Genomic DNA, 113434 nt, shown 5'->3' on the forward strand with positions numbered 1-113434 from the left:
CTCGCGCCGCCCGTGCCGGTCACTCCGCCCGACGGCACCAGCGTCGAACACTATCGCGGCCGCTTCGCCGTGCGTTACGAGCAAAACGGCGAACCACGTAATACGTACGGCAATTTCGATTGGCAGCAGAGCGGCGAGAACGCGACCGTTCAACTGCTCGACCCGCTTGGGCAGACACAGGCGATCGTGCGCGAAAATCCGCGCAGCGCGTCGCTCGAACTGCCAGGCAAGGCGCCGCTGACCGGTCCGCGTCTCGAAGATGTCATGCACGACGCGCTCGGCTTTGCGCTGCCGGTGGGGGGGCTGCGCTACTGGCTGCGCATGCAGAGTGCACCAGGTTCGCCGGCAAGCATCGAGCGCGATCCGCAAACGCAACGCCCGACCCATTTGAAACAGGATGGCTGGACGATCGACTACCAGGCCTATTTCGACGGCTCGCCATTGCGGGTCAAACGCCTCGATCTCTCACGCGAGCTTGACGGCTCCCCACTCGCTGTCCGGCTGGTGATCGACGAGTAAGTCGCGGGCCTATCGCCGCTTGCCCGCTCGCCCTCTCGCTTTCCACCCGTCGCTCCGATTTCGCCTGCGCAGTGTCGACGTCCTGACAAGCGCACGGGCGCCGGCATCGCGACGGTGCTATCCTTGGCGCCGCCTCGTTGGCCCGTGCCGGCACCCTGAGCGCCGCTATCGCTCGGACTGCATCGGGACATTTTTCTCATCCACGGACATCGTCGTCGCAACGTTGCGGCAACGGTCCCCGACAGCCTTCGTTTCGCATCGCCCATCGCCATGTACGAAATTCTGCGTGACTGCCCCGCTCCGGCCAAGCTGAACCTCTTCCTGCACATCGTGGGACGGCGTCCGAACGGCTATCACGAACTGCAAACCGTCTTCCAACTGATCGATTGGGCCGACACGCTGCATTTCGAACGCCGGGACGATGGCCGGATCGTGCACACGAACCCGTTGCCAGGCGTGCCGCCGGAGACGGATCTCACGGTGCGGGCCGCCCGGTTGCTACAGGAACATTGCGGCGTGCGCTTCGGCGTGGACATCGCCATCGAGAAACGGCTGCCGGCCGGCGGCGGCATCGGTGGCGGCAGCTCCGATGCCGCGACGACCCTGCTCGCGCTCAATCGCATGTGGCAACTCGATCTGCCTCGCGAGGCGCTCCAGACGCTCGCGTTGAAACTCGGGGCTGACGTGCCGTTTTTCGTCTTCGGCCGAAATGCCTTCGCAGAGGGACTCGGCGAGGAGTTGCACGCTGTCGATTTACCGCAGCGACACTTCCTCGTCGTGAACCCTCGCGTACACGTCGCGACAGACAAAATTTTTCGCGATCCCCTGTTGACAAGGGATACGAAGATCGTCACAATGGCGTTCTTTCTTGAGCACGCCAACAAAAACATGCTCGAAACGGACGAAATCTTCCGTAACGACATGCAGGCGGCAGTCACTCGAGAATACGCGGAAGTCGCTGCCGTGATTGACTGGTTCAGAACCTTCACCACGGCACGCATGACAGGTTCCGGCGCCAGTGTGTTTGCGGTATTCGACACGAAGGCAGATGCGGAAGCGGCGTGCAAGCGATTGCCAGAGCGCTGGATCGGTCAAGTGACCACCAGTCTGGCCGAACACCCGATGTTCGGATTCGCGTGAAAAAGTTTTACTTTGTTGCGTTTCCTACGACGCAACAAGGGCATCGGTTAGTGTAGGGGAGTCGCCAAGTTGGTTAAGGCACCGGATTTTGATTCCGGCATACGAGGGTTCGAGTCCTTCCTCCCCTGCCAATTTCTCTGTCGTGCAGTGTCAGCATCCAAACGTTCCGCAGGTAGCCAGATGAGTAGTGATAACCTAATGGTATTCACCGGGAACGCCAATCCCGCCCTGGCCCAAGCGGTCGTCGACACCCTTGGCATTCCGCTCGGCAAAGCCATGGCGAGCCGATTCTCCGACGGTGAAATTCAGGTCGAAATCCAGGAAAACGTGCGCGGCAAGGACGTCTTCGTCCTCCAGTCGACGTGCGCTCCGACCAACGACAATCTGATGGAACTGATGATCATGGTCGACGCGCTCAAACGCGCTTCTGCCGGCCGGATCACCGCTGCCATTCCGTATTTCGGCTATGCCCGTCAGGATCGCCGCCCCCGTTCGGCGCGCGTGGCGATCTCGGCAAAGGTCGTAGCCAACATGCTGCAAATCGCGGGCGTCGAGCGCATCATCACGATGGACCTGCACGCCGACCAGATTCAGGGTTTCTTCGATATCCCGGTCGACAACATTTACGCCTCGCCGCTGCTGTTGGCGGATGTGCGCGAACAGAACCACGAAAACCTGCTGGTGGTATCGCCTGACGTGGGCGGCGTGGTGCGTGCCCGTGCACTCGCGAAGCAACTGCATTGCGATCTGGCCATCATCGATAAGCGTCGTCCGAAGGCCAACGTGGCTGAAGTGATGAACATCATCGGTGAAGTCGAAGGCCGTACCTGCGTCATCATGGACGACATGGTCGACACCGCCGGTACGCTTTGCAAGGCTGCGCAAGTGCTGAAAGAGCGCGGCGCACAAAAGGTTTTCGCTTACTGCACGCACCCGGTGCTGTCCGGCGGTGCGGCGGCGCGCATCAACGCCTCGGAGCTGGACGAAGTGGTCGTGACAGATACGATTCCGCTGCGCGACGACTCGAAGGGCGGCAAGATTCGTCAGTTGAGCTGCGCCAATCTGCTCGCTGAAACATTCTCGCGTATTCGTCGCGGCGACTCGGTAATGTCGCTGTTCGCGGAATAAGCGTTCGGTAGAATTATGCGGCGGCGCCTGTGTGGCGCCGTTGTTATGTCGGCGGGGAGCATCTCCCCGCCTTTGTCGTTCCTGAAGCCTGTGTTTTTTAACCGGATCTTCAGGAAGAAATCGCTGCCTGGTCGCGGGCAGTACAAGGAGTTGTTATGAAAGTCGTCGCTTTTGAGCGTAATCTGCAAGGTACGGGTGCGAGCCGCCGCCTGCGCAATGCCGGTAAGACCGCGGGCATCGTGTACGGTGGTAATGTCGATCCGAAGTTGATCGAGCTCGATCACAACGCCCTGTGGCACGCCCTCCGCAAGGAAGCCTTCCACTCGTCGATTCTCGAGCTGGAAGTCGCCGGCAAGACCGAACAAGTGCTGCTGCGCGATGTGCAGTACCACCCGTTCAAGCAACTGGTTCTGCACGTGGATTTCCAACGTGTCGACCCGAACAAGTCGATCCACGTGAAGGTGCCCCTGCACTTCCTGGGTGCCGAGAACGCCCCGGCCGTGAAGCTGGCTTCGAACGTGATCAGCCACACCGTGAACGAACTCGACATCAACTGCCTGCCGGGCAAGCTGCCGGAATTCCTGGAAGTTGACCTGTCGAAGCTGGAAGCCGGTCAATCGGTGCACGCCAAGGACGTCAAGCTGCCCGCCGGCGTGACGCTGACGCTGCACGTCGAGCAAGAAAACCCGGTGGTGGCACAAGCCGTCCAACCGGCTGGTGTTGCTGCTGACGAAGCGGCTGCCCCGGCTGCCGAAGGCGAAACGCCGGCTGCCTAAGCCTCGTGCGTTAGCTTTCAGCGGCGACGCTGGACGCAAGACCCGCCGCGACATCATGTCCGGCGGGTTTTTTTATTGGCGGTGCGCGTGCCTGACGGCAGGCGCGCCAAGATCCTGATACCGAAATGATCAAGCTGATCGTAGGGCTCGGCAATCCGGGCGCCGAATATACAGCGACGCGTCACAATGCAGGCTTCTGGTTCGTCGACGCGCTGGCGCAGCAATGCGGCGCATCGCTCACCCACCAGAAGAACTTCCACGGTTTTTCCGCGCGTGCGCGCATCGCCGGTCAGGAAGTGTGGCTGCTCGAACCGCAGACCTTCATGAACCGCTCGGGACAGTCGGTGGTCGCACTCGCACGCTTCTATAAGATCCTGCCGGACGAGATTCTCGTTGTGCACGACGAACTGGATCTGCTGCCCGGCACCGTGAAGCTCAAGCGAGGCGGCGGCAGCGGCGGCCACAACGGCCTGAAGGACATTACCGCCCATCTGACGACGCCCGAATTCTGGCGCCTGCGTCTGGGCATCGGGCATCCGCGCACGCTGCAACCGGCGGGCAGTCAGCAGCAGGTGGTGGACTTCGTGCTCAAGCCGCCACGCAAGGAAGAGCAAGCGCAAATCGACGACGCGATGTCGCGCTCACTCGACATCGTCGATCTGGTCGTCAAAGGCGAGATGGAAAAGGCGATGATGCGTTTGCACGCCACGCCGGGGAAGTAAGCGAAGCGGTGGACGAACGAGCGGCCGCGCGCCGCTCAGGCAGTCTTGCCCGCTTGCAGGTGGGTGTACTTCTCGAGTAGTTGCTCGGGCGTCTCGACATGCTCGGGGTTAATCGGAATGCACTCCACCGGACACACCTGCACACACTGCGGTTCATCGAAGTGACCGACACACTCGGTGCACTTGTTCGGATCGATCTCGTAGATCTCGATCCCCATCGAAATGGCGTCGTTCGGGCACTCGGGCTCGCAAACGTCGCAATTGATGCATTCATCGGTAATCATCAAGGCCATACGGCACCTCCAGCCGTATCGCAACGCCGGTCAGCCATAAGGCCCCGACCGGCGCGCGCGATACTCATTCCTTCGCCGGCAACTCGCCAACTTTCGTCACGAGCCATTTTTCGACGGAAGGAAACACGAACTTGCTGACGTCGCCGCCCAATTGCGCAATCTCGCGCACGATCGTGCCCGAGATGAACTGGTATTGGTCGGACGGTGTCATGAACATCGTTTCCACATCGGGCAACAGATAGCGATTCATCCCTGCCATCTGAAACTCGTACTCGAAGTCCGAGACGGCACGCAGACCGCGCACGATCACGCGGGCCTGGTGCTTGCGCACGAAGTCCTTGAGCAGCCCGGAAAACCCTTCCACGCTGACGTTCGGATAGTGACCCAGCACTTCACGCGCAATGTCGATGCGCTCGTCGAGCGTGAAGAACGGCTTCTTGTTTCGGCTATCCGCCACGCCGACAACGAGCTTGTCGAAGATGCCCGCCGCGCGGCGGACCAGATCTTCGTGTCCTCGGGTAAGCGGGTCGAACGTCCCCGGATAGATCGCCACTACCATGCCAACGTCTCCTCGCGGCTGGGGACCGATGCTACGTGCTTATTCATTGTGGTCTCTAGGTTTTCGGAATCGATTCAAGCAAATGATAATGCACCGCCCCGGCTTTCGCCCGGCGCAGGCATGCAAGATCTAGCGCAGCAAGTGCATCGTCCTCCAGCGGGACGTCGGATTCGGCGTAAATCACCCCGTTCGGCGCCAACAGACGGGCCGCAGGCGCCAACAGGTCACTGAGCCAGCCGCTCGCAAACGGGGGATCGAGAAAGACGACGTCGAAAGCCCCGGGCGCAAGTGTGGTTATCAGGCGCCTGGCATCGGCTTGCACGATCTCGATCTGGCTGGCGCCAAGCTTCGCCTGATTGGCACGGAGCTGCCGTACGGCCGGCGCAGCGTGCTCGATCATCAGCACCCGTGCCGCACCGCGCGACGCCGCCTCGAACCCCAGCGCACCGCTTCCGGCGAATGCGTCGAGACATTGCATGCCGCTCAGATCCTGGCCGAGCCAGTTGAACAGCGTTTCGCGCACGCGATCGGGCGTGGGCCGCAGACCGTCGCCCGGCGGCACTGGCAGCGGCGTACGTTTCCACTGACCACCAATGATCCGCACCTGCTGGGGCGCGCCGCGCGCCACGTTACCCGCACCGGACTTCATACGGTCCTCCGCGGCACAGCCTTGCCGAATGCCCCGTCACTGGGGCAAAAATGAGTTCGCGCGCACCGCTGCGCACGCAGGGAATCCAAAATCATGACAAATCACGCTACATTGTTGAGGCGAAACATACCACATCGCCCGCCGTACTCGTCTCATAAGGGCACGCAATCCGTAAGGCAATGCACGCGCCCCAGCCGGGCTTTGTCCGACAATGCGCAAATGCCGCACGGCGTAGACGCCCGCACCCGCTCAACAGGAAACCGCCCGACTCGCCATGACCGATGCCGCCATCGAGGTAACCGAGCTATGCAAGGCCTACGACGGCCGCCCGGTCGTTGATCGCCTCTCGCTGCGCGTGGCGCCGGGCGAGTGCTTCGGCCTGCTTGGGCCGAACGGCGCGGGCAAGACGACTACCCTGCGCATGCTGCTGGGTCTGGTCACGCCCGACGCCGGTGACATCCGCCTCGGCGGCATGCCCGTACCGCGACTGGCGCCCGAAGCGCGACGCCGCGTCGGTGTCGTGCCGCAGTTCGACAATCTGGATCCCGACTTCACGGTACGCGAAAACCTCGCCGTCTTCGGCCGCTATTTCGGACTCTCCTCCGCCGAACTCCGCGAGCGAGTACCTGCCCTGCTCGCGTTCGCACGTCTCGAATCGAAGGCGAACGCGCGCGTGAGCCAACTCTCGGGCGGCATGAAACGACGCCTCACCCTCGCCCGGGCGCTCGTCAACAATCCCGATCTGTTGATCCTCGACGAGCCGACCACCGGCCTCGATCCGCAAGCCCGGCATTTGATCTGGGAACGCCTCAAATCGCTGATGAACGAGGGCAAGACGATTCTGCTCACGACACACTTCATGGAAGAGGCCGAGCGCTTGTGCCATCGCCTGTGCGTGATCGACAACGGCCGCAAGATTGCCGAGGGCACACCGCCCGAACTCGTGGCCCGTGAGATCGGCTGCGATGTCGTCGAGGTATTCGGCGACGTGCCTCAGGGACTGCTCGCCCGGCTCACCCCACTCTCCGAGCGCCTCGAAACCAGCGGCGAGACCCACTTCTGCTACGTGCGCGACGCCGTCCCGGTCGTGAGCGCCCTGCAAGACCAGCCCGGGGTGCGCTATCTGCATCGGCGTGCGAATCTGGAAGACGTCTTCCTCAAACTCACGGGACGGGAGATGCGCGATGACTGAGCACGAGAGACACGATTCCGGCAGTCACTCCCTCACGGAGAGCGCCGCAGCCGCGAGCGCGAGCACCTCGCGTATCGGCACACCGCACGGACACCCTCCCGACGCCCCCCGCTATCTGCCGGGCCTGACACCGTGGACAGGCGTCTGGCGGCGCAACTTCCTCGTGTGGCGCAAACTCGCGATCGCGTCGATGTTCGGTAATCTGGCCGACCCGATGATCTATCTTTTCGGACTGGGCTTCGGCCTCGGCATGATGGTCGGTGAAGTCGACGGCACCTCGTACATTGCGTTTCTCGCGGCGGGCACGGTCGGGTCAAGCGTGATGTTCTCCGCAAGCTTCGAGTCGATGTACTCGGGCTTCTCGCGCATGCACGTGCAGCGCACATGGGAAGCGCTGATGCACACGCCGCTCACACTGGGCGACGTAGTCCTCGGCGAAGTGGTGTGGGCGGCCAGCAAGGCGGTGCTCTCGGGCCTCGCCATTCTGGGAGTGGCCAGCGTGCTCGGTTACGCGCGCATCGAGAGCCTTCCCGTGGTGCTGCCCGCGGTCCTGCTCGCGGGACTGGCGTTCGCGAGTCTGGCCATGGTGATGACAGCGCTCGCACCGAGCTACGACTTCTTCATGTTCTACCAAACGCTCGTCATGACGCCGATGCTGCTGCTCTCTGGCGTGTTCTTTCCGTTGTCGCAACTGCCGGCGGCAGCGCGTCATGTGACGGAGTGGTTACCGCTGGCCCACGCCGTGGCGCTGATCCGTCCGGCCATGCTCGGACGCACCATCGACATGCCCTGGCTGCATGCAGGGGCACTGGCCGTCTACGGCATCGTGGGATTCACCGTCGCCCTGGTGCTGTTGCGCAGACGGATTCTCCGGTAGCCATTCGATGGCGACTGCGGTAGCAAGCGTTGCGTCCTCGGTACGCTAATCGTGCCAAAAGAAAAACGGCACCGGGAATCGCTCCGGTGCCGTTTTTCGTTCGCCGCGCGCGTCGGTAACGTGTGTTGGTAACGTGTGTCGCAAGGGGCTGCGACACAGCCACTCATGTCGACTGACGTAGACTGACGCCGGCTACTTTGCCTTCGTGGCCGCTTCCGGTTTGCCGCTCGGCGCAGCCGCCCCGGCGCTAGCCGCACCGAAGACATTGCTCGGGCCAACGACGACCGTGACAAGCCGCTCCGGCTGTACATGACGCACAAAGGCATCGCGCACCTGCGCAGCCGTTACGGCTTCGACTTTGCGGGTCCATGTGTCGAGGTAGTCCAGCGGCAGATTGTAGAAGCCGATGGCGGCAACGTTAGCCAGCAACTTGCGATTGCTGTCGAGACGCAGCGGGAAGCCATTGGTCAGGTTGTCCTTCGCGGCCTGCATCTCCGCATCGGTCGGCCCGTCCTGCACGAACCTGGCGAGCGTTTCACGCACGACCTTGAGCGCCTCGGGGGCTTGCTCGCGACGTGTCTGCAAGCTGATCTCGAACGGCCCTTCCTGCAACTGCGGGACGAAACCACTCGACACACCGTACGTCAGCCCGCGCTTCTCGCGCACTTCCGCCGTCAGACGCGACACAAACCCCCCGCCGCCCAGTACGTAGTTCCCCACGAGCAATGGGAAGTAGTCGGGATCGCTCCGGGCAACCGATGCCTGCCCGGTCACGATATGCGCCTGTTCGGCCGGGTGCGGCAGATCGATCTGCACGGCACTTCGCAGCGCCGCCACCGGCGGCATTGCCGGCGGTGTCACACCTGCCGGCATGGCATCGGTCAGCGTGGCGACAAGCTTCTCCGCCTGCGCACGATCGATGTCGCCCACGATCGTGACGACCGCGCGCTTCGGGCTATACATGTCTCGGTAGAAACGTATCAGATCGTCACGCTTCACCGCCTTGACGCTGGCCACCGTCGGGCTCACGCCGTAGGGATGGCTGCCGTAAATCGCGCTGCGAAACGCCTTCTCGGCAATCGCCTCGGGCTTCGTATCGGCCTCGGCAATGGCTGCGGCCAAACGCGCCGCTTCACGTTTGAGCACCGCGTCGGGGAACGTGGGATGTTGCAGGAACTGCGCCAGGGTGCTGACGGCGGCGTCACGCTCGGTCGCCGAGGACAGCGTACGCATGGTGACGGTCGCGGCGTCGCGTCCTGCGCTCGTCGACTCCATGGCCCCGACGTCGGCAAAGCGGTCGGCAATCTGCGCTTCGCTCAACGCCGGACGGCCGCCCGCGGCCGACGCTCCGGCATCGAGCAAACCGGCCGTGAATAGCGCCAGTCCGGACTTGCCCGGCGGATCGTAGCGGCTGCCTGCATCGAAATCGATGTTCACGTCGATCATCGGAATCGAACGGCTCTCCACCAGCAGGACCTTGGCGCCCGACGGCGAAATCCAACTCTGGATCGGCAGCGCCGCCCGGGCGCTCAGCGGCACGACCGCGACAAGGGCGCCTGCGACAACGCTTGCCAGCAAGCCCGTACGCGCAGGCATGGAAATCGCACGTAACAGTGCGGAAATTTTCATCATCGTGTGGCCTCTCTCAGCGCATGTTCTTCAGGTCTTCCGACCCTTGGGCGCGGCGCTTGCGTGTCGCTTCGTCGATCGGCTGCGGCACCAGCGTTGCCACGGTCAGAGACTCGTCGCCGAAGTACTTGCCAGCCACCGCCTGCACCTGCGCAGGCGTCACCGCCTTCACCTTTTCAAGCATGCGATCGATCTTCCGCCACGAAATGCCCGACATTTCGTTCAGCCCGATTTCCATCGCCTGACCGAACACCGAGTCGCGCTTGTAGATCTGCGAAGCCACCACCTGCGCCTTCACACGCCCCAGCTCGGCCTCCGTCACGCCGTGCGCGGCAATGTCGGCCACCTGCGCACGCAACGCTTTCTCGATCTGCTCGGGTGTCTTGCCCTGTGCGGGCGTGCCATCGAGAATGAAGAACTGCGGACCCCGGCCCACGCCGTCGTATCCGGCACCGACATCGTTGGCGATGCGCTGCTCGCGAACCAGACGACTCGTCAGACGCGCATTGCCGTAACCGTCGAGTACGGCGGCGAGCACTTGCAGCGCATACACGTCGTCATCCTTCTCGATGTCGGCCAGACGCGGCGCGCGCCACGCAAGCATCACATGCGGATTCTCGGCGGGTGCCTTCACGAATATCCGGCGCACACCCAGTTGTGCCGGCTCGGTCTGCGGACGGCGCTCCGGCAACGCACGCTGCTTGAGCGGGCCGTAGTACTTCTCGGCAAGTTGCTTGACCTGCGCCGGGTCCACATCGCCGCTCACGACCACCACGGCGTTGTTCGGTGCGTACCAACGCTCGTACCAGTCGCGCGTATCCTGCACGGTCATGTGCTGCAGGTCGTCCATCCAGCCGACGATCGGGCGGCGATACGGATTGGCGATAAGCGCCGTGGCCATCAACTGCTCGTAGAGCAATGCGCGCGGCTGGTCGTCCGTGCGAAGACGGCGCTCTTCCATGACCACCTGAATCTCTTTGGCAAACTCGTCGGCCGTAAGCGACAGGTTGGCCATGCGATCGGCTTCGAGACGCATCATCTCAGGCAAACGCGACTTCTCCGTCTGCTCGAAATAGCCCGTGTAGTCCTTGCTGGTGAACGCATTCTCGCGACCGCCAAGGGCTGCGACCTGACGCGAAAACTGTCCCGGCCCGACCGTTCTGGTGCCCTTGAACATCATGTGTTCGAGCGCGTGGGCCACCCCCGTCGTGCCATTGAACTCGTCGAGCGAGCCGGCGCGGTACCAGACCACGTGGGCGACCGTCGGCGCCCGATGATCTTCGCGCACGATCAGCCTCAGGCCGTTCGATAGCGTGAATTCCGAAGTGTTGTCCGTAGTTTTGCTGCCCGTAGTGTCCGCAGCGTGGCTCAGGCTCATCACACCGGCCAAGGTCAGTCCGACCAAGGCATGTCGCCAGCGCATGGTTCCCGTCATGGATCCCCTTTCGCCCGTGATGGACGTCGATACGCGTCTGATAAAATACGTCGCATTTCCCGCGTCGGAAATAACGACTCGCCCATTGTAGGGCGTTTTGTGCGGCGCGAATGGCAAGACAAATCACAGACGCGCACCGACTGCGCGCGCCCACGTCGAGTTCTTCACCCCATGTTCAGCTTCTTCAAGCGCTTCAAGTCGGGCGGTAACAAGGCCGCCGAGACGAGCCCCGAATCGCCAGAATCCGTCGAATCGGCAGCATTGCCGGAAACGCCAGAATCGTCGGTCACGCCGGTGGAAAGCACGGCCCCGAAGGCCGAGGCCGCGCAGGCCCAGCCCGCCACGGTTGCGCCAACGGCTCCGACACCGCCGGCCGCCACAGCCGCTACCGCACCCGCAGCCCCCACGGCTCCCGCCGCGCCGGCGGTCGTTGCACAGCCTGCCTCCGCCGCACCAGTGGAGGCCCCGCGTGCGCCCGCCAACCCGGTTGAAAATACAGCACATTCCGAGCCGGCTCCGGCACATGTCCCAAAACTCGACGCGCAGGCACCGCTCGCGGCCCCCGACGTTCCGCAAGTCGCGCCCGAGCCGGTAGCACCTGCCGAACCAGCGCCCCCGGCCCCGGCACCTGTCGTTGTAAAGGATTCGCACGGCGAAGCCATCGGCGAGATCGTCGCTGCGCCCGCACCGGCACCCGCCGCGAAACGGTCGTGGCTCACACGTCTGAAGGCCGGACTGTCGAAGACGAGCGCAGGCCTCACCGGCATTTTCGTCGGCGTGAAGGTCGACGAAAACCTGTTCGAAGAACTCGAAGACGCGTTGCTGATGAGCGATGCCGGCGTCGAAGCCACCAGGTTCCTCATCGAGGCGCTGCGCAAGAAGGTCAAGTCCGAACGGCTGACCGAAGGCGAGCAGGTCAAGCGCGCACTTCACGATCTGTTGATCGATTTGCTCCGGCCGCTTGAGCAAAGCCTCGTGCTCGGTCGCGACGCGCCGATGGTCGTGATGATCGCAGGCGTGAACGGTGCCGGAAAGACGACAAGCATTGGCAAGCTCGCCAAACACTTCCAGCACTACAACCAGTCCGTGCTGCTCGCCGCAGGTGACACTTTCCGTGCGGCTGCCCGCGAGCAACTGACGATCTGGGGCGAGCGCAACAACGTCGCCGTTGTCTCGCAAGAGAGCGGAGACCCTGCCGCTGTCGTATTCGACGCCGTGAATGCCGCGCGCGCCCGCAAGATCGACATCGTGATGGCAGACACGGCCGGCCGGTTGCCGACACAGTTGCATCTGATGGAGGAGTTGAAGAAGATCAAGCGCGTGCTGGCCAAGGCCGCCGACGGCGCGCCGCACGAAGTGCTGCTCGTGATCGACGCCAATACGGGGCAAAACGCCCTCACACAGGTCAAGGCATTCGACGACGCGCTGCAACTCACCGGCCTCATCGTCACGAAGCTCGACGGCACGGCCAAAGGCGGCATTCTCGCCGCGATCGCGCGGCAACGTCCGGTACCGGTGTACTTCATCGGCGTGGGGGAAAAGGTCGAAGACCTGCAACCATTCTCGGCCCGCGAGTTCGCAGACGCCCTGCTGGGATAAACGCCTCCGGCAACACGCGTCGCCACACACGCGAAAAGACAAACGGCCCGCCATTTCCGCTTGGCGGGCCGTTTGTCTTTATTTTTCGCGCGATGGAGGCGAGCGGCGGATTCGGGCAACGCAAGCGGATGGTCACTCAACCTTCCCGCCGGACGCCTGCCGTCGAACGAAGCGCTACAACTGCTGGGCGACGAGCCCTGCGCAGAGCCCCCACATCATCGTGCCGACTACGCCGTCGAGGATCTGCCATGCCCGTGCGCGCGCGAACAGCGGCGCAAGCAATCGGGCACCGTAGCCAAGCACGGTGAACCACAGCACTGACGCGGTCATCGCGCCTGCTGCGAACCAGACATTGCCCGGCGGCGTTTCTCGCGCCCCAATACCGCCGAGCAGAATCACCGTGTCGAGATAGACGTGGGGATTGAGCAGCGAGAGCATCAGCACCAGGACGAACGCGCGTTGCCAGGTCATGTCCTGCGTGGCGGCGCGGCTGCCGTCGGCCTGCAACGCGCCAGCGCCGCGAAACGCCGCACGCCAGGCGCGCAGGCCATACCAGAACAGGAACGCCGCACCACCCCACGTAACCGCCGTAAGAAAGCGCGGATACGCGGCGATGAGGCCGCCCATTCCGGCAACGCCTGCCGCGATCAGCACCATGTCGCAAATGGCGCACACGGCCACGACCACGCCCACGTGACGCTTCAGAATGCCCTGCCGTAGCACAAACGCGTTCTGCGCACCGATCGCCATGATGAGGCTGGCGCCAAGCGCCATGCCCCGCCAGAAAGCCGGGTCGAGCATGACCTTACTCAGCGTCGGGTTGCGCTTCGGGCGCGGCGCGACGGAAAGCGTCGAGCGTCTGGCAGTGAGTGTTGATGGCGGCAATACGCGGGAACGGCGTCATGTCCACCTTGAAACGGTTTGCGTTGTAGACCTGAGGCACGAGACAGCAATCGGCCAGTGTGGGTGTGTCGCCGAAGACGAACTTGCCCGGCGAGCGTTGCGCCGCCAGTCGCGCTTCCAGCGCCTTGAACCCCTCAACGATCCAGTGAACGTACCAGGCGTCCTTCTGCGCGTCGCTCACGCCCAGATCGTGCTTGAGATAACGCAGCACGCGCAGGTTGTCGATCGGGTGGATGTCGGCGGCAATATCCAGCGCGAGCGCTCGCACCTGAGCACGGGCCACCGGATCGGACGGCAGAAGCGCGGGCGTCGGATGCACGTCTTCCAGATACTCAATGATGGCGAGCGACTGGTGAATGTTTGCGTTGCCGTCGATGAACGTCGGCACCAACCCGTTGACGTTGAGCGCGCGGTACGCCGGCTTGAGCTGTTCGCCGCCGTCACGCACCAGATGCACGGGCACTGTGTCGTAATCGAGCCCCTTCAGATTCAGGGCGATCCGCACACGATACGCGGCGGAACTGCGGAAATAGCTGTACAGCGTGGACATGGCAGACCTCGAAAGCGGAATGTGGAAAGACGCGCAGGGTGTGAAATCGCTCGAATCACTCGCGTCTGAACACGAGATGGTACTTCAAGCGCTGGCTCCAGGGACACCCGATTGCGTATGATGAACGGGTACGAATTCCTGCCGCCAAGTGTCATGACCTCTGCCGCCCCCTTTGCCTGCGCGCCGCTGCTCAAAACCATCGCCCGAGGGGCGAAAGGCGCTCGGCCGCTCAGCGCCGACGAGACCCGCACGTTGTTCGACGCCATTCTCGCCGACCGTGTGGCGCCGGCGGAACTCGGCGGGGTACTGATCGCCTATCGCATCAAGGGCGAAACGCCCGTCGAGCTGCGCGCGATGCTCGACGCCGCGCACGCGACGTTCACGCCCCTCACCGCGCCGACCGACGCGCCGCCGCCCGTCCTGCTGCCCAGCTACAACGGCGCACGCAAGCAACCGAATCTCACGCCGCTGCTGGCGTTGCTGCTCGCGCGCGACGGCATTCCGGTGCTCGTGCACGGCCAGCATCACAGCGGAGCGAATCGGGTCGGCACGCAGGCGATCTTCGCGGAATTGGGCCATGCCGCCTGTCGCTCGGCCGCCGAGGCCGAAGCCGCGTTGCAGGCGCGCCGCGTCGCCTATCTGCCGATTGCCGCCCTCTCGCCCGCGCTGGAGCGGTTGCTGGAGATGCGGGCCGTGCTAGGCGTTCGCAACTCCGGCCATACGGTGGTGAAGTTGTTGCAGCCGTTTGCGGGCCCGGCGCTGCGTCTCGTGAATTACACGCATCCCGAATACCGGGAAACGCTCAGTGAAATGTTCGCCGACGCCGCCAACAGTCCGGCGCCCGGCGTGCTGCTCGCCCGTGGCACAGAAGGCGAGCCGGTCGCCGATGCCCGCCGTCAGGCCGCCATCGACGGCTTCTGTGACGGGGCATACCGGCTGTGGCAATCGGCGGAGGAAGGCGCCACGAGCGCGCCGCCGGCGCTGCCTGCGGCCGATGCAGCAGTCACTGCCCGATGGATTGAAGCGGTGCTGGCGGGTGATGTCGACGTGCCCGCGCCGATTGCCCGGCAGATCGAAGTGATTCGTCAGGCACTGGGGCTGGAGATCTCGCGCTGAATGCCCCGGGCTTGGTCATCGGCGATTCACGCGATATTCGATCGATATCCGGACGTGACAAAACCAGATTTGCTCGAATTTGACGCCAAACTGCACGAAACCAGCAAATTAAATAATTTTCGGAACATTTTGTACCGAAATCAATCAAATATTTTGTTCGGAGAGGACGCCCGGCGAGTACCGGGCGAGTACCGGGCGAGATAGCGCCTAGAACGGTTGGAGCGGCCAGCCTACGCTGCCCGCTTCATTCGGCCGATGCCATGCGGGTCGCTTGCCAGGAGATGAGGTGCCATTCGTCGGCTTCCAGTACATGGACTGCCGTATAGGCCATTTGCGACTCGAGCGAGCCGGTTGCGGTTTCCAGTTCGATTTTGAGCTTGCCGGTTACGACCACGGTGTCGCCAAACTGGCGCAGCTCCTGCGCCCGGATATCGATGTCCAGATATCGACGGCGGCCCGAGGTCAGGGCGTCGAGAAATTCGCGCTTGGTTTCGCGTTTGCCGTTCGAATGAACGTAGTGAAGGCCGTCTGCCAGGAGAGCGTCGAGTTGTTCGACGTCGCCCTCGACCATTGCGTCGAAGCGCGCCGATTCACGCTCGCGCACTACGTCAATATGCTTTCCCGCCATGTTGCCCTCCCGTCTTCGCCGACCCCAAACGCTCGCGACTTGGGTTGCAATTTACACCATCCACGCGACGTTTGCGCCAGTGACTTCTCCGGTTTTACGGGGGGTGCTGGAAAACCCCGAGGCGCCGGAAACTTCCCGCCCTGTAAGGGTTCTAACGTCTTTAGCACTCATCGAAAGAGAGTGCTAAAATGCTTTCCCAGAGGCTAACCAGGAGTCCACCACTTGAGTACTGCCGCCACTTTGCATCCGACGACGCCGGCCACCGGCACGGCGCCGAATTCTCGTGCCCTTGCTCTCGCCCCGTCGGCATTGATGCTGCCGGGCAGTCTGGGCAATATCGACAGCTATATTCAGGCTGTCCATCGCATTCCGATGCTCACCGCCGAGGAAGAGCAGTCGCTCGCCAAGCGCCTGCGTGAAAACGACGACCTCGAAGCTGCCCGTCAGCTCGTGCTCTCGCACCTGCGACTGGTGGTCTCGATCGCGCGTAACTACCTCGGCTATGGTCTGCCGCACGCCGACCTGATTCAGGAAGGCAACATCGGCCTGATGAAGGCCGTGAAGCGCTTCGATCCGACCCAGGGTGTACGACTCGTATCGTATGCCATGCATTGGATCAAGGCCGAGATTCACGAATACGTGCTGCGCAACTGGCGCACGGTCAAGGTCGCCACGACCAAGGCCCAGCGCAAGCTGTTCTTCAACCTGCGCAGCCAGAAGCAAGGCCTGCAGGCGTTCACGCCGGAAGAGATCGATCAGGTCGCACGCGATCTGAACGTGAAGCGCGAAGATGTCATCGAGATGGAAACGCGCATGTCGGGCGGCGATATCGCCCTTGAGGGTCACAGCGACGACGGCGACAGCGCAAGCTTCGCTCCCATCGCGTACCTCGCCGACTCGCACCAGGAGCCGACCGCCGTGATTGCCGCGCGCGAGCGCGACCATCTGCAAAGCGACGGTCTGCAAACGGCGCTCGCCCGCCTCGACTCGCGCAGCCGCCGCATTATCGAAGCGCGCTGGTTGTCGGTCGCCGACGATGGCAGCGGCGGCGCCACGCTGCACGAACTGGCAGACGAATTCGGCGTGTCCGCCGAGCGCATCCGTCAGATCGAAGTCGCCGCCATGAAGAAGATGAAAGGCGCGCTGCAAGCTTTCGCGTAATGTTTTGATCGGACGGGCGGCGGCAACGCGACAAATTGCCACACGCCCCGCCGGATCACCGCCGGCCGTTCACCGCCGACACCGAAGCCCCGTGAGACTCACGGGGCTTTTTTATTGGACTTCGAAAGTTCACCGGTCATCTGCATCGGACTTGATGCATCGCAAGGTCGCCCGGACGGCCGGTCGATAGAATCGACTCGTACGTGGCCATGCTACGTGCGAAGGACGGCCCGGGGGCCGTTCGCCGCGTCGGAACCTTGTCTCGAACTCGCTTCTCGCCGGCCACCTCTCGCGGTGGCGGATTCGTATCGAACCAGTGTCGTCCGCGTGTCATCCGCCCCCGTGCTCCGCGGTTTGACATTTTCAAGCGATAAGGCAAAATGCGCCGAAAGTCGACGCTGTTTCCAACGACACGACTTTCGACGCCAGGAGCCGTCACGGATGGACACCCACTCTCCTAGCAGTCTGAAGCCTCCCGCGCCGACCGCGCCCGTTGCGGCGTCGCGCTCTGCCGCTATCGTCGCCTGGCTGATCAGGCGCTGGCGCACCCGCCCTTCCCGTTTCATGGTTGAAATCCTGATCGTCCTTGCGATCAAGGTAGTACTCCTGTTCATATTGAAGCACGCGTTCTTCGACGCCCCGATGGCCAAACACATGCAGTTGCCGCCGGACGTCGTGGCTCGCGCCCTCATCGGGCCGCAAGCCGTCGAAGCGCAGTCCCCTACCCCAAGTCAAGGTGTCCGCCATGATCAGTAGCGAAGTCGTTGACCTCTCGCGCCTGCAGTTCGCCATAACGGCGCTGTATCACTTTCTGTTCGTCCCGCTCACGCTCGGCCTGTCCTGGCTGCTTGTCATCATGGAGTCGGTCTACGTGATGACCGGCAAGCAGATCTACAAGGACATGACCCAGTTCTGGGGCAAGCTCTTCCTGATCAACTTCGCGATGGGCGTGACCACCGGTCTCACGCTCGAATTCCAGTTCGGCACAAACTGGGCTTACTACTCGCACTACGTCGGCGACATCTTCGGCGTGCCACTCGCCATCGAAGGTCTGATGGCGTTCTTCCTGGAAGCCACGTTCGTGGGTTTGTTCTTCTTCGGATGGAACAAGCTCTCGCGCATTGGCCACCTCGCGACCACGTTTGCCGTGGCGCTGGGCTCGAACCTCTCGGCGTTGTGGATTCTCGTCGCCAACGGCTGGATGAACAATCCGGTCGGTGCGCACTTCAACTACGAAACCATGCGCATGGAGTTGAACAGCATCTGGGACGTGATCTTCAACCCGGTGGCGCAGGTGAAGTTCGTGCATACACTCTCGGCCGGTTATGTGACCGCCGCGATGTTCGTGCTCGGCATCTCCGCGTGGTATCTGCTCAAGCGCCGCGACGTGCCGTTCGCACTGCGCTCGTTCGCGGTGGCAGCCGGCTTCGGGCTGGCCTCCACACTCTCGGTCATCGTGCTGGGTGACGAATCGGGCTACACCACCGGCGAAGTGCAGAAGGTCAAGCTCGCCGCCATCGAAGCGGAATGGGAGACGGCCAAGCCGCCCGCATCGTTCACGCTGTTCGGCTTCCCGAACCAGAAGGAAGAGCGCACCGACTACGCCGTGAAGATTCCCTGGGCGATGGGCCTGATTGCCACGCGCTCGGTCGACACACCGGTCATTGGTCTCTCGCAGTTGCGCGACGAGCATAAGGAGAACATTCAGCGCGGCATGATTGCCTTCGCAGCACTCGAGAAGCTGCGTGGCGGCGACAAGTCGCCGGCCGTGCGCGCCGAGTTCGACAAGTACAAGGACGACCTCGGCTACGGCTTGCTGCTCAAGAAATACACGCCAAACGTGGTCGATGCCACGCCGGAACAGATCCATATGGCGGCCAACGACACGATCCCGCCGGTGGCGCCTGTGTTCTGGTCGTTCCGCATCATGGTCGGCCTGGGCTTCCTGTTCCTCTTCACATTCCTGTGGGCCTTCTGGCTGTGCGCGCGCCGCCGTCTGCTCAAGCCGCGTTCGGCCTGGTTCCTGCGCTGGACCGTATGGGCCATTCCGCTGCCGTGGCTGGCCGCCGAATTCGGCTGGATTGTTGCCGAAGTGGGCCGTCAGCCGTGGACCATTGCGGGCATTCTGCCGACGCACCTCTCAACGTCGTCGCTCTCGGCAGGCGACCTCTATCTGAGCCTCGCGGGCTTCATCATTTTCTATACCGCGCTGCTCGTCATTGAAATGTTCCTGATGGTGAAGTACGTCAAGCTCGGCCCGTCGTCGCTGCACACCGGCCGCTACCACTTCGAGACAGAAGCGACGAACGGTGCGGCCATCGCCAGCGACCGTCCGGTAGCTTCGGTCTGATCGTCAGGGAGACACGACATCATGATGATCGATTACACCGTACTCAAGCTGATCTGGTGGGTGCTCGTCGGCGTGCTGCTGATCGGCTTCGCCTTCTTCGACGGCTTCGACATGGGCACCGCCACGCTGCTGCCCTTCCTCGGCAAAACCGACGCGGAACGCCGCGTCATCATCAACACCGTGGCGCCCACGTGGGAAGGCAATCAGGTGTGGTTCGTGACGGCAGGCGGGGCCATGTTCGCCGCGTGGCCGCTCGTCTACGCCGCAGCGTTCTCCGGTTTGTACTGGGCGTTGCTGCTGGTGCTCTTCGCGCTGTTCTTGCGTCCGGTCGGCTTCGACTATCGCAACAAGCTGCCCAGCGCACGCTGGCGCAATTCGTGGGACTGGGCGCTGTTCGTCGGTAGCGTGGTGCCGTCGCTCGTGTTCGGTGTGGCCTTCGGCAACCTGCTGCTGGGCCTGCCGTTCTCGTTCGACAACACCATGCGCTCGACGTACACCGGCTCGTTCTGGGCGTTGCTCAACCCGTTCGCGCTGCTGTGCGGTCTGGTGAGTGTGCTGATGCTGGTCACGCACGGCGCGGCGCACCTGCGCATGAAAGCCGATCCGATCGTGGCCGAGCGCGCCGGACGGATCATGCGCCTCACCGCGCTGGGCACGCTGGTGCTGTTCCTCGTGGCAGGTGTGCTCGTCGCCACGCATATCGACGGTTTCGCCATCACGCAAATGGGCCCGACCGACTCGCCGGCCAACCCGTTGCTGAAGGAAGTCACGACCGGCCCCGGCCTGTGGCTCACGAACTATCACACGTATCCGTGGATGATTGCAGCGCCCGTGGTGGCCGGCCTGTGCGCCTTGCTCGCGGCCATGCTCGCGACCAGCCGGGCTTATGCGTGGACGTTCGTCGTGACTGGCCTGATGATGGCCGGGATCATCCTCACCGCCGGCTTCTCGATGTTCCCGTTCGTCATGCCCTCGGGCACTGCGCCGGGCAGCAGCCTCACGGTGTGGGACGCCACCTCGAGCCAGCTCACGCTGCAAATCATGTTGATCGCCGTGATCGTCTTCCTGCCGATCGTTCTGCTCTACACCGGCTGGGTGTATCGCGTCATTCGTGGCCGCGTCACCATTGAGACGGTCAACGACAACCCGCACACGATGTACTGATCAAGGAGTCGCGACATGTGGTACTTCTCTTGGATTCTCGGCCTCGGCCTCGCGCTCGCGTTCGGCATCATCAACGTGATGTGGTTCGAGGCGCATGACGACCTCGAACGCCGCAGTCAGGAAGGTAGCTGAGCCTGGCTGGCACAAGGTGGAAACAAAAATCGCGCCCCTCGGGGCGCGATTTTTTTGTCCTGGCGCTTTGACACTTTAACGCTTGACGCGCTGTCATCCGATCCAGTGAATGCGGGCCAAACGGCTCGATGCGGTGGCGGCCTCAGCCCAGCAACGTCTTGAGATCCTTGGCCATCGCATCGACCGGCTCGTCCGGACGCATGAACAAACGCAACTGGCCGTTCGGATCGAAGACGTAGATCCCGGCGGTGTGATCGATGGTGTAGTTATTTGGCGTCGAGCCTTCCACCTTGTTGACCACCACGCGGAACGACTTGGTCACTGCCTTGAGCGCGGCGTCGTCTGCCGGGCGCAGGCCGACGAATGCCGGGTTGAACGCAGGCACGTACTGGCTCATCAGCTCCGGCGTATCGCGCTGCGGATCCACCGTCACGAACAACACCTGCACGCGCTGCGCGTCGGTGCCGAGCTTCTGCATCACCTGGTTGAGTTCTGCCATCGTCGTCGGGCAAACGTCAGGACAATGCGTGTAACCGAAGAACATCACCACGGCTTTGCCCTTGTAATCGGCGAGCGTGCGCGTCTTGCCCTGAGGGTCCTGCAACGAGAAGTCCTGTGCGAACTCCTTGTTCCCGGTGATATCCAGACTCTGGAACGTAGGACCTTCCTTGCCGCACGCAGCGAGCAACACGGTGAGCCCCATCAACAGCATGGCGCGACGCAACCAGATGACAGCAAGATTCATGAACGAATGACCCCAGAACGTATGGAAAAACGCCTTCCAAAAATGCAACAGGCGCGCCGGTGAAGAATACCGTATCGCGCCTGTCTTCGTGACTCACACCACAGCGGCCGAACCGCCCGGCCTCAGCCGAGCAGGAAGATCTGAACGTAGTGATCGATCAGCAATGCCGCAAACAGCAGCGACAGGTAGACGATCGAGTAGCGGAACATCGAGCGCGAGAGCGCATCGGAATAGTTGCGCCACAGCTTGATCGCATACCCAAGGAAGATGCCCGAGAGCACCACTGCCGAGACGAGGTACAGGTAGCCGCTCATACGATGCGCAAACGGCAGCAATGACACCGCGAACAGCACCACGCTGTAGAGCAGGATCTGCAGGCGCGTGTACTTCTCGCCGTGCGTAATCGGCAGCATCGGCAAGCCCGAATTCACGTAATCCTGACGGCGATAAAGCGCGAGCGCCCAAAAGTGCGGAGGCGTCCAGACGAAGATGATGAGCACCAGAATCCACGCATCGGCCGGCACGGCGCCGGTCGCTGCGGCCCAGCCGAGGGCCGGCGGCATGGCGCCCGACGCACCGCCGATCACAATGTTCTGCGGCGTGGAGGGCTTGAGAATGATGGTGTAGATCAGCGCGTAGCCGACGAACGTGGCGAGCGTGAGCCACATCGTGAGCGCGTTGGTGAACGTGTAGAGCACCACCATGCCGGCGGCGCCAAGGATCGTCGAGAAGACGATGATCTGCCACGGAGCGATCTCGCCGCGTGCCGACGGGCGCCACGCCGTGCGGCGCATGAGGGCGTCGACACGTTGTTCGATCAGACAGTTGACGGCGAAGGCGGACCCGGCGAGCAGCCAGATACCGATGGTGCCACCGATCAGCACCTGCCACGGCACCATACCGCGCGTGGACAGGAACATGCCGATGACGGCGCAGAAGACGGCGAGCTGCGTCACACGGGGCTTGGTCAACGCCCAGTATTGTGCGATACGGCTAGACGGCGGATGGGGAAGGGTCGTGCTTTTCATACACTCAGAGGCAATGCGCTATGCCGAGCCAGTCGGGGCGCCAGCGAGTGGTGCGGTAGCCGGCTCCGCTGACGGGAGGGGCTTCTGGCGGGCCGGAAGGTCTGCCTGATCTGTCAGGCCGGCCGCAATGGGCGTCACCGTTCTGGCGGCGCGAATGCGGTAGTTTAACATAACGAGCAACAGCAGCAGGACGGCCGCCCCGCCGTTATGAGCGATGGCGTTGAGCAGCGGCCATTGGAAAACGATGTTCGACAATCCCGTCGCGAACTGCACGAACACCAGCATCAATACCAGAATAGACGGTTTTCTGAGCGCGGCATGACGTCGCAGCCGGCTCGCCAACCACGCCAGATACGCCACCACCACCACCGCAAACGTCCGGTGCACCCAGTGGATCGCCACGAGCGCATCCATCGGGATCACCTCGCCGCCCGCGGTCTTGCCTAGCTCGCGCCAGAGCCTGAAGCCGTTGTGGAAGTCCATCGGCGGCACCCACTGTCCCTGACAGGTCGGGAAATCGGTACACGCCAACACGGCGTAGTTGGTACTCACCCAGCCACCGAGCGCAATCTGAAACACCAGCAACGCCAGCCCGATCAGCGCCGCCCAACGCCAGCGCAACGCGCCCGGGTCGGCCGCCACGCTCGTCGTCGGCATTTGACGCGACGCCAGCCATGTCAGCGAACCCAGCAAAGTGAGCGCCAACATCAGATGCGTAGTCACGATCACCGGCTGGAGCTTCATCGTGACGGTCCACGCACCGAACGCTCCCTGAACACACACGAGAACGAACAGCCACGTGGCCAGCCAGGGCGACTGCTTCAGTTCGCGCCGCTTCACCCAGGCCATCACCATCAACACGATGATGAGCACGCCCACCGACATGGCGAAGTACCGATGGATCATCTCGATCCACGCTTTGACGAACGTTACCGGACCGGTCGGCAGCATGGACTGCGCGGCGTGAATGTCGGCGTGCGCGGCAAACGGCGACGACGTGCCATAGCAGCCCGGCCAGTCGGGACACCCGAGCCCCGAATCCGTGAGCCGCGTAAAGCCGCCGAACATGATCAGGTCGAGCGTAAGAAAGGTCGTCACCCAGGCCAGTTTGCGGTACTTGTTCGCATCTCGGCGCAACAGCACCCAGCCGAGCGGCAGCACCGCAATGCACAGGCCGATGAAGCCCAGTTCCAGAAGGTAAAGCATCGGTTTTACGTCAGTTCTTCGTCATGTCCCGTGCGCCATCGCGCCCGGTCTCGTCCATCGTCTGTATGGCGGGGCTCGCCCCTCAACCCGTACCCGACCATTTGAGCAGTCGGGACAGATCGCTCTTGATCTTGCCCGGATCGGCATGCTTCGGGAACGCCATCATCAGGTTGCCCAGCGGGTCGACCAGGTAGATGTGGTCACGCAGGCCAGTGCCATCCTGTGTCGGCAGCCACGACGCCAGCGCAACCGGATCGGTCCGCAGACGGCGCGTATCTTCATACGCCGCATCGAGCCTGTCTGATACGGGCGCATCGTCCGTCACCAGCCACAGGGTTTCGACTCGCGTGCGCTCATTCCCCTGCAACACGCGGATCTGCCGCATATAGAAGAGTTTGCTCACGCAATTCTCGTCACACGCGGCGGTGTCGGCGCTGATCATCAGCCACTTGCCCTTGAGCGACGACAACGGCAGCGTCTCGCCCGTCTCGTCGTCGCGCACCGTCAGCGCGGGCAGCGGCCGCTGCGGTTCGATCAACTTCCCATACGCCGACGTGCCGCCTTGCGGCTTGAATACGTAATACATCAGATACGCCGCCACTGCCGGCGCAGCACACACCACGAACAACAACACCAGCATGCGCCGCGCGCGGCGTCGTTGCGTCGGATCGATGGCGGGGCTTCCCGTACTTCCGGCACTCGCTTCTGTACTCATGCTCGCCTCATGCCCGCTTGAAGGGGTCGATGGCTGTCGCCAGCCGGCGTCCGCGCCGATAAGCCAGACGCAGTCCCAGGAGCGCCAGGATCAGCGACATGCCGAACCATTGCGCCATATAGCCATAATTGCGATCCGCGCCATTCGCCGGCGCAGGCCAGTCGCGCAGCAGATGATCGCCCGTGTCGTTCGTCTGCATGATGACGAACGGTTGCAGCGGCAGCGACGTCTCGCGCGCGTAATCCGCCACATCGAGATTCTGCCGAATGACCAGCCCTGCCGCCGAGCCACCGTGCCCCAACTCGAAGGCACGCGATGCGTCGGGTTGCGCAAGCCCCTCGATGGTGACGTCGCCCGCCGGGGTCGCATACGGCATGATCGCAGCCCGATCGCGCAGATCGCGCGGCAGCCATCCGCGATTCACGAGCACCACATGGTCCGGCGCCGTCTGTAACGCCATCACCACGTAAAACCCGGGCAACTCGTTGCGCGGACGATTATCCAGATACACCACGCGGTTCTGCAGGAATCGTCCCGTGACACGCACGCGCCGGTTCGCCACGTCGCTCAGCGCATAGGTCTGCGCGCCCAGCGCGATCACCGGCGCATGTTCCGCCTGTTCGATCTGCGCCTGACGTGCCAGACGCATCTGCGCGCGCTGATACTGCCACACGCCGAGCGCTGCGGTGAGCATCACGCCCAGCAGAATCAGCAACGCCGGCACCGGACGCATGCCGCGCAAGAGGGTTTTCAACACGTACATTCCTTGTCTGGCAGCGCAATGAACGCCGGCGCAATACACTGCATTGCAGCGTGCCAGCGCGTGTCCGTTGCTTGATAATGACGAATTCCCGTCATCGGACAGATCATGCGCATTATCGTTGCCATCGCCTTCGTCCTGATTCTCGGCAGTCTGGCGTCCGCATTGTTTTTCATGATGCGGGACAAGGGCCGATCGAACCGCACCGTGCATTCGCTCATGGTGCGCGTCGGCCTGTCGGTGACGCTGTTCCTGCTCATCCTGTTCGCCAACTGGATGGGCTGGATTCACAGCACGGGCATACGATACTGAGTCCCGCGCCGCCCACCCGCGGCAAATCGCCGCACCCCATCCCCGCTGTCCGTCTTCGATTCACGCCGTACGGGTGGCCGTCGCACGGTGCCGAGACTTACGGTACCGCACCGGCGATGCGACATAAGGCCGCATTGCGCGCCCACCCGGCACTTTTGCCGGCAAAGCCCCTACTGCCCTATCGGGTGATGCCAGCCCCTGCAAATGGAAACGCCGCCGGAATCCGGCGGCGTCCCGATCGTCTTGCCGCGTTCGACGTCAGAGCCAGTAGACCACGACGTACAGCCCCAGCCAGACCACATCCACAAAGTGCCAGTACCACGCCGCGCCTTCGAAACCGAAGTGATGCTCAGGGGTGAAGTGGCCCTTCATCAGACGAATCAACATGACGCTGAGCATGATTGCGCCCAGCATCACGTGAAAGCCGTGGAAACCGGTGAGCAGGAAGAACGTCGAGCCATACACGCCCGAGGTGAGCTTCAGGTTCAGTTCGGTATAAGCGTGGTGATATTCGTAAGCCTGGAAGCCCAGGAAGACGAAGCCCAGCACCACCGTGGCGAACAGCCAGAAGATCGCACTGCCGCGATGGTTGGCGCGCAAGGCGTGGTGCGAGATCGTGAGCGTGACCCCCGAGGTCAGCAGCAGTGCGGTGTTGAGCGTCGGGATCGGCCACGGGCCCATCGTCTCGAAAGCATCGACCACCCCGGCCGGGCCGGCGTTTGGCCACACGGCGGTGAAATCGGGCCACAGCAGCTTGTTGTCGAGATCGCCGAGCCATGGCATTGCCAGCGTGCGCGCGTAGAACAACGCGCCGAAGAACGCTGCGAAGAACATCACCTCGGAGAAGATGAACCAGCTCATGCCCCAGCGATAGGACACGTCGATGCGCTTGCCGTACAGCCCGCCCTCGGACTCCGCGATCGAATCGCCGAACCAGCTGCGCAGCACCCACAGCACCCACAGCAGGCCGGCCAGCGCCGTCCACGGTGCCCACGATAGACCGTTGACCCACGCGGCGGCCGAGCCGAGCACCACAAGCAAGCCGACGCTGCAGCTCACCGGGTGACGCGAGGGGGCCGGCACGAAGTAGTAAGGCGCCGTTTGGTGTTGACCACTCATTCTTATCTCTCCAGGCTTGGTTCTCTTTGTCTATGCCATTCACGTCGCGAGCCGAATGGCGAGCTTCGCCAACAGCACCAGCGCCACGACAAACAGGATGCCCCCGACCAGTCCCGCAACGATCAGGTGCACAGGATTGAGCTGCGCCATGTCGCGGTCGTGATCGCGCCCCTTGCGCACACCGAAAAACGACCAGAACACCGCATTGATGGTCTGGACGAATGACAGCTTGCGCTGGGTCGCCTCCTTAAGGTCATCCATTGCTGCCCTTGCCTCCTCCTGCCGCTCCTGCACTCAACTCGCCGCTTTGCGCGCCCGCGGTGGCGTCTGCGCGCTGATTGGCGTCGTTCTTGCCGAGATCGAAAAAAGTATAGGACAGCGTGATCGTATTCACATCCTTGGGCAGCTTCGTGTCCACCACGAAAACCACCGGAAACTCCTTGGCCTCTCCGGCCTTGAGTGTCTGCTGCGTGAAGCAGAAGCACTCGATCTTCTTGAAGTAGCTCGCCGCCTGCGCCGGGGCATAGCTCGGGATCGCCTGCGCTCGCACCTCATGCGGCTGCTGATTCGCCACTTCGTACTCGATGGTCGCGATCTGTCCGGGATGCACCGTCAAACTGCTCTTCGCCGGCTTGAAACGCAGCGGTCCCTGCGCGTTGGCGTCGAACTCAACAGTGATCGTGCGGCTTTCGTCGACCTGCGAATTGCGCGCCGCGATCTCGGTTGTGCGATCCCCCAACTGGTTGATGCCCACGAGATCGCAGAATGCGCGGTAAAACGGCACCATTGCGTAGCCGAAACCGAACATCACTGCGACCAGCAGCAGCAACTTGCTGAAGGTACGCACATTGATTCGTCGCAAACCGCCCATATTCGCCTTGAGGGCACCCGCTCGGTGCCGTCTGTTGCTCTGCGTTGCGTCCCTTGCCGTGGGGCCGCGTCCCCGGCCACCCCGCCGCGAGGGCGAGGCGTCCGGATCAGATACCGCCCATCAGCTTGGTCTTGATCATCACGCCGACGAAGAAAACCACCACGACCGAGGCAAGAATCAGCCCCGTGCGCAGATTCTTCGCCCGTTGTTCAGGACTGGCCGCCATGTTCAATGCACCTTAGGCGGCGTCTCGAACGTATGGAACGGCGCCGGACTCGGGACCGTCCACTCCAGGCCTTCCGCACCGTCCCACGGCTTGGCTTCGGCGGCCGGGCCACCGCGCCACGTCGGCAGTGCGACGAAGAACAGGAAGTACACCTGCATCAGGCCGAAACCGAACGCGCCAATCGTCGCGAGCTGGTTGAAATCCGTGAACTGCGCCGGGTAGTCGGCATAGCGACGCGGCATGCCGGCCAGCCCCAGGAAGTGCATCGGGAAGAACGTCACGTTGAACGTGATGAGCGAGCCCCAGAAGTGGAACTTGCCGCGCCATTCGTTGTACATGTGGCCTGTCCACTTCGGCACCCAGTAATAGAACCCTGAGAAGAGCGCGAATAGCGAACCGGCCACCAGCACATAGTGGAAGTGCGCCACCACGTAGTAAGTGCCGTGCATCTGAATGTCGAGCGGCGCCAGCGAGAGCATCAGGCCGGTGAAGCCGCCCATCGTGAACACGAACAGAAAGCCGACAGCGAAGAGCATCGGCGACTCGAACGTGAGCGAGCCCTTCCACATGGTGGCGACCCAGTTGAACACCTTCACACCGGTCGGCACCGAGATCAGCATCGTGGCGTACATGAAAAAGAGCTGGCCCGTGACCGGCATGCCAGTCACGAACATGTGGTGCGCCCACACCATGAACGACAGAATCGCGATCGACGCCGTGGCGTACACCATCGAGCTATAGCCGAACAGCGGCTTGCGCGAGAACGCCGGAATCACCTGCGAGACGATTCCGAACGCCGGCAGAATCATGATGTACACCTCCGGGTGCCCGAAGAACCAGAAGATGTGCTGATACATGACCGGATCGCCGCCACCCGCCGCGTTGAAGAACGACGTGCCGAAGTGACGGTCCGTGAGCAGCATGGTGATCGCACCGGCAAGCACCGGCATCACGGCGATGAGCAGATAGGCGGTGATCAGCCACGTCCACACGAACATCGGCATCTTCATGAGCGTCATGCCCGGCGCGCGCATGTTCAGAATGGTCACGATGATGTTGATCGCGCCCATGATCGACGACGCACCCAGAATGTGTGCACCGAAGATCGCCAGATCCTGGCCCGGGCCCATCTGCACCGACAGCGGCGCGTACATCGTCCAGCCCGCCGCCGTGGCACCGCCCGGCACGAGGAACGACGAAATCAGCAGCAGACCGCCGACCGGCAGCAGCCAGAAGCTGAAGTTGTTCATACGCGCGAAGGCCATGTCCGACGCGCCGATCTGCAGCGGGATCATCCAGTTCGCGAACCCGACGAACGCCGGCATGATCGCGCCGAAGATCATCACCAGGCCGTGCATGGTGGTGAGCTGATTAAAGAACTCCGGACGAATGAACTGCAGGCCCGGTTCGAACAATTCCGCACGGATCATCAACGCCATCACGCCGCCCGAGAGCAGCATGACAAACGAGAAGATCATGTACATCGTGCCGATGTCCTTGTGATTCGTCGCGAACAGCCAGCGACGCCATCCGTGCGGATGGTCGTGCGCGTGATCGTCGTGACCCGCCACGTGATCGTGAGCGATGGAACTCATACCCAATCTCCTTCCTCGAACTGGTCGAACGGCACTTAACTGTTCTTCGCTGCGCCAGCGTCGGCAGCCCCTGCGGCATTTGCCGACTTGTTGCCACGCGCTTCGCGCACCTGCGCCGGCTGAATCACATCACCGGTCTTGTTGCTCCACGAGTTGCGCTCGAACGTGATGACGGCCGCAAGCTCCACATCGTTCAGATGCGACCAGTTAGGCATCGCATTCTTGCCGTGCAGCACGATGCTGATGTGGTCTGCCACCGGGCCGGTCACGATCTTGCCGCCATCGAGTGCCGGAAATGCGCCGCCGCCCTTGCCGTTCGGCTGGTGGCACACCGCGCAATTCGATGCGTAGACCTTCTGGCCGCGCTCCATCAGTTCCTGCACGGTGTAAGTCTTGTTCGGGTCGTCGGCCGACGCAGCCATCTGCTTCTTCTGCGTATCGACCCACTTGTTGTAATCCTCTTCCGAGACCACCTTCACCACGACCGGCATGTACGCGTGCTCCTTACCGCACAGCTCGGTACAGAAGCCGCGATACTCGCCCACCTTCTCGGCCTTGAACCACGTATCGCGAACGAAGCCCGGAATCGCGTCCTGCTTGATACCGAACGCGGGCACGTAGAACGAGTGAATGACGTCGTTGGCCGTGGTGATGAGGCGCACCTTCTTGTTGACCGGCACGACCATCGGGTTGTCGACTTCCTGCAGATACGTGTTGCTCTTCGGTTCCTGACCGTCGATCTGGCTGCGCGGCGTGGTGAGCGTGGAGAGGAACTTGATGCCCTCGCCCTCGCCCTTCAGGTAGTCGTAGCCCCACTTCCACTGATAGCCCGTCACCTTGATCGTGATGTCGGCATTGGTCGTGTCCTTCATCGCCACCACGGTTTTCGTAGCGGGCAGCGCCATCAGAATCACGATGATGAACGGCACGACTGTCCAGATCACCTCGACAGTGGTGCTTTCGTGGAAATTTGCGGGTTGATGACCCTTGGATTTACGGTGCTTGAAAATCGAATAGAACATCACGCCGAACACCGCAATGAAGATCACCAGACAGATGATCAGCATCATGGTGTGAAGGCTATGAAGCTCTTCCGCGAGTTTCGTGACCGGCGGCTGGAAGTTGAGTTCGTTGACGGCCGGCCCCCCCGGCATGTCCGTGACCGCCGCCGCCATTGCCGGAGCGACGGCGAGCAGTGAGGCGCCCGCAAGGAAAGCCGCCAAGGCGTGTTTCGTTTTTTTCATAGCTTCCTTACCCAAAATTACCATCCAAATCCTCCCTGGCGGTCGCCCGAGATCGTCTCCATCTCTCAGGCCTGTTGGGCAAGACAACGGCGCAGCTCGCGCGCAAACGTTTCGCGGCGATGCGGCGCAAGATAGGCACCGACAGTGACCGAGCGGCTCCCCGAGCGCAACACAATGCGCGTACGTGGCGGCGTCTCGATGTCGATGCGCACCCAGCGGGGATTGAACTCGTACTGCGTCAACCTCTGTGCTGAACGTTGCTCGACCACAAGGCTCACGGGCGACAACCGAATGACCTCGTAATCTGTGGCATGCCGGGCATGAATGACGAACGCAACGCCCACCACGAGCAAGTCCAGGCCTGTGAACGGCAAGACCAACCACCCACCGCGCCACGCCGCAATCAAGGCAACACCCAGCGACACGGCGGCCAACGACAGGTAGAACAGGACAAACTGGCGCGGCGATATCGCGCAGTTGCGCTTGTGCGTCCATTCCTTCGTCATCGATTCGACGTCGGAAGAAGAGGCTGCGAGCATCGCCGTCACCCGTGGGGCATTTTGGGTCTTTCATGTCCGACGGCCGGGAACCAGTTGCGTCCGGGCCGCGACAAACTGCCGCATTATAGAACGCGCATTCTCCAGGCGACAACATTGATACCGAGTATTTGCCGCGCCATAGCATCCTCCTGAACTCATTGATGCAAAAGGGAAATCCGGTTATTCCCCTAGCCGTAAATTTCGGCACGCGGACAACTACGGGATACTCCCTATGCGTCGTTGGTTGACACATTGCAACACGACGCGACTCGTTGCGGTGTCCTGAATACCCGAAACACACGCCCCCGAGATCGATGCTCCCCCATCGTCAGACGCCCTTCACCCGAATCGCGCGACAGATCCCACACGTCAACACCTTCGCTGCGGTGCGGGATTCGTCCGATATCCATCCACACTAGACGTTGCATCGAATTTCACATGCGACGTTATGTCGCGCCCGACAACGGCGCGCTAACGCGGCCACGCGACAGGCCTCCACGCGCGCCCCCGGGCGCCCTCAATGCGCGCGTCGATATCACGCATGCTACAAGCGAAACATGTTCCCTACATTGATCTGTCATGCGTGCCACGCGTTGCATCACTCCCCGCTCGTTTGCCGACGGCCTGAGCGCCTTGCACGCCGTCACCGATTTCGATGCCTTGCGTAGCTTGTTGCCGTCGTTATGCACCTCACTCAGGCAGCGCTATTTCAGCTATCGCGGGCACTTCCCGTTGCCGGGCGGAAAGCTCGCGACACCGCAACTCGGCAACCTTCCCGACGCGTGGCAAAAACGTTACGACGCGCAGCATTACGCCACCATCGACCCGGTACTCTCGCGTGCCCGCAGGCAGCTCACCCCCGTCGAATGGATACCCGCGCTGTACGCGTCCCCCGAAGCCCGACAACTACTTCGCGATCAACGCGCGGCGGGATTGCGCTCCGGCATCACGTATCCGGTGTTCGCCCCGTCGGGCGCATCGGGGACATTGAGTCTCTCGTCACCCCGCAATCCGCCCCGGGATCCGCGCACGCCCGGTGCGCACACATGGATACAGCACGGCGGAGCGGTACTCGCCATGCATGTGCATGAGGCGGTTTGGCGTATCGTGCAACGCGACACCGTGCGCCAGGATGCCCCGATGCTGACACCACGCGAACGGGAGTGTTTGCGTTGGGTGGTACGCGGCAAGACCTCGTGGGAAATCGGGCGCATTCTCACGATCTCCGAGCATGGCGTTGTCTTCCATTTGCGCAGCGCGATGCGCAAGTTCGATGTTTCGAGCCGCCACCGGGCGGCCAAGCTCGCCAGCGATTACGGACTGCTCGACGACTTCGCTTCGACGGGCCCTCACGGGGTCACTTCCGCCCAGCAAGGTCAGCGAGCGTCTTGTAACGCGTCAACGTAAAGGTATCGGTCGCGGCATTCACAAACGATCCACCGCCCAATCGCCCTATCGGACGCAAACCCTGTAAATCCACCTGATGCGTGACGGGGTCGAGCAATGCGTCGTCGACATGCGCCGCCAGCACCGTGCCGAGCACGACCCACCCTCCGCCCGGCGCGGCACTGATCTCAATGATGTCGCGCACCCGGCACTCGTACGCGACCGCCGCCTCCCGCACACGCGGCGGCCGCACGCGCGATGACGGCACCGGCGTCACGCCCGTCAGGTCGAACTCCGACTCACCGGCGGGCAGCGGTGCTGCCGATAGATTCACGGCATCGATACACGATGCGCTTGCCACATTCACAACGAACTCGGGCACGGCTTCGACATTACGCAGCGTGTCTTTCTTTTGTTTCGGCGCGGGCGGCACAACCGGGCAGAACAACACCGTCATCGGCACGCAGCACACGCCCATGAAGTAAGCGTATGGCGCAAGATTCGGACGCCCTTGCGCATCCACCGTACTCACCCAAGCGATCGGGCGCGGCAGGATCGTACTCATCATGAAGTTGTAGATGCTCGCTTCGTCGAGCGTTGCCGGATCGAGTTCCATGTCGCCTTCCAAAGTTATGGCGCCCGAATGGCATGCAGTGGGCACACGTTAGCTTGCCGTTGTCGCACCTGCGAGGCGCAGCACATCGTTCGCACAGCCCCACGACAACGTGAAGCCTCCGCCCCCGTGACCGTAGTTGTGAAGCAAATGCGGATACCGCTCGTCGCGCGCCACTCGCACGACACCTCGCATTGGCCGGAATCCGGTGCGCGCCTCGATTACGTGCAATGCAGCCACCCCCTCGCAAAGTTGCGTGCAGCGGCGCACGATATCCTCGATTTGGCGCTGACCAATGACGGTCGACGTCATCTCGGGGTCGGCGGTGCCACCGAGAACGATATCGTTATCTCGCTCCACGATATAAGTCGGTGCGGCCGGGTCCGAGTCATCGATGAAGCAGCCACGCACGGTGGTATCGCGCCGCGCGCGCAGCACAATCGCTCGCGAGAGCGACAACTCTCTGTCGCCGAACTGTCGGCTGCCATAGCCACAGCAATTCACCACGTAATCGGCGGCGTCGAGCAGCGAGACCGGACGCTCTACGCGTTGCTGTACGAAACGTCCGCCGAGTTCGAAGAATATGTGCATCAGGTAGCCAAGGTAGGTCGCCGTGTCAGCAACGGGAACCGCCATGCGATAGGCGCACGCAAACCGCGACGGGACATCCGCTTCCGGCAGACGCCTGAGATCGCTGGCACACTCGGCCCACCACGGCGTGCCTGCGTCATGCTGAAAGTACTCGGTGAGTACTCGCATGAGTACGCCCGACGACGTATCGGTAGACAAGCGACGCATCGTCGCGTACGTCTGACGAGCGCGTTCGAGATAGACGAAGTCGGGTGCCTGATAGAAGGGATGCCAGATTGCCGCGGCAAGTGCCGACGTGGTTTGTGCCGGCCCTTCCGCCGCGTGAATGACAACGTCCCATCCGGCCAATGCCATTGTGGTGGCTGTCGTCAGCCCGCTGACGCCTGCGCCAAGCACGATGACGCGCTGTCGTGTCATGCCGGCGCCTCCCCGCGAAGGTGACGGCGAGCTTCGCGGATACCGCGAAGCCGGACATCCGCATAATCTTGCGGGTGCCCCGGTGTCACGCCGTCGAAGTCATGCGGGGCTTTCAATCCGGTGCCCGTTCCCAGTAGCACGACCCGCGCGCGAGGCTGAATCCGGCCGGTTGCGAGACTGGCATGCAATGCGGCGTACCCGGCGGCCGTTGACGGTTCGAACCACAAGCCGAAGCGCCGCGCCAGCGTTTGCGACGCGGCGAGAATACGGGCATCGTCGAGCGCGACGCACGCACCGCGCGTGGCGCGCAAGGCTTGCAGCGCAGCGAAATGATCACGTGGGCGGCTCACCGACAAGCTGTCGGCGACGGTCTGCGGGCTGACACACGTTGGCGACTGCGGCAAGGCCACGCTTTCGTCGTCGTGCTGCCAATCCCGCGTAATGCTGTTCGAACTGTCCGCCTGCGCCGCAAGCAGGCGTGGCACCGACGACGTAATGCCCAGCGCATGCAGATCGAGGAACCCGGCGGCGATCCCCGAGAGGATGTTGCCGTCTCCCGTGGGCACCACCACCCAATCCGGCACACACCAGTCGAACGCCTCCGCGATCTCGAATGCGCAAGTCTTCTTGCCTTCGCGCGTGAAGGGATTGATACCGGTATTGCGGCAGCACACACCTGGGGCGGCGGCCATGCGTTCGGCGATCTCGAACGCATCGTCGTATGTCCCGTCGACCTCGCAGACCTTTGCGCCATATGCCCGAATCTGTGCGAGTTTCACGATGGGCGTGCTGGCCGGCACCACAACGGTTGCCGACATTCCCTGCGAGGCGGCGATGCACGCTAGCGATGCCCCCGCGTTGCCTGTCGACGCCGCCACCGTATGCGAGCATCCGGCCCGCTTCGCGACGGCCAACACCATTTCGGTCGCGCGATCCTTGAGCGACCCGCTGGGATTGCGCGCCTCGTCCTTCACCCAGAGATTTACGCCCCCATCGTCGCCGCAGTCGATTATTGGCGTGCCGCCCACGACCAGTCGACTGCCCCAATGGGCTTCGATGGGCAGGAGCGCACGATATCGCCACATCCCTCGGCCGCGAAACATGGCGACGATATCCTGCGCAGCCGGCGCCTGCCCATCGGCCTTACGCTGAATACGCAGATTCTGCCCGCACTCATGGCAGCGATAGCGAATCTCGCCCCACGATTGGGGTGCCGCGCACCTCACACACACATAACGATATGAGAAGCATGACGTCACGCAAGGCACCCGGGATTCAGCAAGTGCGCCATCACGGCATTCTGCGCATGAAGCCGGTTACCGGCTTGTTGAAAGACCCATGACGACGCCCCGTCGATCACGTCGTCCGTCACCTCCTGCCCACGGTCTGCGGGCAGGCAATGCAGATATCCGGCGTCCGGCGCGGCAAGGTGCATCACATCGGCATCGATGCGCCAATCCCGGTAGCGTTCGAAGGTCTTCTGCATGGCCGTCTCGTCCACAGCATCGCCGTGCCGCGCCGGCAAATGCCCGAGACTGCACCACGATTTCGCATAAACGGCGTGCGCGCCGGTCACCCCATCGCGCAGATCATGGGTCACGCGGACCCTCGCACCGGTTTGCGCGGCGAACTGCGTAGCCGCCGCCATGACCTGCGGATCGAGACCCAACAGCGCCGGATGGGCAAGCGTGACATCCATTCCCGCTTTCACCGCCGCGAGCAGCAGGCTCTGCGGCACCGCCACGGGCTTGTGCCAGCTTCCGGAATACGCCCAACTGATGCAGAGCCGCCGTCCGGTAAGGCCGCCGAGTTGCTCGCGCATCGTCATCATGTCCGCAAGTGCCTGACAGGGGTGAAAGCGATCGCACTCCATGTTGATGACGGGCACGCGGCTCCATTGCGCGAACGCCTCGAGATGGCGATGTGCGGCGCCGTACACCCAACCGGCCGGTGCGCCGTACATACGAACGGCAATCGCATCGCCATATAACGAGAGCACTCTCGCCACGTCGGCAACACGCTCTGTCGAATACGGAATCTCCGCCTCCGGCAGCGCGGGTGTGTATATCCCGTTCTGGGGATCGAGCACAATGGCGTGCCCGCCCATTCTCGACAGTCCCGTCTGGAAACTGCTACGGGTGCGCAGTGAGGCGTTATAGAAGAGGAAGTAGATCGTTCGGCCACGCAACGCTCCTTCGGTGTGTTGCGGATATCGGCGCTTGAAGGCGAGTGCGGCGTCGAGCAACGCGCGATAGTCCGCCGCACTCATGGTCAGATCGGGGGCTAGCCAGTGGCAAGTCACTCATCTCTCCTGATCGTGTCTCAGTCATCGTGATGTTTCGGCATCGGCACCCCATTGCCTGTCGTATCTGCCGTCAGCCAACCAGTGCACCTGCCACTGTTCCTGCCACGTGACCGGTGACGGACGACGGGCAGCGAGCACCGCCCTCAAGGAGGTCGCCAGCCGGTCGCCTGCTGCGTAAAACGCTCGGCACACGACATGCCCAATCGCTCGAAAAGACGTCGCGGCACGAGCGCCGCCGCCATCATCTGCACCCCGACTTCCCGCGGATCGATGCTCTCCCGAATCACGAGGCCAGCGTCGGCAGCATCCAGCCCGACCGAGCGCAAATGGTCTCGCCACGCGGGCAGGTCGGGGGCGAGGAACGCCGTCATCAGGTCGGGCAATAGGGCATTGAGGATTTCGCGCGCATCCGCCGACAACGACGGCACCCACTCACTCGCAAAACGGACAAACGCCGCCTGATGCCGCATTTCGTCCGCGGCGTGATCGGCCAGCAGCGCGCGCACAGGCGGGTACACGTCGTCGCAAGCCCCCGCCTGACGCAGCGTGCCGGTAATGAGTGTTTCGGTCACCAACGCCGCCGCCATGATGGACACCGCGCGGAACGCTGCCGGCACCGTCTCGCACAACGCCAACACGCGCACCACACTCGGCGACACCCCTTGCGTCAATCCGTACCCCGTGTGACTCAACAGACGCCTGCGGAAACGCTCCATCATCCATGTATGAAAGCCTTCATCCGTGTAGATCGCCAGCAGGTCGTCGCGGCTGACCGAGGCGATCGCTGGCATGCCGAGCATCTGTTCAATGGCACGATTGACGATGTGCAGTTCCACACACTCCGTCTTGTTCAGATAATCCGCCAGCCGTAACGCACTCAATTGCTGTCGGGCTGCCTGCCCCAATGCGCAAACCAGCGGATGCATGGCATACGGCATCAGCATCACGTTGAAGAACAACTGATCGGGTCGAAGTGGCGGGAACGGCGCCTCCGCCGCACAACGTGTGACGGCCGCGATTTCCTGCCACGGCTGTTGCGCTCGATCGAGCGCGCCCGCCCCTCCGCCAGCGATGAGCACCTCATCGTCCGGTAGATTCGAGTCAGACACGGGGCGACGCAGAGGTGACAGGCGAGACGGCATGCGCGGCCAGCGTAACCAGACTGGCCCGTTCCGGCCCAAGTCCAATGCCCGCCAACGGAGCACCGATGTGACGTTCGACGAAATCGACGAAACCATGCATCGCAGCATCGAGTGCGCCTTCCCGCCCGAGCGCGAGCGAATGTTCGTTCAGCCCGGGATAAATCAACACGTCCGGTAGGGGATCGGTGGACAGCACGTCGCGATGTACACGCATGGGTATGCCTTGATACGCCGAATGAAAATAGTGCGACAGACAATCGACCTTGTTGAGATAGACGCAGTCCACGCCATGTGCCTTGACGACTTCGCGCAACTGCGCGAGGTCCAGCATGCCGATTCGTCGCGGCCGGCCAGTCCCCGTCCCGTACTCGCCCGTGAGTATTCGAAGGGCAATGCCGACATCGAACGGGTCGTCGGAGCGCAGCAGTTGTTCAGCGGTACAGCGCACTTGCTCCTCTGCTGCACCAACGCTTTTCTGGGATGCGTCATGACAATACTGCGCCGAACGCTCGCCACCCAGCTCGGACGGAAACGGGCCACGCCCGACACGCGACATGATCGCTTTCGCCACGCCAATCGTTCGACGGTGATACTTCGGCGAGAGATCACCTCCCACATAGGCATAGGCCGGCACGGTATGGCTCGATGTCACGTACGGCTGGCTGCCGTCAACGACATCGAGCAACACCGACTGTGCCCCTTCGAACAGTACATTGGCACCATGCCTCACACGATCGATGAGCCATCCGCGATCCGTCTCGATGTAATCACGCAAGGTTTCCGAAACCTTCGGCAAGCTCAGGAGCATGTCCGACATTTCAGCGATCCAGGGCGAGGTGCCGCCTTCCGCATTGATCATGCGAGTGAATACATTGCGCATCGAAGCCACGGTGTCTGCCTCGTTCGCGAGCAGGTCGCCAAGCATCAAATTGACACGCGTATCGTTGCGCACGCGCATGGCCCGATCTGCATAGCAGGGCCCGATGCCATTACCCGTGGTCCCGATCATTCCGCTCGCGCGGCGGTCCATCGCAATGTGGTGCGGCTGTACCAGCGCAGCACGCGCACTGATACGCAGCCGGCCTTCGAGCGAGATGCCCATCTCGCGCAACTGTTCGATCTCGTCGGCCAGCTTCCAGGGGTTGATGGCACATCCCGATCCGATGTACAGCATTGCGTGTGGGTGGAATACGCCGGAAGGCAGTTGCTTGAGTGCGATGCGTCCGGAGGGCGTATCGATGGTGTGCCCGGCATTGGCGCCGCCGTTGAACCGAGCGATCACGTCGTAACCTGGCGCAAGCGCATCGATGATTTTCGCCTTGCCTTCATCGCCGTATTGCAGGCCGACGAGAACGTCGGCGAAGCCTGCCGCGGGCTGCGAAGGGAGGTGAGCGGAGTGAAACGAGGGGCGGGTAGAGACAGAGGTCATGCGCGTTGCATATCGTAGAAAAAACGGGGAACGGGCGCCTGCTGTGCCGCCAACCGGTCGTAGACCCAGCGGCCGACGGCGATGTCGAGAATGCCCAGACCGAAGGGTGAAAACACGATGGGCCGGTCATGCGCCGGTGGTATATCGCCACATAGCAAGTGCGGCAGCGAAGTCGTGACGAAACGCCGGTGGCCGGTCTCGGTTTCCGTGAGATGCAGCGAAGTCATTGCGCGCAGGCAATGGTCGATGTCATCTACCACGTTGTAAGACGCGAGCACAACCGCAGGCGCGAGGTCGCGTAGCGAGAGATGCAGCACGATCGGGCAGTGCGAGAACCAATCGGCGTTGTCCAGATATGGCGATGCGGCCGTCGTCGTGAACACAATGACGTCCGACTCACGAATGGTCGCTTCGAGTAATGCCTCCGGGCGTGCGTCGTAGCCGGGGTGCTTCCCGATTCGGGTTGCGAGCGACGTCGCGTAATCATTGTTCAAATCGTGCACCTTCACGTTGCCGATCGGCAGCGCTGCGAGCGGCAGACACTCGGCCACATGACGTGCGATAACCCCCGCCCCCACAAATCCCACGCGCAGGCCTTTCGGTGACGACTCCTTCCTGGCAAACGTATTGCCCGCGAGGCAGCGGAGCGCGCTGATAGCACTCGCCGCCGTACGCGCGGCACTGATGATGCTCGCTTCCATGCACGCCATCGGATAGCCGGTTGACGGGTCGTTCAGGATAAGGACAGCCGATGCGCGCGGCATGCCACGTTCGATGTTTTCTGGAAAGCTCGATATCCACTTGATGCCGGTCACCCCTTCGCTGTCATCGTGGTCACAAATGTGCGCCGGCAGCGCGATGATGCGATTGCGCCGCCCGCCGGGAAACCGGAGAAATTGACTTTCCGGATTCACCGTGCGGCCAGCGCTGTGGGCACGATATGCGGCCTCGACCGTATCGAGAACGGCTGACTTGTCTTCCCCGATGGCCGCGTCGATCTGCTCACCGGTGAACACGCGAAATTGCGGTAGCGACAAGGCGTTCATGGCAATGAGGGCCTCACGGCGTCGAGGGTGTGCGAAGCGCCGTGCGCTGCGCGGAAACGATCGCCAGCCCATAGCGCAGCCCAGTCGGAGTCGTAGAGGGTGTCCAGATATTTGTCGCCCATGTCCGGCGCAATGGCGACCACCGTGTCGTTCGCTGAAATGTCCGCAGACGACAGTTGCACCGCCCGCAGCACGCTGCCCGTGGACCCGCCCGCCAACAAGCCGCGTGCGGCCAGCCGGTGACACATGCGCAACGTTTCCGCTTCGGGGATATGGACGATGGCGTCGGGTGACTCGACATCAAGGAGTTCGCACAACGGCGGGCGGTGGCTTGTCCCCAGCCCGGGGATGCGTCGCGGTCCGGGCGGGCCGCCGAACGTGACAGAACCGACCGCATCGACCGCGATGACACGGGTGGGCAGTCGATGCGCTCGCACGTAGCGCAAGCACCCGATCAACGTGCCGGTCGTACCCGCACCAATGAACAGATGGCCGGCGTCAGGATAGGCGGCGAAGATTTCCGGCGCTGTCCAACGGTAGTGCGCCCGCCAATTGCCGGGATTGGCATATTGATTGACCCATACCCATCGCTCGTCGTGCGCCACTTGCGCCTGAATCCACGCGATGCGTGTGCCAAGGTAACCGCCCTGCGCATCGCGCCGCTCCACGCGAACCACTTGCGCCCCCGCTGCCTGCATGGCACGGACGGCCTGACGCGGGGTATTGGGATCGGTCACACAGGTGAATCGGTAGCCCCGATTCGCACAAACCATGGCCAACGCCACGCCGAGATTTCCCGACGATGACTCGACGATCTGTGTGTTCGTGCAAATGCGGCCCGCCGCTTCCAGATCTTCTATCAATTGAAGCGCAGTCTTTAGCTTGATGGAGCCGGCCGGATTCAGGCCTTCCAGCTTCAGGTGAACTGTGGCGGAACACAGACCGTCAATCGCCGTGAAGACGGGGGCCGTCGGTTGCAGGAATGTGCCACCGACACGCAACGGCGGGCCGTCGTGCATGTTCTCGCTTGCGCCGGGTCCGGCCTGCCGCGGGACCGCCAATGTTTCGTGCTCATACCCCACAACCTACCTCCCGAAGTCTCGCCCGAGGGCGATGCGATGGCGTGGAGAGGCGAAGTGAATGCAGCCCGTAATGAAACGCGGAAGCTCGGAAGCTCGGAAGCTCAGAGATTTGGCATTCGGCATTCGCTCATCACGCCGTGAAGCGTCATTTAAGCGAACCGAACGAGCGCGGAACACCTGCATAGTCGTGTAGGACGCAGGATGCGGCGACGTATTTGGGAACTGACTGGGGGCGTTCTGCCGCCCCCTGTGGCGATGAGATCGAGAGAGACGGGGACTTGCCGGTTAGCGCGTCGAGCGCGAGGGCAAGTGCCGAAACCGCGTGCGCGGAGCTTGCTTAACGAGGGCGGCCGCCACGCCCGATATCCTGAATGCGAACGACCGCATTGCCGGCCGCATCGGTTTTTTCAGGAGTTTTCCAGGCGTGGCCGTAGACGAGTTCGAAAGTCAGCGCGATCGTGCCATCGTCGCGGCGCTGACGCTCAAGCGCCGATCGCAGAGCCGCAAGACGCGACCGCCCAGTGAGCCCGGGGCGACGCTCCGGCAGCGGATTCACGCCGAGCAGACGCACGTCGCGCAACAGCGTATCCGGGGATTCGAACGTAAGGGTCAGGCGCTCCATGTCCGTGACAGGCGTATCGAAACCGCTCGCCACCATCATGTCTCCCAGATCGTGCATGTCCGTCGGTTCGAGCACATGCGCGACGTGGTCGACTTCCGCCCATGCCGTACGCAATTCGCGCAGCGTATCGGGGCCATAGGCCGAAAACATCAGCAAGCCATCTGTGCTCAGCACACGGTGCCACTCGGGAATGACACGATGCGGTTCTCGATACCAATGCAGCGCGAGATTCGACCACACCAGATCAAACGTTCGCGGGGCAAAGGGGAGCGCCGAAAAATCGGCCTGCACCACGCCATACGGCGGCGCAGTGCGCAGCAGTCGACGCCAGCCGGTCGTCGCCCCTGCCGTCGCCGCCGCTTTGGCCATCGCAAACGAGGCGTCGAGACCCACGCGATAAGCGTCGGGGTAACGCTCGCCGAAGCTCAGCAAATCGCCGCCGGTGCCACAACCTGCGTCCAGCACGCGCTTGGGCTTGAGCTTGATGTAATCGAGCCGGCTCGCAAGCCGTGACGCCACTTCCCGCATCAGGAAATCAGCCTCGTGCCAGTTCGGCGCACGGCGATCGAACGCGGTGCGCAAAAAGCGGGCGGAGAACGCCGAGAACGGGGTTTGGGGAGCGGGAGAGGGCTTCATGGGACGGGCAAAAAGGCGAGTCGGCAGTATACTCGTTGCTGCCCGAATGCATCGGGCACTGCCATGCGACGCCGGACCTCGTCCGGTCCCGCGCCACGACGGTGCTGGCCCGCCTGGCCCGTCACACCACCTCGTGCCCGCTATCGCCTTGCCTACCCTTCGCGCCACTTTCCCCACGCTCGCCAGACTTGCCGGCGGATTGCTGCGCATGGCGTTGCCGGATCACTGCGCGATCTGCCATCGGCGTGCTGCGCGGCAACTCTGTATCGATTGCTCGCAAGCCTTCGACGACGCCCGTTCCGGTGCACCGCGGCGCTGCCGCCAATGCGCCGCAGCACTGCCCTCGCTGACAAATCCGACCCACGACGTCACGACACCCAACGCTGGAAGTGCGACAATTTGCCGCACCCAATCCCACGATGTCTGCGGACAATGCCTGCGACATCGGCCCGCGTTCGACGAAACCATGGCGCTCGCAGACTACGTAGCACCGCTCGACACACTGATGATTCGTCTGAAATACCATGGCGCCCTGCCGCTCGCCCGAGAATTCGGCGAACGGCTCGGCGATGCACTAGCGGCCCGAGCTGATCCTGCGCCGCTGTTGGTCCCCGTGCCGCTGGCACCCTCGCGCCTCGCGTTGCGTGGCTTCAATCAGGCCTGGGAACTGGCGCGGGTGGCGGCGCGTCGTGCGAATCTGCCGGCCAGTGCCCACATGCTGCGGCGCGACCGAACGACTATCGCACAACGGCGTCTGTCTCGCGAGGCGCGCAGGCACAATCTGCGCGGCGCTTTTCTCGCGAGCGATCGCGTGCAAGGACGTCGCATCGTGCTGATAGATGACGTCATGACCACCGGCGCGACCTGCGACGCGGCCGCCGCCGCGCTCAAGCAAGCAGGCGCCACGCATGTACTTGCGGCTGTCGTATTGCGCACACCGTTTTCCGAATAACTTCGCCCCCACGCTCATGTTCAACGTCGTTCTCGTTTCGCCCGAAATCCCGCCGAACACCGGCAACGTCATTCGCCTGTGTGCCAACACGGGTGCGCGTCTGCATCTGATCGAACCGCTTGGCTTTCCGCTGGACGACGCTCGCATGCGCCGCGCAGGTCTCGACTATCACGAGTACGCGGAGATGAAGGTCCATCGGGACTGGGGCGCGTTTCTGAGCACCGAGACACCCGACCCTACGCGGATGTTTGCGTTGACGACACGCGGCTCGCGCCCCTTTGGGGAGTTGTCATTTGCGCCGGGTGACTGGTTCATCTTCGGTTCGGAAACCCGCGGACTTGCGCCGGAATTGCTCGACACGTTCGCCGCCACCCAACGGGTGCGCCTGCCGATGCGCCCCGGCAACCGCAGCCTCAATCTGTCGAATACGGTCGCCGTGGTGGTCTTCGAAGCGTGGCGTCAACAGGGTTACGCCGAGGGATCCTGACTGGCGAGTTCCGCCTGATAGCGAGCCAACATCGGCGCGTCGAAGCAAACGAACTCCACCCGCTCGATATTCGGAAAGTGGGGCAGCGCGTCGCGCACGGTGAACACGGCCAATGGCACGGCCAGTTCGGCCGGATAGCCATACACGCCACAACTGATCGCAGGAAATGCCACGCTGCGGCAACCCTGCTCCGATGCCAGCCGTAAACTCTCACGGTAATAACTGGCCAGCAACGCAGGCTCGTCGCCCGCGCCGCCGTGCCATACCGGGCCGACCGTGTGAATCACGAACTTCGCCTTGAGACGAAACCCCGGCGTGAGCTTTGCCTGCCCCGTAGAGCAGCCTTGGAGTTTGCGGCAGGCATCCAGAAGTTCGGGGCCGGCCGCGTGGTGGATCGCCCGGTCGACGCCACCGCCACCGAGCAGCGATTCGTTCGCGGCGTTCACGATAGCGTCGACCGGGGATTGTGTGATGTCGCCTTGATAGGCGTGCAGACGGACAACTTGCGACATGGGCTGACCTCCCTTGTTGCGAGTGCCGGCGACGGGACTCCGTCACCGGAGAAATGGCCTGTCGGCGCTCCACGTTCCCCCGGGGAACCGGGAAACCGGGAAACGATGCAAGGCCCGATACCGCACCACCGGCCCGACATGCGGTAACGCGCTTAACCCGCGTCGTCCTCACGTTCGGCGCGCGCATCGCGCCGTAGCAGGGCTTCCACCGCCGCGCGGGCAGGCAAACCGTCGAATAATGTCGCACACACAGCGTCGGTAATCGGCATTTCGACACCATGCGCATGGGCCAGATCACGCACGGCGCGTGCGCATCGCACGCCCTCGGCCACATGCCCCAACGACGCCAACACGTCATCGAGCGACTTGCCCGTCGCCAATTGCAGGCCCACGGTGCGGTTGCGCGATAAATCGCCGGTCGCCGTCAGGATCAGGTCGCCCATGCCTGTAAGGCCCATGAACGTCTCGGGCTTGCCGCCCAAGGCGACGCCCAAACGGGTCATTTCGGCCAGACCGCGCGTGACCAGCGCCGCGCGGGCGTTGAGCCCCAGGCCCAGCCCGTCGCTGACACCCGTAGCAATCGCCAGCACGTTTTTAACGGCGCCACCTACTTCGACACCGACGAGATCGTCACTCGAATAAATGCGTAGCGCGCCGAAGTGGCATGCAGCAATCGTCAATTCGCACAACGACGGCACGCCACTGGCGATGGTCAGCGCGGCCGGCAGCCCCTGCGCGACTTCGCGTGCAAAGCTCGGTCCGGAAAGCGAGCCACCCGCAACCTGCGGGAAAACCTCGGCAACGATTTGGTGCGGCAACAGCCCGCTGTCAGCCTCGAAACCTTTGCAGAGCCAGATAAGGTTCTGCGGCGGACGGGCGGCGAGCGCCATATGGCCGGCCAGTGCGCGCAACCCGGCGACAGGCACGGCAGCCACGCACAACGCGTGCTCACCCGTGCCGTGCGCCAACGCCGTCGCGAAATCGGCTTCGAATTGCAAACGGGGGGACAGCGCGGAACCGGGGAGATAGGTGGAATTTTCGTGGGAGGCAGTCAGTTGCTTTATCAGCGCGGTATCACGCGCCCAAAGGACAACATCATGGCGTGCTGCCATGTGACTCGCCATTGCGGTGCCCCAGGCACCTGCACCGAATACGGCAATCTTCATGAAGGAGGCCTCGACGCGAAAGCCAGCACCCCGCCGGCCGTCGCGTCGATCAAGCGCAAGCGCTTAGTGGGTCTGGGCGGACGAGCCATCGGGCATTACGATGCCCGGGGCCGGCGTCTCGCCGTTGGCCGCTTGTTGCTCGGCCAGTTGCGCCAGACGTTGCTCGTACAACGCCTGGAAATTCACTTCGGCCAGGTGAATCGGCTGGAAGCCGGCACGGCTGATAGCGTCGGCCACATTGGCGCGCAGGTACGGGTACACGATCGTCGGGCACGCAATACCGATGAGCGGGTCGAGCTGCTCGACCGGCACGTTGCGAATCTCGAAGATACCGGCTTGCTTGCCTTCGACCAGGAACGCAACCTTGTCCTTGATCTTGGCCGTCACGGTGGCGATCACGGCGACTTCGAAGATTTCCTCGGCCAGACGCTCGGCAGCGACGTCCAGTTGCACTTCAACGGTCGGCATCTCCTGTTCGAGGAAGATCGCGGGCGAATTCGGCTGTTCGAGCGACAGATCTTTCAGGTAAGCGCGCTGGATGCTGAAAAACGGCTGATTCTGGTCGGACATTTCGTTTCCTTGGGTATAAGACAGCCGCGCAGGCGCGCGGCTGGGCGCACTATTTTAGGGGGTATCAGGCCGCTTGCAACAACGGCACAAGGCCACCGGCACGATCAAGTGCCGACAGATCGTCGTAACCGCCAATGTGACGCTCGTCGATGTAGATCTGCGGCACCGTGCGACGGCCGGTGCGCGTCATCATTTCTTCGCGGCGCGCGGGTTCTTTGTCGATCAGGATCTTCTCGATGTCCTGAACACCGCGCTGGCGCAGCAGGCGTTCCGCCATTTGGCAATACGGGCACACTTGCGTGCTGTACATCACGATCTTCGGCATGACTTGCAACTCCTCGATTACTTGACGACCGGCAGGCCGGCTTCCTGCCAGGCGGTAATGCCGCCCTGAAGGCTGAACGCCTCAGCATAGCCAAGATTGCGCAGCAGCGTCTGAGCGCGCGCGGAGCGCTGACCGCTCTTGCACACGATCAGTACCGGTGCCGCCTTGTTTTTGATGACCTGAGCGACTTTTTGCTCCACGTCGTCGAGCGGCACGTTTCGCGCGGACGGCAAATGGCCGGCGGCGAATTCCTCTCCCGAACGCACGTCGAGCACCACAGCGCCCTTACGGTTAATGAGCTGGGTCGCTTCAAGGGTCGACAGTCCGCGACCGCCGCGCTTGAAGACCGGCCAGGCCAGCATGCCACCCGAAACGAGGGCAATCGCGATCAGCGCGAGGTTGGTGTAATCGGAAAAGAACTTCACAAACCACCTGAAAAAGATCAAAAGAATCCGATCATTATAAAATAATCCGTGATTGCGCCGACGGGTTGCGTTGCCAATCGCTGCGCCGGACGTCGGCGGCCGCTTCGCTGCGGCCCGAAATGTTCCTGAATTGCCGCCGCAAAGCCCTTGCCGGGCCTTGTCGCACAAGGCGCTGCGAGCTTTGCCCCCGCCCCGTCGGCTGCCCCCGCTTTCCAACTCTGACTGAAGTTTACTCATGTACAAGCTCGTTCTCATCCGCCACGGCGAATCGACGTGGAACAAGGAAAATCGCTTCACTGGCTGGGTCGACGTCGATCTGACCGAAAAGGGCGTGGCGGAAGCCAGCCAGGCAGGCAGTCTGCTTGCCGAGGCCGGCTTCAAGTTCGATCTCGCCTACACGTCGGTCCTCAAGCGCGCGATCCGCACCCTGTGGCACGTGCAGGACGTCATGGACCAGATGTGGATTCCCGTGGTGCACAGCTGGCGCCTGAACGAGCGCCACTACGGCGCCCTGGCCGGCCTGAACAAGGCCGAGACCGCGGCCAAGTACGGCGACGACCAGGTTCACGTCTGGCGCCGCAGTTACGACACGCCGCCGCCGCCGTTGGCCGCAGACGACGAACGCAGCTCCTACAACGATCCGCGTTACGCCAAGCTCAAGCGCGAAGAGATTCCGCTGACCGAGTGCCTGAAGGACACCGTGGCTCGCGTGCTGCCGCTGTGGAACGAGTCGATCGCCCCGGCCGTACGTGCTGGCAAGCAAGTGCTCGTCGCCGCGCACGGCAATTCGCTGCGTGCACTCATCAAGCACCTCGATAACATTTCGGACGATGACATCGCCGGCCTGAACATTCCGAACGGTACGCCGCTCGTGTACGAGCTGGACGCCGATCTCAAGCCGATCCGTCATTACTATCTGGGCGATCAGGAGAAGATCGCCGGCGCACTGGCCGCCGTGGCTGCGCAAGGCAAGTCGAAGTAATCTCCCGCTGTCGCCCAACGCGACAATCGGAACCCGGCGCACCGCCCCGCGCGGTGCGCATCCCCCTCGCCCCCCGTACCCCCTCGCCCGTAATACCCCGTAACACGATTTCGACGGTGTTCGGGTGTCGCTTTCTCTGCCGCTTGTCGCCGGCCAATGCGCGTTCTGCCGGTAAAAGCCACGCACTATCGGAAGGCGCACAGCCAAAATCCCGTCAAAACCGTGCGTCGAACGGAACTTTTTGTAGAACCACTCGGGAAAAGTCCCTGTCGAATGGGCAATGCCCGCCCTGCGGGCAAACGGTTATACTTCGCCAAAGTGCGCGCGCCCGTTGGCGGGCGCCCCGAAAAATCCGGAATTTCCACGCCTATATGCGCCAAACCCTCAAACACATCGGCCTGATCGTGCTGGGCCTCGCGACCGGTGCGGCAGCCACCCTCGCGTTCTCGCAGGCTTCCGCACAAAGCGCTACCACGCCATTGCCGCTCGAACAGCTTCGCCTGCTGGCCGAAGTGTTCGGCCAGATCAAGCGTGAGTATGTGCAACCGGTCGACGACAAGAAACTGCTGACTGCGGCGATCAAGGGCATGGTGTCGAGCCTCGATCCGCACTCGTCGTACCTCGACAAGGAAGAATACAAAGAGCTGCAAGAGCAGACGCGCGGCCGCTTCGCCGGCCTCGGCATCGAGATCTCGCAGGAAGATGGCCTGGTGAAGGTCATCTCCCCGATCGAAGACAGCCCGGCGTTCAAGGCAGGCCTGAAGCCCGGCGACCTGATTACCCGCATCGACGACAAACCCGTGCGCGGCATGACCCTCGATCAGGCAGTCAAGCGTATGCGTGGCGCTCCGGGCAGCAAGGTCACGCTGACGATCTTCCGCAAGGCGGACGAGCGCACCTTCCCGGTGTCTATCGTGCGCGCGGAAATCCGCGTGCAGAGCGTGAAGGGCAAGATGCTCGAGCCGGGTATCGGTTACGTGCGCATCACGAGCTTCCAGGAACGCACCGTGCCGGATCTGGCCAAGAAGCTTCAGGAATTGGCCAAGGATCAACCGCTCAAGGGTCTGGTGCTCGATCTGCGTAATAACGGCGGCGGCATCCTTCAGTCCGCAGTCGGCGTATCCGCAGCCTTCCTGAAGGAAGGTGCCACGGTGGTAACGACCAACGGTCAGATCGAAGACGCCAAGCAGAAGTACACGGCCACATTCGACAACTATCGCCTGTCGGCCAGCCCGGAAGATCCGCTCAAGGGCGAGGCCGCTTTCTGGAAGACCGTGCCGATGGTGGTGCTGGTGAATGCTTACTCGGCGTCGGCCTCGGAAATCGTGGCAGGTGCGCTGCAAGATTCGAAGCGCGCGCTGATCATGGGCAAGACGACCTTCGGCAAGGGCTCGGTGCAGACCGTACGTCAACTGTCGCCGGACACCGCGCTGCGTTTGACCACGGCGTACTACTACACGCCGAGCGGCCGCTCGATCCAGTCCATCGGTATCAAGCCGGACGTGCCGGTCGACCAGAATCCGAAGGGCGATCCGGACGACGTGCTGGTCACGCGAGAAATCGACTACCAGAACCATCTGCACAACACGCAAACGCCTGACGAGCAGAAGGAAATCGACGCTCGCGAAGCCCGCCGTCTGGAAGAACTGCGCCGCCTCGAGGAAGAGAACGCGAAGAAGACACCGGAAGAGCGCAAGAAGGAACGTGAGGAACGCTTGCCGGATCTGGGCAGCGCCGACGACTTCATGCTCCAGCAGGCTGTCCATCAGCTCAAGGGCGAACCGGTCCAGCGCACGAAGTCGCGTCTGGAGGCGAATGCCGGTCCGCTGCCGAAGGACGCCGCCAAGGCTGCGGCCCCGGCTGCGGGGACCAAGACCGACCCGAAGACCGACACCGTCGTACCGGCCAAGCCGGCGGACAAGAAGTAAGCATCGGCCTTACACTACAAACCGTGCCCGCGAAAGCCGGCACGGTTTTTTTATTCCTCTGCGCTAAGCGATGAACGACGATCAGTTGCTCCGTTACTCCCGCCACATTCTGCTCGACGAACTCGGTATCGAGGGGCAGGAGCGTTTGCTCGCCGCCCATGCCGTGATCGTGGGGGCGGGCGGCCTCGGCTCGCCCGCAGCGCTCTATCTGGCGGCGGCGGGCGTCGGACACATCACGTTGATCGACGACGACGACGTCGATCTCACCAATCTGCAGCGCCAGATCCTCCACGACACGCAGAGCGTGGGGCGGCCCAAGGTCATCTCGGGGCGCGATCGCATCGCACAAATCAACCCTGACGTGGTCGTCGACGTCATCAACGAACGCGTGGACGAAGCACGGCTCACGGCCCTGGCGCGCAACGCCACCGTGGTACTCGACGGCTCGGACAACTTCGCTACGCGCCATGCGGTCAACCGCGCCTGCGTGGCCGCCGGTGTCCCGCTTGTCTCCGGCGCAGCGTTACGCTTCGACGGGCAAATCAGCGTTTTCGACGTGCGTAACGACGTGTCGCCCTGCTACGAATGCATTTTCCCCGCAGACGAGCCGTTCCCCGAGCAGGCCTGCGCCACCATGGGGGTGCTCGCGCCGCTCGTGGGCATCATCGGCAGCATGCAGGCGGCAGAGGCCATCAAACTCATCACGGGCGTTGGCGTGCCGCTGGTTGGCCGACTCCAGATGCTCGACGGACGCAAGATGAGTTGGCACACCATGCACTGCGCTCGCAATCCGGAATGCAAGGTTTGCGGGCAGCGGCACTGAGCCCCGGGCACCGCGAATCGAACCGACATAAAAGAAAGGCGCTCCGATATCGGAGCGCCTTTCTTCATTTCAGCGACGTGCTATCGCCGTCAATCCGTCATGCGACGGCCAGACGCGCCAACGCCGCCTGCATCTCTTCCGGTTCGGTCGCGGCAAGCAGCTCCTGCACCGGGCGTTCGAGATCCGGCAGGTGGGCCCGCAAAATCTCCTGTTTGACTTGCAACAGTTGGCTCGGATGCATGGAAAACTCCCGTAGCCCCATGCCCAGCAGCAAACGCGTGGCCGTCGGGTCGCCGGCCATCTCGCCGCACACCGCGACCGGCACACCAAACGCATGTGCCTCGCGGATGGTCATGGCGATCAGGCGCAGCACGGCGGGGTGCAGCGGATCGTACAAATGGGCGACGGCGTTATCCGCACGATCGATCGCCAGCGTGTACTGAATCAGATCGTTCGTGCCGATGGACAGGAAGTCGAGCCGTTTCAGAAACATCGAAACCGTGAGCGCAGCGGCCGGCACTTCGATCATCGCCCCGAGTTTCACGCCCGGATCGTAGAGCAAGCCAGCCGCGTCGAGCTGCGCTTTCGCTTCGCGCACGAGTTCGAGCGTTTGATCGATTTCCTGCGCATGCGCGAGCATGGGAAACAGAATCTGCACCTTGCCAAACGCCGACGCGCGCAGAATCGCCCGCAACTGCGTGAGGAACATGCGCGGCTCCGACAGGCTCCAGCGAATGGCGCGCAGCCCCAGCGCCGGGTTCGGCGCCGTCTCATAGCTCTCGTGGCTGTCGAGCGGTTTGTCGGCGCCGACATCGATGGTCCGGATCGTGAGCGGCAGCCCCTTCATCGCCTCAACGGCGCGCTTGTAGGCCTCGAACTGCGCCTCTTCCTCCGGCGCCTCCTTCTCGTTCATGAAAAGGAATTCCGTACGGAACAGCCCCACGCCGACAGCGCCGGCGGCCACGGCGGTCTTGGCGTCTTCCGGTAACTCGATGTTGGCGTACAAATGGATGGGCGTGCCGTCGATGGTCTGCGCGGGCGAGTGCTTCAACCGCTGCAAACGTCGCTCTTCCAGTGCACGCTCGCTCTGGCGATAGCTGTACTCCTCGAGCACGATCGGCGCCGGGTCCACGATGACGATGCCGCTGTCGCCGTCGATGATGATGATGTCGTCCTGCTTGATGAGCAGGCTGGCTTGCGCAACGCCCACCGCCGCCGGAATTCCCAGACTGCGGGCCACAATGGCCGTATGCGACGTCTTGCCGCCCAGGTCCGTGACAAAGCCCTTGAACGTCTGCGACTTGAATTGCAGCATGTCGGCCGGCGCAATGTCGCGGGCCACGACGATCATGTCGTCGCGCGGTGTCTCGGCCACCACATGACGAATGCCGGGTGCGCCGGCAAGCGCCTTGAGCACGCGCTCGGCCACCTGTTCGATGTCCGCGCGGCGCTCGCGCAAGTATTCATCGTCGATATCTTCGAATCGGGCGACAAGTACCTCAAGCTGCGTGGTCAACGCCCATTCCGCGTTATAGCGGCGTTCACGAATCAGCTTGATGACGGCGTCCGCCAGCAACGTATCGTTGAGAATCAGCGAGTGAACGTCGAGGAACGCGCCCATCTCGCCCGGCGCGTCGTCCGGCAGTTCAGACTTGAGGGTATCGAGCTCGTGCTGGACGGTCGACTGAGCGCCATGAAAGCGCGCGATCTCGTCGTCGATCTGGGAAGGATCGAGCAAATAGTGCGGGACATCGAGCGTGGCGGGCGCGAGCAAATAAGCGCGTCCGATCGCGATGCCGCGGGAAACGGGAATGCCGTGCAGGGTGAAAGACAAGGAAGTCTCCCCAGTTCAGAGGCGGATGATTCGACCGTAATCTATGTTTTTTCGCTGCGCTTGGGGAGGCGTTGGCCGGCGGGCAGCGATTCGACCGCAAGTACGGTCCGCGCTCGGCGGCGCATCTGCCATTCGTCACGACACGCCGTCACTCACCGCAACGACGCCTTATTCCCCTTCGCCGAACTTATTCGCGATGAGGGCCAGGATCTCATCCATGGCTTGTTGCTCGTCGGTGCCCTCGGTCTCCACTTCGACCTTGGAGCCGATCCCGGCGGCCAGCATCATAACGCCCATGATGCTTTTCGCGTTGATGCGCCGACCATTCCGGGTCAGCCAGACCTCACTCTGAAATTTCGCCGCCAGTTGCGTCAGCTTTGCAGATGCCCGGGCATGCAAGCCCAATTTATTTACGATCGTCGTTTCTTGTCGAAGCATGTTTCAGTGTGACGTAGTGTGTGTGACCGGCGCACCCGCGCCGACTTCGAGAATACCTTTAGATCCGCCCGAAAGCACCTTCTCCGCCAGGGTATCGAGCGGCACCGAGCGATAGCACACCGCCTTGATAAGCATCGACAGGTTCACCCCGGCGAGTACGCGCACTTTCGGTCCGACGAGTTGCGCCGCGACATTCGACGGCGTGGCACCGAACAAATCGGTGAGGACCAGCACGCCGTTTTCTTCGTGCAACTGCACTAGGCGTTCACGGGCGAGCTCAACAAGCGCCGCCGTGTCCTGGTCGGGGACGACGTCGATCGCGCCGATGCGCGACGGACAGCCGCCGTAGATGTGCGACACACACTCGCGAAGGGCGGAGGCGAGCGGTGCGTGGGCAATAATCAGAATTCCAGCCATGATGCTAGGCACGCCAAGCGCCGCGGGTGTCCGGGATACAAACACAACGACGAACGCGAACCTGTCGATTTTGGGATTCTCATTTTAGCAGGCGCGCAAAAACCCCGAATTTTCATCATGTTAGGGTCTGCCCCAAGCGATTCGCGGGAGCGACAGACCCGTTTCCCCTCAGACGGCCAGCTCCAGCGCGTCGATGAACATCTTCGGCACGTCGAAACCGGTTTGGTCCGTGATTTCCTGGAAGCAAGTCGGACTCGTGACGTTTACTTCCGTGAGGTAATCGCCAATGATGTCGAGCCCCACGAGCAGCAGACCACGTTGCCAGAGGATCGGCGCCAGCGCTTCGGCAATCTGACGATCTCGCGCCGAAAGATCGCGTGCTTCTCCCACGCCGCCGGCCGCGAGATTGCCGCGTACTTCGTTACCTTGCGGGATACGCGCCAGCGAATGCGGTACGACCTTGCCGCCAATGACGAGCACTCGCTTGTCGCCCGCCTTGATTTCGGGAATAAAGCGCTGGGCCATCACCGACGCTGCGCCGTTTTCGCCAAGCATCTCAACCACCGAGCCGAGGTTGCGGCCGTCCGGACCAATGCGGAACACACCCGTGCCCCCCATGCCGTCGAGCGGCTTGTAAATCACGTCGCCATGTTCCGCGTGAAAGGCGCGCAGTCGCGCCGCGTCGCGCGTCACCAGCGTCGGGACCACAAACTGGGAAAACTCGGCGATGGCGAGCTTTTCGGAGTGGTCCCGAATCGCGCTCGGCTTATTGAAGACTCGGGCCCCGGCACGCTCGGCTATTTCGAGCAGCCACGTGGCGTTGATGTACTCCATGTCGAACGGCGGGTCTTTGCGCATGAGCACGGCATCGAACTCCGTGAGCGCCGCCACGCGGATCTCGGCAACCTCGTACCACGCCTGCGCATCGCCCGTCAGGCGAATTTCCTTCACGCGCGCATCGACCTTTGCGCCATACCACGCCATCTCGTGCGGCTCGCACGCGAAGATGCGGTGCCCGCGACGCGCTGCCTCGCGCATCATCGAGAACGTAGTGTCCTTGTAGGTCTTGAACTGGTCGAGCGGGTCGGCGATAAAGAGAATCTGCATCGATCGGGGGAGGTCTTGGGGGTTCGGATGCACACACCGCAGGCTGCGGCAACAGAAGTCTATTCTAGCCGAGGCGGCGTTTTGCCGCTTCGCACCGGCACGCCGTCAGGCCCGGGCAGTCGGCCAAAACCTCACGCCCCGTTGGTGTTTCCCGTCGCCCCCGGGCCCCCAAGTCCGAGAAGCAATGAGGCATCGCGCACGGGGTCGAGACGGGCGCGCATGAGCGACAGATGTGTCTTGAGCGTCTGCACGCCAATGGCGCACGCCTCCCGTGTCTGCGAACGCGACTGACCGGCCAGCAAGCGCATCGCAATCTCGCGCTGAACGGGGGTAAGCGCAGTCTCCCAAAGCCGTTGCAACAACCGAACGGTGGGAGGCACGGACAAGTGCAGGGCAATGCGCACGCGCTCGGTCGCCCGGCCGCCCATCCCGCACAAATGCGTTGCGTGCAGATGCAGCGTACCACCGGGCACCTCCACTGCCCTTTGGACCTGTACCCCCGATGAAATGGCGTTCGACCCGTGACGCGTCAACGCATCGGCGAGCGCCTGACACGCCTGCACGACGACGCATGCGTCGGGCCACGCGCGCCCTGCCGTGGGCCGCCAGACGCGGTGCATGAGCGCCAGCGCGGCGGGATCTGCCCACTCCGGCTGGCGCTGGTGCCAGATGAGCGTGCCTGCCACGTCGTCGCCGATGGCGCCCGACGCCGACGGCCACAGATTGGGTACAGGTGGCGTCATGGCTGTCAGTGCGGGAAAGGCGGGACGGCCGGGGGCCGTGGTGAATTCTGCGGCAGCCGTCTCGAACGCGGTGACTTCACGCGCACTGAAGCGCGGACGCGACCGGCGGCGCGATACCAGCAGGCGCAACACGTCGACAGGTGCCGCCGCCGAGAAGTCGGCTCGCTCGCCCCCCTCACCCGCCGCCCCCCTCGTGCTCGTGACAGGCAGCAGGCAGACGTCGAGCAGGTCGCCGTCGGGAAGGCACCGATCCAGTTCAAGTGGGCGGCGAAACATTGTGGGCAGCGCCCCCGGACAACCTCTCGAGCGCCGCGCGTGGCCGCGCAACAGCTCACCGTGCGAGAGGGCGCATTGCAGCTCCGTCACCGGCGGCATGGTCCAACCACTGGCCGCGAGCCGTTCGCAGGCCGACATAGGGGCTTGCGGTGCGTACCAGCAGGTGCCGTCAGTGGCGGCCTCCGGATCGTCGGGCGCGTGGCACCATAGCGCCGCCACGCCGTCTGCCGACAGCCAGACTCGCAGCGTCTCCAGCCACAGCGGCAGGTAGCCGAGCATCGGCACCGGCAATTGATGGATTTGACGAAGACATGTGCGCACATCCCCCTGCATTCCGGTATCCCTCCCAGCGCAGACAATTCCGAGGAAATTTCCTATTCCACTCGATCACATACGGACATCCCCCATTCGGGGGATGTTGCACGCGTCAATCGGTCGCATCATCACGCCATTGCTGATGCAAACCGGGCGAAGGATCGGCACAGTACACCGATCCGAAAGTCGCAAGGAACGCACAGGAATCAGTTTGCGGGGGGGCCCGCTCAGGGCAGCCCCGATTTCCGGCCGTTGCATGAGGCGGCCGGTAAATGTGACGCCCGGCTAGTCGGGGGGCCAGCCGGGCGTCTTTTTCTTTTCGTCTCTCGGAACGAGCGGCGACTGAGGCCGCCGCACAAGCGCGGCCTCATACCAAATTCAGAAACTTCTCAAATGAACGGCGAGACCGAAAGGCCGCGAGCGGATGTCACTCGTCGCAGCGTCGGTCCCGCGTTATCAGTACGTCTCCGGGTCCGGATCGGTCCGTTCGAGTTCGAGCGAGGCCGCCAGCAGCGCAAGACGCGCCACCACGCCGTACATATAGAACCGGTTGGGCGGCGCCGCCCCCGGTTTCGCGTGCACGTCCGGCAGCGCAGTGTGCTCGAAGGCGAGCGGCACGAAGTGCATGCCGGGCGCGTTGAGATTCTCGTCGGTCCCGCGGCCGGTGTGCACCCGGTAGAAGCCACCGACCACATAGCGATCGATCATGTAGACGACCGGCTCGGCCACGGCTTCGTTGATGCGCTCGAACGTATAGACACCTTCCTGCACGATCACATCGTGCACTTCGAGGCCCTCCTTCACCACGCTCATCTTGGTGCGTTCGCGACGGTTCAGGTTTTTGATCTCGGCGGCGTCATGCACCATCATCACGCCCATGCCGTAGGTGCCGGCATCGGCCTTGATTACGACGAACGGCTTCTCGGTAATACCGTATTCGCGGTACTTCTTGTTGATCTTCTTGAGAACCGCATCGACCGTATCGGCAAGTTTCTCTTCGCCAACGCGTTCGTCGAAATCGATGCCCTCGCACTTCGCGAAGTACGGATTGAGCATCCATTGATCGACGTCGATCATCTTGGCGAATTTCTTGACGATGTCGTCATACGCTGCGAAGTGCTGGCTCTTGCGACGTACTGCCCATCCCGCATGCAGCGGCGGCAGGAGGTATTGCTCGTGCAACCCTTCGAGAATCGGCGGGATGCCGGCCGACAGATCGTTGTTGAGCAGAATCGAGCACGGGTCGAAATTCTTCAGCCCCAGCCGCCGCGGCGTACGCTCGAGCGGCTCGATCACGACGTGCTGGCCGTCGGGCAGTTCGATGGTGGTGGGCTCGGTGATGTCGTCCGACAGACTGCCCAGACGCACATGCAACCCTGCGTGACGCATGATCGTGGACAACCGGGCAAGGTTCTGCAAATAGAACGTGTTGCGCGTGTGACGCTCGGGAATCAGCAGCAGGTTCTTGGCGTCCGGACAAATCTTCTCGATGGCGGCCATGGCGGCCTGCACAGCAAGCGGCAGGACTTCGGGCGCCAGATTATTGAAGCCACCGGGGAAAAGATTGGTGTCGACGGGCGCGAGCTTGAAGCCGGCATTTCGCAGGTCGACCGAACAATAGAACGGCGGCGTATGTTCCTGCCACTCAAGCCGGAACCATCGCTCGATGGCAGGCGTCGCATCGAGAATCTTCTTTTCCAGGTCGAGCAGCGGGCCTTTCAGGGCCGTGACGAGATGCGGAACCATGCTTCTCTCATATCCAGATGGAATATCGATTGTAGAGCATACGCCTGGCACCCCCGCCGTTCGCCATGCCCCGGGAAGGGGCACCACGCCGTGCCGTATGCACGGCCCACTGCTGTCGCCGGTCAGACAACGTCAGGGGAGAACACGCGCGGGCAGGATCGGGGAAGGTGCAGTGCGATGCTGTGGTGAGAGAAGGTGGGGACGAAGCGGGCAATCGCAAGCAAAAAAACGGGCACCTCTCGGGTGCCCGCGCAAAGCCGGGGCCGGCTGTCCGACCGGCCGTCAGCAACTCCTCTCGCTCGCCCCAGACGGGGCCAGGGAGCCCGTAGCCTGAACACCAGTGTCCAGAGCCAAATTACGAATCCTTGCCGATTCGTCGATCTTGGTTGACATCAGGCCCGGCCGAAGCCGGGCCTAAACGCCGCGATGAGACAGATTGCGAGGTATTGGCCGAAATCAGTTGTGATACGCCGATTCGCCGTGCGAGGTGATGTCGAGACCTTCACGCTCTTCGTCTTCCGGCACGCGCAGACCCAGCACGATGTCGGCAATCTTGAAGGCAATGAACGCCACCACTCCCGACCAGACGAGCGTAGTCAGCACGCCCTGGAACTGAATCCAGACCTGACCGGCAATCGAGTAATCCGGTGCGACCTTGTTCGCCACGTAGTCGTAGATACCCGTGCCGCCCAGCGAGGGGGCCGCAAATACGCCCGTCAGAATCGCGCCGAGCATACCGCCCACACCGTGCACGCCGAACACGTCGAGCGCATCGTCTGCCTTGAGCATTCGCTTCAGACCGTTCACACCCCAGAGGCAGATCAGACCGGCCAGCAGGCCGAGCACGATCGAGCCCATCGGGCCAACGAAGCCGGCCGCCGGAGTCACGGCCACCAGACCGGCTACGGCACCCGAGGCGCCACCGAGCATCGACGGCTTGCCCTTGCCGATCCACTCACCGGCCGTCCACGACAGCGTGGCAGCGGCGGTCGCGAGCAGCGTGTTGACGAATGCGAGTGCGGCACCGCCGTTGGCTTCCAGACCCGAGCCGGCGTTGAAGCCGAACCAGCCGAACCAGAGCAGCGAGGCACCGATCATCGTCATGGTGAGCGAGTGCGGCTTGAACGCTTCTTTACCGAAGCCCACACGCTTGCCCACCATGTACGAGCCGACCAGACCCGCGATAGCGGCGTTGATGTGCACCACCGTACCGCCAGCGTAGTCGAGTGCCCCCTTCTGGAAGAGCCAGCCGGCATGCGCATTGGCAGCATCGGCAGCGGCCGCGTCGGTGTACGCATCCGGACCCGGCCAGAACCACACCATATGGGCCATCGGCAGGTACGAGAACGTGAACCAGATGACGGTAAAGAGCAGCACAGCCGAGAACTTGGCGCGTTCGGCGAAGGCACCGACGATCAGCGCGCAGGTAATGGCGGCAAACGCTGCCTGGAACGCCATGTACGCGTATTCCGGTACGTTCACGCCCTTACTGAAGGTCGCCGCGACCGAGTCCGGCGTCATGCCCTTCAGGAACACGCGATCGAAGCCGCCGAAGAACGCTCCCCCCTCGGTGAACGCAATGCTGTAGCCGTAAATCGACCAGAGCACGACCACCAGCGAAAAGATGATGAAACACTGCATCAGCACCGAGAGCATGTTCTTCGAGCGCACGAGGCCGCCGTAGAACAGGCCCAGGCCGGGCAACGTCATGAGAATCACAAATGCAGTACAAGTCAGCAGCCACGCCGTGTCGCCCTTGTTCGGCGGTACGGGTGCCGCTGCCGCGGCGGCAGGTGCCGGTGCAGCCGCAGCGGCTGCGGGTGCTGCGGCTGGCGTTGCCGCGGAAGCCGCCGCAGCAGCGGGTGACGCAGCCTCGGAGGCAGCGGCGGGCGCCGAGGCGTCCTGAGCAAGCGCGGCGGTGGAGCCGAGGCTCACGGTGCCGGCAACACCCAGAAACGCGGCGGCGAGCAAGAGTTTGGCAAGCAGTTTTTTCATGATTGTTGTCTCTTATGTAGGACCTTTACAGCGCGTCTTCGCCGGTCTCTCCCGTACGGATGCGGACCACGTGCTCGACGTTTGACACGAAAATCTTGCCGTCGCCGATCTTGCCGGTGCGGGCTGCCTGTTCGATGGCGTCGATCGCCTGATCGAGCAAGGCGTCGCCGATTACCGCCTCGATCTTCACCTTCGGTAGAAAGTCGACGACATATTCTGCACCCCGATACAGCTCGGTATGGCCCTTCTGGCGGCCGAAGCCCTTGACTTCGGTCACCGTAATGCCCGCCACGCCAATGTTCGAGAGGGCTTCACGCACCTCGTCGAGCTTGAAGGGTTTCACAATTGCGGTAATCAGCTTCATGATGAGTCGCTCCTTAGAATGTCTTCGACAACCCTACGACGACCGTTGCCTTGGAGAGCACTTTGCCGGAATTCGCGGCGGTGTAGTACTGCTCTTTGGCATTCGTATCGACGTAGGACACCGACACGGAGAAGTTCTTGCCCAGGTCTTTCGACAGGCCGATCTTCCAGTCGGTATAGCTTGCCGCGCTGAAGTTATGTACCCACTGGTGACCCACGTGGCCCACGGCAGACAAGCCCCAGAAGCCCAGATCGTAGGTTCCCGTCAGGTCGAGGTAGCCGCTGTTCGACGTATCCTGGCCGTCCGGGCTTACCAGACCGAACAGACGGGTCAACGAGTGCGAGTACTTCAGCGTCACGGTTTTCCAGCCCACCGCGGCATACAGCTCGAACGTATGCGGCCGCGGGTAGAACGTCCCGGACGGGTAGGTGCCCGGGTAGTAGTACTGCAGACCACCGAAATCAATGGTCCAGTCGGGGATGATTTCCTTCTTCCAGCCCCCGTAAAAATCCATCTCGATGGGTGCGCTGACTGCCGAATTCCCGTCCGAGATCCAACTGATGTTCGAGGCCCACACGCCGGCATACAGACCGGATTCATGCGCGATATCAAAACCGCCCTGAACCGCCGGACGCTTGCCCGTTTGCGAAATACCGCGGAAGCGATAGTCCGAGAACAGGCCGATGTTTGCGGTGATCGTCAGCGGTTCGGCCGCAGCTGCGGCTGCATCGGCCGGTGCCGCTGCAGGCGCTGCGGCAGGTGCGGCGGCGCCATCGGCGCTTGCCTGCGCAAAAGCGCCGGCGGAAATTGCCATCGCACCAGTCAATACAACGCCAGCCATCGCAGTTGACACTTTTTTCATCACTTTCCCCTAAGTTGATTTTCGACGTCTTGGTACAGCGTGCGGCAGGTTGCGGACTGGGTAGAGCAACTCCCGTGCCAGCCTCGGAATCTGCGTGCGCTGCGAGGCGCAAGATACGGATTTCGGGATAAAAAATTGGCAAAATTGCGGGAAAGGTGAGGCCACCGGACAACGCCTGCGCTGGCAACGACGCCCGGCGATTCGTGTCAAATCCTTACCGGGCAACGGTCAGGCAGGTTCCTGCGCTGGCTGGGTGCGGGAAACGGTGATAGAGTTGCGCCAACATTGATGTGCGCCACCTGATGCACCACCTTGCACCGGTCAGACCGGCATGCCTAAGCACGTTGACGGTGCAAGCACCAGATTGGTGCGAAGAAACGAAGAGAGGAAGGCTTATGAAACCGAACGAGATCCTGCAAGACATGCAAGCCAAGGTGAGCGAGATGCTCAAGCAATCGCCCGCCAAGGATATCGAGCGCAATGTCAAAAGCCTGCTCAACCAAGGCTTCACGCGGCTCGATCTGGTGACTCGCGAGGAGTTCGACGTGCAGGCGCAAGTGCTTGCACGCACGCGCGAGAAGCTCGAAGCGCTGGAAAAGCGCGTGGCTGAACTTGAAAGCCTGCGCAGCGAAGCGCAAGACTGATCACATTACAGGGGCGCCACGGCGCCCTTTGCATTTCCCGGGACCTGCGCGCTCTCGCAAGCCTCGGCGGGTAATTCCTCTCTCCGCCGCACAAAACCCCTCCTGAAGTTCTGAGTCACAGTCGGAATCATCCTAAGTTCCGGCAGGCCTTTCCGGCACGTCCGTGCCACCGCTCCGAAAACACGCCCGCTTCCCTTATTTCATCCGATAAGCCATTGCGCCATGCGATGTCCGGCGACGACTATCGATGCCTGCGATTCACGTCGCGATGTTTCTGGGAACCAGGAGAAATCATGTCATTGGCAGTTGTCAGCAGCCGGGCGATCACGGGAATGGCGGCGCGCGCGGTTACCGTGGAGGTGCATCTGGCCAACGGGCTGCCGGGCCTGTCGCTGGTCGGTCTGCCCGATACCGAGGTCAAGGAAAGCCGTGAGCGCGTGCGTTCGGCATTACAGAACAGCCGGTTCGAATTCCCCGCGCGGCGCATCACCGTCAATCTGGCCCCGGCCGATTTACCGAAGGCGTCCGGTTGCTTCGATCTGCCGATTGCACTGGGCATTCTCGCGGCCAGCGGTCAGTTGCCCGAGGCCGGACTGCGCACGCATGAATTTGCGGGCGAGTTATCGCTCACAGGGGAACTGCGCGCCGTGCGCGGTGGCCTTGCCATGGCGAGCGCCATGGCGGCCGAACCCTCGGCGCGTGCGCTGGTGCTGCCCGCCGGCAGTGCGCAGGAAGCGGCGCTCGTCGAAGACGCCACGGTCTACGGCGCGCGCACGTTGCTCGACGTCTGCGCGCATCTTGCAGCGCCCGACGTCGCAACACCGCTACCACGTGCCGTCGTGGCCAATGCGTGTGCGGCGTCGGCAAGCTACGGCCCTACGGGCACACGCGGCACCGACTTTCCCGTTATGGGGGACATGAGCGATGTCAAAGGACAGGCGCACGCCAAACGCGCACTGGAAGTTGCGGCGGCGGGTGGGCACCACCTCCTTTTCTACGGGCCGCCGGGTACAGGCAAATCGATGCTGGCAACGCGGCTTGTCGGGCTGCTCCCCGCGTTGAGCAAGGCACAGGCCGTCGAGGCTGCCACGCTGGCCAGTCTGAGTGCGCAGGGCTTCGATATGCGGCATTGGGGCCGGCGACCGTTTCGCGCGCCGCATCACACGGCATCGTCAGCGGCATTGGTAGGCGGCGGGAGTGCGCCACGCCCCGGCGAAATCAGCCTTGCGCATCGTGGCGTGCTATTTCTCGATGAACTGCCCGAATTCCAGCGGCGTGTGCTTGAAGTCCTGCGCGAACCATTGGAACTGGGTCATGTGACGATCTCGCGTGCAGGGGGTCATGCAACGTTTCCCGCCGCCTTTCAACTCGTGGCCGCCATGAACCCGTGCCCGTGCGGCGATCTCGGACATCCCTCGCGAAGTTGCCGTTGTACGAGTGATGCGGTGGCGCGCTATCGCGGCCGCCTCTCAGGACCGTTGCTCGACCGTATCGACTTGCATGTAGAGGTGCCGGCACTGAGCGCCGAGACGTTCGCTGCACCGGCCGGTGGCGAGCGCAGCGAAGTCGTAGCGCTGCGTGTCAGGCAAGCGAGGGAGCGTCAGCTTTCGCGGCAGGGGCAATTGAACTGCGGCCTGTCAGGCAGCGCACTGGAAACACAATGCGCGTTACGGCCGGACGCTCGTGAGGTGCTGCATCGGGCCGTGACGCAGCACCATTGGTCCGCACGCACCTATCACCGTGTCTTGCGCGTGGCGCGCACGGTCGCCGATATTGCGGGTTGTGAATCGATTGACGCTCACCACGTCGGCGAGGCCGTGCAATATCGAGAAGCACCGCCGTCGTGACGGCATCACTCCAGCGTGAACGAGTCCAGAAACTGATCGACTTGTTCCTTCGCGGGGGCTTTGGTCGCCAGCACGACCACCTGATAGACATGGGTACCGCGTCCGACGAAGCGGGCGGCGACGTAACGCTCGGTCTTGTCACTGGCCATACCTTTTGCAGAGACGGCCAGCCCGGGAAGGGCAGGCGCATCGCCGGCCTGACGAACCATCACCTGCACGGGCGTCGCTGCGCCCTCGTTCACGTTGGCGAGCAGGCCATGCTGCAACTCGGTCAACACTGTCTGACGCAGTGTGGCGTCGTCGCTGGGAAGGGTGACGACGCCAACCGCAAAGAGCGCCGCGTCGACGCGCGCCGCTTGCATGCGCATCGGCAACGTTCCGGAGGCGAATTTCACGTCGCGCGCATCCTGCGTCGGCTTGGCGGGATAAGTCGCTGCATAGGCGCCGTCCTTGTCGTGCACCTCGCGCCAGTCGTAGCGAGGTGAACAAGCGGCGAGCACCATCGTCACGGCAAGCATGACGCAGACATGGACAACGCGATTCATAGGCGAGAGAGGGTCGCAGGAAAGGAAACGCCCATTATCCGCCATGTGTTGCGCCGCGAAAAACACGACGTGAGGCTTCCCGGTATCATCGGCAACATGAAATATGCCCTTGCCCATTCGCCCCGCAACCTTTTCACCCGCATCTTAGGAATGCAGGGGAAGCGCGCCGGCACGCCTTCGCAGGCCAAACGGTCGCGAATGACTGGAATCGCCGGAATCATGGGACTCGTCAGCCGAATCGCGATGGCGTGCTTCGCGGCGATCGGGGTTGTCGTCGGCACCGCCACCTCCGCAGCGGCCGGCACCGGGCCGGCGGCGCCGACAGTCGAATTGGCACAGGCGACAGGCATCACGTATCCGCATGAAGGCACCGTTGCCGCGGCGCCGGTCGACAGCAAGACAGCCGCGAAGCGGCGAGCCGAGCAGGAGGCCGTGCCCATGGCGACGGACTTCGCCGCCCATGCCCGCCGCGCGGCTTCGCTCGACGCACCGCTGATCGTGCTGGTGTCGTTACGCGACTGCGTGTATTGCGGCCCGATCCGTCAGCGTGAACTTGCGCCGCTCGTGCGAAGCGGCAAGTACGAGGTGCGCGAAATCGGCATGGACAGCCGCGCTCCGGTGCGCGACTTCGACGGCGCGACAACCACCGGTGTCGACTGGGCTCGCGCCCATGGCGTGAAGGTATCGCCGACGGTTTTGTTCCTCGATACGAGCGGACGCCCTGTCGCCGACCCGTTGATCGGCGCAGGATTGCCCGACTTCTATGGCGCGTATCTCGACGACGCCATCGCCCGTGGACGTGCGCGTTTGCACGCCGGGAGCGGTACCACGACGCGCTGAGATTCAGAGTAGAATCGACGTCACCCAATGAACCCCACCATTCTCACGGCTGTGTCATGAGCGCTACGACCTCCCGCAAGTCTCCCCTGGGCAAGATTCTCGCCGTGGCGATCATCGCCGTGGTGGCAATTGCCGCGTATTTCACGTTCGCCGGACCGAAACGCGCCCCCGAGGCGACGTTCACGCTGCTCTCCGGACAGAAGGTCGGCACCGAACAACTCAAGGGCAAGGTTTATCTCGTCAACTTCTGGGCGACAAGCTGCACGACGTGCATGAAGGAAATGCCGACGATGGTGCAGACGTATGAGAAGTACAAAGGCCAGGGGCTGGAGTTCGTGGCGGTCGCCATGAGCTACGATCCGCCGATGTACGTGATGAACTACGCGCAGTCGCGTCAGTTGCCGTTCAAGGTGGCCATGGATTCCGATGGCAGCGTGGCCAAACAGTATGGCAACGTGCAACTCACGCCGACAACCTTCGTCGTGGATCGTGACGGCAAGGTGCTCAAGCAGTATGTTGGCGAGCCGGAGTACGCAGAACTCGACAAGCTCATCGAAAAGGCACTCGCCAAGCAGGCGTAACGCCCGCCTGACGCCCGCCGACCTCCTCGGGCCTCGGGCTTCATTTCGCGGTTCCCTGCGTTGCATCGCAAGCGCCCTTCGGGGCGCTTTTGTTTTTTGGGGGGCCGGGAGCCTGTCGCCGCCTTTTCCTTTTCGCACAACGACGCCAACGCTCGCGTCCTCGGCACCAGAACCGTCGCCGAGCACCCGGCGATGCCCGTACCGTTCGCATGACGTCGCACCAAGTCGATACGTCCCGTCAGTCCCGTCAGTCCCGTCATACTATCAACGCCCGCTATCGCTCCCCTCACCGTGACCGCGTGTATGCAGGCCGTACCGCTTGAGCTTCTCGTACAGCGTCGCCTTGGGCACATGCAACGCCTCTGCGGTCGCCGCCACGTTACCCTTGCTGTGTTCGAGCGCCTCTTGCAGCACGGCACGCTCGAAGCGCTCCACCTGCTCCTTGAGCGGCAGCGGCGCGAGCGAATCGCCCTCGGGCGCCGTCGCCACGCCCAGCACCAGACGATCCGCCGCGTTGCGAAGCTCCCGCACGTTACCCGGCCAATCCGCTTGCATCAACTCCTGACGCATGCGATCAGAGACCACCGGCGCCGGACGCCCATAACGCACGGCAGAGTCGAGCACGAAGTGTTCGAACAGCGGCAGAATGTCCTCTCGACGCTCGCGCAATGGCGGCAACGCCAGCGTCACCACGTTCAGACGGTAGTACAGGTCGCGACGGAACGTTCCCTCGCGCACGAGCGCTTCCATATCGCCCTTGGCTGCCGCGACCACGCGGCAGTCAACGCGGATCGACTGGTTCGACCCCAGCCGCTCGAGCACACCGTCCTGCAACACGCGCAGCAGCTTGACCTGCAACGCCGCCGGCATACTCTCGATCTCGTCGAGAAACAACGTGCCGCCCGACGCGTGTTCCAACTTGCCGATACGACGCTTCGCAGCGCCGGTGAATGCCCCGACCTCATGCCCGAACATCTCGCTCTCGAAGATCGCCTCGGGCAGCGCCCCGCAGTTCAGCGCGACGAACGGCGCATCGCGGCGACGCGATAACTCGTGCAGGCTGCGCGCCACCAGTTCCTTGCCGGTACCGGTATCGCCATTGATGAGCACCGGCGCGTCGGTCATGGCCACATTGGCAATGAGCGTGCGCAGTGTCTCCATCGACGGGCTCCGGCCGATGATGCGCGAGGCGCGTCCGCCTTGCTCGGCCAGTTCGCGCCGCAACGCCTGGTTCTCCAGCATGAGCTTGCGTGTCTCTAGCGCGCGCTTGGCCGACTCGATCAGACGATCCGGCGCAAAGGGCTTCTCGATAAAGTCGTAGGCGCCGTCGCGAATGGCCTGCACCGCCATCGAAATATCGCCGTGACCGGTCACGAGGATGACCGGCACTTCCGGCGCATGCTGACGCAGATGCGCGAGCAATTCGAGCCCGCTCATGCCGATCAGGCGAATGTCGGACACCACGATGCCGGCAAAATCCGGCGTGATGCGCTCGCGCGCCGCTTCCGCCGACGCGAGCCCGAAGGCGTCGAGTCCTGCCAGTTGCAGGCTTTGCAGCGTGGCACGCCGCACGAGTTCGTCGTCTTCGACGAAAAGGATCTGAAGGTTCTTGTACATCATGCGATTGTCTTGCCAGCGCGCTGCACACGGCGCAGCGTCACGAGAAATTCTGCGCCACCGCCGGGAACGTTGCGCGCGACCAGCTGGCCGCCGTTCTCCTGCGCGATGGACGATGAGATGGCGAGTCCGAGCCCCATGCCCTGACCGCCCTCCTTGGTGCTGAAAAATGGCTCGAACAAACGCGGCATATGCGCCTCCGAAATGCCCGGCCCGTTATCGCGCACGTAGATGCGCACCCACAGGTCGTCGGCGTCCACATCGATCCAGATCGACGGCGGTGCATGCGAACTGGCAGCCCCCGCCGCGCTCGTCACGGCGTCGATAGCGTTCCCCACCAGATTGATCAACACCTGTTCGAGACGCAATCCTTCACACGCAACCTGTACCTCGTCCAGGCCATCGGCGAAGGTTGTCGTCACATGAATGCCCGCGAGACGTCCGCGCAACAGCATCAGCGTATTGTCCAGCGCGCGATGCACAAGCGCTTCCATATCGCCGCGCCGCGCGCGGCCCGCGAAGAGCCGCAGTTGCCCCGTAATCTTGCCCATGCGATCGGTCAGCGACGCAATGGCCTCCAGATTCTCCTGCGCCGCTGCGTGCTCACCTCGCTCGAGCAGCACGCGCGTATTGTCGGAGAAGCTGCGCAGCGCCGAGAGCGGCTGGTTGAGTTCGTGGGTAATACCTGCCGCCATCTGCCCCAGCGCGACAAGTTTCGATGCCTGCACAAGTTCGCTTTGCGCCTCACGCAGTTCGTGCTCGGTGCGTGAGCGCTCCTGCACCTCCGTCTGCAAACGCTCGTTCGCGGATTGCAGATCGGCCGTGCGCTCCGCCACCCGCTCGCCCAGTTCGGCATACGCCGACTGCAACAGTTCACGGCTCTTGAGCATGTCGCGCACGCGCTGGCGTCGCTGGTTCCACGCCACCCCCAACAAGCAGGTAAACGCGGCAAGACACGCGGCGGCCACCGCCGCGATGCGCGCATTCGCGATGACCTGATCGAGCGGCGCGAAGTACATCAGCGTCCAGTCCGGTTCGCCGAGTTTGCGTTGTACGGCGAGAAAACGTCGCGAATGGCCCACACCGCGGCCGTCGCGCACAGTCACCACTTCGCCATCGGCGTCGAGCCGTTCGTCCTCGGTCCAGGTGAGCGGCGTGATGTTCTGGTTGTAATACTGGCGCGTGCTGTCGAGCGCCGCCTTCACGTCTGGGGGCAACGGCGCGAGCGCCCGATACTGCCAGCGCGGCTCGGACGACAGGAACACCACGCCGTGATCGTCGGCGACGACGACCGGCTCAGAGGCGTCGGCCCCTGCGCGCTGGAACCACTCCAGATTGAGTTTGACCACGACCACGCCACGAATCTGGCCATCTACGACAATCGGCTGAGACACGAAATACCCCGGCTCGCCAGAGGTCGTCCCCACGCCGTAAAAACGGCCCAGCGCACCGTTGAGCGCGTCGATGAAATAGGGCCGGAAGCGGTATTCCTGCCCCACGAAGGTGGCCTTCTCGCGCCAATTGCTGGCTGCCAGCGCCAGCCCTTTGGCGTCGATCACATAGGCTGCCGACGCCTTGGCGCGCTGATTCACGTCGAACAGATAGTCATTGGCTCGCTGCACGACCGCGCGATCTTCCGGATGAAGCAACAGATCGTGCACGTACGGATGCAGCGAAAGCAGATACGGCAGAAATTCGTAGCGGTCGACGGTGCTGCGCAGGCTGCCCGCGTAACGCTCGACCCGCGCGCCGGCATTCACGCGCAGATCGGCTACGCCGCGCTGCCAGCTCAGGGCATACGTCAACCAACAAAACAGGACACTCGCCAATAGCATGACGACGATCCATGACCAACGGCGCATCGGCACAGTCCTCTCGAGATCGATGGGGACTTCGTCGCGCCGGGGGTCCGCAGGCGAGGCAGTGTCACCTTTCGGTGCGCGGATCATGTTGTCGTACAGGGTGGCCATTGGGGCACAGCGTGCGTGAACCAAAGGACCACCGGGCGGCGAAGCTCAGGCGCTATTGTGCCTGTGCCGCGCCGCCCGGTGGCGAACGTTGCGTTGGCAGAGGGCCGGCACACTCACGCGAGACACTTCACGCGCAGCACCGGCCGCCCCTGCCGCCAGCCATCAGGCCAGTTCCGGCTCTCGCTTGCCGGACATCGCTTGCGCCAGCTTCTTGCGGTCCAGTTCCTTTTCCCAGGCCGACACGACGATCGTGGCAACGCCGTTGCCGCAGATGTTGGTCAGCGCACGGCATTCGCTCATGAAGCGGTCGATACCGAGGATCAGCACCATCCCGGCGACCGGAATCGTCGGAATCACGGCGAGCGTTGCGGCCAGCGTGATGAAGCCTGCGCCGGTCACGCCCGAAGCCCCCTTCGAGGTGAGCATTGCCACGGCGAGCAGCGTGAGCTGTTGGCCCCAGGTCAGATCAATGTTGGTCGCCTGCGCAATGAACAGCACTGCCATCGTCATGTAGATGTTCGTGCCGTCGAGGTTGAACGAGTAACCGGTCGGGATCACCAGACCCACCACCGACTTCGAGCAACCGGCCTTTTCCATCTTCTCCATCAGGTGCGGCAATGCAGCCTCCGACGAGCTCGTACCCAGCACGATCAGCAGCTCTTCCTTGATGTAGGCGAGGAAGCGGAAGATCGAGAAGCCCGTGAACTTGGCGATCAGACCCAGCACGACGATCACGAACAGGAACGACGTCAGGTAGAACGTGCCCATGAGCTTGGCGAGCGGCACCAGCGAGGCGATGCCGTACTTGCCGATCGTGAAGGCCATGGCGCCGAAGGCACCCAGCGGGGCGACCTTGGTGATGATGTGCACCACGCGGAAGAGCACGCCCGAGACGCTGTCGATCCAGCCCGTCACCACGCGACCGCGCTCACCGATCATGCCCAGCGCGGCGCCGAACAGGATAGCGATCACGAGGATCTGCAGAATCTCACCCTTGGCGAACGCATCCGTAATCGTGTTCGGAATCAGGTGCAGCAGGAAGTCGACGAACGTGTCGCCATGGGCAGCCTTCTCGGCATAGCCTGCGATCGCCTTCGGATCGAGCGTGGCGATATCGACGTTGAACCCGGCGCCCGGCTTCAGAATGTGGGTCGCGATCAGGCCGATAAGCAGCGCGAGCGTCGAGACCACTTCAAAGTAGATCAGGGCCTTGCCGCCAACGCGGCCGACCTTCTTCATATCTTCCATGCCGGCAATACCGGTCACGACCGTACAGAAGATCACCGGGCCGATGATCATCTTGATCAGCTTGATGAACGCATCGCCGAGCGGCTTCATCTGAACGGCGAGGTCGGGCTTGAAGTGCCCGAGCAGCACGCCGATGACGATGGCGATCAGCACCTGCACGTACAGAATGCGGTAAAAGGGTTTTTTGGTCTGGGTTTGCATGTTGTTTCCTCTTCAGGCGGCGGGGCAAGCCACCACCCTTGTTATTAATCCGCGGTGACCCCGCGGATCTCGCTTTGCGCGAAGCGCATTTGCTCCTCCATCACCATCTGGGCCAGCTCCTTCTTCAATTCATTGAATTCGCTGCCTGCCGTGTCGCGCGGACGAGGCAGGTCGATGACCACGTCTCGCTTGACCGTGCCCGGCCGGTACGTCATCACGACGACCCGGTCGGCCAGATAGATCGACTCCTCGATGCTGTGTGTGACGAAAATGATCGTCTTCTTGAATTCCTCCCAAATCCGCAGCAGCTCGTCCTGCAACGTGCGGCGCGTAAGGGCGTCGAGCGCACCGAACGGCTCGTCCATGAGCATGATCGGGCTGTCGAGCGCAAGCACGCGGGCAATCGCCACGCGCTGACGCATGCCGCCCGACAAATCGCGCGGGAACCGGTCGCGAAACTCGCGCAGGTTCAGCTTGCCGAGCAGCAGGTCCACGCGCTCGTTAATCTCGGCGCGCTTCATGCCCTTGATTTCCAGTCCGAAGGCGATGTTCTGCGCCACCGTCATCCACGGAAACAGTGCGTACTCCTGGAACACCATGCCGCGATCCGGGCCGGGCTCGGCGGCCGCGTCCGGGCGGCCATCGATACGAATGACGCCCGAGGTCGGTTGCACAAAGCCGGCAAGCGCGTTGAGCAGCGTCGACTTGCCGCAACCCGACGGGCCCAGCAGGCAGACAAACTCGCCGGTACCGATGTTCAGGTCGATGTCCTTGAGCGCATCCACGGTGCCGCCGGGCACGGCGAACTTTTTGTTGACGTTGTCGATTTCGATCAGCATGTTATTCGCCTCACTTGGTTTCGAGACCACGGTGCCACTTGAGCAGGTGGTTGTTGAGACGATCCATGCCCAGATCGATCACCAGGCCGAGCAGACCGATGGTCAGCATGCCGGCGATGATCTTGTCCGACCACATGTACTCGCGCGCTTCCAGAATGCGGTAGCCCAGCCCGTTGTTCACGGCAATCATCTCGGCCACGATCACCACGATGAACGCCGTGCCGATACCGATACGAATCCCCGACAGGATGTAGGGCGTCGCGGCCGGCATGATCACGCGGCGGAAAATCGTGAACTGGCTCGCACCAAGGTTGCGGGCTGCACGCAGATAGATGCCGTCCACATGACGCACCCCGGCAATCGTGTTCATCAGCACAGGGAAAAATGCCCCGAGTGCGATGAGGAAAAACGCCGGCGGATTGCCCAGACCGAACCAGAGAATCGCCAGCGGGATATACGCGATCGGGGGAATCGGACGCACGACCTGCACCAGCGGATTGAACAACCCGTAGACGCGAGTGCTCGTGCCCATGAGCAGGCCGAGCGGCAGCGCGATCATGGTGCCCACGAGAAAGCCCATGACAACGCGATACAGACTGTTGGCCGCATCGGTGAGCAGTTCGCTCGAATGCAGCCACGCGCCGAAGCCTTCGGCCATCGAGACAGTCGGTTTAAGGTATTGCCACCACTTGGTCACGACAGCGACCGGCGACGGGAGAATGATCGGGTTGATCCACTCGAGGCCCGTGACGATCTGCCAGATCACCACGACCGCGAGCGGAATCAACACACCACGCAACAAACGCGTGGTGCGCGAGGCGCCCGAAGAAGCAAGCACAGCGGCCATCCGTTTGCCTCGCCTTACTTGATGTTCAGCTTGGTTTTCGCCTTGGCGAGCAGGTCGAGCTTGACCCAGTCTTCCGCCTTCGGCACCGGATCCTGCAGCTTGCCCACGCCATACTTCTTCATGAGATCGGTCGTGAGCTGCACATGCGAGACGCTCAGGTCGTAGCTATACGGCGAGTTGCCGATGGCGTCCGTAAAGTCCTGGGTCGTGATCTGGTTCTTGAACATGTCCTCGCGCACGTACTTTTCGGCCGCTTGCGGGTTCTTGATGAAGTAATCGGTCGCTTCGACGAACGCATACATCAGGCGTTGCGCCACGTCCGGCTTCTCCTTGTAGAGCTTCTCGGTGATCACGAGCGCGCGCACGGGCTCGCCGATGGGCGTGTCGTACGGCTTGAGCACTTCCACGCCGAAGCCCTTGTTGATGGCTTGTGACGCCTGCGGCTCCGACTGGCACATCGCATCGATGCTGCCGGCAGCGAGCGCCTGATTCAGGTCGGCGAAGGCCATGAACATAATCTGCACGTCCTTGCCCGGCTGATCCGACCAGGTCAGACCGGCCTTGGCCAGTTCGGCGTACAGAATCAGTTCCTGAGCACCGCCGCGGGCGACACCCACCTTCCTGCCCTTGAGATCGGCCACCTTGGTCACCGGCAGCCCCTTCTTCGCGACGAGACGCACACCGCCCTTCGCGAAACCGGCGACGGCATAAATCGGCGCCCCTTGCGCACGGCCCGCGATGGCGGCGTCAAGCGCGCTTGCCGACACGTCGATCTGGCCCGCCACGATCGCCGGCATGATGTCCACGCCCTTGGCGAACATGCGCTCTTCGATCTTCAGGCCGTACTTGGGACCGATCACCTTCATGTACGACACTGCGCCGTAATGGGCGAACTTCAGGTTCCCCAAACGCACCAGATCGTCGGCGAAAGCGTGTAGCGAAACCGCGCACAGCGCTGCGGCGGCAAGACATTGCTTGAACATAAGGTCTCCTCTCTTATTTGAACGGCTGACTCGACGATTCCGGATTCCCGTCGGAAATCCAGACATCACGGCAGCACGCGCGTTAGAAAGCAAGTCTTATGCCAACTACGTAACTTGTTGATTTTATTTAGCGAAATTGTGGAAAACCCGATGGTCGGTTATATGGAAAACCGGAAAACGGGCAAAGATGTTTTCTGGATTTCCAGAAAATCCGGTGAAATGGGGAGATTTCACGCGAGGCATCGGGGCAAATCCCGAGGCCGGCCGCCGACAACGAGCCGTTGAATTCGCCGACGCCTCTCCCGAGTGCGTTCGCCGAAGCGACGGCGAACGCCTCCAAAGAGACTGCGACTGGCGACGTGTCAGGCCGACAGTGCTTCCGGCACGGGAATCTGATAGCCCAGCGCCGTGGAAATTTCAGCCGCGCACGCCGACAACCGCGACGAGATATCGGGCAGCAGCTCACGTGTCATGCGCGACGACGGGCCGGAAGCGGACAACGACGCGATCACTTCGCCCGACGCATCGCGCACCGGCACCGCGACCGACACGGCTTCCGGGGCGAGTTCGCCGAAGCTCACGGCGCAATCCTGACGACGCACATTGAGCAACTCGGCCGCCAGTTCGTCGCGCTCGATAAGCGTGCCTGCCGTAAAGCGTTTGCGCGGGCGGCCCAGCACCTGTGCACGAACGTCTTCGGACGCGAACGCCAGCAGCACACGCCCCGACGCCCCGACATACAGCGGGCGACGGTTGCCGACCACGCCATGCACACGCAACTCGTGGGTGGACTCGACCCGCGCCACGCACAGCGACTCGAGGCCGTCGCGCACGCGAAGCTGAATGTTCTCGTTGAGCGCACGATTGAGTGCCTGAAGATGACGATGCGCCACCTTCACGAGATTGACCTGCTCATGCCCCGCCACGCCGAGCACCAGCGCCTGCGCACCAAGCACGTAGGTGACCGGGCTGCCCTCACGCACGACCCAGCGGTGCTGCTCGAGCGTCGCCAGCAGACGAAATGCTCGCGACTTGTTCAGACCGGCGCGCTGCGCCAGTTCCGTCACACCCAGGCCGGGGCATTCCCCGACCAACGACAGCAGCGAGAGCGCCGTGTCGACCGAAGCGACTGTGTAGTCCATCAAACTTCCTCGCTATGTTGTTCGGCATAGGCGGCGAGCGCCGCCGCAAATTTGCCAAGTTGCGATTGCAGCGTCGCGAAGCCGTCATGCTTCTCGCCGCTTGATTCATTCAGGTAAAGCGACTGGTTCAGTTCGATCTGCACACTGTGACGACGCTCGGCGGGACGGCCGAAGTGGCGCACCAGATCCTCGCGGCCATCGAGATGGCCGGGCGTGTTGTAAGCCACGCGATAACCGAGCCGGGTGAACTCGGCGATGACCCAGCGCGAGAACGCCGGGTCGGCCGTTGTACCGCCGCCGTCACTGATACGCACGTCAGCGCGCAAAAGACCCGCGTCGGGGTCGAGCGCGCCACCGCGCGAACGCATCGAATGACAGTCCAGATGCCAGACCACTCCGTACCGGCGCCAGGCGGTGTCGAGCGCGTCGCGCAGGGCATGCCGGTACGGCAGGTAATAGTCGTGAATGCGTCGCTCGACCTCCGCCACCGAGAGGCGCCGGTCGTAGAGCGGCACGTTCGGCGCGGCGAACCGGTGCAACAGCCCGACACCGCGCTCGCTGGTAGGTTGCGGACGCGCGTCGTGCGGCCACAGGCTTGCGAGCAACTCGGGATCGATGTCGTGCTCCGCACGGTTCGGGTCAATATAGGCGCGCGGGAAAAGCGCAGCGACAAGCGTTGCGCCGTGATGCGTGGCGATCGACCACAACTCGTCGACATAAGCATCGCCACACGCGAGAATCGCCGCCGTCGGGGCAATGGTGTCGAAGTCCGCCGGCAACACATGCCCGCTGTGCGGCGCGTCGATCACGAGGGGCAAACGCCTCCCCAGGCCCCCTTGTGGCGCTTCCACAAAATATCGGCCCTCGGTGACCTGACGGGACATGCCCTCTCCCTCTCCTCGCTCGCATTCGGAACATCCTTCCGTCAATCTCCGCGACGGATGCATTGTTTTGCTTGGCAAAACAAGGTTTCAATATTCTGAAACAACAGGGGGGCGGCGACAAGGTAAGGGTTGTTACAACATATTTCGTGGCGAGACGGCAGGTGGCCGGCGGGCGGAATTGCCAGTTCGGCGACGTTCCTCCGAGATAGCAGCGTGTTTTCGCCAGAATGCTGGCACTCGCCCGTTAGCACTGGCCGTATTGCGTATTGAACCGGGCGCCGTCTGTGACGCGGCGTAATCCGCACGCTAACGTTCGCTCCATCCCTGGCCATACCCTTCGCGGCGTCAGCATGCTGCGCCCGGACAGCGCCCCTCCCCAAACACAGCGAGGTTGACCCAGTCGCGCGCGCAAACAAAAACGCGGGCCGTCTTTCAACGGCCCGCGTTTTGTGTCTGACGACGTTGTGCGACGTTAGCGAATCAGATCGCGTCGGCCACACCGGCTTCGTGTGCCTGCACGTCGGCGTGGTAGCTCGAGCGCACCATTGCGCCCACGGCCGCGTGCGTGAAGCCCATCTTGTTGGCTTCTTCCTCGAACATCTTGAACGTCTCCGGTGTTACGTAGCGACGCACCGGCAGGTGGTGCTCCGACGGTTGCAGGTACTGGCCGATCGTGAGCATGTCGACGTTGTGCGCACGCAGATCGCGCATCACTTCGAGAATTTCTTCGTCCGTTTCCCCCAGACCGACCATCAGACCCGACTTCGTCGCCACGTCCGGGTGCTTCGCCTTGAACTCCTTGAGCAGCGTGAGCGAGTGCTGGTAGTCCGACCCCGGACGCGCTTCCTTGTACAGGCGCGGCACCGTTTCGAGGTTGTGGTTCATCACATCGGGCGGCGCGGCGTTGAGAATGCCCAGCGCGCGATCCAGACGCGCACGGAAGTCCGGCGTCAGGATCTCGATGCGCGTTTGCGGCGAGAGTTCGCGCACATGGCGAATGCAATCGACGAAGTGCTGGGCCCCGCCATCGCGCAGGTCGTCGCGATCCACGCTCGTGATCACCACGTACTTGAGGCGCATCGCGGCAATGGTCTTCGCGAGGTTGAGCGGTTCGTCAACGTCGAGCGGGTCTGGACGGCCATGGCCAACGTCGCAGAACGGGCAACGGCGCGTGCATTTGTCACCCATGATCATGAACGTGGCGGTGCCCTTGCCGAAGCACTCGCCAATGTTCGGGCAGCTCGCCTCTTCGCACACCGTGTGCAGATTGTGCTCGCGCAGGATCTGTTTGATCTCGTAGAAACGCGACGTGTGAGTGGCCGCCTTCACGCGAATCCAGTCCGGCTTCTTCAGACGCTCGATCGGTACGATCTTGATCGGAATGCGCGCCGTCTTGGCTTGCGACTTCTGCTTGGCGGTGGCGTCGTAATCGCCGTCGATCGTGCGAACTTCCTTGTTCGCGTTGTCGTTCTGAGTCACGGTGGTCATGATGGGGGCTTTCCAGGCGTCCAATCAGGCGGCGGCGTTTGCGCTCGCGGCCGGGCTTGGCTGCGGCGCGGCGTCGGCCGTCGCGGGGTGCTGTTCGAGATGATGACCGAGTTGCTGCGCCAGTCGCGCGGCCACTTCGTCCCAGCGGGGGGCCACGCCGAGCGTGGCCATGTCTACGGTTTGCAAGCCGGCGTAACCGCACGGATTGATCCAGTCGAACGGCCGCAAATCCATCGCGACGTTCAGCGACACGCCGTGATAACTGCATCCGTTACGGATTTTCAATCCAAGTGCCGCGATTTTTGCGCCGGCATGCGCTGCGGCGCCGCCGCCCGGACTCACATAGATGCCCGGTGCGCCGGCCCGGCGCTCAACGTCGAGATTATACGCTCCAAGGGTGTCGATCACCGCCTGCTCGATCAAACGCACCATTTCACGCACCCCCAGCTTGCGCCGGCGCAAGTCCACGAGCAGGTAAATCACCACCTGTCCCGGACCGTGATACGTGATCTGACCGCCGCGGTCGACCTTGACGAGGGGAATACCGGTGTTGGCAACCAGCAGGTGGGCGGGGTCGCCGGCCAGGCCGAGCGTATAGACAGGCGGATGCTGAACGATCCAGAGCTGGTCGGGGCCGTGCGGGCCACGCGTGTCGGTGTACGCACGCATGGCGTCGAACGATGTGGCGTAGTCTTCGGTGCCGCGCCAGCACACTTCGATCGGGGAGGTCATGTACGCGATTTTAGCGAAACCGGGGCAGTCTTGCTCGACGCCGCTCGCACCCTGCCCACGGTGTCAGACCGTCTTCCTCGCGGGGGCTGCGCCAAGTCCCCGGGCGTAAAGGCCGGCGGCCACCAGAATCATCACGCCGCCGAGCCATTGCGTCGGGTGCAACACAATGCCGAACGCCAGAAAGTCGACGGCGACCGCCACGACCGGATAGACGAAGCCGAACACGGCCAGACTCGACGTTGAAGCCTTCTGGAAGGCGCCGTACAGCAGCAGATACATGAATGTGGTGTGGAAAAGCCCCAGCGTCACCACAGCCCCGATCTCGCGCGGCGCGGAGGGCAAATGATTGAAGTCCGCCATCCACACGAAGACCACGGCGCCGATCACCATGTGCAACGCTGCAATGATCTCGGGACGGATCGTTCCGGCCAGCTTCTTCGTAAAGAGCGTTGTCGCCGCGTAGAGCGACGCGGCTGCCAACGCGCTCGCCACACCGATCAGATACTCCGCGCCGTGTACGCCACCCGGTTCTGCCAGGATCACCAGCCCGGCAAACGCTACGCCGAGACAACCGAGCGTTGCCAGCGACGGTCGCTCACGCGTGACAATCACCCCCGCCAGCACTAGCAGGAAGGGCTGCACGTTGTACACGACGGTCGTAATGCCCACGGAGGTCAACCGATACGCCGTGAACAGGAAATACCAGTTTGAAACGAGCGTAATGGCCCCGAGCGTGACATTCACGATCTGCCAGCGGGCCATCCGCAACCCGCGCCAGTAGCCCCGATAGGCGCACCACGCGCACAGGCTGGCCGCGCCGATCAGGCACCGAAAGAAAACGACATTGAGCGCCGGTTGTCCCGACATCAGCACGAAGTAGCCAATCGTGCCGGAGATCACCATGGCGGCGATCATCAACAGGCGGCCGAGACGTTCATCGGCTTGCGCAGAGCGGGGTGCGGCGGAGCCCGACGGGGCAGAAGGCAAGGCGGTCGGACGGGGGGCTTCGGTCATCGGGAAACGACTTCTTATGTTTTAACGCGTTATCGACAGATTCTCGGGTCGATTATTGCGCGTCTTGTTGTGAATTCCAGTAACACATTGACGGGATCGACATCCCCGTCTGAAACGGCACACGCGCTCTCTGACATTCGCTGCCAGAGAGCGCGTGGTATCGACGGGCTGACGCCCCGGGTATTCTCAGGCGGCAGCCGCGCAGGAATTGGCCTCACGGGCCGCACGGCGTCCGGCGAGCCACTTGCCCAGCACACGCGACAGCGAAAAGCGACGGCTGACTTCGCGTTCCAGTTCGGCTTCCGCCACATTATCGGATGACACCCAGTAACGGCGCCCCGGCTCGACGGCAAGGCGCTGGCCGGGCATCAGCCAGTAGTCGCGCGGATCGCCGGCACGTGTCACCCAGACTGCCGAGCCCCGGGCAACAAGCGTATGCTCGTGGTGCAGGTCGAGGGTGACCACTTCGCCCGGACGAATACCGTAGAAGTACTGCACCTTTGTCAAATTGTTTTGCATTTTACGACCCCCACTCAGTGCGAGACAATGACTGAATCATAGGGACTGCCAAGCGCTATACCAAACGACATATTTTCACGGCCTTGCGAATAAAGCTCACATGGATCTTCGGAGACTTCCCAACCTGAGCGCCCTGCGCGCCTTCGAGGCGGCTGCCCGTCTCGAGAGTTTCTCGCGTGCGGCCGAGGAGTTATTCGTCACGCACGGCGCCATCAGTCACCAGATTCGCGCACTGGAGCAGGAGCTGGGCACCACGCTCTTCGCCCGCAACGGCAAGCGCATCAGCATTACTCCGGCGGGGCGCCAGTACGCCGCATCGATCCGCACGGCTCTCGGCGACATCGCTCAGGCGACACGTAAATTGCAGGCGGGCACGCGCAGCGAACGGCGTCTGGTACTGACCACCATGCCATCGTTTGCGAGCCGGTGGCTAACCCCGCGCATCGGTCGCTTCATCGATCGGCACCCCGAACTGGAAGTGGAGTTGCGGTGCAGCGCTCAGCTCACCGACTTCGAGCGTGACGATGTGGACATCGCCCTTCGCATGGGCAAAGGTAACTGGCCCGGGCTGCACATCGAGAAAGTGCTCGACGATGTCTTCTTCCCGGCGTGCAGTCCGTCATACAACGATGGGAAGCTTCCGCAGACCTCGGACGAGTTCCGTCGCAGCACATTGCTGCGCTCGGAGGGCGAGCCGTGGGCACCGTGGTTTGCGGCGGCGGGCTTCGACCTGCCCGAGCCCACGCAGGGCATGATGTACGAAGATTCGGGGATGCTGTCTCAGGCGGCCATCGTCGGGCAGGGCGTGGCGCTCGTGCGACGCTCGCTGGCCGTGGGCGACATCATGGCGGGACGCCTCGTGCGGCTTTCCGACGTGGATACCCCGTGCGAGTGGGATTACTACTTCGTGTGTCCGCCCGCCGTGCTTGAAACGCAGCGCGTTCAGGCGTTCCGAACGTGGTTTCTGGAGGAGTTGGCGGCGTTCGAGAAGGTGAAGCACATGCAGCGCCGCCCGACGAAACCGAGCCCGGCGGCGTTGGCGGCCGGCATGGCCGCCACGGCGGGCGAGATGACGACGGACGCGCAGTTGGGACTGGACCCCGCCCTGCCCACCGACGACGGCGCGCCGACCCATGCGTGAAGCGTGACGCGCGTGCGCCTCACCCGCCGCGCATCCGACGCTGACCTTACAGCACGACCTTGACCATTGGGTGGCCGGTCAGCGCACGATAGATATCGTCGAGGTGCGCCTTCGAGTGAGCGCGCACGGTAACGGTCAGCCCGAGATACTTACCCGAACTGGACGGCCGCATTTCCACAGTCGCGGCATCGAATTCCGCGTCGAACTCCCGCAGCAGCGCCACGATGGCGTCGGCAAATCCGTCTTGCGTCGCCCCCATCACCTTGATGGGGAAGTCACACGGAAACTCGAGCAGACTCTCCTTCTTTTCCGTCGTCATAGTGCCTCCTTGGCGCGTTGATAGGCCGCGTACAGCGCGCGGAAGACGGGTCCCGGCTTACCATCGCCCACCGGCTTGCCGTCGAGTGTGACTACCGCCAGCACTTCCTTCGTGGCCGACGTGATGAGCAGTTCGTCGGCATTGCGCACTTCGGCTTCGCTCACTACCTGCTCATGGAATGCAATGCCGCATTCCCGCGCGAGACTTTCGAGCACACCGTAACGAATACCTTCGAGAATCCGATTATCGCGCGGCGGTGCAAACATTTCACCACCCTTGACGACCCACACATTGCTCGAAGACGCCTCGGTCAGATTGCCGTCACGGAACTGGATCGTCTCCTGAACCTCGTGATCGGCCGCGTATTGCGCCATCAGCACGTTGCCCAGCAGCGAGGTCGACTTGATGTGACAGTTCAGCCAGCGGCGATCTTCGTGCGTGACCGCCCCGACGCCCTGCTCCACCTTCTCGCGGTTCGGCAGCGTGAGGGGCGTGGCAATGCCGAACACGGTGGGCGTGATGTCCTTCGGGAACGTGTGCTGACGAGGCGCTACGCCACGCGTGACCTGCACGTAGACGCTATGCGGATCGGCGGCGCAAGTGGCCGACAGGCGTGCGAAGAGCGCTTCCCATTCGGCTCGGGTGTACGGATTCGCGATGCGAATTTCGGCGAGGCTGCGCTCGAGGCGGTCAAGATGCTGCGCGAGACGGAACGGCTTGCCGTGATACACCGGCACGACTTCATAAATGCCGTCGCCGAAGAGGAAACCGCGATCGAGTACGGAGATTTTCGCGTCGCTGAGCGGAATCAGGTCGCCATTGAGCCAGACGGTGGGGTTATCCATGTTTGCAAGGTGCGCGCCAAACGCGCGGCGAAAGGAAAAAACGCGCCCACCGGGCGCGCCTTAACGTTGTAGCAGGCCCGCACCGCGAGCCTGCCAGACCGGAGCCGGGCCAACGCATGCATGCTACGCGTCTGCACCGGCGAACGTCCCGCGAGCGGGACGTCACATCCCATCGTTACTTCTTCACGAACATCAGGCGCAGGGCATCCCAGGCACGGCCGATGAAGCTGGCCTGCGGCACGTCGGCGAGGGCCACGACCGGGAATTCGGCCAATTGCTTGCCGTCGGCCATGACCTTGACGGTGCCCACCGGAGCGCCGTTGGCGAGCGGCGCAATCAGCGGCTCACGCAATTCGAGCTGCGGCTTGATCTTGTCGGCCATGCCCTTCGGCACCGTGATGAAAGTGTCCTTCTTCACGCCGATCTTCAACTCGCTGTCCTTGCCCTTCCACACCTTGGGCGTGGCCACGACCTGATTCGCGCCGTACACGCGCAGCGTGTCGAAGTTCTGGTAGCCGTAGTTCAGCGCCGAGAGACTGTCCTGCACGCGGGCGCGCTCGGTCGGCTCGCCCACGACCACCGACAGCACGCGGCGGTTCACGCCCGGCGTACCCGGCAGCGGGCGCGACGCCGTCGACACGAGGCAGTAGCCCGCTTCCTTCGTGTGGCCGGTCTTCAGGCCATCGACCGTCGGATCGAGATACAGCAAACGGTTACGGTTCGGCTGACGGATGTTGTTATACGTGAAGCTCTTCTCCGAGTAGATCTTGTAGTACTCGGGGAAGTCTTGAATCATGTGCGTCGACAGCGTGGCGATGTCGGCCACGGTCGTGTAATGCTGCGGGTCGGTCAGGCCGTCGACGTTCGTGTAATGGGTGTTCTTCAGGCCCATACGCTGCGCCGCGCGGTTCATCAGCTCGACGAAACCCGGCTGCGAGCCGCCCACGAGTTCGGCCAGCGCAATCGATGCGTCGTTACCCGACTGGATGATCATGCCATATACGAGATCGTGCACCGAGACCGGCTTGCCGGCTTCGATGAACGTACGTGATTCGTCGCGACCGACCTTGCGAACCGACTCGCCCGGAATTACGGTCTGATCCATCGAAATGCGCTTGTCGCGCAGTGCTTCGAAGATCAGGTACGAAGTCATGATCTTCGTGAGCGAAGCCGGCTCCACACGCGCATCGGGGTCACCGGCGGCGAGCACCTGACCGCTGGTGACGTCGACGATGGTCCATGCCTTGGCCGTCATCGGCGGCGGCGGAATCTGTTGAGCACGGGCAGGAAGCGCAGCAAGCGAGCCGCAAGCGACGAGCGCCGCAGCAGCGGCAGCACGGGACAGCGAAGCGTTGAATTTCATTGGCGATGAGGAAAACGATGTGAGACTCAGAGGCATCTGCGCTTGAAGAAGCGCCGTGCAACCGACGCTTCGACAAACGCGCGGCACGGCGAAGAAGACAGCGGCACCGTAGCGCCGGTGCCATGCCTGTCCGGGACATAGACCCAGGAAGGCGCGACATGGTTCAGATGCGAATTATACCCGCCGCGATTTCACGCCCCCAGCGGGGCGGCCCGGCGCGGCCGAAATTGGCCGAAATTCGCCCCGGGTGTATCAATGACGCCACGCGTCGACCACGATCTGTTTCAGCAGGGGTAACAGGCCGTGGAAGAAATGCTCGCCCCCGGGTATGACCACCACCGGCAAGGTCTGCGGACGCGCCCAGTCCAGCACCGATTGCAGCGGCACGGTGTCGTCCACTTCGCCGTGAATGACGAGCGTGTCGGCCGGCACCGTTGCCACCTCCCAGTTGCTCGCTGCCGTGCCGACGAAGACCAGACGTTGCGCTGGCGTACCGGCCGCCTCCAGCGTCTTTGCGACGTGCGAGAGGACGAACGTGCCGAATGAGAACCCGGCGAGGGCCAGCGGCAGCGTTTCCCAGCCCGGTTGCCGGCGCATCCAGTCGATCACTGCCAGGAGATCGTCGCGTTCGCCAATACCCTTGTCGTGCTCGCCCTCCGACTTGCCGACGCCGCGAAAATTCGGGCGCACCACGGCGTAGCCGAGTTGAACGAACGCGCGGGCAAGCGTCTGCGCAACCTTGTTATCGAGCGTGCCGCCGAAGAGCGGGTGGGGATGCGCCACGAGTGTGATCCCGCGCGGCGCGCCGGCCGGACGGTCGATGGCGATTTCGATGGCACCGACCGGGCCGTCGATAGTGAAGCGTTCAGTCTGAGCGTTCATGAGCGGTATTGGGCTGGGGTGCGCCGGCGGAGCCTGCCGCGCGGCGCCACTTAACGAGGAATCGATAAGCCGGCAAGTCGATGAATCAGGTGAACCGATTCATCGACGCACCGAGGCAGACTCGGCCGGATTCAGTCGATCAGCAGGCGCTCGACGATCTCGCCTTGCGCCAGATGCTTCTCGACGATCTCGTCGATATCGGTTTCGTCGATATACGTGTACCAGGTCCCTTCCGGATAAATCACCACGACAGGACCTTGCTCGCAACGATCAAGGCACCCGGCCTTGTTCACGCGCACCTTGCCGGGACCGGCCAGGCCGAGCTGCTTGACCTTCTTCTTCGCGTATTCCTGCATCGCCTGCGCGTTGCAGTTGGCACAGGAAGGGCGATCTGCGCCGGGTTCGCGCTGATTCAGGCAGAAAAAGACGTGATGCTGGTAGTACTGCGGCTGGGTGGCCATATCGGTGCTTTTGGGGAGTGGCAACGTATTGCGGGCCATTCTAACCGACCTGCCCGGCAGCTGCGGGCGCACGCGCCAGATGGGCCCGGCGCGCCGCATGCCAGGCATGCGGATTTGCGAAATCCGGGACGGACATGGCAGACGCGCCATGCCCTGCCCCGCCGCGATGAGGTCAGCGCAAACGTCGCTGCACCGCCATGAAGGCGGCACAGAGCGCCGCCAGACATGCGAAGCCGAAGAACACATTCACGCACGCGAGCACGAGCGCCTGTTGCGACGCCAGCCCGCCGACCCACGCCGACGCCATATGCGATGCCGTTGCCGGGTCGACACTCGCGCCGAATGCCTGCTGCGCCTGCGACACCGCAGCGTTGTATGCTGGATTGAGCGGGGTCATCGACGGCGTGAGCTGATGCATGAAGACCGCCTGCCGGTCTTGCATCAACACCGCCATGACCGACACCGACATGGAACTCACCAACTGACGCACGATGTTCTTCGTCTGATAACCGTGCTGGAAAACATACTCGTCCATGCCGCGAAACGTCAGCTCGGCAATCGGAATCATGGCGAACACGCCGCCCAGCCCGCTCAGCACCATCGGCAGAATCAGCCATTGGCTCGACACCCCGGGATAGGTCTGCGACAGCAGGAACGCGTAGCCAAGCAGACACAGATACCCGAGCAACACGAACGGCTTGAGCTGCACGAACTTCGGACGCGCCATCGTGTACATCACGGCCACGACAAGACTCGTCACCGACGCCACCGCTTGCAGATAGCCCGTGTGCTCCACGCTCCAGTTCAGTCCCTGTTGCATGTAGATCGGGAACAGATACGACGTCGAGTAGGAGAAGAAGTAATACACGGCGTAACCGCCCAACCCAAGCACATAGACGGGATTGCGCACCAGAACGCGAAAATCGATCAGCGGCTTGTGATGCGAGTATTGATGCCACATGTAGCCGATCGCGCAGATCGCACCGACCAGGCACAGTTCGAGCAGATGCAGCGGATTCGAGAAGAAGTCGAAACGCGAGCGCTGCATCATCACTTCGACGAACAGCACACCTGCGGCAAAGAAGACAATGCCGCGCATCTCGAATTCTCCCTCGTCGCGCAACCGCTCACGAAAGTCAGGAATCACGAACCACGAGGCAAGCGCCCCCGCAAGCGCGATCGGCACAATGGCGAAGAACACCGACGACCATAAGAAATGGTCGACGAGATAGCTCGCAAGCAGCGGTGCGGAAATCTGCCCGCCGAAGAACCCATAGGTGAAGAAGAGCAAGGCCCGCAGCCGCAATTCGGGCGCGAAGCACAGGTTGATGAGGATCCGGCTGGCAGTAAACAGCGACCCGGCGCCGAGACCGAGCACAAAGCGCGCGACGGCAAGTTCGGTTGGCGTATGGGCCATGCCGCACAACCCGGCGCCAAACGCCATGAGTGTGAGCGCGCCGGCAAGGAACGTGCGATATCCCAGACGCGCGGCCAGCCAGCGCTGCTTCAGAATGACCAGGATCCCGGCCACGGCGTATAGCGTGGAGACGAAGGCGTACTCCTCGGGTGCCGCACCCACGCCACCCGCGATATGCGACGAGGCGAACACGAACATGCCGTTTTCCAGCATTTCTATGCCCGTGGCAGCGGCGATCACAGCCATCAGCACTCGCTGACGTGTCTTGTGCGCAAATATCGATCCCCCGTGACTCATCTCCGCCTCACCCATGAAAAACGCCCGGAATCTGCCTGAAGATGCCGGGCGGTCGCGGCACACTGAGTATCAGCATGCCTTACATGGGAGTTTAGGATCGACGAGCCGCCTCACCAATGGGATGGCGGCCAATACGCTATTGCCGATTTGACAACAATCCGCCGCCCGTTCGCTCGCTCAGCCGGATGGGACGGGGCTTAGCGCTGATTCCCGACGCTGCGGGCAGGGCCGCGATGACTGGGATCGAACATCGCAAGCAGGTAGATCAGCACGAGATACGGCCACGTCCAGGCGAGCCAGCGCGCCAGCACGTTGAAATGCACATAACGGCCTTGTCTCCATGACTGAAGCGCCGCCTCGTAGTAGGGGTTGGCGGGCAGCAGATTGACGAAAACAAGCAGCACGACTAGCGCCGCCAGCGCGACGGCACCGCGCAGCGCGCGCGGTCCGCGTCCGGCAACGAGCAAGACGAGCGCACCGACGATCACACCGTAGATGGCCCCGGCCGTCACCCAGTCGAACGCCTGCGCGGGCGAAAACTGCCACGCCGACGCGATAGCCTTGATCGCAAACGCGCTGACGAACATCGCGCAAAGCAAGGGCGCACGCGGTGCCGAGCGACGCATGGCAAGCGTCGCAAGCAGCCCCGCAAGAATGGTGCCGCTCGCGGTCACCACCGTTTCCCACAAGGCGTGACTGGCGACGGCGTCGAGTTCCGACAGGTAGTCCTGCAACTGCCCGAGCCGCGGCACCCAGTCGAGCACCAGATCGGTCACGTCCGGGTCCTGCCAGAGCCAGATTTGCCGGACGAGATCGCCATCACCGAAGAGAAATTGTTGCGGGTAGGCCTGTGCCCACGGCCATAGCGCCAGCAACACGAGCAACAGACTCGCGTGCCGTTCGAACCAGGCGAAGCGCAAATGGCGCAGCCAACCGCGATCCAGCAACGGACTCGTGAGAGGTACCGCAATGGCGCCACCGATAAGCGCGCCAAGCGCATTCGTGGCGAGATCGACGTTCGACGCCACCCGTGTCGGCAGATACGTTTGCAAGGCCTCCATGCCGCACGAGAGCAGGGTGCCCAGCAAAAATGCCGCGAGTACGGCGCGCGGCCCTCGCCATACGGGGTGCAGCGCCAGTACGGTCAACATGCCGAGCGGGATATAACCCAGCACGTTGGTAACGACATCGAACAGCGTCATCCATCGCGGTAACGGCGCGGACAGATAGTCGAACGGCCCGACGGCCGCGCGCTGAAACTCAAACGGATACAGGCTCGCGTAGGCAATCAGCAGAATCAGACAGATCAGCGCCTGACGCGTCAGCGGAGAGGCGCGTCGCTGCCAGGGTTTGACATCCTGCTCAGGCATCGGCGGCGTGCTTTATCGCGCTGGCGCAGCCGCACCCGATGCCGACGACGCGGCAGGCAGCGCCCGTGACTGAGCAGGCGCGCGCGTCGTTGCCGAAGGGGCGGGCACACGTCCGGCGAGCCACTGGATCAGTTGCGTCTGCACCGCGTCGCTGGCGAGTGCGAGTGCACGCGCACCGCCTGCGGCGTCTGCGCTCGGCGCGGGAGCCTGTGCACGAAGTGTCGTCTGCGCGAGCAGCTTCGGTCCGTCGAACAAGGTGGCTCGCACCTGCACGACGCCGTGGCTCGACGACGTGCTGTCGAAGTACTGCGCGAATTCCTCCAGTTCCACCCGCAACGCCGGTGCGGCAGTCGGATCCCCCGCCGCAAGAACGGGCCGGTCGACCGACAAGGCGGACCGCAAACGATCCCCGAAGAGCCGCGCGGGCGACGCAAGCCATCGGCTGTTCGCATACACGCGGGCCTGATCGCCTTCGCTGGCGGGCAGACGGTAATAGATCACGTCGGCGTCGAGCCAGCTCGGCGCGTTGACTACGACTTTGAGCGGCGACATGCGCGGCGCACCTGCGGCAGTAACGCCCGACGCGGGTGCTGCCGTGTCGACAGCGTTCGCGGCGTTGGCGGTGGTGGACGCGGCCGAAGCGGTCGAAGCGGCCGAAGCGGTCGAAGCGGCCGAAGCGATCGAAGCGGCGGCGGGCACCGTCGGCGGGCCGAGATCGAAGCGCGTCAGCGAGCCTGGCGACGTCGAGGTGGCACATCCGGCCATCAGTACGGCCGCCCCGGCACATAGCAGCCAGGTAGTCAGCGGGCGCACCCGGCGTGCGCCGCTCGCGCGCAGTGCCATTGCGGCGGTTGCCTCGTTCGTCCGGATCGCACCGGTTGGTTCAGTCATCTCGATATCCCCTTGCAAGACGGTGTCGCGCATCATTGACCTGCCCTGCCGGGCCACGAAAAGCCGGACTCACCCGGACCGGGCGGCGGCGGCGACGTGCCGAACAGCAGCGCACGCGGATTGCGATTGATGGTCTCGGCGGCCTGTCCCACGGCCTGCGTCGTCGAGCGCAGATCATCAGACAGCGTGTTGAGCCGTGGCAGCGCCTCTTGTTGCAGCGATCCCTCGAATGTCTGCATCGTTGCCTCGAATGCCGCAAGACTCGACGTCGCCTGATCGGCCGCCCGTCCCACACTGTCGAGATTGCGAATCAGCGGCCCTTGCGGATCGGCCAGTTGGTTCGTCAGGCGATGTGTGCCGGCGAGCGTGCCGTTGAGTTCACGAACGGTGTCGGGGAGTTGCTTCGTGACCGGCTCGAGTTGCTCGGCCACACGATTCACGCTTTGCGCCGCCGTCTTCACACTGTTAATCGAATCCAGAATGGCTTGCCGGTTGTCGGGCGAAAGCAGCTTGTTGACCGACGACGTTGCCTCCTCCAACTGATGCACCAGATTGTTGCCGCGCCGCTGCAGTTCGTCGACAAAGCTCGGACGCAGCCGCAATTGGGCAACGTGAGCCGCAGACGACTGCAACAACGTGCGGTCGTGCCCATCGTCGTCCAGTTGGACGAAAGCCAGCCCCGTCACCCCCTGATAGCTCAACGTGGCGAACGTCGACTTGGTCATCGGCGTGCCTTCGTTGACCAGAATGCGAATCAGAATCTGGCCGGGGGTGCGCGGATCGAACTTGATCGAGTCCACCTTGCCCACGCCCAGTCCTCGATACCGCACTGCGGATTCGGGATTCAGACCGGTGACATTAGTGCGTGCCACCAGATCGTAGGGCACGCGAACGCGATTGTCGCGATTGAACCAGTACACGGCTGCGGCAATGGCGGCGAGCAACACCAGCGTGAAGAGGCCCGCCATGAAGGCGTGCGATTTATTTTCCATCGTCGAGTAACTCCGAAATCTTGGCGCGCCGCGCTGCGGGCAAGGCCAGCAACGCGCGTCTGCCGCGCTCACCGAGGAAGAAGCTGTGGATGAACGGATGATCGACGCACACCACGTCTTCCACAGGTGCGTTCACGAGTACCTTGCGATCGGCCAGCACCGCCACGCGCGTGGCGAGCATCATTACCGTATCCAGATCGTGTGTGACCATCACGACAGTCAGGCCGAGCGAGCGATGCAGGCCGCGAATCATGGCCACGAATTCGTCTGACGCCTGCGGATCGAGGCCGGCCGTAGGTTCGTCGAGAAAGAGCAGTTCCGGTTCCAGCGCAATGGCCCGCGCGATCCCTACGCGCTTGACCATGCCGCCGGATAGCTCCGACGGCATGCGGTTGGCCATGCGCCCCGACAACCCGACCATCTCCAGTTTGTACATCACCACATCGCGAATCAGATCTTCCGAAAGCGTATGCAGTTCGCGTAGCGGCTGCGCAATGTTGTCGAACACCGTCATCGCGGAGAATAGTGCGCCGCGCTGAAACAACATTCCCGAGCGGCGTCGCAACAGGTGTGCGGTGCGCCGGTCGATCATCGTAATGTCGTGGCCGAAGATACTGATGTGACCACTCGTGGGCGACTCCAGACCGATGATCTGCCGAATCAGCGTTGTCTTGCCCGAACCGGAACCGCCGACGAGCGCAATGATCTCGCTTTGCCTGACCGTGAGATCCAGATGCTCGTGAATCGTATGTGTGCCGTACCGCTTGGTGAGATCGCGCACTTCGATCACCGGCTCGGCTTCGCCGGGCAACGTCGACGAGACCGGCGGACAACCGGCAACCGCACCGGTACGCACGTCGTCGGCGAGCGCAGGCGAGACCGGGGCCGCTGCGGTGGCGGGCGCCATGGACGGATCGGGGACTGTGGTTCCGCGCATCAGCCGATCCCCACATTGCGGAACAGAATCGCGAAGACGGCGTCGGCAAGGATCACGACGGTAATCGATGTCACGACCGACTGCGTCGTGCCTTCGCCGAGACTCTGGGTATTGGGTTTGACACGCATACCGAAGTGACAGGCCACCAGAGCGATCAACATGCCGAAGACGACACCTTTGCCCAGACCGATCCACAGATTGGCAATGTTCACCGCGTTGGGCAGCGTTGTGAAAAAGTAATGCAGCCCGATACCGAGTTCGTACTTCGCGGCAAGTGCGCCGCCAAGCAGGGCAACGATGTTCGTCCACATCACCAGCAGCGGCATGGCGATCGCCAGCGCAATGACCTTCGGCAGCACGAGCCGCAAACCGTGCGGAATATCCATGACGCGCATCGCGTCCAGCTCTTCCGTCACGCGCATGACGCCCAACTGGGCAGTAATCGCCGATCCTGAGCGGCCCGCCACAAGAATCGCGGAAAGCACCGGCCCAAGCTCCCGGATCACCGCGAGACCGAGAATGTTCACGATGAATGTACTCGCCCCATACAGCTTCAATTGCTGGGCGGACAGATAGGACAGGACGATACCGATCAGGAACGCCACCAGCGCCGTAATGCCGAGCGCCTTGGCCCCCGCGCTATAGATATTGGCGGACATCTCCAGCCATGGCGCACGCATCGGATGGCGAACGACACGGCCAAGGTCGATCACGAAGCGGCCGAACATCGTGATGCCGTCGCGCAGATGCTCTCCCAGCGTGAACAGCGAATATCCAAGACGGCTGACCTGATCGATCCGACGCGCGGGCACAGGGCTTTGCCGCGTGCGATCGAACTCGGCGAGGTGATCGAACAGTGCGCGCTGCGTCGGAGTTAGCGCAACATGCTCCGGATAGCGGCGCTGCCAGTAGCGCCACAGCGCCTGAGCACCGACGTGATCGAGACGCTCCACACACGTCAGATCCCACGCCAGATTCCCCTGAGGCAAAGCGCGCACGAGACGCAGCAACGTTTTCTTGCGCTGCGAAAGCGCCAGCGCTGTCCATAGGCCGCGCAGCATGACCACCGGGCCTTTCGACGAGGTGGTCAGCTCCAGAGTGGGCACGGCATCGAGGTTCAAAACAGACGATCTCCTGGCAAAAAAGCCGCCGGAATCCGGCAAAACGAGGTCATTGTACGGTACAGGTGCGACCGGTCGATGGCAACCCGCCAAGGGCTGAAAACGTGCCGGAATCGGCCGACTTACGCCTCGGATAATGCCGAAATACAAGGATCGACGCAGTGCAGACCGGCGCGGCGCCAGCCTCGCCGCTACAATAGCAGCCATGAATAACGCTGCTGCTTCCTCTCCCAACCTCCCCCTCGCCGCTACGGCTGCGGGCTCGCCCGAACGCCCCGCCGGCATGGGTGGCGAGCGATCGGGCGACACTGTGTCGCGCTCGCTCGATGGCGAGCGGATTCGCTTGCATCTGGCTGCCGCTTGCCGTGGATGGCAGATCGAGGTCGTCGACGCGACCGGATCCACGAATCTCGACCTGCTCGCACGCCTTCGCGAAAACGCGTCACACGCTTCCGTGGCCCCTGCGGCCCCTGTTATACGCGCCGCGATGCAACAGACGGCGGGACGCGGGCAACGCGGCCGGGCATGGCAAAGCGTGCCCGGCGACAGCCTCACGTTCTCGCTGGCCTATGTCATGCCGGGGGGACCGGCCGAGCTGGCCGGACTCTCGCTTGCCACCGGTGTCGCGGTCGTAGAGGGACTGTCGGATCTGCCACTGTCGGCACCCCATGCGCTCGGCCTCAAGTGGCCCAACGACGTCCTGCTGCGTGGCGGCAAACTCGCGGGCATCCTGATTGAAACCGTCCCGGCAGGCCCGGGACGCATTGGTGTCGTCATCGGCATCGGCATCAATCTCCGACAGGCCGGCGATGTCGCCGCGCGCATCGACAATGCAGCGGCGGCCGGCGCGCCCGGCAGTGCCGGTGTTGCAACGTCCGTCATTCCTGCCACGCCGCCCGCTGCGCTCGAATCCGTGCTGCCGGAGCCGGACATGTCCTCGGTCTTCGTCGCCGTAGTCAGGCGCCTCACGGCCATGCTCGACCGCTTTTCCGAACATCGATTCGGTGCGTTCCGCGATGACTGGGAAGCCATGCACGCCTATGGCGGGGCATCGATCCGTGTCATCGAACACGGCCGCGATCTGCTGCATGGCGTAGCGCTCGGTGTCGACGCGCAAGGTTGCCTTCGGGTGGCGACCGACGAGGGCGAACGCATCGTCGCCAGCGGCGAAGTCTCCGTGCGATTGCTCGATGCGTCCGGCGAGCCGGGCAAACAAGGAGTCTGGTGATGGCCGCCTCGAGACGCTCCTCTGCGTCGCACAAGACAAGCGCGGCCGAAACTGCGACGTCCACTCACGCCCCCCACACCTTGAATGGCGTAGGGGACAAAGGCACCGCCGAGAGCACGCCATGGTTGCTGGTGGATGCCGGGAACAGCCGGATCAAGTGGGCACTCGCACCAGCCGTGCGGCCGGTCGAATGGCGTGCCGCGTCCCCCTCGTTTCTCGCAAGCGGCGCGGTTGACCACGCCGAATGGCGCACCCTCGCGACACAAATCCGCGCAGGCTGGGCAGCGTTGGTCTCGGGGAGCGGCGGCAAGGCGCATTTCGCCCCAAACACTGCGCCGCTCGCGATTGGTCAGGGCGGACAGGACGAGGGCTTCATTTGCCCGGCCCCTGCCGGTGTCTGGCTGGCGAACGTCGCGGGCGATGCCGCAGAACAAGCGGTTCGCATGACGCTGCAAACGCTGTGGGGCATGGCATCTGCCGATTGGCTGCAAGTCTTGCGCGCCAGCAAAGCTTGCGCGGGGGTGCGCAACGGTTATCACACGCCCACGCAACTCGGCAGCGATCGTTGGGCGAGTCTGATCGGCGCCCATGCCGCGTGGCCCGGCGAACACTTGCTGATCGTAACGTTGGGCACCGCCACAACCGTTGAAGCCCTGCGTGCCGACGGCGATTACCTCGGTGGCTTGATCGCACCGGGGCCCGCCCTGATGCTTCAATCGCTTGCGCAAGGCACAGCCCAGTTGCCCACGCTCGACGCCACCATGCCATCCGGCGGACAGGACTTTGCACGCAACACGGCAGACGCGATTCTGCGCGGCTGCGCGGCTGCGCAAGCGGGTCTCGTGGAGCGAAGTCACGCCCAACTGCAAGCGCAGTTGGGCGCACCGGTACGTTGCGTGCTTTCGGGCGGCGCCCGCCAGGCGCTGGCGCAAACCCTCACGCTGCCCTTTACCGAACACGATCAATTGGTGCAGGCGGGTCTATACGAGGTCGCCTTGCGAGCAGTTGGCGTCGACGCGGCAACCGCAAAGGTCGAACACGCCGCCAAGACAGACGCATCGGCATCCGAACCGCGAGATGCCGAACATGCCCAGGGAGGTACCTGAGATGTTGCGTGCGCTGTTGCTTGTCATGTTTCTCGCGGCCAATGCGGCACTTGCCGCGGTGCAGTTCGGCTGGCTGAAGTGGCGTGACGTATTACCCGCCACCGGCCGTGAGCCCGCGCGCGTGCAGAAGCAACTTGATCCCGGCAACATTCGCCTGATTGGAGCTGAGGTCAGCGGGCAGGCATCGGGGGTGCCGATCTCCGGCAGCGACAAAACGCCGAGCAGCACTGGAACGGCCAACGGCGAGGGCAGCACTGGCGTCGAGAACGGTGCCGCGAATGGCACCACGCGCCACGACGCAGTTGCGGAACCAGCCTCGGCGTCGTCTGTGTCTGCAACGGCTGCGGCCGCAGCGAGCCGAGCCGTTGCGGCCACTGCACCGAGCGCGGTATCGGGCGACGCGACGGCATCGCAGGCGGCCGCAGCCGTTACGGCGTCCATCTGCCTCGACATCGGGCCGTTTGCCTCCAACGACGCGCAACAGGCGCGTGGCCTGCTGCTCGCGGCGTTGCCGTCGGGACAAGGCGACATACAATCCCTCGCACTCGACAAGCGTTACTGGGTGCATCTCAGCCCGGTGCCGAACAAGGCGGCGGCCGACAAGCAGGTGGCGCAATTACGCTCGGCAGGCGTCACGGAGTACTTCCTGCTCAACGACGACGGCTCGAATCTGGTCGTCTCGCTTGGACTCTTCAACGATCGGGAACGTGCGGTGCGCCTGATGGCGGCGGCGCAGAAGAAAGGCGTCACGCCACAATTGAGCGAGAGGCCGAATGCAAAGAGCCGGATCATCTACCGGATCGCCGGAATCAATGCAAACGCAGCAACTCAGGTGCGCAGCGTGGTCACCCAGCAATGGGCGGCACAGTTGGTGCGCACCTGTCCGTCGCCGGCAGGTAGCCCGCCTGAAGGCGCTCGCTGAACAGGGAAACGCTGCGGATCAAAACAGGAATGCGGCGCTGCAAGCCAGCCCAAGGGAAGCGGTCCGGGCGGACCGCCCCTCCCAACGCCGGACTTACGCGACGCGCTTCAACTCGACAACGGGACGCACAACCCCAGTGTGGATACCACGTGCGTTCTTGATAACCGGCGCGACCCACGGGGCCAGTCCCGTCGATTCGGGCGACTCGACCAGACCGAGTGCCTTGAGTACGGCAACCGCTGCCGTATAGAGCGCACGCATATTGCCGTCGACAACCTTGATCGCTATGCCAAGTCCGGCAGAGCGCACGCCGATCGTCTGGACACCGTCGGCGCCGATCTTCGCCGCCCAGTCGCCGGGCGCCATACGCATGAATGCCAGATCGTTACGCCCAGTGCCGGACACCATCTCCGGCTGCTGCGTCATGGCAGCAAAAAGCGTCGAGAGCGCGGCATCGTCACTGGCGGCCAACCGGGCATAAGCGCCGGCCAGCTTGTCGAGCGGCAATGCGTAGTTTGGTGCGGAGCAGCCATCGGTACCCAAGGGCAGCATGTCGCCTTTCACGCCCACGACCTCTCCCACACGCGCGCGAATTGCCTGCTGAAGCGGGTGTGCCGGGTCGAGGTAGGTCTCAAGGGGCAACCCGTGTTGCGCACAATACGCGAGGAAACCAGCGTGCTTGCCAGAACAGTTGTGGTGCAGCGACGTCGGCTTCAGATCGACGGGCGGGCGTTTGCCCGTCGCGGAGTAAAACGTCGGTGTATGGCAGCCGCACTGCAAATGGTGTTCATCGCACCCCGCTTTGCTCAGCAGGCTTCTCACCCCGTCGACATGGAAGGTCTCGCCGGAGTGGCTCGCGCACAGCAACGCAAGCTCCGACTGCGTGAGTCCGAAGTGCGCTACGCCGTCGCCCTCGACGAAGGGCAACGCCTGAAACGGCTTGAGCGTGGAGCGTGAGAACGTAAGGAACGTGGGATCGCCTGCGGCATATTGCAGACGTCCCTGCGCGTCGACCACGGCCACGGAACCGTAGTGCACGCACTCGACCGTATCGACACCATTGGCGCCACGAGTCACCTCAACGAGCGGCGCAAGATTCATGACTGAGCCCGCACTTTCTTGAGCAACGACGTGGTCGAGCGCTGGTGTTCGAACGGAATGGCCACGGCCGTACCGCCCCATCCGCGAACGAGCGCGGACTCCGGCAGCTTGTCCATGTCGTAGTCGCCGCCTTTGACGAGAATGTCGGGCCGCACGGCAGCGATCAACGACTCAGGCGTGGTCTCGCCGAACGTTACGACATAGTCGACGCTTTGCAGCGCCGCGAGCAGTGCCGCACGGTCGTTTTCGTTGTTGATCGGCCGATCGTCGCCCTTGCCTAACGTGCGCACCGATGCGTCGGTATTCACACCGACGATCAGGCACGCGCCCAGTGCCCGCGCTTGTGCAAGATAGGTCACGTGACCGCGATGCAGAATATCGAACACGCCGTTGGTAAACACGAGCGGTCGCGGCAGCGTCGGCGTCAGCGCCGCAAGGGCTTCACGCGAAAGAATCTTGGCCTCGAAATCGGCCGGGGAAGTGACTTGGGAAGATGACATGACAATGAGTCTGAATGGACGCGCTATTGTCCCACGCCGCGTGCGGGGCAACAAAAAAGGGGCCGAAGCCCCTTTTCTGATGTACGGACGTGACTCGCGTCTTACGCCGAGGTCGCCACGGCCGGTGCCGGTGCGGTCACCGCTGCCAGACGGCTGGTGATTTCCTTGCGGTAGCGATTCAGGTCCTGCGCCGTTGCAAACGTGCGCTCAAACAGCAGCGACATGTTGTGCAGAATGCGCTCGACAACCTTTTTCTCCCAGCTATCGTCGAACTTGATCTGTTCGTCGAGCCAGTGTTCGAGCCATTCCGGTTCCGGCAGACGCGACTGTACCGTGTCGTTCGGGAACAGGTCCTTGTTCACGTGCAGGTTGGTCGGGTGCAACGGCTTTTCGGTGCGACGCGCCGATGCCATCAGCACACCGATCTTCGCGAACGCAGCGCGCGCGTTATCGCCAAAGCTCGTCAGCGCCTTCTTCATGTAACGCAGGTAAGCGCCGCCGTGACGGGCTTCGTCGCGCGAAATGATTTCGTAGATCGCCTTGATGACCGGCTCGGTGTGCCATTCGGCAGCGCGGCGATACCAGTGGTTCAGGCGAATTTCACCGCAGAAGTGCAGCATGAGCGTCTCGAGCGGCGGGGCCGGATCGAACGGGAAACGCACGGCATGCAATTCAGCCTCGGTCGGCACGAGGTCCGGGCGGAAGCGGCGCAAGTATTCCATGAGCACCAGCGAGTGCTTCTGCTCTTCAAAGAACCACACGCTCATGAACGCGGAGAAGTCGCTGTCGTCGCGGTTATCGCGCAGGAACATCTCGGTCGCCGGGAGTGCCGCCCATTCCGTGATGGCGTTCATCTTGATGGTGCGCGCCTGATCGTCGGTGAGTTGGCTAGCGTCGAATTTGTCCCACGGAATGTCCTTCTCCATGTTCCATCGCACTGCCTCCAGCGACTTGTACAGCTCGGGATACAGCATTTCGTTCATTTCAATTACCCCCAAGGTCGCGAGACCTTACACCAGGACTCAAGATAGTATTGTGAAAGTTTACGCCGAATTTCGACAGACAAAACGGTGAGCGTGTCGCGGGCGGCCCCCGCCGTCCGGCTTCACGTCTTGAACCCTGCCGTCGCGGAAGGACGGCGAATTAACGCCTGTGATCTGGCCGCACATTAGCGATATGGCTTAGAGCGACCCTACTAAAATATGGGCAAACTCTTGAATCATAACATAAAAGCCTTTCATGACCGCCTTCGCTGACAGCCACATGACGGTAATGCGTCGTAATTTTGACGCCCGTCAAAATGTCACGCAATGCGCCTAAGCTCAAAGGGCGACAAGCATCCCGGCCACCATTCGACGGAATGACCGGCACGCACTGCCCAGGCGCTCCGGTGGCCAAGCCAGCCACGGCAACGCCAAGGTGGCGCGTCAGGGTATGTCCTTGTGCCGCGGGCCTGCGCGAGCGGCACCCGATGGTCTACGCTAAAAGCAAACGTTCCGAATTTGCGGCCTGAGATCTGAAGTTACAACGGCCAACGCGATGGATTGCTGTTCGCAGCACCCATTTTGATGATAGTTCTCAGTCGCAATTACGCAACATGTTGTACTGGCCAGTGCGTCGGCAGAACGGCCTGCGCACTGCCAACGGGCCTTCCTACTCGACTGGATCCTTCACCGAAAAGGAGCCGAGCATGGCAACTCGTCCCGCATTTGCCGAATGGCTGCGCACCGCCTGTTTTCTGGCGATGGTGACGTCAGCTCCCGGTGCTCTGGCGTTCGACGCCGGGCAATTGGCCTCTCAGGAGATCCCCGCCGCCCATCTGGTTGGGCACGGTTCATTCACCCGCCTGGGTTTCCATCTCTACGATGCAGAACTCTTTTCCGGCCCCGATCGTCTCAGCGCGAATTGGGGTACGCACCCGCTAGTGCTGGATCTGCGTTACGCGCGCAGCTTCAAGTCGCATACGCTGGTGCAGCGTAGTCTGATCGAGATGACCAAACTGCAAGTGGCGACCGACGAGGAACGCCAGCGATGGGCCGACGAACTCGCGCGCATCTTGCCAGACGTCGCGGCCGGCCAGCATTTGACCGGCGTATTCCGGCCCGGCGACGGCACGCGTTTCTTCTCTGACGGCAAGCTCATTGGACAGATCCCGGGCGACGCCTTCGGCCGGGCATTCTTCGCCATCTGGCTCGACCCGCGCACGAGCGCCCCCGACCTGCGCGCCGAGTTGATCAGCGACGCGCATTGAGACTGCGTTCGGCGCGCGCTGGCGGAAATCGCATCAGCGCTACGCGCGCCGCGTGGTCGCCATGGGGGTGTAACTTACGGAAGTCCGGTCTCGGCACCGCACACCTGCGACCGCTAGGTGCAGACCCGAACCGGCCAGGGACTGTCGATCGAATCGCGCTGTCACAGCGCCCTCGCGAGCGTGCCTATGGATATCGATCATGCTGCGGCGCTCACGCGCCTCACGCGGTACTTCGAGACCCTTACCCGCCTGAGCCTCTCGAACCTGGGCGAGTTTTACACGCCCAACGTCTATCTCAAGACACCGCTACATGAGGTGCGCAGCGCAGCCGAAGTCGCCAACCTGCTCACCCATCTGTTCGAACGCGTCGACGCACCGCGCTTCGAAATCACCGCTACGCTGCTGCAACACAATCAGGCGATGCTTGTCTGGAATCTTCATTTCCATACCAAACGATGGCTCGAAGACGAACAGATCATCCACGGGGCATCGCACCTGCGCCTGGCTGTCGACGGGCGAGTCACCTACCAGCGCGACTATTGGGACGCCACTGAAGACGTCTATGCGAAGCTACCTCTCGTTGGACGCTTATTGCGTTGGTTGCAACAACGTCTGTTCCGCTGACACGCCTGCAACGGACCGCCCGCCACAAAGGGCAGTTTTCTTCAATACGCAGTACGCGCCGCGGCCTACATTCGGAACCTCGTTTCATACGCGTCTCTTGCATTGAGGTTTCCGATGACACTTTTCTATTCGATGGCCGCGTTCGCGCTGGCCGCGTCGATCACGCCCGGACCGGTCAACGTTGTAGCCCTGGGCTCGGGTGCACGCTATGGACTCGTACCCAGCCTGCGTCACGTCACGGGCGCGACGGCAGGTTTCGTCGTGCTGCTCGTCGCGGTCGGCTTCGGGGTGTACGAGTTGCTGCAACGCATGCCCGTTCTGATGCACGCGATTCAGTGGTTCGGCGTGGCGTTCCTCCTCTATATGGCGTACAAGCTGGCGATCGACGACGGTGAACTCGGCGAGGCCGACGCACAACGCGGTCCGACGATGTCACACGGCGCGGTCATGCAATGGCTCAACCCGAAAGCCTGGCTTGCGGCATTGGCCGGAATGGGCGCGTACACGGCGGGAGACCCCGCACGCATCTGGCAATTCGCAGCGATCTACTTCGTGGTCTGCTGGCTGTCGGTGGGATGCTGGGCGGCGGCGGGCGCGATGCTGCGGCATCACATGCGCGACGCCCGGCGCGTGCGGCGTCTGAATCGGGTGATGGCGGCGTTGCTGGCCGGAAGTGCGGTGTATCTGGTGGCGGCGACGTAATCGGCGAAGCGGTGCAACGCGGCGCGACGCCGCACCGGCGGCCGCCGTATTAGGCCGCGCGCGGTTCCCGGTAGTGTCCGGGCGTGACGGCAAGAAGCTGTTTGAAGGTGCGCTGGAAATGCGCCTGATCGGCAAAACCCGCATCGAGCGCGACTTCCGCGATGGCATGCCCGCGGCGCAATCGCCCACGCGCGTACTGAATTCGCTGATTCATCAGGAAGGCGTGCGGTGTCAGGCCGTACTGCGCGCGAAAGGCCCGCGTGAGATACGACGCCGACAGGCCCGCCGCCTCACAAATCTGTGCCAGCGTCAGGGCTTCGCAGCAGTGTGCGCGAATAAAATCGGCGGCTTCGCGCAGCTTGTGCGAGTCGTCGCGCATCGGCCGTGGCGCCGGGTTCAGACGTTCGTGAGCATCGATGAAGAACTGCTGCACAACGCTCTCGCGCTCGAGCCGGTCGCGCGACACGTCGGTGCAAACGTCATAGAGCCGGTTCAGTCCCTCGTACAACACCGGATCGGTCGACGACATCGGATCGAACAGATGCAGGTCGGGGCCGTGTCCGAAGCCCAGCTCGCGCTGCAAATCCCGTAACCACGCCGTGTCGACGAACAACATGCGATACGCCCAGGCCTCGTCGCCAATCGGGTTGCAGGCGTGCACCGCGTCGGGGTTCATCACCACGACACTGCCGCGCCCGACGGTCTCTCGCGCTCGTCCGTTCACGTAGGTACTCCGCCCGCCGGTCACCGCGCCGATGGAAAACGTTTCGTGGCTGTGCAACGCGTAGCATACGCGGCGGCCGTCGAGCACTTCGCGCGCTTCGATGAACGGCAGGGCCGGATCGCGCCAGAACGTAGACGGGTAAGGACAGGCGACAGTGGATTTCGACATAAGCGTGTGATTTCGTGACGGCGACCGGGGCATTTCGTTGGCGTCATGCCGCCGGCTTGCCGGTGTCGGCCATGGCGACGGACGAGTCTGTGGACAGCGGGGAATTCGCCGACTGTTCGACGCCGCCCACCGCACCGGCTTCGACATCGTCGAGTGGACTGGTGCCGTCTGCCTCGGCCACGAGCCATGCGGCGATCGCGTCGCGTTGCGCGTAGGCGTCGGCCTCTCCCAGCGCGATGAGTTCCTGAGTGTACGACGACTCGAACAGCAGATAGCTGGCGAACGCCGCACCGCGCGCTTCGTCGGCGCCAATCGCGCCAAGCATGGTGCGCACGGCACGTGGCAACTGGTGCAGGTGACGCGCGGCAATCGGTTCGATGCGTTGGCTCGGCGAGATGACCAGCGTTTCGATGGGCCGCCAGCCGCTCGACTCCCGATGCGCCTCTGGCACATGCCGCAGTACATTGTTAATGTGCTGAAGACGCTCCAGGTCTGCCGACAGGCCATCGATGAATACGCTCGCAAGGGCTTGTCCGCCGATCTGCGCGAGGCTCGGATAGCCGCCGATGCGCTCGCCACTGCTGTCAAGCCCGTATTGTCCGTGCGACGCACCGATGATCAGGATGCGGGTCGCCCCCAGATGAATCGGCGGACTCAGCGGAGCGATCTGGCGCATCGACCCATCCCCGAAATATTCGGGTTGGCCGTCGAGATCGAGTTCGATGGCAGGAAAGAGAAACGGGATCGCGCTCGACGCCAGCAAGTGTTCGACGCTCAACGGCACCGCACGCGCCAGTCGCAGCGAACGCTTCCACGGCTGAATCGGTTCCGCGCTCTGGTAGAAGGTCACGTGTTTGCCCGACGAGTACGACAGCGCCGTGACGGACAGCGCCGCGAGCGCCCCCGAGGCGAACACTTCCGGCAACCGGTCGAGACGAATTGCCATGCGCAACATGTCGGCGAGCGGCGACCAGTCGAACAGCGAGCGCGGAGCACGTCGCAGCGCCCAGCCGAGCGAAAGCGCAGCCAGCCAACGCGCACCGGTGGCGGCCACGCCCAGAGAGTCGGCCCGGAATACCTGCCCGGCGTGGAACTGACGCCACACGGCATCGAGCTTGATGACACCGTGCTGGAAATCATCCGCATTCGAGGCGAGCGCCGCCGCGTTGATCGCCCCGGCCGACGTGCCGCAGACAATCGGAAACGGGATCGCGCGCCGCGACGGCAAGACTTCTCGCTGAATCGCGGCGATTGCCGCGAGCACGCCCACCTGATACGCGGCGCGTGCACCGCCGCCCATCAGGACGAGACCGGTACGTTCACCTGAAATCATGGGGGCCTCCTCCCGACTTTGCTGTCGTTGCGCTTGCCGTGCGAGCGGCATCCGTTATGCCATCGCGGTGGTCCTCGCCGAGCGTCGGCGCGCCACACGTCACCGGCCCGACGGCGTTACCACTTCCAGGCAGCCTGCTTTCCCGGGGCCTTGCCTGCGCCCGGCGCCGGCGTCTCGGTGGCGCTCTTGGCCCCCTTGGAGGCCGTCTTCGACGGTGTCTTCGCCGAGGTCTTCGCTGACGTCTTTGCCGCTGCCGACTTTGCCGGTGTCTTTTGGGTGGCCGGTGTTTTTCTGGCAGGAGTCTTTCCCGCCGTCTTCGCCGTGCCGGCGGTACGTTTGGCCGCGGCGCCCGCTTTGCCCGGCGCCTTGCCAGAGGGCTTCGCCGCCCCCGATCCCGCCGGTTTCCCGGCCTGCGGGGCATGCGCAGCCTTGGCCGCTGCCTCGGACATTTGCGCTGTGGCCGCTTCCGTCATTTGCGCGGCCGACATGCCGGCCGCCTGCGCGGCGGCGGCGATCTGATCGAACTGCGCGCGCATCGCGTTGAACCATAGCGACGGGTCGAGCGCGCCATAGGCGTTGCCCGCCTGAGCGAACGGCGACGACGCGTCGCCGCCCTCCGGCGGGGTTTCCCCGGCATTAGCCGCCGCTTCGGGCTCGGGCTCCGCTTCGGGTTCCGGCTCGGGTTCGGGTGCGCGTGCCTGCGACTCGACGTCCTGTGCCGGTTCCGTTGACGCGAACGGGGATCGCCAGAAGTTGGCGGCGCCCGCCTGTCCGAATGGCGGCGTGAATGCCCCACCGCTCTGCGGCGCACTCGTCGCGCCTGCATCGTCGCCGCTCGCAGCGCCAAAGCTGCCGGAGCCGAACGCCCGCAGCGTCGCGTAGGTGGCGCGTTGCACTTCGAACGCCTGAATGGTCGAGCGCAGCACGTTCAGATTGAGCGTGAGCCATTGCTCCACCGCGCGCATCTCGGCGATGCGGTTCTCGATTTCATCGGGATCGAGCAACGGCGCGGCACTCTGCATCAACTGCGTGAGCGGCGAGGTGAATGTCGCTGGGGGGCTGAACGCTTCCCACATCTTCTTGAGAATGTCGAAGCCGTTGGGCATGGCACTCGTCGAATCGCTCATTACAGTCTCCAGTCTCGGTCGGGGACGGATGGCCTGCGGGCCGGTCCCGGCAAGCCCCGCGCAGCGGGCGTATGGGTATCGATCATACGCCGAGCGTGCGCCAGTGGTGTGTCAGAACGGTGCGTCGCCGCCGTAGTCCGGCGCACGGCGCTCGCGCAGCGACGCGATGCCCTCGCGCACGTCCGGCCCGGCAAAGCCCATGAATTCGAGCGCGAGCGAGGCATCGAACGACGGTCCCGCGCTGCGCAGCCAGTTGTTGAGGGCGTACTTGGTCCAGCGAATGGCCGTGGTCGACCCTCGCGCGAGCTTGTCCGCCACTTCGAAGGCCTTGGGCAGCAGGTCCGCTTCGTCGACGGTGAGCGACACCAGTCCGATGCGCTCGGCCTCCTCGCCCGACACGGGCTCGCACAGCAGCAGGTAGTACTTCGCCTTGGCCATGCCGCACAGCAACGGCCACACGATGGCCGCATGGTCGCCCGCGGCTACGCCCAGTCGCGTGTGACCGTCGATGATGCGTGCATTCTTCGCGGCAATGGAGATGTCCGCGAGTAACCCCGCGACCAGCCCGGCCCCCACGGCCGGCCCGTGCATCGCAGAGACGATCGGCTTGCTGCAATTGATCACGTTGTAGACGAGATCGCGCGCTTCGCGCCAGACGCGCGCGCGCACCGCGAAATCGTCAGCCATGTCTTCCACGAGCGACAGATCGCCACCGCCGGAAAAGCCTTTGCCTTCCCCGCGAATAACGACCGCACGGGTCTCGGTGTCGCGATCGATATCGCGCCACACGTCGGCCAGTTCGCGATGCATCTGGTGATCGGCCGTGGACAAGCCGCTCTTGTTCGCGCCGGCCCCCATGATGAGTTCGAGTACACCGTTCGGATGCCGTTTGAACTGTAGCGACTGGTAGTGTTGATACGGGTCTTGCGACATGACTTACCGCTCCAAAAAAATATCCCCGCACAAGCGGGGATTGGGAAACAGCGGCACCGGCCGAAGCCAGCGCCGCCGACGGTCAACAGGGCGATGTGAGCGACGTCGGGTGCTTCACATCGATCGTTCTTTTATCGGCGGCGTGCGCCGCCGTCACGCGGCCATTACGGCGCGAGCAACCATTTGCCATTCTCGATCTTCACCATCACGCGCGCGCGCTGATCGAGGCCAAGGTGATCGGTCGGGCTCATGTTGATCACGCCGTTCGATACGTGGACTTCCTTGCTGGTCTCCAACGCATCGCGCAACGCCTTGCGGAATTCCGGCGTACCCGGTTTTGCCGTCTTCAACGCAATCGGAATGGCGCGCTGAAGCAGAATACCGGCGTCCCAGGCGTACGAACCGAACGCCGCCACGGTGCCGGCGCCGTATTTGGCTTCGTATTTCTTGATGTAGTCGAGCGCAACCGTCTTGGCCGGATGGTCGTTGGGCAGTTGCGACGCCACGAGAACCGGGCTCGCCGGCAGGTACGTGTTGTTGCAATCCTTGCCGCACACACGCAGGAAGTCGTTGTTACCCACGCCGTGGTTGTGATACACGAGGCCCTTGAAGCCCCGCTCGGCCAACGCCTTCGGCGGCAGCGCAGCAGGCGTGCCGGCCGCACCCACGACGACGGCGTCCGGATTGGTCGCCATGATCTTCAGGATCTGGCCCGTCACACTCGGGTCGGTACGCGCGAAGCGCTCGTTGGCCACCATCTTGATTTTGTGCAGACCCGCGAATTTGGCAACTTCTTCGTAGAAGGCCTCGCCCAACGCATCGCCCTGACCGATGAACGCCATCGTCTTCACGCCATGACGGCTGGCATGCTCTGCAATAGCCGAGGCCATCTGCGCATCGGTCTGCGGGGTCTTGAACATCCAATACCGCTTGGCATCGACCGGCTCGATGATGCGGGCCGACGAGGCAAGCGAGATAGTCGGGGTTGTGCCGCTGGCAATCACGTCAAGCATCGCCAACGTGTTCGGCGTGATCGACGAACCAATGATGGCGTCGACATGGTTCTCGGAAATCAGCTTTTTGGTGTTCTGAACAGCCGTCGTGGTGTCAGACGCATCGTCGAGCACGATGTAGTCAACCTTCTGCCCACCAATCTCCGTCGGCAGCATGGTGACCGTATTGCGCGCGGGAATGCCAAGCGAGGCAGCCGGGCCGGTAAGCGAAATGCTCACGCCGATCTTGACCTGAGCAACTGCGCCGCCAGCCAATGCCAGCAACATCGCACCCAGCAGGGCAGTGCGCACGGGGTTTCGCATGGAAAATCTCCTGGTCTGGCCTGCGCTGTTTTTTTAACGCAGACACCCCTGGAGGGGTACCTCGCGCCGCGCCGGCGAAAGTTAGCGCCAACTCGCTCTCCCGACAGGAGTGCGAACCGACTCAAGGAGACAAAGAATAGCGGAGCCGGAATTCCTCGCCATATCCGGGTTCACCCTATTCGGGTGTTCCTCCGCTTCTAACCGCCTGCTTTTTTGGGGCTTCGGCGACTTCCTCAACACCGCCCTCCAGACGGACCGGGGCCCCTTTCCGCCTCTCAGACATAAACCCAACTCGCTGCAGAAAGGGGCCCCGGTCCGTCTCCCTGTTTTTCTGTCTGCCTTCTTTCTGTCTGGCTTTTTTCCTTTGCGCGCTGCGCTTGCGACAGTTCGTCCCCCTTACTCCTCCTTCGGGGAAACCGCCTGGTCGATCGCGCCAAAGATCGACTTGCCCTGTGCATCGAACATCTCGATCCTTACCCGATCCCCATAACGCATGAACGCCGTCTCCGGGGCACCCTTCTCCAGAGTCTCCAACATGCGCTTCTCCGCAATGCAGGCACTGCCACGACTACGGTCCTTGTTCGAGATCGTGCCCGAACCCACGATCGTCCCCGCCCGCACGTTACGCGTCTTGCACACGTGCGCCACAAGCTGGCCGAAGTCGAACACCATGTCCTCGCCACACTCCGGCGCACCGAACTTCTTGTCGTTCCACTTCACCGTGAGCGGTCGGTGCACCCGGCCTCCATGCCACGCATCGCCCAACTCGTCCGGCGTGACCGCCACCGGCGAAAAACTGCTCGCCGGCTTGCTCTGGAAAAAGCCGAAACCCTTGGCCAGTTCGGCAGGTATCAGGTTGCGCAAACTCACGTCGTTGACCAACATCAGCAAGCGAACGCCTTCGAGCGCTCGCGCCGGACTCGCCCCCATCGGCACGTCCGTCGTGACTACCGCAACCTCGGCCTCGAAGTCGATGCCGTAGTCCTCGGAAGCGCAAACGATATCGTCGGTGGGCCCGATGAAATCGTCGCTTCCCCCCTGATACATCAGCGGATCGGTCCAGAATTCGGGCGGCATTTCCGCGCCGCGCGCCTTTCGCACCAGCTCTACATGGTTCACGTAGGCCGAGCCGTCTGCCCATTGGTACGCTCGCGGCAACGGCGCCATGCACTCTGCCGGGTCGAACGCGAACGAATTGCGCGCACGATGATGGTTGAGTTCGGTATATAGCGTCTGGAGCTGGGGCGCGTAGAACGTCCAGTCGTCAAGCACGCGTTGCAGCGTGGGAGCAATGGCGTCGGCAATGCAGGCGATGGACAGGTCGCGCGACACAACGATCAACTGACCGTCGCGGGTGCCGTCCTTTCGGGTAGCAAGTTTCATGTGATGGAGTCTGCGAGCCGTCTCAGGCCCGATAGAATGGCGCGTGAAGCCAAAGATTCTACCCGAGGGTCTCGGCCCGGCAACGCCGCGACGACAAAGACGGAGACACATGACTGTGCCTGAGCAAGACAACAAGATCGAGAACGACGAGAACACGGCCGCCCCCGACGAGGAGAAGACCCGATCGGGCATCCAGTCGATCGAGGTGGGCTTCCGGCTCATCGAGGTGCTGACGGAAGCATCGAACGCGATGATGCTGCGCGACCTCGCACACGCGGCCGGCATGAACCCCGCCAAAGCGCACCGGTATCTCGTGAGCTTTCAAAGACTCGGCCTCATCGTGCAAGATCCGGTGAGCGGACGCTACGATCTCGGCCCGTTCACACTGCGCATGGGCCTCGCGCACCTCGCCCGCATCGACGCCTTCAAGGCCGCCCGCTTCGCGCTGTCCGAGTTGCGCGACGCCATCGACCAGACCGTGGGCCTCGCCGTCTGGGGCAATCAGGGGCCAACGGTCGTGCATTGGCTGGATTCGACGTTTCCAATGCGCGTGCCCTTACGGCTGGGCGACGTGATGCCCATGCTGGAATCGGCCGCCGGACGCCTGTTCGCCGCCTATCTGCCCGAACGCCAGACAGCACCACTCATCAACGCCGCCCTCGCAGCCTTGCAACACGCGTCGCGCCATCACCTGCCCGCCACGCGCGCCCAGTACGACGCCGTGCTCGACGACGTGCGTGCGCACCGGGCGGCGCGCGTGGAAGGCACGGTGCTGCCGTCGGTCAATGCGTTCTGCATGCCGGTGTTCGATGCTACGGGCCAACTGGTGATGGGCCTCATGGCGTTAGGTCCGGAAAGCCGGTTCGACGCCAGTTGGGGCGGCCCGATCGACACCGCCCTGCGCACCCTCGCCCAGCAACTCTCGGCCGATCTCGGTCACTCGCACGCCCCGGGCGCCAAGCCTTGACTGGCGGGGCTGCCAGGCACGGACATGACACGGCGGGGGAGGCGTTGCGGTGTCATGAACGGCCCTTCGCACGATCTGTCGAACCGACATTCATCGCAATGTGCGATCCTGATGCCCTGACGTTCCGGCCTATCGATTCCCGTGTTTTCGCGCGCCCCTCGCCCATCTCGTACTGCTCGCCAAACAGCGCCTAACGTGCCCCCGGCTCTCAACGATTCCACCGACGCTGTTTCGACACCCCCCGGCCCAACGCCACCGGTCTCGCGCCGTGGCTGGGTCGTATGGGTGAGCGTGCTCGTCACGGTGTTCGTCGCGCATGTGCTGATCGCGTTGTGGGTCGCCAGTCACCGCACTACACTCGACGAGACGCCGATCCCCGAAATTCCGATCACGCTGATCCCCCTTAAACCGGTCGCGCCACCCGCGCCCCCGGCTCCGCCCGTGCCCAAACCGGCGGTGAAGCAAAGTCCGCGCAAACCGGTCGCGCCCTCACGGCCCGACACGCTCGCAGCCCCCGCCACGGCCGACACCCCGGGGCCACAAGCCGCCTCGGAAACCGTTGCCGGTGACGGAAATACGCCGGGCGCCCCGGCCAGTCAGGCGCAGGCGGCCCCCCCGGCAGGGCCGCCGCTGACAGCCGCCGCCGCCAATGGCGACAAATTCGACCCGCCGCCATCTGTCACGCTAACTTACGACGCCCTGATGAACGGCGTGCGCAACCAGACCGGCGAGATGCAGTGGGTAAACGAAAATGGCCATTACCGCTTGCGTGTGGCCGTGCCGATCATCTTTCTCGGCACCTTCGAATTCATCAGCGAAGGCGGTTTCGACGTGAATGGCATTGCGCCATCCCGTTATGTGGAAAAACGCGGGCGTCGGGCCGAATACATCACGGACTTCCATCGGGATGCCCCCCCAACCCTCACGTTCACGCGCTCAGGCCAGTCGTTGCCACTGGCCCCCGGCGCGCAAGACCGGTTCAGCGTGATGATGCAACTCGCAAGCTACGCGCGAGGGAATCCGGAACGCTATACGCAAGTAGGGGTGACCCACGAGTTCACGGTCGTCGACACGGACAGCAGCGAGGTCTGGCCGGTGCAGTACGTTGGCGTGGAGACGCTGCGCACCCCTCATGGTTACGTAGAGACTCGCCATTTCACGCGATTGCCTCGCAAGGCCGGAGACGAACGGCGTGTCGATATCTGGCTCGCGCCGTCGCTCGACTGGCTGCCTGTGCGGGTGAAGCAGACCGAGCCTTCGGGCAACGAGTTCGAGTTGATCTTCTCGCAGAAATCCGCCCCATGAGCCGCCGTCGCGACGAGAAATCGATTCGTTAGATTGTCGAGCGATGTAGCGTTCATGCGGGACTTCGGGAAAGTGTTGCCCCACTACTACGATTCGCTCAGCACAAGTCGAAGGTTCCTGACATAATCAGAATCATCCCACTGCATCGACGCCACAACGTTAGCAGACGCAACGCCCGAGATGGGGGAGGCCGCTCACCATGAAGGTCAGTGCCAACGGTGCATCGATTCATTACGCAGTGGACGGCCACGGTCCGTGGCTGACACTGGCGCATCCGTTGGGTGCGGATCTCACGGTATGGGACGATCTCGTACCCGATCTGGCTGCGCACTTCCGGGTGCTGCGCTACGACAGTCGCGGTCATGGCGGCAGCGACGTTCCGCGTGGCCCGTACACCATCGGGCAGTTGGCGGCCGACGCGACCGCCCTGCTCAGTTCGCTGGAAATCCCGAGAACGCACTTCGTCGGCATTTCGATGGGCGGTGCTGTCGCGCAGCAAGTGGCGCTCGACGCTCCCGAGCGCATCGCCAGCCTTGCGCTGATCGACACCACCGGTGGCTACGACCACGCCGATGCGAAGGTATTTCTCGAACGCGCCGCCTATGCGCGCGAGCATGGGATGAAGACACTTGCCAACGGCACGCTGGAACGCTGGCTCGGCGAACGCTTCCGCAAACGCCACCCGGAAAAGGCCGAGCGCATTCGGGCACTCGTGGCACGCGCGCACCCGGAAGGCTTCGCCGCTTCGTGCGAAGCGTTGGCTGCGTTCGATCTGCGCCCACGCTTGGCGGAGATCGAAGCGCCCACACTGGTACTCGTCGGGGAAAACGACCCCTCGACCCCGCCAGCCGTGGCTCGCCGTCTGGCCAGCGGCATTGCGGGCGCCCGGCTGGAAATCGTGCCGGACGCCGCACATCTGTCGATCGTCGAGCAGAAACAGTTCGTAACCAATGCCGTTGCAACATTTTTGCAAGGAGCCGCCTCTAACGTCTGAACCCTGCAATCTGCGGGACCTGAAAACGGGACCTTTGACAAGGAGGGCAAAAAACCATTGAATTCGTCAGCCGGTGTGCCGATAAGCGAATCATGGGGCAGTGCCTCTTGAAATCGCGCCGCGTCGCCCCTATGTGGGTTATCAAGGACCATGCAGGAACACCAGGAGAGTTGCCATGCTCATGATTTACAACAGCCCAAACTACTGTGTCGTTGAGTTTTCCGCCGATAACGGCAATCACGCGCTGTCTGCCGGTGGCTATGAAATCGTGGACAAAACCGCTGGCCGCGAGATTTTCCTCGACGGCACGCTTGCCCGGCAATTCCGTGAAGAAGTACAGAAGCTGATCGCTTCCGAGCCCTCCGAGGACGAAGTCGACGAATTTCTCGGTCAGTTCGATAACTTCATGACGAATCCGGTCGTGCTCCACTGATACAAACACCGTACGCGGTGCCGCCACACGAAAAACCCTCGTCGTCGCGAGGGTTTTTTCATGAGGCACGGGCCTGACGCAATGTCAGGCTTTGACTTCCCGCCCGACGCCCGGACCTGACTGTCGTCCGTCGTGTGCCGTTCTCAGCACTGCTCCCACGGCAGCCCATCGAAGCGCCAGCCGTTGACGGCGTTGCGGTGATGGACCGCGTCCAGATCGCCCTCGAAGCCGTGCAACACCCCGTAGACATTGCGAAAGCCCGCCGCCTCGAGGGCTTCACCGGCGGCCGCACTGCGATTGCCGCTGCGGCAGATCAACAGCACCGGGCGCTCGCCGCCCGCCCCGGCGAGCTTGCGCACGCTCGGCACGAAGTGGGGATTGATTTCCCAGTCCGGGCCGTCGTTCCAGGCCACATGGATCGCCCCGGCCGGGTGGCCCACAAACAGGTATTCCATCTCGCTTCGGCAGTCGACGAACAGCGCGTTGGCGTTGGCTTGCAGAAACTGATGTGCGGCGCTCGGGAGCAGGAATTCCATATCTTCGGAAAAGAGGTTGAAAACAAGGCGGCTGAGGCTTCGCTTCTCAGCACCCGGTGCGGCCCGGCGGGCAACGGCGCGCGGGCGACAGGCACGAAAACCATTACAATTATAGGTTTTCCGGCTACTCCAAGGCGACGTCCGTCATGACCACCGCAACCGCTTCCGCCGCCAATGCCCAAACGGGGACCGCACCGGCCACGGCTCAGGCCCCTGTGCAGACCCGCTATACGCGCGGTCAGGCGCTGCCTGCGCTGCTTGAATCCCGCATTCTGATTCTGGACGGCGCCATGGGGACGATGATCCAGCAGTACAAGCTGGACGAAGCACAGTACCGCGGTACGCGCTTCGCGGACTTCGCACACGACGTCAAGGGCAACAACGAGTTGCTCTCGCTCACTCGCCCCGACGTTATCGGCGAAATCCACCGCAAATACCTCGCGGCGGGTGCCGATATCATCGAGACGAATACGTTCGGGGCGACGACGATCGCGCAGAGCGACTATCACATGGAAGCGCTGGCCGACGAGATGAACCGCGAGTCGGCACGACTGGCGCGAGACGCCTGCGAGGCGTTCAGCACGCCCGAGAAGCCGCGCTTCGCCGCCGGCGCCATCGGCCCGACGCCCAAGACGGCAAGCATCAGCCCGGATGTGAACGACCCGGGCGCACGCAACGTCGACTTCGACCAACTGCGCGACGCCTATTACGCACAAGCCAAATCGCTGCTCGAAGGCGGGGTCGATCTGTTTCTCGTCGAAACGATCTTCGATACGCTCAACGCCAAGGCCGCCCTCTTCGCCATCGACGAGCTGTTCGAAGATACCGGCGAAGTGCTGCCGATCATGATTTCGGGCACCGTCACCGACGCCTCCGGCCGCATTCTGTCCGGCCAGACGGTCGAGGCGTTCTGGAATTCGCTGCGTCACGCACGTCCGCTCACGTTCGGTCTGAACTGCGCGCTCGGTGCAACGCTGATGCGTCCGTATATCGCCGAACTGGCCAAGCTGTGCAACACGTATGTGTCGGTCTACCCGAACGCCGGTCTGCCCAACCCGATGAGCGATACCGGCTTCGACGAAACGCCTGACGTGACCTCGGGCCTGCTCAAAGAGTTTGCCCAGGCCGGCCTCGTGAATCTCGCCGGCGGTTGCTGCGGCACGACCCCCGAACACATTGCCGAAATCGCGAAAGCGCTGGCCAACGTGAAGCCGCGCCGCTGGCCCTCGCAGTACCGCAATGCCGGTGGCGACAGCGCACTCGACGCCTCGCTCGACCAATAACGCGGCGACCGCAGCACGAAGCCAACCAGAGACTGATTGCAGACGCCCGGCGCACCGCCAACGCCCCCACGCGATCGCCACGACAGGCGCGCCAACCACTGAACGGATTGCCCCATGAGCCAAACGCCCTTCCCAACGCCTGTTGAACCAGTGCCGCCGATGCGCCTGTCCGGCCTCGAGCCCTTCAACATTGGCGAGGGTACGCTCTTCGTGAACGTCGGCGAGCGCACCAACGTCACGGGCTCGAAAGCGTTCGCCCGCATGATCCTGAACGGCCAGTTCGACGAAGCGCTCGCGGTTGCCCGCCAGCAGGTCGAAAACGGCGCGCAGGTCATCGACATCAACATGGACGAGGCCATGCTCGACTCCAAGGCGGCGATGGTGCGCTTCATGAACCTGATCGCCTCCGAGCCGGACATCGCACGCGTGCCGATCATGATCGACTCGTCGAAGTGGGAAGTGATCGAGGCCGGGCTGAAGTGTGTCCAGGGCAAGGCCATCGTCAACTCGATCTCGCTCAAGGAGGGCAAGGAAGCGTTCGTGCATCACGCCAAGCGCATTCGCCGCTATGGCGCCGCCGCCGTGGTCATGGCCTTCGACGAACAAGGGCAGGCCGACACGTACGCGCGCAAGACCGAGATCTGCGAGCGCAGCTACCGCGTGCTGGTCGACGAGGTGGGTTTCCCGCCCGAGGACATCATCTTCGATCCGAACATCTTCGCAGTCGCCACCGGCATCGAAGAGCACAACAACTACGCGGTCGACTTCATCAACGCCACGCGCTGGATCAAGCAACACCTGCCCGGCGCGAAGATCAGCGGCGGCGTGTCGAACGTCTCGTTCTCGTTCCGTGGCAACGACCTCGTGCGCGAAGCGATTCACACCGTGTTCCTGTACCACGCGATTCAGGCGGGCATGGACATGGGCATTGTCAACGCCGGCCAGCTCGGCGTGTACGAGAACCTCGATCCCGAGTTGCGTGAGCGCGTCGAAGACGTGGTGCTCAACCGCCGCGAGGACAGCACCGAACGTCTGCTGGAGATCGCCGACCGCTTCAAGGGCGGCGCGCAAAAGCGCGAAGAGAATCTGGAATGGCGCAATCAGCCGGTCGAAGCGCGTCTCGCGCATGCGCTGGTGCATGGCATCACCACGTTCATCGTGGAAGACACCGAGGAAGTGCGTCAGAAGATTCACGACGCGGGCGGCCGTCCGATTCAGGTGATCGAAGGCCCGCTCATGGACGGCATGAATGTCGTGGGCGATCTGTTCGGCGCAGGCAAGATGTTCCTGCCGCAGGTCGTGAAGAGCGCGCGCGTGATGAAGCAGGCCGTAGCGCATCTGGTGCCCTACATCGAGGAAGAAAAGGCGCGCATGGCCGCAGCCGGCGAAGATGTTCGCTCGAAGGGCAAGATCGTGATCGCCACGGTCAAGGGCGATGTGCACGACATCGGCAAGAACATCGTGACCGTGGTGCTTCAGTGCAATAACTTCGAAGTCGTCAATATGGGCGTGATGGTGCCGTGCGCCGAGATCCTCGCCAAGGCGAAGGAAGAAGGCGCGGACATCATCGGCCTGTCGGGCCTCATTACGCCGAGTCTCGAAGAGATGGCGTACGTGGCCTCGGAAATGCAGCGCGACGAGTACTTCCGCCTGCGCAACATTCCGCTGCTGATCGGCGGCGCCACGACCTCGCGCGTGCATACCGCCGTGAAGATCGCGCCGCACTACGATGGCCCTGTGATCTACGTACCCGACGCGTCGCGCTCGGTGTCGGTCGCCTCGAACCTTCTCTCCGACGATGCCGCCGAGCGCTACCTCGCCGAGGTCAAAACGGATTACGAGCGCGTGCGTCAGCAGCATGCGAACCGCAAGGCCACGCCGATGGTCTCGCTCGCGGCCGCCCGTGAGAACAAGTTCAAGGTCGATTGGTCGACCTACGTGCCGCCCAAGCCGAAGTTCATCGGCCGCCGCGTGTTCAAGAATTACGATCTGGCCGAATTGGCGGAGTTCATCGACTGGGGCCCGTTCTTCCAGACGTGGGACCTCGCAGGCCCCTACCCCGCGATTCTGACCGACGAGATCGTCGGCGAGTCGGCCCAGCGT

The 113434-nt window shown here is 63.1% G+C and carries 113 protein-coding genes, 1 tRNA gene and 2 pseudogenes (2 of these 116 cut by a window edge); 39 read left to right on the forward strand and 77 right to left on the reverse strand.

Annotated features, from left to right (window positions below; genetic code table 11):
- The 6 genes from AT395_RS22275 to pth all read left to right on the forward strand — a co-directional run.
- Window positions 1-519, forward strand: partial view of an outer membrane lipoprotein LolB gene (locus AT395_RS22275; protein ID WP_082117998.1) — the 3' portion only. 117 nt of this gene lie to the left of the window's left edge; 519 of the gene's 636 nt are visible here — the last part of the coding sequence; the start codon falls outside the window, past its left edge; it ends in the stop codon at window positions 517-519.
- Between the two features lie 270 nt (window positions 520-789).
- Window positions 790-1659, forward strand: a complete 870-nt coding sequence (gene ispE, locus AT395_RS22280; RefSeq protein WP_042114298.1) for a 4-(cytidine 5'-diphospho)-2-C-methyl-D-erythritol kinase — start codon at window positions 790-792, stop codon at window positions 1657-1659.
- A gap of 54 nt (window positions 1660-1713) precedes the next feature.
- Window positions 1714-1790: transfer RNA gene (locus AT395_RS22285), tRNA-Gln, on the forward strand.
- A gap of 49 nt (window positions 1791-1839) precedes the next feature.
- Window positions 1840-2787, forward strand: coding sequence for a ribose-phosphate pyrophosphokinase (locus tag AT395_RS22290; RefSeq protein WP_039373727.1), 948 nt, complete (start codon window positions 1840-1842; stop codon window positions 2785-2787).
- A gap of 155 nt (window positions 2788-2942) precedes the next feature.
- Window positions 2943-3563 (forward strand): 50S ribosomal protein L25/general stress protein Ctc, encoded by a 621-nt coding sequence (locus AT395_RS22295; protein WP_039373726.1) that lies wholly within the window; start codon window positions 2943-2945, stop codon window positions 3561-3563.
- 125 nt (window positions 3564-3688) lie between these two features.
- Window positions 3689-4285 (forward strand): aminoacyl-tRNA hydrolase, encoded by a 597-nt coding sequence (gene pth / locus AT395_RS22300; RefSeq protein WP_048628607.1) that lies wholly within the window; start codon window positions 3689-3691, stop codon window positions 4283-4285.
- 35 nt (window positions 4286-4320) lie between these two features.
- On the opposite strand, the gene AT395_RS22305 is transcribed toward pth, so the two are convergent.
- From AT395_RS22305 to rsmD, 3 genes are all read right to left on the reverse strand, one after another.
- On the reverse strand, window positions 4321-4578 hold the full coding sequence (locus AT395_RS22305; RefSeq protein ID WP_042114296.1) for a YfhL family 4Fe-4S dicluster ferredoxin: 258 nt from the start codon (window positions 4576-4578) through the stop codon (window positions 4321-4323).
- A gap of 64 nt (window positions 4579-4642) precedes the next feature.
- Window positions 4643-5137, reverse strand: coding sequence for a pantetheine-phosphate adenylyltransferase (coaD, locus tag AT395_RS22310; RefSeq protein ID WP_042114294.1), 495 nt, complete (start codon window positions 5135-5137; stop codon window positions 4643-4645).
- 55 nt (window positions 5138-5192) lie between these two features.
- Window positions 5193-5786 carry a 16S rRNA (guanine(966)-N(2))-methyltransferase RsmD gene (gene rsmD, locus AT395_RS22315; protein ID WP_042114292.1) on the reverse strand — a complete coding sequence of 198 codons (594 nt, stop codon included), beginning with the start codon at window positions 5784-5786 and terminating at the stop codon, window positions 5193-5195.
- A gap of 274 nt (window positions 5787-6060) precedes the next feature.
- On the opposite strand from rsmD, the gene nodI reads away from it, so the two are divergent.
- On the forward strand, window positions 6061-6978 hold the full coding sequence (gene nodI / locus AT395_RS22320; protein ID WP_048628606.1) for a nodulation factor ABC transporter ATP-binding protein NodI: 918 nt from the start codon (window positions 6061-6063) through the stop codon (window positions 6976-6978).
- The gene (locus AT395_RS22325) at window positions 6971-7855 is read left to right on the forward strand and encodes an ABC transporter permease (protein WP_082164739.1); all 885 of its coding nucleotides are present in this window, start codon (window positions 6971-6973) and stop codon (window positions 7853-7855) included. Before nodI ends, AT395_RS22325 begins: the two co-directional genes overlap by 8 nt.
- Window positions 7856-8047: 192 nt before the next feature.
- Here the strand turns inward: AT395_RS22325 and AT395_RS22330 are convergent, their stop codons facing one another.
- Together AT395_RS22330 and AT395_RS22335 are read right to left on the reverse strand one after the other, a co-directional pair.
- A complete protein-coding gene (locus AT395_RS22330) occupies window positions 8048-9487 on the reverse strand; it encodes a M16 family metallopeptidase (protein ID WP_042114288.1) in 1440 nt (479 codons plus the stop codon).
- 13 nt (window positions 9488-9500) lie between these two features.
- Entirely contained in the window at window positions 9501-10919 is a 1419-nt protein-coding gene (locus AT395_RS22335) for a M16 family metallopeptidase (RefSeq protein ID WP_053086345.1), read from the reverse strand.
- 171 nt (window positions 10920-11090) lie between these two features.
- On the opposite strand from AT395_RS22335, the gene ftsY reads away from it, so the two are divergent.
- Window positions 11091-12518 (forward strand): signal recognition particle-docking protein FtsY, encoded by a 1428-nt coding sequence (gene ftsY, locus AT395_RS22340; protein WP_072632901.1) that lies wholly within the window; start codon window positions 11091-11093, stop codon window positions 12516-12518.
- Between the two features lie 174 nt (window positions 12519-12692).
- Here ftsY and AT395_RS22345 read toward each other — a convergent pair whose 3' ends face one another.
- Together AT395_RS22345 and maiA are read right to left on the reverse strand one after the other, a co-directional pair.
- Window positions 12693-13319, reverse strand: coding sequence for a LysE/ArgO family amino acid transporter (locus AT395_RS22345; protein ID WP_042114285.1), 627 nt, complete (start codon window positions 13317-13319; stop codon window positions 12693-12695).
- A 4-nt stretch (window positions 13320-13323) separates the two neighbouring features.
- Window positions 13324-13971, reverse strand: a complete 648-nt coding sequence (gene maiA / locus AT395_RS22350) for a maleylacetoacetate isomerase (RefSeq protein WP_048628605.1) — start codon at window positions 13969-13971, stop codon at window positions 13324-13326.
- Window positions 13972-14088: 117 nt separating this feature from the next.
- Here maiA and ybiB point away from each other — a divergent pair, with 117 nt between their 5' ends.
- Window positions 14089-15087 (forward strand): DNA-binding protein YbiB, encoded by a 999-nt coding sequence (ybiB, locus tag AT395_RS22355; RefSeq protein WP_231586176.1) that lies wholly within the window; start codon window positions 14089-14091, stop codon window positions 15085-15087.
- A 244-nt stretch (window positions 15088-15331) separates the two neighbouring features.
- Here the strand turns inward: ybiB and AT395_RS22360 are convergent, their stop codons facing one another.
- The gene (locus tag AT395_RS22360; RefSeq protein ID WP_039365500.1) at window positions 15332-15715 is read right to left on the reverse strand and encodes a nuclear transport factor 2 family protein; all 384 of its coding nucleotides are present in this window, start codon (window positions 15713-15715) and stop codon (window positions 15332-15334) included.
- 222 nt (window positions 15716-15937) lie between these two features.
- On the opposite strand from AT395_RS22360, the gene rpoH reads away from it, so the two are divergent.
- From rpoH to cydX, 5 genes are all read left to right on the forward strand, one after another.
- Window positions 15938-16876 carry an RNA polymerase sigma factor RpoH gene (gene rpoH / locus AT395_RS22365; RefSeq protein WP_048628604.1) on the forward strand — a complete coding sequence of 313 codons (939 nt, stop codon included), beginning with the start codon at window positions 15938-15940 and terminating at the stop codon, window positions 16874-16876.
- Window positions 16877-17317: 441 nt separating this feature from the next.
- Window positions 17318-17632: a cytochrome oxidase putative small subunit CydP gene (gene cydP / locus AT395_RS22370; RefSeq protein ID WP_052765480.1), complete on the forward strand. Its 315-nt coding sequence runs from the start codon at window positions 17318-17320 to the stop codon at window positions 17630-17632.
- Window positions 17622-19226, forward strand: a complete 1605-nt coding sequence (locus AT395_RS22375) for a cytochrome ubiquinol oxidase subunit I (protein WP_042114282.1) — start codon at window positions 17622-17624, stop codon at window positions 19224-19226. The genes cydP and AT395_RS22375 overlap by 11 nt, the downstream gene beginning before the upstream one ends.
- Window positions 19227-19253: 27 nt before the next feature.
- Window positions 19254-20390: a cytochrome d ubiquinol oxidase subunit II gene (cydB, locus tag AT395_RS22380; protein ID WP_048628769.1), complete on the forward strand. Its 1137-nt coding sequence runs from the start codon at window positions 19254-19256 to the stop codon at window positions 20388-20390.
- 15 nt (window positions 20391-20405) lie between these two features.
- Window positions 20406-20522 carry a cytochrome bd-I oxidase subunit CydX gene (gene cydX / locus AT395_RS22385; protein ID WP_042114280.1) on the forward strand — a complete coding sequence of 39 codons (117 nt, stop codon included), beginning with the start codon at window positions 20406-20408 and terminating at the stop codon, window positions 20520-20522.
- Window positions 20523-20664: 142 nt separating this feature from the next.
- Here cydX and AT395_RS22390 read toward each other — a convergent pair whose 3' ends face one another.
- The 5 genes from AT395_RS22390 to AT395_RS22410 form a co-directional block, all read right to left on the reverse strand.
- A complete protein-coding gene (locus AT395_RS22390) occupies window positions 20665-21267 on the reverse strand; it encodes an SCO family protein (RefSeq protein WP_042117794.1) in 603 nt (200 codons plus the stop codon).
- Window positions 21268-21389: 122 nt separating this feature from the next.
- Window positions 21390-22295 (reverse strand): heme o synthase, encoded by a 906-nt coding sequence (gene cyoE, locus AT395_RS22395; RefSeq protein WP_042114279.1) that lies wholly within the window; start codon window positions 22293-22295, stop codon window positions 21390-21392.
- Window positions 22296-22313: 18 nt separating this feature from the next.
- On the reverse strand, window positions 22314-23501 hold the full coding sequence (locus tag AT395_RS22400; RefSeq protein WP_048628603.1) for a COX15/CtaA family protein: 1188 nt from the start codon (window positions 23499-23501) through the stop codon (window positions 22314-22316).
- Window positions 23502-23583: 82 nt separating this feature from the next.
- Complete coding sequence (locus AT395_RS22405; protein WP_048628602.1) at window positions 23584-24216, reverse strand: SCO family protein; 633 nt, start codon at window positions 24214-24216, stop codon at window positions 23584-23586.
- A 7-nt stretch (window positions 24217-24223) separates the two neighbouring features.
- The gene (locus AT395_RS22410) at window positions 24224-24949 is read right to left on the reverse strand and encodes an SURF1 family protein (RefSeq protein WP_042117792.1); all 726 of its coding nucleotides are present in this window, start codon (window positions 24947-24949) and stop codon (window positions 24224-24226) included.
- Between the two features lie 135 nt (window positions 24950-25084).
- On the opposite strand from AT395_RS22410, the gene AT395_RS22415 reads away from it, so the two are divergent.
- A complete protein-coding gene (locus AT395_RS22415) occupies window positions 25085-25288 on the forward strand; it encodes a twin transmembrane helix small protein (protein ID WP_023597799.1) in 204 nt (67 codons plus the stop codon).
- 258 nt (window positions 25289-25546) lie between these two features.
- Here the strand turns inward: AT395_RS22415 and AT395_RS22420 are convergent, their stop codons facing one another.
- The 7 genes and pseudogenes from AT395_RS22420 to AT395_RS22445 form a co-directional block, all read right to left on the reverse strand.
- Window positions 25547-26407 (reverse strand): cytochrome c oxidase subunit 3, encoded by an 861-nt coding sequence (locus AT395_RS22420; protein WP_039365480.1) that lies wholly within the window; start codon window positions 26405-26407, stop codon window positions 25547-25549.
- A gap of 39 nt (window positions 26408-26446) precedes the next feature.
- Window positions 26447-26668: a DUF2970 domain-containing protein gene (locus AT395_RS22425; RefSeq protein WP_042114273.1), complete on the reverse strand. Its 222-nt coding sequence runs from the start codon at window positions 26666-26668 to the stop codon at window positions 26447-26449.
- Window positions 26661-27278, reverse strand: coding sequence for a cytochrome c oxidase assembly protein (locus AT395_RS22430; protein ID WP_042114272.1), 618 nt, complete (start codon window positions 27276-27278; stop codon window positions 26661-26663). The genes AT395_RS22425 and AT395_RS22430 overlap by 8 nt, the downstream gene beginning before the upstream one ends.
- Before the next feature lie 106 nt (window positions 27279-27384).
- Complete coding sequence (locus tag AT395_RS26190) at window positions 27385-27504, reverse strand: cytochrome oxidase small assembly protein (protein WP_216359977.1); 120 nt, start codon at window positions 27502-27504, stop codon at window positions 27385-27387.
- A 2-nt stretch (window positions 27505-27506) separates the two neighbouring features.
- Window positions 27507-29099 (reverse strand): cytochrome c oxidase subunit I, encoded by a 1593-nt coding sequence (ctaD, locus tag AT395_RS22435; protein ID WP_042114271.1) that lies wholly within the window; start codon window positions 29097-29099, stop codon window positions 27507-27509.
- A gap of 38 nt (window positions 29100-29137) precedes the next feature.
- Window positions 29138-30367: pseudogene (gene coxB, locus AT395_RS22440) on the reverse strand (cytochrome c oxidase subunit II); the annotation flags it as partial.
- Window positions 30368-30408: 41 nt separating this feature from the next.
- Window positions 30409-30882: a DUF2244 domain-containing protein gene (locus tag AT395_RS22445; RefSeq protein WP_042114269.1), complete on the reverse strand. Its 474-nt coding sequence runs from the start codon at window positions 30880-30882 to the stop codon at window positions 30409-30411.
- A 579-nt stretch (window positions 30883-31461) separates the two neighbouring features.
- Here AT395_RS22445 and AT395_RS22450 point away from each other — a divergent pair.
- Window positions 31462-32289, forward strand: a complete 828-nt coding sequence (locus AT395_RS22450; RefSeq protein ID WP_048628601.1) for a helix-turn-helix transcriptional regulator — start codon at window positions 31462-31464, stop codon at window positions 32287-32289.
- Here AT395_RS22450 and AT395_RS22455 read toward each other — a convergent pair.
- The 9 genes from AT395_RS22455 to AT395_RS22495 form a co-directional block, all read right to left on the reverse strand.
- Window positions 32240-32884, reverse strand: a complete 645-nt coding sequence (locus AT395_RS22455) for a flavin reductase family protein (RefSeq protein WP_042114268.1) — start codon at window positions 32882-32884, stop codon at window positions 32240-32242. The two genes, AT395_RS22450 and AT395_RS22455, sit on opposite strands and share 50 nt — an antisense overlap.
- A gap of 48 nt (window positions 32885-32932) precedes the next feature.
- Window positions 32933-33889: an FAD-dependent oxidoreductase gene (locus AT395_RS22460; RefSeq protein WP_048628600.1), complete on the reverse strand. Its 957-nt coding sequence runs from the start codon at window positions 33887-33889 to the stop codon at window positions 32933-32935.
- On the reverse strand, window positions 33886-34992 hold the full coding sequence (locus tag AT395_RS22465; protein WP_082164738.1) for a threonine synthase: 1107 nt from the start codon (window positions 34990-34992) through the stop codon (window positions 33886-33888). Before AT395_RS22465 ends, AT395_RS22460 begins: the two co-directional genes overlap by 4 nt.
- 152 nt (window positions 34993-35144) lie before the next feature.
- Window positions 35145-36191 (reverse strand): ornithine carbamoyltransferase, encoded by a 1047-nt coding sequence (locus AT395_RS22470; protein WP_125347390.1) that lies wholly within the window; start codon window positions 36189-36191, stop codon window positions 35145-35147.
- Window positions 36192-36337: 146 nt separating this feature from the next.
- Window positions 36338-37303, reverse strand: a complete 966-nt coding sequence (locus tag AT395_RS22475; RefSeq protein ID WP_167370747.1) for a diiron oxygenase — start codon at window positions 37301-37303, stop codon at window positions 36338-36340.
- Window positions 37296-38765 (reverse strand): adenylosuccinate synthetase, encoded by a 1470-nt coding sequence (locus AT395_RS22480; RefSeq protein WP_048628596.1) that lies wholly within the window; start codon window positions 38763-38765, stop codon window positions 37296-37298. The genes AT395_RS22475 and AT395_RS22480 overlap by 8 nt, the downstream gene beginning before the upstream one ends.
- On the reverse strand, window positions 38762-39811 hold the full coding sequence (gene sbnB, locus AT395_RS22485) for a 2,3-diaminopropionate biosynthesis protein SbnB (protein ID WP_053086344.1): 1050 nt from the start codon (window positions 39809-39811) through the stop codon (window positions 38762-38764). The genes AT395_RS22480 and sbnB overlap by 4 nt, the downstream gene beginning before the upstream one ends.
- Window positions 39808-40830, reverse strand: coding sequence for a 2,3-diaminopropionate biosynthesis protein SbnA (sbnA, locus tag AT395_RS22490; protein WP_048628767.1), 1023 nt, complete (start codon window positions 40828-40830; stop codon window positions 39808-39810). The genes sbnB and sbnA overlap by 4 nt, the downstream gene beginning before the upstream one ends.
- A 400-nt stretch (window positions 40831-41230) precedes the next feature.
- Complete coding sequence (locus AT395_RS22495) at window positions 41231-42151, reverse strand: methyltransferase domain-containing protein (protein WP_048628595.1); 921 nt, start codon at window positions 42149-42151, stop codon at window positions 41231-41233.
- Between the two features lie 148 nt (window positions 42152-42299).
- On the opposite strand from AT395_RS22495, the gene AT395_RS22500 reads away from it, so the two are divergent.
- Entirely contained in the window at window positions 42300-43103 is an 804-nt protein-coding gene (locus AT395_RS22500) for a ComF family protein (protein ID WP_167370748.1), read from the forward strand.
- A 16-nt stretch (window positions 43104-43119) separates the two neighbouring features.
- On the forward strand, window positions 43120-43590 hold the full coding sequence (gene trmL / locus AT395_RS22505) for a tRNA (uridine(34)/cytosine(34)/5-carboxymethylaminomethyluridine(34)-2'-O)-methyltransferase TrmL (RefSeq protein WP_042114258.1): 471 nt from the start codon (window positions 43120-43122) through the stop codon (window positions 43588-43590).
- Here trmL and AT395_RS22510 read toward each other — a convergent pair.
- The 5 genes from AT395_RS22510 to AT395_RS22530 all read right to left on the reverse strand — a co-directional run bounded on the left by AT395_RS22510 (window position 43572) and on the right by AT395_RS22530 (window position 46588).
- The gene (locus AT395_RS22510; RefSeq protein ID WP_048628594.1) at window positions 43572-44102 is read right to left on the reverse strand and encodes an O-acetyl-ADP-ribose deacetylase; all 531 of its coding nucleotides are present in this window, start codon (window positions 44100-44102) and stop codon (window positions 43572-43574) included. The genes trmL and AT395_RS22510 overlap by 19 nt on opposite strands.
- 152 nt (window positions 44103-44254) lie before the next feature.
- Window positions 44255-45268, reverse strand: coding sequence for an NAD(P)H-dependent glycerol-3-phosphate dehydrogenase (locus AT395_RS22515; protein ID WP_048628593.1), 1014 nt, complete (start codon window positions 45266-45268; stop codon window positions 44255-44257).
- A 63-nt stretch (window positions 45269-45331) separates the two neighbouring features.
- Entirely contained in the window at window positions 45332-45838 is a 507-nt protein-coding gene (secB, locus tag AT395_RS22520; RefSeq protein WP_010804753.1) for a protein-export chaperone SecB, read from the reverse strand.
- Between the two features lie 64 nt (window positions 45839-45902).
- A complete protein-coding gene (grxC, locus tag AT395_RS22525) occupies window positions 45903-46163 on the reverse strand; it encodes a glutaredoxin 3 (protein ID WP_042114255.1) in 261 nt (86 codons plus the stop codon).
- 17 nt (window positions 46164-46180) lie between these two features.
- On the reverse strand, window positions 46181-46588 hold the full coding sequence (locus AT395_RS22530; RefSeq protein ID WP_042117785.1) for a rhodanese-like domain-containing protein: 408 nt from the start codon (window positions 46586-46588) through the stop codon (window positions 46181-46183).
- A gap of 235 nt (window positions 46589-46823) precedes the next feature.
- Here AT395_RS22530 and gpmA point away from each other — a divergent pair, with 235 nt between their 5' ends.
- From gpmA to AT395_RS22545, 3 genes are all read left to right on the forward strand, one after another.
- The gene (gpmA, locus tag AT395_RS22535) at window positions 46824-47570 is read left to right on the forward strand and encodes a 2,3-diphosphoglycerate-dependent phosphoglycerate mutase (RefSeq protein WP_042114253.1); all 747 of its coding nucleotides are present in this window, start codon (window positions 46824-46826) and stop codon (window positions 47568-47570) included.
- A gap of 371 nt (window positions 47571-47941) precedes the next feature.
- On the forward strand, window positions 47942-49498 hold the full coding sequence (locus AT395_RS22540) for a S41 family peptidase (protein WP_058375254.1): 1557 nt from the start codon (window positions 47942-47944) through the stop codon (window positions 49496-49498).
- Window positions 49499-49568: 70 nt separating this feature from the next.
- Entirely contained in the window at window positions 49569-50321 is a 753-nt protein-coding gene (locus AT395_RS22545; RefSeq protein WP_048628591.1) for a HesA/MoeB/ThiF family protein, read from the forward strand.
- Between the two features lie 97 nt (window positions 50322-50418).
- Here AT395_RS22545 and ptsP read toward each other — a convergent pair whose 3' ends face one another.
- The 9 genes from ptsP to AT395_RS22590 form a co-directional block, all read right to left on the reverse strand.
- The gene (ptsP, locus tag AT395_RS22550; protein WP_042114249.1) at window positions 50419-52155 is read right to left on the reverse strand and encodes a phosphoenolpyruvate--protein phosphotransferase; all 1737 of its coding nucleotides are present in this window, start codon (window positions 52153-52155) and stop codon (window positions 50419-50421) included.
- Window positions 52156-52323: 168 nt separating this feature from the next.
- Window positions 52324-52593 (reverse strand): HPr family phosphocarrier protein, encoded by a 270-nt coding sequence (locus AT395_RS22555; protein ID WP_042114247.1) that lies wholly within the window; start codon window positions 52591-52593, stop codon window positions 52324-52326.
- Between the two features lie 3 nt (window positions 52594-52596).
- Window positions 52597-53010, reverse strand: coding sequence for a PTS sugar transporter subunit IIA (locus AT395_RS22560; protein WP_042114246.1), 414 nt, complete (start codon window positions 53008-53010; stop codon window positions 52597-52599).
- 168 nt (window positions 53011-53178) lie between these two features.
- Entirely contained in the window at window positions 53179-54117 is a 939-nt protein-coding gene (gene gshB, locus AT395_RS22565; protein ID WP_048628590.1) for a glutathione synthase, read from the reverse strand.
- 131 nt (window positions 54118-54248) lie between these two features.
- On the reverse strand, window positions 54249-55469 hold the full coding sequence (locus AT395_RS22570; protein ID WP_048628589.1) for a helix-turn-helix transcriptional regulator: 1221 nt from the start codon (window positions 55467-55469) through the stop codon (window positions 54249-54251).
- A 438-nt stretch (window positions 55470-55907) separates the two neighbouring features.
- A complete protein-coding gene (gshA, locus tag AT395_RS22575; protein WP_042114243.1) occupies window positions 55908-57197 on the reverse strand; it encodes a glutamate--cysteine ligase in 1290 nt (429 codons plus the stop codon).
- Window positions 57198-57653: 456 nt separating this feature from the next.
- Window positions 57654-59192, reverse strand: a complete 1539-nt coding sequence (gene amt / locus AT395_RS22580) for an ammonium transporter (protein ID WP_042114242.1) — start codon at window positions 59190-59192, stop codon at window positions 57654-57656.
- Window positions 59193-59217: 25 nt separating this feature from the next.
- On the reverse strand, window positions 59218-59556 hold the full coding sequence (locus AT395_RS22585) for a P-II family nitrogen regulator (protein WP_010804740.1): 339 nt from the start codon (window positions 59554-59556) through the stop codon (window positions 59218-59220).
- A gap of 13 nt (window positions 59557-59569) precedes the next feature.
- Window positions 59570-60418 (reverse strand): TorF family putative porin, encoded by an 849-nt coding sequence (locus AT395_RS22590; RefSeq protein WP_042114241.1) that lies wholly within the window; start codon window positions 60416-60418, stop codon window positions 59570-59572.
- A gap of 395 nt (window positions 60419-60813) precedes the next feature.
- On the opposite strand from AT395_RS22590, the gene AT395_RS22595 reads away from it, so the two are divergent.
- Window positions 60814-61062: an accessory factor UbiK family protein gene (locus AT395_RS22595; protein WP_042114239.1), complete on the forward strand. Its 249-nt coding sequence runs from the start codon at window positions 60814-60816 to the stop codon at window positions 61060-61062.
- 293 nt (window positions 61063-61355) lie between these two features.
- Window positions 61356-62909 (forward strand): YifB family Mg chelatase-like AAA ATPase, encoded by a 1554-nt coding sequence (locus AT395_RS22600; protein ID WP_048628588.1) that lies wholly within the window; start codon window positions 61356-61358, stop codon window positions 62907-62909.
- 5 nt (window positions 62910-62914) lie between these two features.
- On the opposite strand, the gene AT395_RS22605 is transcribed toward AT395_RS22600, so the two are convergent.
- Complete coding sequence (locus AT395_RS22605; RefSeq protein WP_042114235.1) at window positions 62915-63454, reverse strand: hypothetical protein; 540 nt, start codon at window positions 63452-63454, stop codon at window positions 62915-62917.
- Between the two features lie 219 nt (window positions 63455-63673).
- Here AT395_RS22605 and AT395_RS26195 point away from each other — a divergent pair, with 219 nt between their 5' ends.
- Both AT395_RS26195 and AT395_RS22615 read left to right on the forward strand, forming a co-directional pair.
- A complete protein-coding gene (locus tag AT395_RS26195) occupies window positions 63674-64294 on the forward strand; it encodes a thioredoxin domain-containing protein (protein WP_224787342.1) in 621 nt (206 codons plus the stop codon).
- A gap of 56 nt (window positions 64295-64350) precedes the next feature.
- Complete coding sequence (locus AT395_RS22615) at window positions 64351-64875, forward strand: TlpA disulfide reductase family protein (RefSeq protein ID WP_042114234.1); 525 nt, start codon at window positions 64351-64353, stop codon at window positions 64873-64875.
- A 264-nt stretch (window positions 64876-65139) separates the two neighbouring features.
- Here the strand turns inward: AT395_RS22615 and AT395_RS22620 are convergent, their stop codons facing one another.
- The 12 genes from AT395_RS22620 to AT395_RS22675 form a co-directional block, all read right to left on the reverse strand.
- Window positions 65140-66492 carry a sigma-54-dependent transcriptional regulator gene (locus AT395_RS22620; protein WP_042117781.1) on the reverse strand — a complete coding sequence of 451 codons (1353 nt, stop codon included), beginning with the start codon at window positions 66490-66492 and terminating at the stop codon, window positions 65140-65142.
- Complete coding sequence (locus AT395_RS22625; protein WP_048628587.1) at window positions 66492-68462, reverse strand: sensor histidine kinase; 1971 nt, start codon at window positions 68460-68462, stop codon at window positions 66492-66494. The genes AT395_RS22620 and AT395_RS22625 overlap by 1 nt, the downstream gene beginning before the upstream one ends.
- A 162-nt stretch (window positions 68463-68624) precedes the next feature.
- Window positions 68625-69911, reverse strand: a complete 1287-nt coding sequence (locus AT395_RS22630; RefSeq protein WP_042114230.1) for a dicarboxylate/amino acid:cation symporter — start codon at window positions 69909-69911, stop codon at window positions 68625-68627.
- Between the two features lie 44 nt (window positions 69912-69955).
- Window positions 69956-70750, reverse strand: coding sequence for an ABC transporter ATP-binding protein (locus AT395_RS22635; RefSeq protein ID WP_048628586.1), 795 nt, complete (start codon window positions 70748-70750; stop codon window positions 69956-69958).
- A gap of 10 nt (window positions 70751-70760) precedes the next feature.
- The gene (locus AT395_RS22640) at window positions 70761-71597 is read right to left on the reverse strand and encodes an ABC transporter permease (protein WP_048628585.1); all 837 of its coding nucleotides are present in this window, start codon (window positions 71595-71597) and stop codon (window positions 70761-70763) included.
- Window positions 71598-71611: 14 nt separating this feature from the next.
- Window positions 71612-72580, reverse strand: coding sequence for an ABC transporter substrate-binding protein (locus tag AT395_RS22645; protein WP_048628584.1), 969 nt, complete (start codon window positions 72578-72580; stop codon window positions 71612-71614).
- Between the two features lie 362 nt (window positions 72581-72942).
- A complete protein-coding gene (locus tag AT395_RS22650) occupies window positions 72943-73722 on the reverse strand; it encodes an IclR family transcriptional regulator (RefSeq protein WP_042114225.1) in 780 nt (259 codons plus the stop codon).
- Entirely contained in the window at window positions 73722-74606 is an 885-nt protein-coding gene (locus AT395_RS22655) for an N-formylglutamate amidohydrolase (RefSeq protein ID WP_042114222.1), read from the reverse strand. The genes AT395_RS22650 and AT395_RS22655 overlap by 1 nt, the downstream gene beginning before the upstream one ends.
- A gap of 480 nt (window positions 74607-75086) precedes the next feature.
- The gene (gene lipA / locus AT395_RS22660; RefSeq protein ID WP_042114220.1) at window positions 75087-76094 is read right to left on the reverse strand and encodes a lipoyl synthase; all 1008 of its coding nucleotides are present in this window, start codon (window positions 76092-76094) and stop codon (window positions 75087-75089) included.
- A gap of 24 nt (window positions 76095-76118) precedes the next feature.
- Window positions 76119-76826, reverse strand: a complete 708-nt coding sequence (lipB, locus tag AT395_RS22665) for a lipoyl(octanoyl) transferase LipB (RefSeq protein WP_048628583.1) — start codon at window positions 76824-76826, stop codon at window positions 76119-76121.
- Window positions 76827-76889: 63 nt separating this feature from the next.
- Window positions 76890-77840 (reverse strand): DMT family transporter, encoded by a 951-nt coding sequence (locus AT395_RS22670; RefSeq protein ID WP_048628582.1) that lies wholly within the window; start codon window positions 77838-77840, stop codon window positions 76890-76892.
- A gap of 186 nt (window positions 77841-78026) precedes the next feature.
- Window positions 78027-78359, reverse strand: a complete 333-nt coding sequence (locus AT395_RS22675) for a DUF2917 domain-containing protein (RefSeq protein WP_048628581.1) — start codon at window positions 78357-78359, stop codon at window positions 78027-78029.
- Between the two features lie 100 nt (window positions 78360-78459).
- On the opposite strand from AT395_RS22675, the gene AT395_RS22680 reads away from it, so the two are divergent.
- A complete protein-coding gene (locus AT395_RS22680) occupies window positions 78460-79500 on the forward strand; it encodes a transcriptional regulator GcvA (protein ID WP_042114218.1) in 1041 nt (346 codons plus the stop codon).
- A 46-nt stretch (window positions 79501-79546) separates the two neighbouring features.
- Here the strand turns inward: AT395_RS22680 and AT395_RS22685 are convergent, their stop codons facing one another.
- The 11 genes from AT395_RS22685 to AT395_RS22735 all read right to left on the reverse strand — a co-directional run bounded on the left by AT395_RS22685 (window position 79547) and on the right by AT395_RS22735 (window position 90395).
- Window positions 79547-79819, reverse strand: coding sequence for a DUF493 family protein (locus AT395_RS22685; RefSeq protein WP_039365396.1), 273 nt, complete (start codon window positions 79817-79819; stop codon window positions 79547-79549).
- On the reverse strand, window positions 79816-80664 hold the full coding sequence (locus AT395_RS22690) for a D-amino acid aminotransferase (protein WP_042114216.1): 849 nt from the start codon (window positions 80662-80664) through the stop codon (window positions 79816-79818). Before AT395_RS22690 ends, AT395_RS22685 begins: the two co-directional genes overlap by 4 nt.
- A gap of 175 nt (window positions 80665-80839) precedes the next feature.
- Complete coding sequence (locus tag AT395_RS22695) at window positions 80840-82063, reverse strand: D-alanyl-D-alanine carboxypeptidase family protein (RefSeq protein WP_376738376.1); 1224 nt, start codon at window positions 82061-82063, stop codon at window positions 80840-80842.
- A gap of 216 nt (window positions 82064-82279) precedes the next feature.
- A complete protein-coding gene (locus AT395_RS22700) occupies window positions 82280-82909 on the reverse strand; it encodes an alpha/beta hydrolase (protein ID WP_042114211.1) in 630 nt (209 codons plus the stop codon).
- 131 nt (window positions 82910-83040) lie between these two features.
- Window positions 83041-83370, reverse strand: a complete 330-nt coding sequence (locus AT395_RS22705) for a (2Fe-2S) ferredoxin domain-containing protein (RefSeq protein WP_042117776.1) — start codon at window positions 83368-83370, stop codon at window positions 83041-83043.
- 172 nt (window positions 83371-83542) lie between these two features.
- Window positions 83543-85033 carry an MFS transporter gene (locus tag AT395_RS22710; RefSeq protein WP_048628580.1) on the reverse strand — a complete coding sequence of 497 codons (1491 nt, stop codon included), beginning with the start codon at window positions 85031-85033 and terminating at the stop codon, window positions 83543-83545.
- A gap of 248 nt (window positions 85034-85281) precedes the next feature.
- Entirely contained in the window at window positions 85282-86454 is a 1173-nt protein-coding gene (locus AT395_RS22715; protein ID WP_048628579.1) for a VanZ family protein, read from the reverse strand.
- Window positions 86455-86466: 12 nt separating this feature from the next.
- Window positions 86467-87345 (reverse strand): ABC-type transport auxiliary lipoprotein family protein, encoded by an 879-nt coding sequence (locus AT395_RS25935; protein WP_125347386.1) that lies wholly within the window; start codon window positions 87343-87345, stop codon window positions 86467-86469.
- 32 nt (window positions 87346-87377) lie between these two features.
- On the reverse strand, window positions 87378-88337 hold the full coding sequence (locus AT395_RS22725; protein WP_048628577.1) for an MlaD family protein: 960 nt from the start codon (window positions 88335-88337) through the stop codon (window positions 87378-87380).
- Complete coding sequence (locus AT395_RS22730) at window positions 88327-89244, reverse strand: ABC transporter ATP-binding protein (protein WP_224787341.1); 918 nt, start codon at window positions 89242-89244, stop codon at window positions 88327-88329. The genes AT395_RS22725 and AT395_RS22730 overlap by 11 nt, the downstream gene beginning before the upstream one ends.
- A 29-nt stretch (window positions 89245-89273) precedes the next feature.
- Window positions 89274-90395 carry an MlaE family ABC transporter permease gene (locus AT395_RS22735; protein WP_048628576.1) on the reverse strand — a complete coding sequence of 374 codons (1122 nt, stop codon included), beginning with the start codon at window positions 90393-90395 and terminating at the stop codon, window positions 89274-89276.
- A gap of 205 nt (window positions 90396-90600) precedes the next feature.
- Between AT395_RS22735 and AT395_RS22740 the strand changes: the two genes are divergently transcribed.
- The 3 genes and pseudogenes from AT395_RS22740 to AT395_RS22750 all read left to right on the forward strand — a co-directional run bounded on the left by AT395_RS22740 (window position 90601) and on the right by AT395_RS22750 (window position 93651).
- On the forward strand, window positions 90601-91623 hold the full coding sequence (locus AT395_RS22740; protein ID WP_072632902.1) for a biotin--[acetyl-CoA-carboxylase] ligase: 1023 nt from the start codon (window positions 90601-90603) through the stop codon (window positions 91621-91623).
- Window positions 91623-92618, forward strand: a pseudogene (locus AT395_RS22745) (type III pantothenate kinase); the annotation flags it as partial. The gene AT395_RS22740 and the pseudogene AT395_RS22745, both read left to right, overlap by 1 nt.
- Window positions 92619-92709: 91 nt before the next feature.
- Window positions 92710-93651 carry an SPOR domain-containing protein gene (locus AT395_RS22750; RefSeq protein ID WP_167370749.1) on the forward strand — a complete coding sequence of 314 codons (942 nt, stop codon included), beginning with the start codon at window positions 92710-92712 and terminating at the stop codon, window positions 93649-93651.
- Window positions 93652-93744: 93 nt separating this feature from the next.
- Here the strand turns inward: AT395_RS22750 and AT395_RS22755 are convergent, their stop codons facing one another.
- From AT395_RS22755 to AT395_RS22765, 3 genes are all read right to left on the reverse strand, one after another.
- A complete protein-coding gene (locus AT395_RS22755; RefSeq protein WP_048628573.1) occupies window positions 93745-94752 on the reverse strand; it encodes an asparaginase in 1008 nt (335 codons plus the stop codon).
- Window positions 94749-95252, reverse strand: a complete 504-nt coding sequence (rfaE2, locus tag AT395_RS22760) for a D-glycero-beta-D-manno-heptose 1-phosphate adenylyltransferase (protein WP_048628572.1) — start codon at window positions 95250-95252, stop codon at window positions 94749-94751. The genes AT395_RS22755 and rfaE2 overlap by 4 nt, the downstream gene beginning before the upstream one ends.
- Window positions 95253-95353: 101 nt before the next feature.
- Window positions 95354-96235, reverse strand: coding sequence for a ferritin family protein (locus tag AT395_RS22765; RefSeq protein ID WP_042114194.1), 882 nt, complete (start codon window positions 96233-96235; stop codon window positions 95354-95356).
- A gap of 707 nt (window positions 96236-96942) precedes the next feature.
- Here AT395_RS22765 and AT395_RS22770 point away from each other — a divergent pair.
- From AT395_RS22770 to AT395_RS22780, 3 genes are all read left to right on the forward strand, one after another.
- A complete protein-coding gene (locus tag AT395_RS22770; RefSeq protein WP_048628571.1) occupies window positions 96943-97503 on the forward strand; it encodes a chalcone isomerase family protein in 561 nt (186 codons plus the stop codon).
- 186 nt (window positions 97504-97689) lie between these two features.
- On the forward strand, window positions 97690-98127 hold the full coding sequence (locus AT395_RS22775; protein WP_042114192.1) for a nuclear transport factor 2 family protein: 438 nt from the start codon (window positions 97690-97692) through the stop codon (window positions 98125-98127).
- 114 nt (window positions 98128-98241) lie between these two features.
- Window positions 98242-98829, forward strand: coding sequence for a LysE family translocator (locus tag AT395_RS22780; protein ID WP_042114190.1), 588 nt, complete (start codon window positions 98242-98244; stop codon window positions 98827-98829).
- Window positions 98830-98878: 49 nt separating this feature from the next.
- Here AT395_RS22780 and AT395_RS22785 read toward each other — a convergent pair whose 3' ends face one another.
- From AT395_RS22785 to AT395_RS22810, 6 genes are all read right to left on the reverse strand, one after another.
- Window positions 98879-99721: an AraC family transcriptional regulator gene (locus AT395_RS22785; RefSeq protein ID WP_048628570.1), complete on the reverse strand. Its 843-nt coding sequence runs from the start codon at window positions 99719-99721 to the stop codon at window positions 98879-98881.
- A 43-nt stretch (window positions 99722-99764) separates the two neighbouring features.
- A complete protein-coding gene (locus tag AT395_RS22790) occupies window positions 99765-101054 on the reverse strand; it encodes a patatin-like phospholipase family protein (RefSeq protein ID WP_042114184.1) in 1290 nt (429 codons plus the stop codon).
- 116 nt (window positions 101055-101170) lie between these two features.
- Window positions 101171-102181: a PhaM family polyhydroxyalkanoate granule multifunctional regulatory protein gene (locus AT395_RS22795; RefSeq protein WP_042114183.1), complete on the reverse strand. Its 1011-nt coding sequence runs from the start codon at window positions 102179-102181 to the stop codon at window positions 101171-101173.
- 111 nt (window positions 102182-102292) lie between these two features.
- Window positions 102293-103114, reverse strand: a complete 822-nt coding sequence (locus AT395_RS22800; RefSeq protein WP_042114182.1) for an enoyl-CoA hydratase/isomerase family protein — start codon at window positions 103112-103114, stop codon at window positions 102293-102295.
- Between the two features lie 164 nt (window positions 103115-103278).
- Complete coding sequence (locus AT395_RS22805; protein ID WP_042114180.1) at window positions 103279-104430, reverse strand: ABC transporter substrate-binding protein; 1152 nt, start codon at window positions 104428-104430, stop codon at window positions 103279-103281.
- A gap of 396 nt (window positions 104431-104826) precedes the next feature.
- Window positions 104827-105813, reverse strand: coding sequence for a fumarylacetoacetate hydrolase family protein (locus AT395_RS22810; RefSeq protein WP_042114179.1), 987 nt, complete (start codon window positions 105811-105813; stop codon window positions 104827-104829).
- 109 nt (window positions 105814-105922) lie between these two features.
- On the opposite strand from AT395_RS22810, the gene AT395_RS22815 reads away from it, so the two are divergent.
- From AT395_RS22815 to AT395_RS22830, 4 genes are all read left to right on the forward strand, one after another.
- Window positions 105923-106780, forward strand: coding sequence for an IclR family transcriptional regulator (locus AT395_RS22815; protein WP_042114178.1), 858 nt, complete (start codon window positions 105923-105925; stop codon window positions 106778-106780).
- 195 nt (window positions 106781-106975) lie between these two features.
- A complete protein-coding gene (locus tag AT395_RS22820) occupies window positions 106976-108085 on the forward strand; it encodes a DUF3108 domain-containing protein (RefSeq protein ID WP_167370750.1) in 1110 nt (369 codons plus the stop codon).
- A 199-nt stretch (window positions 108086-108284) separates the two neighbouring features.
- The gene (locus tag AT395_RS22825; protein ID WP_042114177.1) at window positions 108285-109079 is read left to right on the forward strand and encodes an alpha/beta fold hydrolase; all 795 of its coding nucleotides are present in this window, start codon (window positions 108285-108287) and stop codon (window positions 109077-109079) included.
- A gap of 175 nt (window positions 109080-109254) precedes the next feature.
- A complete protein-coding gene (locus AT395_RS22830) occupies window positions 109255-109512 on the forward strand; it encodes a BTH_I0359 family protein (protein WP_039365357.1) in 258 nt (85 codons plus the stop codon).
- Between the two features lie 143 nt (window positions 109513-109655).
- Here AT395_RS22830 and AT395_RS22835 read toward each other — a convergent pair whose 3' ends face one another.
- Window positions 109656-110048 carry a rhodanese-like domain-containing protein gene (locus AT395_RS22835; RefSeq protein ID WP_042114175.1) on the reverse strand — a complete coding sequence of 131 codons (393 nt, stop codon included), beginning with the start codon at window positions 110046-110048 and terminating at the stop codon, window positions 109656-109658.
- A 146-nt stretch (window positions 110049-110194) separates the two neighbouring features.
- Here AT395_RS22835 and AT395_RS22840 point away from each other — a divergent pair, with 146 nt between their 5' ends.
- Window positions 110195-111331 carry a homocysteine S-methyltransferase family protein gene (locus AT395_RS22840; protein ID WP_042114174.1) on the forward strand — a complete coding sequence of 379 codons (1137 nt, stop codon included), beginning with the start codon at window positions 110195-110197 and terminating at the stop codon, window positions 111329-111331.
- 159 nt (window positions 111332-111490) lie between these two features.
- Window positions 111491-113434: the 5' portion of a methionine synthase gene (gene metH / locus AT395_RS22845; protein ID WP_072632903.1), read on the forward strand. Its footprint extends 762 nt past the window's final position; 1944 of the gene's 2706 nt are visible here — the first part of the coding sequence; its start codon is at window positions 111491-111493; its stop codon lies beyond the right edge, outside the window.

Origin of the sequence: Pandoraea apista, from assembly GCF_001465595.2 — a bacterium.
GTDB lineage: Bacteria > Pseudomonadota > Gammaproteobacteria > Burkholderiales > Burkholderiaceae > Pandoraea > Pandoraea apista.

Excerpts from the sequence above, each read along its gene's own strand:
- ispE (WP_042114298.1), top strand. The coding sequence starts at position 790 with ATGTACGAAATTCTGCGTGACTGCCCCGCTCCGGCCAAGCTGAACCTC.
- AT395_RS22290 (WP_039373727.1), top strand. The coding sequence starts at position 1,840 with ATGAGTAGTGATAACCTAATGGTATTCACCGGGAACGCCAATCCCGCC.
- AT395_RS22295 (WP_039373726.1), top strand. The coding sequence starts at position 2,943 with ATGAAAGTCGTCGCTTTTGAGCGTAATCTGCAAGGTACGGGTGCGAGC.
- pth (WP_048628607.1), top strand. The coding sequence starts at position 3,689 with ATGATCAAGCTGATCGTAGGGCTCGGCAATCCGGGCGCCGAATATACA.
- AT395_RS22305 (WP_042114296.1), bottom strand. The coding sequence starts at position 4,578 with ATGGCCTTGATGATTACCGATGAATGCATCAATTGCGACGTTTGCGAG.
- coaD (WP_042114294.1), bottom strand. The coding sequence starts at position 5,137 with ATGGTAGTGGCGATCTATCCGGGGACGTTCGACCCGCTTACCCGAGGA.
- rsmD (WP_042114292.1), bottom strand. The coding sequence starts at position 5,786 with ATGAAGTCCGGTGCGGGTAACGTGGCGCGCGGCGCGCCCCAGCAGGTG.
- nodI (WP_048628606.1), top strand. The coding sequence starts at position 6,061 with ATGACCGATGCCGCCATCGAGGTAACCGAGCTATGCAAGGCCTACGAC.
- AT395_RS22325 (WP_082164739.1), top strand. The coding sequence starts at position 6,971 with ATGACTGAGCACGAGAGACACGATTCCGGCAGTCACTCCCTCACGGAG.
- AT395_RS22330 (WP_042114288.1), bottom strand. The coding sequence starts at position 9,487 with ATGATGAAAATTTCCGCACTGTTACGTGCGATTTCCATGCCTGCGCGT.
- AT395_RS22335 (WP_053086345.1), bottom strand. The coding sequence starts at position 10,919 with ATGACGGGAACCATGCGCTGGCGACATGCCTTGGTCGGACTGACCTTG.
- ftsY (WP_072632901.1), top strand. The coding sequence starts at position 11,091 with ATGTTCAGCTTCTTCAAGCGCTTCAAGTCGGGCGGTAACAAGGCCGCC.
- AT395_RS22345 (WP_042114285.1), bottom strand. The coding sequence starts at position 13,319 with ATGCTCGACCCGGCTTTCTGGCGGGGCATGGCGCTTGGCGCCAGCCTC.
- maiA (WP_048628605.1), bottom strand. The coding sequence starts at position 13,971 with ATGTCCACGCTGTACAGCTATTTCCGCAGTTCCGCCGCGTATCGTGTG.
- ybiB (WP_231586176.1), top strand. The coding sequence starts at position 14,089 with ATGATGAACGGGTACGAATTCCTGCCGCCAAGTGTCATGACCTCTGCC.
- AT395_RS22360 (WP_039365500.1), bottom strand. The coding sequence starts at position 15,715 with ATGGCGGGAAAGCATATTGACGTAGTGCGCGAGCGTGAATCGGCGCGC.
- cydP (WP_052765480.1), top strand. The coding sequence starts at position 17,318 with ATGGACACCCACTCTCCTAGCAGTCTGAAGCCTCCCGCGCCGACCGCG.
- AT395_RS22375 (WP_042114282.1), top strand. The coding sequence starts at position 17,622 with ATGATCAGTAGCGAAGTCGTTGACCTCTCGCGCCTGCAGTTCGCCATA.
- cydX (WP_042114280.1), top strand. The coding sequence starts at position 20,406 with ATGTGGTACTTCTCTTGGATTCTCGGCCTCGGCCTCGCGCTCGCGTTC.
- AT395_RS22390 (WP_042117794.1), bottom strand. The coding sequence starts at position 21,267 with ATGAATCTTGCTGTCATCTGGTTGCGTCGCGCCATGCTGTTGATGGGG.
- cyoE (WP_042114279.1), bottom strand. The coding sequence starts at position 22,295 with ATGAAAAGCACGACCCTTCCCCATCCGCCGTCTAGCCGTATCGCACAA.
- AT395_RS22400 (WP_048628603.1), bottom strand. The coding sequence starts at position 23,501 with ATGCTTTACCTTCTGGAACTGGGCTTCATCGGCCTGTGCATTGCGGTG.
- AT395_RS22405 (WP_048628602.1), bottom strand. The coding sequence starts at position 24,216 with ATGAGTACAGAAGCGAGTGCCGGAAGTACGGGAAGCCCCGCCATCGAT.
- AT395_RS22410 (WP_042117792.1), bottom strand. The coding sequence starts at position 24,949 with ATGCGTCCGGTGCCGGCGTTGCTGATTCTGCTGGGCGTGATGCTCACC.
- AT395_RS22415 (WP_023597799.1), top strand. The coding sequence starts at position 25,085 with ATGCGCATTATCGTTGCCATCGCCTTCGTCCTGATTCTCGGCAGTCTG.
- AT395_RS22420 (WP_039365480.1), bottom strand. The coding sequence starts at position 26,407 with ATGAGTGGTCAACACCAAACGGCGCCTTACTACTTCGTGCCGGCCCCC.
- AT395_RS22425 (WP_042114273.1), bottom strand. The coding sequence starts at position 26,668 with ATGGATGACCTTAAGGAGGCGACCCAGCGCAAGCTGTCATTCGTCCAG.
- AT395_RS22430 (WP_042114272.1), bottom strand. The coding sequence starts at position 27,278 with ATGGGCGGTTTGCGACGAATCAATGTGCGTACCTTCAGCAAGTTGCTG.
- AT395_RS26190 (WP_216359977.1), bottom strand. The coding sequence starts at position 27,504 with ATGGCGGCCAGTCCTGAACAACGGGCGAAGAATCTGCGCACGGGGCTG.
- ctaD (WP_042114271.1), bottom strand. The coding sequence starts at position 29,099 with ATGAGTTCCATCGCTCACGATCACGTGGCGGGTCACGACGATCACGCG.
- AT395_RS22445 (WP_042114269.1), bottom strand. The coding sequence starts at position 30,882 with ATGCTCGCAGCCTCTTCTTCCGACGTCGAATCGATGACGAAGGAATGG.
- AT395_RS22450 (WP_048628601.1), top strand. The coding sequence starts at position 31,462 with ATGCGTGCCACGCGTTGCATCACTCCCCGCTCGTTTGCCGACGGCCTG.
- AT395_RS22455 (WP_042114268.1), bottom strand. The coding sequence starts at position 32,884 with ATGGAACTCGATCCGGCAACGCTCGACGAAGCGAGCATCTACAACTTC.
- AT395_RS22460 (WP_048628600.1), bottom strand. The coding sequence starts at position 33,889 with ATGACACGACAGCGCGTCATCGTGCTTGGCGCAGGCGTCAGCGGGCTG.
- AT395_RS22465 (WP_082164738.1), bottom strand. The coding sequence starts at position 34,992 with ATGTTTCGCGGCCGAGGGATGTGGCGATATCGTGCGCTCCTGCCCATC.
- AT395_RS22480 (WP_048628596.1), bottom strand. The coding sequence starts at position 38,765 with ATGACCTCTGTCTCTACCCGCCCCTCGTTTCACTCCGCTCACCTCCCT.
- sbnB (WP_053086344.1), bottom strand. The coding sequence starts at position 39,811 with ATGAACGCCTTGTCGCTACCGCAATTTCGCGTGTTCACCGGTGAGCAG.
- sbnA (WP_048628767.1), bottom strand. The coding sequence starts at position 40,830 with ATGCACGACGGCCCGCCGTTGCGTGTCGGTGGCACATTCCTGCAACCG.
- AT395_RS22495 (WP_048628595.1), bottom strand. The coding sequence starts at position 42,151 with ATGAAGCCCTCTCCCGCTCCCCAAACCCCGTTCTCGGCGTTCTCCGCC.
- trmL (WP_042114258.1), top strand. The coding sequence starts at position 43,120 with ATGTTCAACGTCGTTCTCGTTTCGCCCGAAATCCCGCCGAACACCGGC.
- AT395_RS22510 (WP_048628594.1), bottom strand. The coding sequence starts at position 44,102 with ATGTCGCAAGTTGTCCGTCTGCACGCCTATCAAGGCGACATCACACAA.
- AT395_RS22515 (WP_048628593.1), bottom strand. The coding sequence starts at position 45,268 with ATGAAGATTGCCGTATTCGGTGCAGGTGCCTGGGGCACCGCAATGGCG.
- secB (WP_010804753.1), bottom strand. The coding sequence starts at position 45,838 with ATGTCCGACCAGAATCAGCCGTTTTTCAGCATCCAGCGCGCTTACCTG.
- grxC (WP_042114255.1), bottom strand. The coding sequence starts at position 46,163 with ATGCCGAAGATCGTGATGTACAGCACGCAAGTGTGCCCGTATTGCCAA.
- gpmA (WP_042114253.1), top strand. The coding sequence starts at position 46,824 with ATGTACAAGCTCGTTCTCATCCGCCACGGCGAATCGACGTGGAACAAG.
- AT395_RS22540 (WP_058375254.1), top strand. The coding sequence starts at position 47,942 with ATGCGCCAAACCCTCAAACACATCGGCCTGATCGTGCTGGGCCTCGCG.
- AT395_RS22545 (WP_048628591.1), top strand. The coding sequence starts at position 49,569 with ATGAACGACGATCAGTTGCTCCGTTACTCCCGCCACATTCTGCTCGAC.
- AT395_RS22555 (WP_042114247.1), bottom strand. The coding sequence starts at position 52,593 with ATGCTTCGACAAGAAACGACGATCGTAAATAAATTGGGCTTGCATGCC.
- AT395_RS22560 (WP_042114246.1), bottom strand. The coding sequence starts at position 53,010 with ATGGCTGGAATTCTGATTATTGCCCACGCACCGCTCGCCTCCGCCCTT.
- gshB (WP_048628590.1), bottom strand. The coding sequence starts at position 54,117 with ATGCAGATTCTCTTTATCGCCGACCCGCTCGACCAGTTCAAGACCTAC.
- AT395_RS22570 (WP_048628589.1), bottom strand. The coding sequence starts at position 55,469 with ATGCAGGGGGATGTGCGCACATGTCTTCGTCAAATCCATCAATTGCCG.
- gshA (WP_042114243.1), bottom strand. The coding sequence starts at position 57,197 with ATGGTTCCGCATCTCGTCACGGCCCTGAAAGGCCCGCTGCTCGACCTG.
- amt (WP_042114242.1), bottom strand. The coding sequence starts at position 59,192 with ATGAAAAAACTGCTTGCCAAACTCTTGCTCGCCGCCGCGTTTCTGGGT.
- AT395_RS22585 (WP_010804740.1), bottom strand. The coding sequence starts at position 59,556 with ATGAAGCTGATTACCGCAATTGTGAAACCCTTCAAGCTCGACGAGGTG.
- AT395_RS22590 (WP_042114241.1), bottom strand. The coding sequence starts at position 60,418 with ATGAAAAAAGTGTCAACTGCGATGGCTGGCGTTGTATTGACTGGTGCG.
- AT395_RS22595 (WP_042114239.1), top strand. The coding sequence starts at position 60,814 with ATGAAACCGAACGAGATCCTGCAAGACATGCAAGCCAAGGTGAGCGAG.
- AT395_RS22600 (WP_048628588.1), top strand. The coding sequence starts at position 61,356 with ATGTCATTGGCAGTTGTCAGCAGCCGGGCGATCACGGGAATGGCGGCG.
- AT395_RS22605 (WP_042114235.1), bottom strand. The coding sequence starts at position 63,454 with ATGAATCGCGTTGTCCATGTCTGCGTCATGCTTGCCGTGACGATGGTG.
- AT395_RS26195 (WP_224787342.1), top strand. The coding sequence starts at position 63,674 with ATGGGACTCGTCAGCCGAATCGCGATGGCGTGCTTCGCGGCGATCGGG.
- AT395_RS22615 (WP_042114234.1), top strand. The coding sequence starts at position 64,351 with ATGAGCGCTACGACCTCCCGCAAGTCTCCCCTGGGCAAGATTCTCGCC.
- AT395_RS22620 (WP_042117781.1), bottom strand. The coding sequence starts at position 66,492 with ATGTACAAGAACCTTCAGATCCTTTTCGTCGAAGACGACGAACTCGTG.
- AT395_RS22625 (WP_048628587.1), bottom strand. The coding sequence starts at position 68,462 with ATGGCCACCCTGTACGACAACATGATCCGCGCACCGAAAGGTGACACT.
- AT395_RS22630 (WP_042114230.1), bottom strand. The coding sequence starts at position 69,911 with ATGCAAACCCAGACCAAAAAACCCTTTTACCGCATTCTGTACGTGCAG.
- AT395_RS22635 (WP_048628586.1), bottom strand. The coding sequence starts at position 70,750 with ATGCTGATCGAAATCGACAACGTCAACAAAAAGTTCGCCGTGCCCGGC.
- AT395_RS22640 (WP_048628585.1), bottom strand. The coding sequence starts at position 71,597 with ATGGCCGCTGTGCTTGCTTCTTCGGGCGCCTCGCGCACCACGCGTTTG.
- AT395_RS22645 (WP_048628584.1), bottom strand. The coding sequence starts at position 72,580 with ATGTTCAAGCAATGTCTTGCCGCCGCAGCGCTGTGCGCGGTTTCGCTA.
- AT395_RS22650 (WP_042114225.1), bottom strand. The coding sequence starts at position 73,722 with ATGGACTACACAGTCGCTTCGGTCGACACGGCGCTCTCGCTGCTGTCG.
- AT395_RS22655 (WP_042114222.1), bottom strand. The coding sequence starts at position 74,606 with ATGTCCCGTCAGGTCACCGAGGGCCGATATTTTGTGGAAGCGCCACAA.
- lipA (WP_042114220.1), bottom strand. The coding sequence starts at position 76,094 with ATGACCACCGTGACTCAGAACGACAACGCGAACAAGGAAGTTCGCACG.
- lipB (WP_048628583.1), bottom strand. The coding sequence starts at position 76,826 with ATGACCTCCCCGATCGAAGTGTGCTGGCGCGGCACCGAAGACTACGCC.
- AT395_RS22670 (WP_048628582.1), bottom strand. The coding sequence starts at position 77,840 with ATGACCGAAGCCCCCCGTCCGACCGCCTTGCCTTCTGCCCCGTCGGGC.
- AT395_RS22675 (WP_048628581.1), bottom strand. The coding sequence starts at position 78,359 with ATGCAAAACAATTTGACAAAGGTGCAGTACTTCTACGGTATTCGTCCG.
- AT395_RS22680 (WP_042114218.1), top strand. The coding sequence starts at position 78,460 with ATGGATCTTCGGAGACTTCCCAACCTGAGCGCCCTGCGCGCCTTCGAG.
- AT395_RS22685 (WP_039365396.1), bottom strand. The coding sequence starts at position 79,819 with ATGACGACGGAAAAGAAGGAGAGTCTGCTCGAGTTTCCGTGTGACTTC.
- AT395_RS22690 (WP_042114216.1), bottom strand. The coding sequence starts at position 80,664 with ATGGATAACCCCACCGTCTGGCTCAATGGCGACCTGATTCCGCTCAGC.
- AT395_RS22695 (WP_376738376.1), bottom strand. The coding sequence starts at position 82,063 with ATGCCTCTGAGTCTCACATCGTTTTCCTCATCGCCAATGAAATTCAAC.
- AT395_RS22700 (WP_042114211.1), bottom strand. The coding sequence starts at position 82,909 with ATGAACGCTCAGACTGAACGCTTCACTATCGACGGCCCGGTCGGTGCC.
- AT395_RS22705 (WP_042117776.1), bottom strand. The coding sequence starts at position 83,370 with ATGGCCACCCAGCCGCAGTACTACCAGCATCACGTCTTTTTCTGCCTG.
- AT395_RS22710 (WP_048628580.1), bottom strand. The coding sequence starts at position 85,033 with ATGGCTGTGATCGCCGCTGCCACGGGCATAGAAATGCTGGAAAACGGC.
- AT395_RS22715 (WP_048628579.1), bottom strand. The coding sequence starts at position 86,454 with ATGCCTGAGCAGGATGTCAAACCCTGGCAGCGACGCGCCTCTCCGCTG.
- AT395_RS25935 (WP_125347386.1), bottom strand. The coding sequence starts at position 87,345 with ATGACTGAACCAACCGGTGCGATCCGGACGAACGAGGCAACCGCCGCA.
- AT395_RS22725 (WP_048628577.1), bottom strand. The coding sequence starts at position 88,337 with ATGGAAAATAAATCGCACGCCTTCATGGCGGGCCTCTTCACGCTGGTG.
- AT395_RS22730 (WP_224787341.1), bottom strand. The coding sequence starts at position 89,244 with ATGGCGCCCGCCACCGCAGCGGCCCCGGTCTCGCCTGCGCTCGCCGAC.
- AT395_RS22740 (WP_072632902.1), top strand. The coding sequence starts at position 90,601 with ATGAATAACGCTGCTGCTTCCTCTCCCAACCTCCCCCTCGCCGCTACG.
- AT395_RS22750 (WP_167370749.1), top strand. The coding sequence starts at position 92,710 with ATGCCCAGGGAGGTACCTGAGATGTTGCGTGCGCTGTTGCTTGTCATG.
- AT395_RS22755 (WP_048628573.1), bottom strand. The coding sequence starts at position 94,752 with ATGAATCTTGCGCCGCTCGTTGAGGTGACTCGTGGCGCCAATGGTGTC.
- rfaE2 (WP_048628572.1), bottom strand. The coding sequence starts at position 95,252 with ATGTCATCTTCCCAAGTCACTTCCCCGGCCGATTTCGAGGCCAAGATT.
- AT395_RS22765 (WP_042114194.1), bottom strand. The coding sequence starts at position 96,235 with ATGAACGAAATGCTGTATCCCGAGCTGTACAAGTCGCTGGAGGCAGTG.
- AT395_RS22770 (WP_048628571.1), top strand. The coding sequence starts at position 96,943 with ATGGCAACTCGTCCCGCATTTGCCGAATGGCTGCGCACCGCCTGTTTT.
- AT395_RS22775 (WP_042114192.1), top strand. The coding sequence starts at position 97,690 with ATGGATATCGATCATGCTGCGGCGCTCACGCGCCTCACGCGGTACTTC.
- AT395_RS22780 (WP_042114190.1), top strand. The coding sequence starts at position 98,242 with ATGACACTTTTCTATTCGATGGCCGCGTTCGCGCTGGCCGCGTCGATC.
- AT395_RS22785 (WP_048628570.1), bottom strand. The coding sequence starts at position 99,721 with ATGTCGAAATCCACTGTCGCCTGTCCTTACCCGTCTACGTTCTGGCGC.
- AT395_RS22790 (WP_042114184.1), bottom strand. The coding sequence starts at position 101,054 with ATGATTTCAGGTGAACGTACCGGTCTCGTCCTGATGGGCGGCGGTGCA.
- AT395_RS22795 (WP_042114183.1), bottom strand. The coding sequence starts at position 102,181 with ATGAGCGATTCGACGAGTGCCATGCCCAACGGCTTCGACATTCTCAAG.
- AT395_RS22800 (WP_042114182.1), bottom strand. The coding sequence starts at position 103,114 with ATGTCGCAAGACCCGTATCAACACTACCAGTCGCTACAGTTCAAACGG.
- AT395_RS22805 (WP_042114180.1), bottom strand. The coding sequence starts at position 104,430 with ATGCGAAACCCCGTGCGCACTGCCCTGCTGGGTGCGATGTTGCTGGCA.
- AT395_RS22810 (WP_042114179.1), bottom strand. The coding sequence starts at position 105,813 with ATGAAACTTGCTACCCGAAAGGACGGCACCCGCGACGGTCAGTTGATC.
- AT395_RS22815 (WP_042114178.1), top strand. The coding sequence starts at position 105,923 with ATGACTGTGCCTGAGCAAGACAACAAGATCGAGAACGACGAGAACACG.
- AT395_RS22825 (WP_042114177.1), top strand. The coding sequence starts at position 108,285 with ATGAAGGTCAGTGCCAACGGTGCATCGATTCATTACGCAGTGGACGGC.
- AT395_RS22830 (WP_039365357.1), top strand. The coding sequence starts at position 109,255 with ATGCTCATGATTTACAACAGCCCAAACTACTGTGTCGTTGAGTTTTCC.
- AT395_RS22835 (WP_042114175.1), bottom strand. The coding sequence starts at position 110,048 with ATGGAATTCCTGCTCCCGAGCGCCGCACATCAGTTTCTGCAAGCCAAC.
- AT395_RS22840 (WP_042114174.1), top strand. The coding sequence starts at position 110,195 with ATGACCACCGCAACCGCTTCCGCCGCCAATGCCCAAACGGGGACCGCA.